Source organism: Sulfitobacter sp. 1A15106 (assembly GCF_043556995.1).
Classification (GTDB): Bacteria; Pseudomonadota; Alphaproteobacteria; order Rhodobacterales; family Rhodobacteraceae; genus Sulfitobacter; species Sulfitobacter faviae.
This window is the reverse complement of sequence record NZ_JBIFFM010000005.1, coordinates 221,538-309,648: the sequence shown is the minus strand read 5'-3', so window position 1 is coordinate 309,648 and position 88,111 is coordinate 221,538. Positions and strand designations below refer to the sequence as shown.

General features: G+C 63.3%; 95 protein-coding genes, 2 tRNA genes and 1 other RNA gene (1 of these 98 running past the window's edge). 47 read left to right on the top strand and 51 right to left on the bottom strand.

The window, feature by feature from the left end; genetic code table 11:
* Positions 1–374: 374 nt before the first annotated feature.
* Positions 375–450, bottom strand: a tRNA-Trp gene (locus ACGYKA_RS10465).
* A gap of 143 nt (positions 451–593) precedes the next feature.
* Between ACGYKA_RS10465 and ACGYKA_RS10460 the strand changes: the two genes are divergently transcribed.
* Positions 594–1,091, top strand: a complete 498-nt coding sequence (locus tag ACGYKA_RS10460; protein WP_394412362.1) for a DUF892 family protein — start codon at positions 594–596, stop codon at positions 1,089–1,091.
* Between the two features lie 205 nt (positions 1,092–1,296).
* Here the strand turns inward: ACGYKA_RS10460 and tuf are convergent, their stop codons facing one another.
* Both tuf and ACGYKA_RS10450 read right to left on the bottom strand, forming a co-directional pair.
* Complete coding sequence (tuf, locus tag ACGYKA_RS10455) at positions 1,297–2,472, bottom strand: elongation factor Tu (protein ID WP_067260569.1); 1,176 nt, start codon at positions 2,470–2,472, stop codon at positions 1,297–1,299.
* 162 nt (positions 2,473–2,634) lie between these two features.
* Positions 2,635–3,213, bottom strand: coding sequence for a hypothetical protein (locus ACGYKA_RS10450; protein WP_067260571.1), 579 nt, complete (start codon positions 3,211–3,213; stop codon positions 2,635–2,637).
* A gap of 127 nt (positions 3,214–3,340) precedes the next feature.
* On the opposite strand from ACGYKA_RS10450, the gene ACGYKA_RS10445 reads away from it, so the two are divergent.
* Positions 3,341–4,699: a cytochrome P450 gene (locus ACGYKA_RS10445; RefSeq protein ID WP_394412359.1), complete on the top strand. Its 1,359-nt coding sequence runs from the start codon at positions 3,341–3,343 to the stop codon at positions 4,697–4,699.
* A gap of 25 nt (positions 4,700–4,724) precedes the next feature.
* Here ACGYKA_RS10445 and ACGYKA_RS10440 read toward each other — a convergent pair whose 3' ends face one another.
* Positions 4,725–7,166 carry a DNA topoisomerase IV subunit A gene (locus tag ACGYKA_RS10440; RefSeq protein ID WP_394412357.1) on the bottom strand — a complete coding sequence of 814 codons (2,442 nt, stop codon included), beginning with the start codon at positions 7,164–7,166 and terminating at the stop codon, positions 4,725–4,727.
* A 213-nt stretch (positions 7,167–7,379) separates the two neighbouring features.
* Between ACGYKA_RS10440 and ACGYKA_RS10435 the strand changes: the two genes are divergently transcribed.
* The 6 genes from ACGYKA_RS10435 to ACGYKA_RS10410 all read left to right on the top strand — a co-directional run bounded on the left by ACGYKA_RS10435 (position 7,380) and on the right by ACGYKA_RS10410 (position 11,648).
* A complete protein-coding gene (locus ACGYKA_RS10435; protein WP_394412354.1) occupies positions 7,380–8,072 on the top strand; it encodes an SH3 domain-containing protein in 693 nt (230 codons plus the stop codon).
* Positions 8,073–8,129: 57 nt separating this feature from the next.
* A complete protein-coding gene (locus ACGYKA_RS10430; RefSeq protein WP_394412352.1) occupies positions 8,130–8,963 on the top strand; it encodes an SDR family oxidoreductase in 834 nt (277 codons plus the stop codon).
* A gap of 57 nt (positions 8,964–9,020) precedes the next feature.
* A complete protein-coding gene (locus ACGYKA_RS10425; RefSeq protein ID WP_067260586.1) occupies positions 9,021–9,227 on the top strand; it encodes a twin transmembrane helix small protein in 207 nt (68 codons plus the stop codon).
* Positions 9,227–9,802 carry a cob(I)yrinic acid a,c-diamide adenosyltransferase gene (locus tag ACGYKA_RS10420; protein ID WP_067260588.1) on the top strand — a complete coding sequence of 192 codons (576 nt, stop codon included), beginning with the start codon at positions 9,227–9,229 and terminating at the stop codon, positions 9,800–9,802. The genes ACGYKA_RS10425 and ACGYKA_RS10420 overlap by 1 nt, the downstream gene beginning before the upstream one ends.
* A 161-nt stretch (positions 9,803–9,963) precedes the next feature.
* Positions 9,964–10,722 (top strand): electron transfer flavoprotein subunit beta/FixA family protein, encoded by a 759-nt coding sequence (locus ACGYKA_RS10415; protein WP_067260591.1) that lies wholly within the window; start codon positions 9,964–9,966, stop codon positions 10,720–10,722.
* Positions 10,722–11,648 carry an electron transfer flavoprotein subunit alpha/FixB family protein gene (locus ACGYKA_RS10410; protein WP_394412349.1) on the top strand — a complete coding sequence of 309 codons (927 nt, stop codon included), beginning with the start codon at positions 10,722–10,724 and terminating at the stop codon, positions 11,646–11,648. The genes ACGYKA_RS10415 and ACGYKA_RS10410 overlap by 1 nt, the downstream gene beginning before the upstream one ends.
* A gap of 73 nt (positions 11,649–11,721) precedes the next feature.
* Here the strand turns inward: ACGYKA_RS10410 and ACGYKA_RS10405 are convergent, their stop codons facing one another.
* On the bottom strand, positions 11,722–12,555 hold the full coding sequence (locus tag ACGYKA_RS10405) for a DUF6473 family protein (protein ID WP_394412346.1): 834 nt from the start codon (positions 12,553–12,555) through the stop codon (positions 11,722–11,724).
* A 156-nt stretch (positions 12,556–12,711) separates the two neighbouring features.
* On the opposite strand from ACGYKA_RS10405, the gene ACGYKA_RS10400 reads away from it, so the two are divergent.
* Positions 12,712–13,587, top strand: coding sequence for a 3-hydroxybutyryl-CoA dehydrogenase (locus ACGYKA_RS10400; RefSeq protein ID WP_168612495.1), 876 nt, complete (start codon positions 12,712–12,714; stop codon positions 13,585–13,587).
* 79 nt (positions 13,588–13,666) lie between these two features.
* Here the strand turns inward: ACGYKA_RS10400 and ACGYKA_RS10395 are convergent, their stop codons facing one another.
* The 7 genes from ACGYKA_RS10395 to ACGYKA_RS10365 are packed head-to-tail and all read right to left on the bottom strand — an operon-like array spanning position 13,667 to position 19,045.
* Entirely contained in the window at positions 13,667–14,551 is an 885-nt protein-coding gene (locus ACGYKA_RS10395) for a lysophospholipid acyltransferase family protein (RefSeq protein WP_394412343.1), read from the bottom strand.
* Between the two features lie 34 nt (positions 14,552–14,585).
* A complete protein-coding gene (locus ACGYKA_RS10390; RefSeq protein ID WP_067260603.1) occupies positions 14,586–14,855 on the bottom strand; it encodes an HPr family phosphocarrier protein in 270 nt (89 codons plus the stop codon).
* Between the two features lie 16 nt (positions 14,856–14,871).
* Positions 14,872–15,264, bottom strand: a complete 393-nt coding sequence (locus ACGYKA_RS10385; protein WP_067260606.1) for a PTS sugar transporter subunit IIA — start codon at positions 15,262–15,264, stop codon at positions 14,872–14,874.
* Positions 15,261–16,166 (bottom strand): RNase adapter RapZ, encoded by a 906-nt coding sequence (gene rapZ / locus ACGYKA_RS10380; RefSeq protein WP_394412340.1) that lies wholly within the window; start codon positions 16,164–16,166, stop codon positions 15,261–15,263. Before rapZ ends, ACGYKA_RS10385 begins: the two co-directional genes overlap by 4 nt.
* A complete protein-coding gene (locus tag ACGYKA_RS10375) occupies positions 16,163–16,591 on the bottom strand; it encodes an HPr kinase/phosphorylase (RefSeq protein WP_394412337.1) in 429 nt (142 codons plus the stop codon). The genes rapZ and ACGYKA_RS10375 overlap by 4 nt, the downstream gene beginning before the upstream one ends.
* Positions 16,592–16,612: 21 nt before the next feature.
* Positions 16,613–18,301: a sensor histidine kinase gene (locus ACGYKA_RS10370; RefSeq protein WP_322328913.1), complete on the bottom strand. Its 1,689-nt coding sequence runs from the start codon at positions 18,299–18,301 to the stop codon at positions 16,613–16,615.
* Between the two features lie 42 nt (positions 18,302–18,343).
* Positions 18,344–19,045 carry a response regulator transcription factor gene (locus tag ACGYKA_RS10365; RefSeq protein WP_067260621.1) on the bottom strand — a complete coding sequence of 234 codons (702 nt, stop codon included), beginning with the start codon at positions 19,043–19,045 and terminating at the stop codon, positions 18,344–18,346.
* 379 nt (positions 19,046–19,424) lie between these two features.
* On the opposite strand from ACGYKA_RS10365, the gene ACGYKA_RS10360 reads away from it, so the two are divergent.
* Positions 19,425–21,023, top strand: a complete 1,599-nt coding sequence (locus tag ACGYKA_RS10360; RefSeq protein WP_394412334.1) for a phosphoenolpyruvate carboxykinase — start codon at positions 19,425–19,427, stop codon at positions 21,021–21,023.
* A gap of 74 nt (positions 21,024–21,097) precedes the next feature.
* Here the strand turns inward: ACGYKA_RS10360 and ACGYKA_RS10355 are convergent, their stop codons facing one another.
* The gene (locus ACGYKA_RS10355; RefSeq protein ID WP_394412331.1) at positions 21,098–22,006 is read right to left on the bottom strand and encodes a LysR family transcriptional regulator; all 909 of its coding nucleotides are present in this window, start codon (positions 22,004–22,006) and stop codon (positions 21,098–21,100) included.
* A gap of 164 nt (positions 22,007–22,170) precedes the next feature.
* Between ACGYKA_RS10355 and ACGYKA_RS10350 the strand changes: the two genes are divergently transcribed.
* A complete protein-coding gene (locus tag ACGYKA_RS10350) occupies positions 22,171–22,527 on the top strand; it encodes a helix-turn-helix domain-containing protein (RefSeq protein WP_271688330.1) in 357 nt (118 codons plus the stop codon).
* Positions 22,528–22,662: 135 nt separating this feature from the next.
* On the opposite strand, the gene smc is transcribed toward ACGYKA_RS10350, so the two are convergent.
* From smc to ACGYKA_RS10315, 7 genes are all read right to left on the bottom strand, one after another.
* A complete protein-coding gene (smc, locus tag ACGYKA_RS10345) occupies positions 22,663–26,118 on the bottom strand; it encodes a chromosome segregation protein SMC (protein WP_394412328.1) in 3,456 nt (1,151 codons plus the stop codon).
* A 228-nt stretch (positions 26,119–26,346) separates the two neighbouring features.
* Positions 26,347–26,637: a hypothetical protein gene (locus tag ACGYKA_RS10340; RefSeq protein WP_394412326.1), complete on the bottom strand. Its 291-nt coding sequence runs from the start codon at positions 26,635–26,637 to the stop codon at positions 26,347–26,349.
* A 95-nt stretch (positions 26,638–26,732) separates the two neighbouring features.
* Positions 26,733–27,293: a F0F1 ATP synthase subunit B gene (locus ACGYKA_RS10335; protein ID WP_394412378.1), complete on the bottom strand. Its 561-nt coding sequence runs from the start codon at positions 27,291–27,293 to the stop codon at positions 26,733–26,735.
* A gap of 15 nt (positions 27,294–27,308) precedes the next feature.
* Positions 27,309–27,866 (bottom strand): F0F1 ATP synthase subunit B', encoded by a 558-nt coding sequence (locus ACGYKA_RS10330; RefSeq protein ID WP_136720208.1) that lies wholly within the window; start codon positions 27,864–27,866, stop codon positions 27,309–27,311.
* A 90-nt stretch (positions 27,867–27,956) separates the two neighbouring features.
* Complete coding sequence (locus tag ACGYKA_RS10325; protein WP_007118046.1) at positions 27,957–28,181, bottom strand: F0F1 ATP synthase subunit C; 225 nt, start codon at positions 28,179–28,181, stop codon at positions 27,957–27,959.
* Between the two features lie 64 nt (positions 28,182–28,245).
* Positions 28,246–29,007 (bottom strand): F0F1 ATP synthase subunit A, encoded by a 762-nt coding sequence (locus tag ACGYKA_RS10320; RefSeq protein WP_067260637.1) that lies wholly within the window; start codon positions 29,005–29,007, stop codon positions 28,246–28,248.
* A 1-nt stretch (position 29,008) separates the two neighbouring features.
* Positions 29,009–29,359: an AtpZ/AtpI family protein gene (locus ACGYKA_RS10315; protein WP_067260640.1), complete on the bottom strand. Its 351-nt coding sequence runs from the start codon at positions 29,357–29,359 to the stop codon at positions 29,009–29,011.
* Positions 29,360–29,599: 240 nt separating this feature from the next.
* Here ACGYKA_RS10315 and ACGYKA_RS10310 point away from each other — a divergent pair, with 240 nt between their 5' ends.
* A complete protein-coding gene (locus ACGYKA_RS10310) occupies positions 29,600–29,956 on the top strand; it encodes an ArsR/SmtB family transcription factor (RefSeq protein WP_394412375.1) in 357 nt (118 codons plus the stop codon).
* A gap of 73 nt (positions 29,957–30,029) precedes the next feature.
* Here ACGYKA_RS10310 and ACGYKA_RS10305 read toward each other — a convergent pair whose 3' ends face one another.
* Genes ACGYKA_RS10305 through ACGYKA_RS10295 form a run of 3 tightly spaced genes read right to left on the bottom strand, consistent with a single transcriptional unit; the run spans position 30,030 to position 31,967 of the window.
* A complete protein-coding gene (locus tag ACGYKA_RS10305; RefSeq protein WP_271688335.1) occupies positions 30,030–30,209 on the bottom strand; it encodes a hypothetical protein in 180 nt (59 codons plus the stop codon).
* Positions 30,190–31,092 (bottom strand): DMT family transporter, encoded by a 903-nt coding sequence (locus ACGYKA_RS10300; protein WP_394412323.1) that lies wholly within the window; start codon positions 31,090–31,092, stop codon positions 30,190–30,192. The genes ACGYKA_RS10305 and ACGYKA_RS10300 overlap by 20 nt, the downstream gene beginning before the upstream one ends.
* A complete protein-coding gene (locus tag ACGYKA_RS10295; protein WP_067262236.1) occupies positions 31,080–31,967 on the bottom strand; it encodes a LysR family transcriptional regulator in 888 nt (295 codons plus the stop codon). Before ACGYKA_RS10295 ends, ACGYKA_RS10300 begins: the two co-directional genes overlap by 13 nt.
* A gap of 126 nt (positions 31,968–32,093) precedes the next feature.
* Here ACGYKA_RS10295 and ACGYKA_RS10290 point away from each other — a divergent pair, with 126 nt between their 5' ends.
* The 12 genes from ACGYKA_RS10290 (at position 32,094) to rpmE (ending at position 39,235) form a co-directional block, all read left to right on the top strand.
* Positions 32,094–32,678, top strand: a complete 585-nt coding sequence (locus ACGYKA_RS10290; RefSeq protein WP_067262237.1) for an FMN-dependent NADH-azoreductase — start codon at positions 32,094–32,096, stop codon at positions 32,676–32,678.
* 270 nt (positions 32,679–32,948) lie between these two features.
* On the top strand, positions 32,949–34,469 hold the full coding sequence (ffh, locus tag ACGYKA_RS10285; protein ID WP_394438719.1) for a signal recognition particle protein: 1,521 nt from the start codon (positions 32,949–32,951) through the stop codon (positions 34,467–34,469).
* Positions 34,466–34,774 (top strand): chorismate mutase, encoded by a 309-nt coding sequence (locus ACGYKA_RS10280; protein WP_067262239.1) that lies wholly within the window; start codon positions 34,466–34,468, stop codon positions 34,772–34,774. The genes ffh and ACGYKA_RS10280 overlap by 4 nt, the downstream gene beginning before the upstream one ends.
* A gap of 43 nt (positions 34,775–34,817) precedes the next feature.
* Positions 34,818–35,204: a 30S ribosomal protein S16 gene (gene rpsP, locus ACGYKA_RS10275; RefSeq protein ID WP_067262240.1), complete on the top strand. Its 387-nt coding sequence runs from the start codon at positions 34,818–34,820 to the stop codon at positions 35,202–35,204.
* A 16-nt stretch (positions 35,205–35,220) separates the two neighbouring features.
* Positions 35,221–35,850 (top strand): 5,6-dimethylbenzimidazole synthase, encoded by a 630-nt coding sequence (gene bluB / locus ACGYKA_RS10270; protein ID WP_394412317.1) that lies wholly within the window; start codon positions 35,221–35,223, stop codon positions 35,848–35,850.
* Positions 35,850–35,999: a hypothetical protein gene (locus ACGYKA_RS10265; protein WP_169306052.1), complete on the top strand. Its 150-nt coding sequence runs from the start codon at positions 35,850–35,852 to the stop codon at positions 35,997–35,999. Before bluB ends, ACGYKA_RS10265 begins: the two co-directional genes overlap by 1 nt.
* Entirely contained in the window at positions 35,996–36,523 is a 528-nt protein-coding gene (rimM, locus tag ACGYKA_RS10260; protein WP_271688341.1) for a ribosome maturation factor RimM, read from the top strand. The genes ACGYKA_RS10265 and rimM overlap by 4 nt, the downstream gene beginning before the upstream one ends.
* A gap of 15 nt (positions 36,524–36,538) precedes the next feature.
* Positions 36,539–37,330 (top strand): hypothetical protein, encoded by a 792-nt coding sequence (locus tag ACGYKA_RS10255; RefSeq protein ID WP_394412314.1) that lies wholly within the window; start codon positions 36,539–36,541, stop codon positions 37,328–37,330.
* Complete coding sequence (gene trmD / locus ACGYKA_RS10250; protein WP_394412311.1) at positions 37,327–38,115, top strand: tRNA (guanosine(37)-N1)-methyltransferase TrmD; 789 nt, start codon at positions 37,327–37,329, stop codon at positions 38,113–38,115. Before ACGYKA_RS10255 ends, trmD begins: the two co-directional genes overlap by 4 nt.
* A 69-nt stretch (positions 38,116–38,184) precedes the next feature.
* A complete protein-coding gene (locus tag ACGYKA_RS10245; protein ID WP_082849512.1) occupies positions 38,185–38,346 on the top strand; it encodes a DUF1328 family protein in 162 nt (53 codons plus the stop codon).
* 272 nt (positions 38,347–38,618) lie between these two features.
* Positions 38,619–39,002, top strand: a complete 384-nt coding sequence (gene rplS / locus ACGYKA_RS10240) for a 50S ribosomal protein L19 (protein WP_067262249.1) — start codon at positions 38,619–38,621, stop codon at positions 39,000–39,002.
* Positions 39,003–39,013: 11 nt separating this feature from the next.
* The gene (gene rpmE, locus ACGYKA_RS10235) at positions 39,014–39,235 is read left to right on the top strand and encodes a 50S ribosomal protein L31 (protein ID WP_067262252.1); all 222 of its coding nucleotides are present in this window, start codon (positions 39,014–39,016) and stop codon (positions 39,233–39,235) included.
* 182 nt (positions 39,236–39,417) lie between these two features.
* On the opposite strand, the gene ACGYKA_RS10230 is transcribed toward rpmE, so the two are convergent.
* The gene (locus tag ACGYKA_RS10230; RefSeq protein WP_394412308.1) at positions 39,418–40,092 is read right to left on the bottom strand and encodes a hypothetical protein; all 675 of its coding nucleotides are present in this window, start codon (positions 40,090–40,092) and stop codon (positions 39,418–39,420) included.
* A 235-nt stretch (positions 40,093–40,327) separates the two neighbouring features.
* Between ACGYKA_RS10230 and ACGYKA_RS10225 the strand changes: the two genes are divergently transcribed.
* On the top strand, positions 40,328–41,137 hold the full coding sequence (locus ACGYKA_RS10225; protein WP_271688345.1) for a division plane positioning ATPase MipZ: 810 nt from the start codon (positions 40,328–40,330) through the stop codon (positions 41,135–41,137).
* A gap of 2 nt (positions 41,138–41,139) precedes the next feature.
* On the opposite strand, the gene ACGYKA_RS10220 is transcribed toward ACGYKA_RS10225, so the two are convergent.
* Positions 41,140–42,024: a DMT family transporter gene (locus ACGYKA_RS10220; RefSeq protein ID WP_394417324.1), complete on the bottom strand. Its 885-nt coding sequence runs from the start codon at positions 42,022–42,024 to the stop codon at positions 41,140–41,142.
* Positions 42,025–42,050: 26 nt separating this feature from the next.
* On the bottom strand, positions 42,051–42,500 hold the full coding sequence (locus ACGYKA_RS10215) for a MarR family winged helix-turn-helix transcriptional regulator (protein ID WP_394412303.1): 450 nt from the start codon (positions 42,498–42,500) through the stop codon (positions 42,051–42,053).
* A 66-nt stretch (positions 42,501–42,566) separates the two neighbouring features.
* On the opposite strand from ACGYKA_RS10215, the gene hmgA reads away from it, so the two are divergent.
* The 7 genes from hmgA (at position 42,567) to ACGYKA_RS10180 (ending at position 50,174) form a co-directional block, all read left to right on the top strand.
* Positions 42,567–43,928, top strand: a complete 1,362-nt coding sequence (hmgA, locus tag ACGYKA_RS10210) for a homogentisate 1,2-dioxygenase (RefSeq protein ID WP_394412300.1) — start codon at positions 42,567–42,569, stop codon at positions 43,926–43,928.
* Between the two features lie 23 nt (positions 43,929–43,951).
* The gene (fahA, locus tag ACGYKA_RS10205; protein WP_394412297.1) at positions 43,952–45,205 is read left to right on the top strand and encodes a fumarylacetoacetase; all 1,254 of its coding nucleotides are present in this window, start codon (positions 43,952–43,954) and stop codon (positions 45,203–45,205) included.
* A 46-nt stretch (positions 45,206–45,251) separates the two neighbouring features.
* Entirely contained in the window at positions 45,252–46,202 is a 951-nt protein-coding gene (locus ACGYKA_RS10200) for an MBL fold metallo-hydrolase (RefSeq protein WP_394412294.1), read from the top strand.
* On the top strand, positions 46,202–46,456 hold the full coding sequence (locus ACGYKA_RS10195) for a hypothetical protein (RefSeq protein WP_394412291.1): 255 nt from the start codon (positions 46,202–46,204) through the stop codon (positions 46,454–46,456). Before ACGYKA_RS10200 ends, ACGYKA_RS10195 begins: the two co-directional genes overlap by 1 nt.
* A gap of 10 nt (positions 46,457–46,466) precedes the next feature.
* Entirely contained in the window at positions 46,467–48,074 is a 1,608-nt protein-coding gene (locus ACGYKA_RS10190) for an FAD-dependent oxidoreductase (protein WP_394412289.1), read from the top strand.
* Positions 48,071–48,259 carry a DUF2783 domain-containing protein gene (locus tag ACGYKA_RS10185; RefSeq protein ID WP_394412286.1) on the top strand — a complete coding sequence of 63 codons (189 nt, stop codon included), beginning with the start codon at positions 48,071–48,073 and terminating at the stop codon, positions 48,257–48,259. The genes ACGYKA_RS10190 and ACGYKA_RS10185 overlap by 4 nt, the downstream gene beginning before the upstream one ends.
* Positions 48,260–48,494: 235 nt before the next feature.
* Positions 48,495–50,174, top strand: coding sequence for an ABC transporter substrate-binding protein (locus ACGYKA_RS10180; protein ID WP_394412283.1), 1,680 nt, complete (start codon positions 48,495–48,497; stop codon positions 50,172–50,174).
* A 68-nt stretch (positions 50,175–50,242) separates the two neighbouring features.
* On the opposite strand, the gene ACGYKA_RS10175 is transcribed toward ACGYKA_RS10180, so the two are convergent.
* The 7 genes from ACGYKA_RS10175 to clpS form a co-directional block, all read right to left on the bottom strand.
* Positions 50,243–51,178 (bottom strand): acetamidase/formamidase family protein, encoded by a 936-nt coding sequence (locus ACGYKA_RS10175; RefSeq protein WP_394412279.1) that lies wholly within the window; start codon positions 51,176–51,178, stop codon positions 50,243–50,245.
* Positions 51,175–52,143, bottom strand: a complete 969-nt coding sequence (locus tag ACGYKA_RS10170; protein WP_276154334.1) for a Gfo/Idh/MocA family protein — start codon at positions 52,141–52,143, stop codon at positions 51,175–51,177. The genes ACGYKA_RS10175 and ACGYKA_RS10170 overlap by 4 nt, the downstream gene beginning before the upstream one ends.
* A 75-nt stretch (positions 52,144–52,218) precedes the next feature.
* Positions 52,219–52,650: a thioesterase family protein gene (locus tag ACGYKA_RS10165; protein WP_067268618.1), complete on the bottom strand. Its 432-nt coding sequence runs from the start codon at positions 52,648–52,650 to the stop codon at positions 52,219–52,221.
* 138 nt (positions 52,651–52,788) lie between these two features.
* Positions 52,789–52,865 (bottom strand) — tRNA-Met (locus ACGYKA_RS10160).
* Positions 52,866–52,954: 89 nt separating this feature from the next.
* Positions 52,955–53,755 (bottom strand): SDR family NAD(P)-dependent oxidoreductase, encoded by an 801-nt coding sequence (locus tag ACGYKA_RS10155; protein ID WP_067268615.1) that lies wholly within the window; start codon positions 53,753–53,755, stop codon positions 52,955–52,957.
* Between the two features lie 19 nt (positions 53,756–53,774).
* Complete coding sequence (locus ACGYKA_RS10150; RefSeq protein WP_271688356.1) at positions 53,775–54,767, bottom strand: class I SAM-dependent methyltransferase; 993 nt, start codon at positions 54,765–54,767, stop codon at positions 53,775–53,777.
* A gap of 3 nt (positions 54,768–54,770) precedes the next feature.
* Positions 54,771–55,094, bottom strand: a complete 324-nt coding sequence (clpS, locus tag ACGYKA_RS10145; RefSeq protein WP_067268646.1) for an ATP-dependent Clp protease adapter ClpS — start codon at positions 55,092–55,094, stop codon at positions 54,771–54,773.
* Positions 55,095–55,250: 156 nt separating this feature from the next.
* Between clpS and ACGYKA_RS10140 the strand changes: the two genes are divergently transcribed.
* Positions 55,251–55,958 (top strand): HAD family hydrolase, encoded by a 708-nt coding sequence (locus ACGYKA_RS10140; RefSeq protein ID WP_276155000.1) that lies wholly within the window; start codon positions 55,251–55,253, stop codon positions 55,956–55,958.
* A gap of 263 nt (positions 55,959–56,221) precedes the next feature.
* A complete protein-coding gene (locus tag ACGYKA_RS10135; RefSeq protein ID WP_271688357.1) occupies positions 56,222–57,685 on the top strand; it encodes a D-alanyl-D-alanine carboxypeptidase family protein in 1,464 nt (487 codons plus the stop codon).
* 125 nt (positions 57,686–57,810) lie between these two features.
* Here ACGYKA_RS10135 and ACGYKA_RS10130 read toward each other — a convergent pair whose 3' ends face one another.
* The 4 genes from ACGYKA_RS10130 to ACGYKA_RS10115 are packed head-to-tail and all read right to left on the bottom strand — an operon-like array spanning position 57,811 to position 63,523.
* Positions 57,811–59,391 (bottom strand): ABC transporter ATP-binding protein, encoded by a 1,581-nt coding sequence (locus tag ACGYKA_RS10130; RefSeq protein ID WP_394412275.1) that lies wholly within the window; start codon positions 59,389–59,391, stop codon positions 57,811–57,813.
* Positions 59,388–60,494, bottom strand: coding sequence for an ABC transporter permease (locus ACGYKA_RS10125; protein WP_271688359.1), 1,107 nt, complete (start codon positions 60,492–60,494; stop codon positions 59,388–59,390). The genes ACGYKA_RS10130 and ACGYKA_RS10125 overlap by 4 nt, the downstream gene beginning before the upstream one ends.
* Positions 60,494–61,585 carry a microcin C ABC transporter permease YejB gene (locus ACGYKA_RS10120; RefSeq protein WP_394412273.1) on the bottom strand — a complete coding sequence of 364 codons (1,092 nt, stop codon included), beginning with the start codon at positions 61,583–61,585 and terminating at the stop codon, positions 60,494–60,496. Before ACGYKA_RS10120 ends, ACGYKA_RS10125 begins: the two co-directional genes overlap by 1 nt.
* Positions 61,586–61,594: 9 nt before the next feature.
* Positions 61,595–63,523 carry an extracellular solute-binding protein gene (locus ACGYKA_RS10115; RefSeq protein WP_394417330.1) on the bottom strand — a complete coding sequence of 643 codons (1,929 nt, stop codon included), beginning with the start codon at positions 63,521–63,523 and terminating at the stop codon, positions 61,595–61,597.
* Between the two features lie 266 nt (positions 63,524–63,789).
* Here ACGYKA_RS10115 and ACGYKA_RS10110 point away from each other — a divergent pair, with 266 nt between their 5' ends.
* Entirely contained in the window at positions 63,790–65,043 is a 1,254-nt protein-coding gene (locus tag ACGYKA_RS10110; RefSeq protein ID WP_394412267.1) for a GAF domain-containing protein, read from the top strand.
* A gap of 41 nt (positions 65,044–65,084) precedes the next feature.
* Here the strand turns inward: ACGYKA_RS10110 and ACGYKA_RS10105 are convergent, their stop codons facing one another.
* Entirely contained in the window at positions 65,085–65,906 is an 822-nt protein-coding gene (locus tag ACGYKA_RS10105; RefSeq protein ID WP_394412264.1) for an alpha/beta fold hydrolase, read from the bottom strand.
* Between the two features lie 125 nt (positions 65,907–66,031).
* Positions 66,032–66,532, bottom strand: coding sequence for a c-type cytochrome (locus tag ACGYKA_RS10100; RefSeq protein WP_394412261.1), 501 nt, complete (start codon positions 66,530–66,532; stop codon positions 66,032–66,034).
* Positions 66,533–66,686: 154 nt separating this feature from the next.
* Here ACGYKA_RS10100 and ACGYKA_RS10095 point away from each other — a divergent pair, with 154 nt between their 5' ends.
* Entirely contained in the window at positions 66,687–67,544 is an 858-nt protein-coding gene (locus ACGYKA_RS10095; RefSeq protein ID WP_394412258.1) for a prephenate dehydratase, read from the top strand.
* 21 nt (positions 67,545–67,565) lie between these two features.
* On the opposite strand, the gene ACGYKA_RS10090 is transcribed toward ACGYKA_RS10095, so the two are convergent.
* Entirely contained in the window at positions 67,566–68,039 is a 474-nt protein-coding gene (locus tag ACGYKA_RS10090) for an SRPBCC family protein (RefSeq protein ID WP_067268594.1), read from the bottom strand.
* Positions 68,040–68,111: 72 nt separating this feature from the next.
* A complete protein-coding gene (gene nudC / locus ACGYKA_RS10085) occupies positions 68,112–69,080 on the bottom strand; it encodes an NAD(+) diphosphatase (RefSeq protein ID WP_394412255.1) in 969 nt (322 codons plus the stop codon).
* Between the two features lie 165 nt (positions 69,081–69,245).
* On the opposite strand from nudC, the gene ACGYKA_RS10080 reads away from it, so the two are divergent.
* Positions 69,246–71,090: a 5'-nucleotidase C-terminal domain-containing protein gene (locus tag ACGYKA_RS10080; protein WP_394412252.1), complete on the top strand. Its 1,845-nt coding sequence runs from the start codon at positions 69,246–69,248 to the stop codon at positions 71,088–71,090.
* A gap of 37 nt (positions 71,091–71,127) precedes the next feature.
* Positions 71,128–71,225: signal recognition particle sRNA small type (gene ffs / locus ACGYKA_RS10075), an RNA gene on the top strand.
* Positions 71,226–71,389: 164 nt separating this feature from the next.
* Here the strand turns inward: ffs and ACGYKA_RS10070 are convergent.
* The gene (locus ACGYKA_RS10070) at positions 71,390–72,223 is read right to left on the bottom strand and encodes a neutral zinc metallopeptidase (protein WP_209216555.1); all 834 of its coding nucleotides are present in this window, start codon (positions 72,221–72,223) and stop codon (positions 71,390–71,392) included.
* 63 nt (positions 72,224–72,286) lie between these two features.
* Here ACGYKA_RS10070 and ACGYKA_RS10065 point away from each other — a divergent pair, with 63 nt between their 5' ends.
* From ACGYKA_RS10065 to recR, 4 genes are all read left to right on the top strand, one after another.
* On the top strand, positions 72,287–72,649 hold the full coding sequence (locus ACGYKA_RS10065) for a YidH family protein (RefSeq protein ID WP_394412248.1): 363 nt from the start codon (positions 72,287–72,289) through the stop codon (positions 72,647–72,649).
* A gap of 77 nt (positions 72,650–72,726) precedes the next feature.
* Positions 72,727–74,493 carry a DNA polymerase III subunit gamma/tau gene (locus ACGYKA_RS10060; protein ID WP_394412245.1) on the top strand — a complete coding sequence of 589 codons (1,767 nt, stop codon included), beginning with the start codon at positions 72,727–72,729 and terminating at the stop codon, positions 74,491–74,493.
* A 51-nt stretch (positions 74,494–74,544) separates the two neighbouring features.
* Positions 74,545–74,889, top strand: coding sequence for a YbaB/EbfC family nucleoid-associated protein (locus ACGYKA_RS10055; RefSeq protein ID WP_007118099.1), 345 nt, complete (start codon positions 74,545–74,547; stop codon positions 74,887–74,889).
* A 54-nt stretch (positions 74,890–74,943) separates the two neighbouring features.
* Positions 74,944–75,537: a recombination mediator RecR gene (recR, locus tag ACGYKA_RS10050; RefSeq protein ID WP_394412242.1), complete on the top strand. Its 594-nt coding sequence runs from the start codon at positions 74,944–74,946 to the stop codon at positions 75,535–75,537.
* A gap of 79 nt (positions 75,538–75,616) precedes the next feature.
* Here recR and ACGYKA_RS10045 read toward each other — a convergent pair whose 3' ends face one another.
* The 3 genes from ACGYKA_RS10045 to ACGYKA_RS10035 form a co-directional block, all read right to left on the bottom strand.
* On the bottom strand, positions 75,617–76,795 hold the full coding sequence (locus ACGYKA_RS10045; RefSeq protein WP_394412240.1) for a type III PLP-dependent enzyme: 1,179 nt from the start codon (positions 76,793–76,795) through the stop codon (positions 75,617–75,619).
* A gap of 186 nt (positions 76,796–76,981) precedes the next feature.
* Positions 76,982–78,103, bottom strand: coding sequence for an endonuclease/exonuclease/phosphatase family protein (locus ACGYKA_RS10040; RefSeq protein ID WP_394412237.1), 1,122 nt, complete (start codon positions 78,101–78,103; stop codon positions 76,982–76,984).
* A 119-nt stretch (positions 78,104–78,222) separates the two neighbouring features.
* Positions 78,223–79,002: a DUF1013 domain-containing protein gene (locus tag ACGYKA_RS10035; protein ID WP_394412234.1), complete on the bottom strand. Its 780-nt coding sequence runs from the start codon at positions 79,000–79,002 to the stop codon at positions 78,223–78,225.
* A gap of 123 nt (positions 79,003–79,125) precedes the next feature.
* On the opposite strand from ACGYKA_RS10035, the gene ACGYKA_RS10030 reads away from it, so the two are divergent.
* Positions 79,126–79,770, top strand: coding sequence for a ribonuclease T (locus tag ACGYKA_RS10030; RefSeq protein ID WP_394411218.1), 645 nt, complete (start codon positions 79,126–79,128; stop codon positions 79,768–79,770).
* Positions 79,771–79,932: 162 nt separating this feature from the next.
* On the opposite strand, the gene ACGYKA_RS10025 is transcribed toward ACGYKA_RS10030, so the two are convergent.
* Complete coding sequence (locus ACGYKA_RS10025; protein WP_394412231.1) at positions 79,933–80,943, bottom strand: NAD(P)H-quinone oxidoreductase; 1,011 nt, start codon at positions 80,941–80,943, stop codon at positions 79,933–79,935.
* A gap of 98 nt (positions 80,944–81,041) precedes the next feature.
* Between ACGYKA_RS10025 and ACGYKA_RS10020 the strand changes: the two genes are divergently transcribed.
* Together ACGYKA_RS10020 and ACGYKA_RS10015 are read left to right on the top strand one after the other, a co-directional pair.
* Positions 81,042–82,271 (top strand): fatty acid--CoA ligase family protein, encoded by a 1,230-nt coding sequence (locus ACGYKA_RS10020; protein WP_394412228.1) that lies wholly within the window; start codon positions 81,042–81,044, stop codon positions 82,269–82,271.
* Positions 82,268–83,374 carry an acetyl-CoA C-acyltransferase gene (locus tag ACGYKA_RS10015; RefSeq protein WP_394412225.1) on the top strand — a complete coding sequence of 369 codons (1,107 nt, stop codon included), beginning with the start codon at positions 82,268–82,270 and terminating at the stop codon, positions 83,372–83,374. The genes ACGYKA_RS10020 and ACGYKA_RS10015 overlap by 4 nt, the downstream gene beginning before the upstream one ends.
* A gap of 30 nt (positions 83,375–83,404) precedes the next feature.
* Here ACGYKA_RS10015 and ACGYKA_RS10010 read toward each other — a convergent pair whose 3' ends face one another.
* The 4 genes from ACGYKA_RS10010 to ACGYKA_RS09995 form a co-directional block, all read right to left on the bottom strand.
* Positions 83,405–83,950: a biotin transporter BioY gene (locus tag ACGYKA_RS10010; RefSeq protein ID WP_209216564.1), complete on the bottom strand. Its 546-nt coding sequence runs from the start codon at positions 83,948–83,950 to the stop codon at positions 83,405–83,407.
* A 61-nt stretch (positions 83,951–84,011) separates the two neighbouring features.
* Positions 84,012–84,608, bottom strand: coding sequence for an energy-coupling factor transporter transmembrane protein EcfT (locus ACGYKA_RS10005; protein ID WP_394412223.1), 597 nt, complete (start codon positions 84,606–84,608; stop codon positions 84,012–84,014).
* Positions 84,583–85,317: an energy-coupling factor ABC transporter ATP-binding protein gene (locus ACGYKA_RS10000; protein ID WP_394412220.1), complete on the bottom strand. Its 735-nt coding sequence runs from the start codon at positions 85,315–85,317 to the stop codon at positions 84,583–84,585. Before ACGYKA_RS10000 ends, ACGYKA_RS10005 begins: the two co-directional genes overlap by 26 nt.
* Positions 85,318–85,389: 72 nt before the next feature.
* The gene (locus tag ACGYKA_RS09995) at positions 85,390–86,082 is read right to left on the bottom strand and encodes a COQ9 family protein (RefSeq protein ID WP_394412217.1); all 693 of its coding nucleotides are present in this window, start codon (positions 86,080–86,082) and stop codon (positions 85,390–85,392) included.
* Positions 86,083–86,192: 110 nt separating this feature from the next.
* On the opposite strand from ACGYKA_RS09995, the gene rpsU reads away from it, so the two are divergent.
* Complete coding sequence (gene rpsU, locus ACGYKA_RS09990) at positions 86,193–86,399, top strand: 30S ribosomal protein S21 (protein ID WP_007118112.1); 207 nt, start codon at positions 86,193–86,195, stop codon at positions 86,397–86,399.
* Positions 86,400–86,655: 256 nt separating this feature from the next.
* Here rpsU and ACGYKA_RS09985 read toward each other — a convergent pair whose 3' ends face one another.
* Positions 86,656–87,114, bottom strand: coding sequence for an Lrp/AsnC family transcriptional regulator (locus ACGYKA_RS09985; RefSeq protein WP_120351940.1), 459 nt, complete (start codon positions 87,112–87,114; stop codon positions 86,656–86,658).
* Positions 87,115–87,252: 138 nt separating this feature from the next.
* On the opposite strand from ACGYKA_RS09985, the gene ald reads away from it, so the two are divergent.
* Positions 87,253–88,111: the 5' portion of an alanine dehydrogenase gene (ald, locus tag ACGYKA_RS09980; protein ID WP_394412214.1), read on the top strand. It continues 260 nt past the right edge of the window; the window shows 859 of its 1,119 coding nt (coding positions 1–859); the start codon lies at positions 87,253–87,255; its stop codon lies beyond the right edge, outside the window.

Sequence of the window (88,111 nt, the reverse complement as noted above, 5' to 3'; positions counted from 1 at the left end):
CAAAGCCGCAAGCAGAAAGTTGAGAAAAGATGAGATTTCGGGGAACTTTTCGGCAAGGCGCTGAAATGGCGTGCTAATTCCATAGGAACCGGCCCTGCGCTTCGCCGCGATGGCAGCATGACACTGCTAGAACCCTCCATGACCGCGTGAATCATCTCCGAGTGGAGCGCCATAGAGGGGATGCTGAGTGAATCGCCGCGAGGCAGCGCGACTCTCTGAACACTTGCGCGGTGACGGGCCTAGGGTGGGTAAACTTATAAAGAATAGATTGCCGCCGACCGCCATTGCCTCAAAGGCACGGCCCTACTCCTCACGGATGCAGGACTCCGCTAAGAACGATACGCCGCGCGGCCTCTCGCTAATCTAAGGAAATGTGGCAGGGGCTGAGGGACTCGAACCCACGACCCTCGGTTTTGGAGACCGATGCTCTACCAACTGAGCTAAACCCCTATGCCGGTGGCTTGGGTAGTCGCAAACGGGCGGCGGATCAAGAGCAGATCTGACCTTTCCGCCGATATTCTCTTCTTTGGGGAACATTGAGCGCTCAGCTTACGTTTTCCCGTCGAACTAAGCCCGAAATTGGAGGACGACCGATGACTATGAACAATCTCAAAGACGTCTACACCGACCAACTGCAAGACCTCTATTCTGCCTGCAAGCAATCGCTCGAAGCGACCAACGCTCTGGGCCGTGCGGCAGAAGACAAGGAACTTAGCGAAGCGCTGATCGACGGCAGCAACGGAATCGCCAAGGGCATGGATGTGCTGAAGTCCATCTGCGCCAAACATGACCTCGACCCGGAAGGCGAGCACTGCCACGGGATGGAGGGCCTTGTGAAAGAGGCGCATAAACATGTGCTGGAGGAAGATTTTGGCGACAGCGATGCCCGGGATGCGATGATCATCACGCAGTATCAGCGTATGGTGCACTATGCTCTGGCGGGCTACGGCTGCGTTGTCGCCTTCGCCAATCGTCTGGGCGAGAATGAAGATGGTGCACAACTGCAGGAGCAGCTTGATCACACCTATGATGGTGACCGCCTCATGACAGAGATCGCGACCAAAGGTGGGGTGAACGCTGACGCCGCTTGATTGCGGCTGAATTAGAACGAGTGGAGCCGGCTCTTACGAGGGCCGGTTTTTTTGTTTCAACGGGGTCGCATACCCTGCCAAAGCAAAAGGCCGCAGCAAACGCTGCGGCCTTTCGAATATCTGAACCGTGGTCCCCGGTCAGGCCAGGGGGTGGGCTGTCATCGCTCCTGCGGAGCGACTGCCGCCCACCGGGTCCGTTCCGAAATCACTCGGTGATTTTGGAAACGACGCCCGCGCCAACAGTCCGGCCACCTTCGCGGATCGCGAAGCGCAGGCCGTTTTCCATGGCGATCGGTGCGATCAGCTCAACGCCGAAGGACACGTTGTCGCCGGGCATGACCATCTCGGTGCCTTCTGCCAGCTGAACGGTGCCGGTCACGTCAGTTGTACGGAAGTAGAACTGCGGACGGTAGTTCGCGAAAAACGGCGTGTGACGGCCACCTTCCTCTTTGGTGAGGATATAGGCTTCGGCTTCGAACTTGGTGTGCGGGGTCACGGAGCCGGGCTTGCAGAGAACCTGACCGCGCTCAACGCCGTCACGCTCAACGCCGCGCAGCAGGGCGCCGATGTTGTCGCCAGCTTCACCACGGTCCAGCAGCTTGCGGAACATTTCCACGCCGGTGCAGGTGGTTTTCTTGGTGTCGCGGATGCCGACGATTTCGATTTCGTCGCCAACGTTGATCACGCCACGCTCGACACGACCAGTCACAACGGTACCACGACCGGAGATCGAGAAGACGTCTTCGACAGGCATCAGGAAGGGCTGGTCCACGGCACGCTCAGGTGTCGGGATGTAGGCGTCAACTTCGGCCATCAGCTTCTTGATCGACTCTTCGCCGATCTCGGGCTTGTTGCCTTCCATCGCCGCCAGAGCGGAACCTGCAACGACGGGGATGTCGTCGCCGGGGTAGTCGTAGGAGGACAGCAGTTCGCGGATTTCCATCTCGACGAGCTCGAGCAGCTCTTCGTCGTCGACCTGGTCAACTTTGTTCATGAAGACGACCATGGCGGGGATGCCAACCTGACGGCCAAGCAGGATGTGCTCGCGGGTCTGGGGCATCGGGCCGTCGGCCGCGTTCACAACCAGGATCGCGCCGTCCATCTGCGCCGCACCGGTGATCATGTTTTTCACATAGTCAGCGTGGCCGGGGCAGTCGACGTGTGCGTAGTGACGGTTCTCGGTCTCATACTCGACGTGCGCGGTCGAGATGGTGATGCCGCGGGCCTTCTCTTCGGGCGCGCCGTCGATCTGGTCATACGCCTGGAAGTCACCGAAATACTTGGTGATCGCCGCGGTCAGCGTGGTTTTACCGTGGTCAACGTGGCCGATCGTGCCGATGTTGACGTGCGGTTTGGTGCGTTCAAACTTTGCCTTTGCCATGGTGGCGCCCTTTTAATTGAGGGGCCCCAACGGGGACCCGAACCCTATCTGGCGGGCGATGTATTGGGTTCGAGCGGTAAAATCAAGCGGGAGTTGCGTCTTGGCGCCACTTAAAGCCCACCGTGGGCCTGCGGCATCGGTCGGGCGCGCCCCGGCTATGGCCTATTTATCCTCGGGCTCCCCGGCGGGGGACAGGGCTGTGCCGCCGTTGAACCACCCCTCTTCGCGGTTTTGCTTGACCAGATAGGTCTCAATCGCCTTGGCGGCGTTCTGGCTGAGGTTCTTCAACTGCTCCTCGGCGGATTTGGTATAGCCCGAGCCCACCACCGGCCCCTGATCGAGGGATTCGAAAACAGTGATCTGATGCGGCTCGGGGTTCAGCTTTTTGTTCTTGGCGTCATCCCAGACCGTCAGGTTGAGGATCAGGATCGATTTAGGCGCAAAGACCAGCGGGATGCCCGGCTGGGCCAGCACGTAGCCCTCGACGCTGATGCCGAAGTGATAGAGCCGCTCGCCCTCGTAGCGATCAAAGCGTTCGGCGGTGGCGGCGCGCACGGCCTCGGCCAGTTCTTCCTTGCTCACCTCGCGACTGAGCGGCCCCTTCTGCGCCTTGGGCGCCACCACGATATTGTGGTGCAGATTGAAATCCCCCAGCGGGGTCGGCGCCTTGTCGAGGTCGGATGCCCCGTTGCAGGCGGCCAGCGTCGCGACGAAGGTCAACAGGGCAAGAACTCTCAGCATGGGCGATCCCTCAGGGGTGTTAAGGTTTCGAAAAGGGGTAGCCGATGGGCCCAAGGGGCGCAATCATTTGCCGCAGTTGCGCAGTCCCCGGGCCGGTCTATCTTGGACTGAGAGTGAGGACAGCAAGATGACCCAAGCCCGCCCCCTGCCCGTTCGCGTGCCGCTCGTTACCGAGCCTGTCGGCATGCTCGGCAGCCTGCAGATGGCGCGGCGCAACGTGCTGAGCATCATTCCCAAGATTGCCACGACGCAGCCCATGGTCTCGGGCAAGACCGGCAAGCGCTGGCATATGGTGATGGACCCCGGCGCGATCCGGCAGGTCCTCCTAGACCGGTTGGAGGACTACCCGAAGTCCGACGTCACCAAGAACCTGTTGCGCCCGGCCATCGGTGAGTCGCTCTTCATCGCCGAGGGCGCGCATTGGCGCTGGCAGCGTCGGGCGGCTGCGCCCGTTTTCTCACAACGCAACGTGCGCAACCTCGCCCCGGTCATGAGCGCCGCCGCCGCCCGCTCGGCTGAGCGCATCGCTGCCGCCGGGCCGCGCGCGGTCAACATGCTCGACGAGATGGTAACGACGACCTTCGACGTGATCGGCGACGTGACTTTCTCGGGCGACGGCACCTTCGACCGCGACAAGGTGCATGGCGCCATCGACGACTATATCGCCGAGGCCGGCAAGATCAGCCTTTTCGACATCCTCGGCCTGCCCGACTGGCTGCCGCGCCCGGGGCGGATGATGTCTGGCCAAGCGCTGAAGCAGATGAAGGCCATGGCCGATCAGGCGATCGAGGCGCGGGTGGCGCGCGGCCATGACGGCACGCCCGACCTGTTGGACCTGCTTTTGGAAGGCGAAGACCCCAAGACCAAGCGCCAGATGAACACCGGCGAGTTGCGCGACAACCTGCTGACCTTCATCGTCGCGGGCCATGAAACCACGGCGCTGACGCTGGCGTGGTCGATGTATCTGATGGGCTTTGACCCCGAGATGCAAGAACGTGCCCGCGCCGAAGTGCACGCCGTGCTTCAGGGCCGCGCCTGTACCGGCGAGGACGTGGATAAATTGCCGCTGGTGCGGATGATCATCGACGAGGCGCTGCGCCTCTATCCGGCTGCCGGGATCATCTCGCGCACGGCGCAGAAGCACGACAGGCTCTGCGACCGCGAGATCCGGCCCGGGGACACAGTGATGGTCCCGATCTACGCGCTCGGCCGCAACGAACTGCTCTGGGAGGACCCAGACGCCTTCCGGCCTGAGCGTTTCGCCGATCGCAAGGCCATCGACCGCTACGCCTATCTGCCCTTCGGAGACGGGCCGCGCATCTGCATCGGGGCGAGCTTTGCGCTGCAGGAGGCGGTGATCATCCTCTCTACCCTGCTGGGGCGGTTCAAATTCACGCCGGTGCCGGGTCGCGCCCCGGAGCCGGTGATGATCCTGACCCTGCGCCCCGAGGGCGGCGTCTGGATGACCGCCGAGCCGCTGGACTGACCGCGCCCCGAGGGGCGCGGGTGTTTCACGTGAACTTGTTGTCGCGCGGGAAGCCGCGAGGGGCCATGCGGCCCGAGCTTGCGCGCTTGCCGGTCCATTCCGCCAGATCGGCCTCGGTCCGCGTACGGCCTGCCGGGTCCTGCCAGCTAAGCCCCGCTTCGCGCGTGAAAGTGATGGCGTCCGACAGCCCGCCGTCCTTGAACTTCTGCAGCCGCACGCCCTTGCCCCGGCCCATCTCGGGCAGCTCGTCGAGGCCGAAGACCAGCACCTTGCGGTTCTCGCCCACCGTGGCGACGCTATCGCCCGAGACGGGGTGACAGACCAGCGCCGTGACCCCCTCGCCGCGCACGTTGAGCACCTGCTTGCCGCTGCGGGTCTGGGCCACAACGTCATCCTCGGGCACGACAAAACCGTCGCCCGCGGTGGAGGCCACCAAAAGCTTGCGCCCCGGCTGGTGGATGAAGAGCGAGACGATCTGCACCTCATTGGGCAGATCGACCATCAGGCGCAGGGGCTCGCCCATGCCGCGCCCGCCGGGCAGGTTGGCGGCGGAGACGGTGTAGAACCGCCCGTTTGAGCCAAAGACCAGCAGCCGATCCGTCGTCTCGGCATGGAAGATGAAGCGCGGGCCGTCGCCGTCCTTGAACTTCAACTCGCGGTTCAGGTCGATATGGCCGGTCATGGCGCGGATCCAGCCCATCTGGCTGCAGACCACGGTGATCGGCTCGCGGTCGATCATCGCCTCGATCGGCACGTCTTCGACCTCTCCGGCGGTGTCGAACTCGGTCAGACGCTGGCCGCGCTTCACGCCGTCGATCACCCAATCCTTGCCGAACTGCTTTTTCGTCGCGCGCAGCTGGTCGGCGATGGTGGACCATTGCAGGTCCTCGCTTTCCAGCAGGTCTTCGAGCCCCGCACGTTCGGTCATCAGCGCATCGCGCTCGGCCACCAGCGCGTCTTCCTCCAGACGCCGCAACGACCGCAGGCGCATGTTGAGGATCGCTTCGGCCTGCACGTCCGACAACCCGTTCTCGCGGCCTGCGTAGCTGTGCGGGATGGCGCGGGTGTCACCACTTTCAGCCAGAACGCCTGTCGCCTGCGCCTCGGCATCCGCGATGACTGCCAGTTTCGAGACATCGACCCCCGCCAGCGGCGAGACATAAGCGGCCTCGTCCATGGCGCGGCTGAGCGTATCCTGATGCGCACGGCTCCAGTCCTCGTACATCAACGCGGCCTTGGGGTCTTCGTCGTAGCGGATGATCTCGATCACCCGGTCGAGGTTCAAAAACGCCGTGATCAAGCCCTGCAACACCTCAAGCCGGTGGTCGATCTTGTCCATCCGGTGCCGCGAACGGCGCTGCAGCACCTCGCGCCGGTGGTCGAGGAAGGCGCGCAGCACTTCCTTGAGCGAGCAGACCTTGGGCGTCTGACCGTCGATCAACACGTTCATGTTGAGCGAGAATCGCACCTCCAGATCGGAGTTGCGGAACAGCATGCCCATCAGCACGTTCGGATCGACGTTCTTCGAGCGCGGCTCAATGATCATCCGGATGTCTTCGGCGGATTCGTCGCGGACATCGGCGAGAATCGGAATCTTCTTGGTCTGGATCAGCTCGGCGATCTTCTCGATCAGCTTGGACTTCTGAACCTGATAGGGAATCTCGGTGACGACAATCTGCCACGCGCCGCGACCCAGATCCTCGACCTCCCAGCGGCAGCGCAGACGGAAAGAGCCGCGGCCGGTGCGATAGGCATTGGCGATATTCTCGGGCGGCTCGACGATCACGCCGCCGGTGGGGAAATCCGGGCCGGGGACATAGTTCAGGAGCGTGTCGTCGCGGGCGTCCGGCGTCTTGATCAGATGGATACAGGCGTCGCACAACTCGGCGATGTTATGCGGCGGGATGTTCGTGGCCATGCCCACGGCGATGCCCGAAGAGCCATTGGCCAGAAGGTTCGGAAACTGCGCCGGCAGCACCACCGGCTCGGTCAATGTGCCGTCGTAGTTCTCGCGGAAATCAACGGCGTTTTCGTTCAGCCCTTCTAGCATGGCCTCGGCCACGGCGGTCATCCGCGCCTCGGTATAGCGCGAGGCCGCAGGGTTATCGCCGTCGATGTTGCCAAAGTTGCCCTGCCCGTCGACCAGCGGGTAGCGCACGTTGAAATCCTGCGCCAGGCGCGCCATCGCGTCGTAGATCGCGGCATCGCCATGCGGGTGGTAGTTACCCATCACGTCGCCCGAGATCTTGGCCGATTTGCGGAAGCCCCCGGTGGAGGACAGCCGCAACTCGCGCATGGCGTAGAGGATGCGGCGGTGCACCGGCTTCAACCCGTCGCGCGCATCGGGCAGCGCCCGGTGCATAATCGTGCTCAGCGCATAGGTCAGGTAACGATCCCCCAAGGCGCGGCGCAGCGGCTCGGACAGGTCATTCGGGTCGAGTTCTGGGGGTGTGCTTGTGTCTGACATGACGGGTCTTTTAGCCAAGCACGCCAGAGCGGGCAAGCGACAGATTACCCGCAACCGACTCGGCAAAAGGGCCGCTGGCACGGTTTCAAGTGAGAAAAAAGCAATACTTTTCGGCTATGCGAATTCTTGCCAGTCAGAAATGAACCATTCGCGAAGTTTCGCGTTGGTCTCTCAACAGCAACATGGTTTGACACGGGACGAGGAACAGCAAAAATGAAACGGTTCATCTTTTTGACATTTGGTTTCATGGGCTGGGCATTCTACGAGATGAGCGGCGGTGCCGATTTCGTGCCCGCAGGCCCGCAAATGGCCAGCGCCGAAGCGGCTGAGGCGGCCCTGATCGCCAGCGCCACCCCCTCTTCCAACCTTGTCACTGCCACTGCCGCGAACGCGGCCCGCAAGGCGGAAAGCCCGATCACCCCCTTCGCCGAACGGACCCCTGCGCGTGATGCCACAGCGACCCGCGTGGCGCTGAACCTCACGACGCTGAGCGACCTGCCGCAGGCCAATGACGGGATGGTGCAAAAGGCCGCGGCCACCCCTGCGGACCGTGCCGGGGCGAAAGTGGTGAAGGCCAAGGCCGTCAGCACCCCTGCCCCCAAAGTGGAAAAGGCCGCTTACACGACGACAAGCGCCAATGCGCCCGCTGTCATCCCGAGCTTGATCGAAGGCGCTGACAACGGCGCGACCTTTGTTAGCACGACCCAGGCCGACATTCGCGAAGTCAACGGCACCCGCGTCAATGTCCGCGGCGGTCCGGGCACCAACTTCGGCGTGGTCGGCAAGCTTGGCAAAGGCGACGCCGTCGAAGTGATCGAAGACAATGGCGCAGGCTGGGTGCGTTTCCGCAGCGTCGACGGCAGCGAATCCGGCTGGATGGCCGACTTCCTGCTCAGCAACGGCTAACTTGCCAATCTCATAGCATCGCGCGATGAAGGGCCTTTCAAACGAAGGGCCCTTTGCATGTCTGCGACCCGTTCCATCCTCATCACCGGCTGTTCCAGCGGCATCGGCTATGCCGCCGCACACGGCATGCGCGCCCGTGGCTGGCGCGTTTTCGCTGCCTGCCGCCAACAAGCGGATTGCGACCGGTTGCAAGCCGAAGGATTCGACGCGCCCCGCCTCGATTACTCCGATGAGGCCAGCATCCACGCGGCGCTTGCCCATGTGCTGGACCAAACCGGCGGCACGCTCGACGCTTTGTTCAACAACGGTGCCCACGCCACGCCAGGGTTGGTCGAAGACCTGCCCACCGATGCCCTGCGCGAGATATTTGAGGCGAATTTCTTTGGCTGGCACAGTCTGACCCGCGCGGTGATCCCGGTGATGCGCAAGCAAGGGCATGGGCGGATCGTGCAGTGTTCCTCGGTCCTTGGCATGGTCGCGATGCCGTGGCGCGGCGCGTATAATTCCACGAAATTCGCGCTAGAGGGTCTGACCGACACCCTGCGGCTTGAGATGCGCGGCACCGGGGTCGCGGTGATCCTGATCGAACCCGGCCCCGTCACCTCGAAACTGCGGACCAAGGCCATTCCGCGTTTCGAGCGTTGGATCGATTGGCAAAACAGCCCCCGCGCGGCGGAGTATGAAAGCACCATGCGCCCCCGGCTTTATGACGACAGCGGCAAGAAGGACCGCTTCGAACTCCCGCCCGAGGCGGTGGTCGAGAAGCTGGTCCACGCCGTCGAATCCCCCCGACCCCGCCCGCGCTATTTCGTCACAACCCCAACGCATATCGGCGGTGTTTTACGGCGTATCCTGCCGACGCGGGCGCTGGACTGGGTCACCAGTCGCTGATTTTGGTTGCGCGGCTGCCCGGTGCCGCTACATCTCAGGCCAACGAAAGGACAGCCCATGCCAAATGATCCGTTTTTCGTGATCGTCCTGATCTCTGTCGTGGCGGTCGCCGTTGTGCTCCTGATGGGGCTGGGCGGCTTTGCCACCGGGGGCAAATTTAACAAACGCAACGCCAACAAGCTGATGCGGTGGCGGATCATCGCGCAGTTCATCGCCGTGCTGCTGATCCTTGCATATGTCTATTTCCGAGGGGGCACGATCTGATGGTTGTACTGAACAAGATTTACACCCGCACCGGGGACAAGGGCACCACCGCCCTTGGCAATGGCGACCGTGTCGCCAAACATGACGCGCGGGTCGAGGCCTATGGCACTTCGGATGAGTTGAACTGCTTCGTGGGGGTGGCCCGGCTCGAAGCCAAGGGCGCCACGGATGAAGCGCTGGCGCGCATTCAAAACGATCTTTTCGATCTGGGCGCCGACCTCTGCCGCCCCGATATGGAAGCCGATAAGGATGCGGAATACCCGCCCCTGCGGGTCACCCAAGAACAGGTCGACCGGCTGGAGCGTGAGATCGACGTGATGAATTCCGAGTTGGAGCCGCTGCGCAGCTTCATCCTGCCCGGCGGGCGCGCGCTGGCGGCGCATCTGCATGTCTGCCGCACCGTGGCGCGCCGCGCCGAGCGGCTGGCGGTGTTGCTTGCTGAGCAAACGGCGGTGAACCCCGCCTGCGTGACCTATCTGAACCGGCTGAGCGATTGGTTCTTCGTCGCCGCACGGATGGCCAATAACGCGGGCAAGGAAGACGTGCTTTGGGTGCCGGGGGCGAACCGGGCGTAAAATAGCGCTAACAGACGAAAAACCGGGAAAACGCCGCGTTCAAAACTGCCAACCTGCCGATTTTGGCCTGTTTTGATCCGATCCGCTTCGTTACACCCGTCTGGAGAATTAGGGAGACCGGGCCACCAGCCCGCGTCGCAAACTGAGGAGAGAGACCGCTCATGAAGGTACTGGTGCCTGTCAAACGCGTGATCGACTATAACGTGAAAGTTCGTGTCAAAGCGGACGGATCGGGTGTTGATCTTGCCAATGTGAAAATGTCGATGAACCCCTTCGACGAAATCGCCGTCGAACAGGCGATTCGTCTGAAGGAAGCCGGTCAGGCTGAAGAGGTCGTCGCCGTCTCCATCGGTGTGAAGCAAGCGCAGGAAACGCTGCGCACCGCCCTCGCCATGGGTGCCGACCGCGCGATCCTCGTGGTGGCCTCGGACGATGTGCACAAGGACATCGAACCGCTGGCCGTGGCCAAGATCCTCAAAGCCGTGGTCGACGAAGAGCAGCCGAGCCTCGTGCTCTGCGGCAAGCAGGCGATCGACAACGACATGAACGCCACCGGGCAAATGCTCTCGGCGCTGATGGGCTGGTCGCAAGCGACCTTTGCTTCCGACATCGCCATCGAAGGCGACAAGGCGAAAGTGACCCGCGAAGTCGACGGCGGCTTGCAGACCATCGAGGTCACCATGCCAACCGTGGTCACCGTAGACCTGCGCCTGAACGAGCCGCGCTACGCCTCGCTGCCCAACATCATGAAGGCCAAGAAAAAGCCGTTGGATGAGAAGACCGCTGAAGACTACGGCGTCGACGTCTCCAACCGCTTGGAGGTCGTGAAGACCGAAGAGCCCGCGGAACGCGCCGCTGGCATCAAGGTCGGCTCGGTCGACGAGCTTGTGGCGAAACTCAAAGAAGCGGGGGCTGTGTAATGGCTGTTCTTCTGATTGCAGAGATTTCCGACGGCGAACTGTCGATGGACGCAACCGCCAAGGCGGTGACCGCGGCCAAGCAACTGGGCGACGTGACCATTCTGGCGGCGGGCAGCTCTGCTGCGGCGGCTGGCGAAGCGGCGGCCGAGATCGATGGCGTCTCCAAGGTGCTGGTCGCCGAGGACGAGATGCTGGGCCACCGTCTGGCCGAAGCCACCGCGGCGCTGATCGTCAGCCTGGCCGGTGACTACGACCACATCGTCGCGCCCGCCACCACGGACGCTAAGAACATCATGCCCCGCGTCGCGGCGCTGCTCGACGTCATGGTGATCTCGGACGCTTCCGGCGTTGTCGATGCCGACACCTTCGAGCGTCCGATCTACGCGGGCAACGCGGTGCAGACCGTGAAGTCCAACGACGCCAAGAAAGTCATCACCTTCCGCACATCGACCTTCGATGCGGCAGGCGAAGGCGGCTCCGCCTCGGTCGAGACCATCTCGGCTGCCGAGAACCCCGGCCTGTCCACATGGGTCGAAGACAAGGTCGCCGAATCGGACCGCCCCGAGCTGACAAGCGCGGGCGTGGTGGTTTCCGGTGGTCGTGGCGTCGGCTCCGAAGAGGACTTTGCCCTGATCGAGAAACTGGCCGACAAACTGGGCGCCGCCGTTGGCGCGTCCCGCGCGGCGGTTGATTCGGGCTACGCTCCGAACGACTGGCAAGTTGGCCAGACTGGCAAAGTTGTCGCCCCTGACCTCTATGTCGCGGTTGGCATCTCGGGTGCGATCCAGCACCTTGCCGGGATGAAAGACTCCAAGATCATCGTCGCGATCAACAAAGACGAAGAATCGCCGATCTTCCAAGTTGCCGACTACGGCCTTGTGGCAGACCTCTTCGACGCGGTGCCGGAACTGATCGAAAAGCTGTAAGGCTTCTCATATGAGACACCAAAGGCCCGCCGTTCTCGGCGGGCCTTTTTCGTGCATGCCCCTACCGGGAGCGTCAGGACATGCTTTGCAGCGCATCGGTCAAAGCGGCGGCGGCAGAGGCATGAGCCATCGGGCCCAGCATTTCCGACGCGGCCTGCGCCTCGAACTCACTGACGACCATTCCAGCCGTCGGCCCGGCAGAGGGGTCTTTTGGAGTGACGACCTCGATCTTGGCTGTGGCGTGCTGGGCCACCGCGTCCAACATTTCTCGTGTCACGAACAGCGGATCATGGCCCAACTCTCCCAGCGGCTGCGCTGCTGTTGCGACCGGCGGGCGGTCAGCCAGCCAAAGCAGCAGCGTGCGCCCCTGTATCTGCCCCAGCATCAAACGCATGCGTGCCATCCACGCCTGCTGAAGCTCCGCGCGCACCGCTTCGAACCGTTCGGGCGAGACCTGCATGAGATGGGTCAGCATGTGCCGGTTGAAGTGGAACTGCGAGAAATCGACCTCGCGGTAGATCGTCTGCAACAGCGCGGAGGCCCCGACGAAACGGTCGTTCCGACGCCGGTGCACGGAATAGAAACGGTTGGTCATGTTCTGTGCCCCCATGACCTGAACCACCGTCACATCTGCCTGCGAGGCGGCCTGTGCAACGAAAGGGTCATGGGCAAAAGCGTCGATCCCCGCGTTGGGAAAGCCGAAGTTCACACAGGTCTTGCCGATCTCGGCCTCGACCCGTGCGGGAAACGGGTCTTCAATGAATTTGCCATAGGTCTCAGTCCCGCCGAGAAAGGCGATATAGGGCGCCTCCAACCTGCGGCGTGGGCCGCGGAACATCAGCTTTGACGTGCCATAGCGGCATGGCAAATAGTCCAGAGGCGCTGGCCCCACTGCATCATAGGTCATCGAACCCACCTTTTTGTTCACCCAAAGCCAGATTGCACAGCAGGGGCTGCGATTCTGTTAACGGGCGAATTTGTCGTGATATTTCGTAAACACCTGCCCTTGCGGCACCCCCGCTACGCGCCCTATTGTGCGCCGAACTCAAGCAAAGGACAGGCCATGGACATCCAGACAATCGGTATCGTGGGAGCGGGGCAAATGGGCAACGGGATCGCCCATGTCATGGCGCTGGCAGGCTACGACGTGCTGCTGAACGATGTCAGCGCCGATGCGCTGGCCAAAGCGATGAAAACCGTGACAGGCAATATGGACCGCCAAGTCAGCCGCGAGAAGATCACCGCCGCCGACCGGGACGCCGCCATGGCGCGGATCACCACGACGCAGACGCTAAGCGATCTGGGCCAAAGCGATCTGGTGATCGAAGCCGCGACCGAGCGCGAAACGGTGAAACAGGCGATCTTTGAAGACCTGATCCCGCATCTGAAGCCGACGACGATCCTGACCTCGAACACTTCCTCGATCTCGATCACCCGCCTTGCCAGCCGCACAGACCGGCCCGAGAAATTCATGGGCTTTCACTTCATGAACCCTGTGCCGGTGATGCAGCTGGTCGAATTGATCCGCGGCATCGCCACGGACAGCGAGACTTATGACGCTTGCAAAGCTGTGGTGGACCGTTTGGGCAAGACCGCCGCCTCGGCCGAGGATTTTCCCGCCTTCATCGTGAACCGCATCCTGATGCCGATGATCAACGAGGCGGTTTATACGCTCTACGAAGGGGTCGGCAACGTCGAGTCGATCGACAGTTCGATGAAGCTGGGGGCGAACCATCCGATGGGGCCATTGGAGCTTGCGGACTTTATTGGTCTGGACACCTGCCTTGCCATTATGAACGTTCTGCATGACGGGTTGGCGGATACGAAATATCGCCCCTGCCCGCTGCTGACCAAATATGTCGAAGCCGGTTGGTTGGGCCGCAAGACGCAGCGTGGGTTCTATGACTACCGCGGCGAAAAGCCCGTTCCGACGCGCTGAGTTGCGAGGGTGTTGGGGGCCCTGCCCCCATCGCGCCCGAGGCGCGATTCCCCCGAGGGTATTTTTAAAAGGATGAAGTTTAGTTGGTCAGCGCCAGAGTATGGGCGCGCAGCCAGGCCATGAAACCGCGCGGGTCGTCGGCCCAGCGGTCGATCTCTTGGCGGGCGAGCGGGTGGCCGACGATGGGGCCTTGGGGTTTGTCGCAGGCGTGAGCGATTTCATGCAGCAAGAGCCCTTGGCGCAGCATCGGGCTGAGTCTGTTGGCGATCTGATAGGCGCGGCTGTTCTGGCCCGGGAAGCGCATCGGCACCACCTGCGCACCGGAACGGCGGATCATCTTGGCGGTGAAGACGTTCCATTCCGCTTCGACCGCCGGGCCCCACCAGCTTTCCGAAGCCGCGACGACGCCGGAGGGGAAGAGCGCCACGACGCCGCCTTCTTTGAGGTGGGCCATGGCCTTGGCGCGCATTTCCACGCCTTTGCGCTGCGCATCCGGGTCATGTGGGAAGGGCACCGGGATCATGTAGCTGCCCGCCACTTCGTCGATGGAGGTGAGCAGCGACCGGGTAAGGATACGGTAATCGGGGCGCACGCGGCCGATGAGATCGGCGAAAATCATACCGTCGACCATGCCGTGGGGGTGGTTTGCCACGACCACGACCGGCCCTTCTTTCGGGATGCGGTCCAACTGCTCTTGCGGGGTTGTGAGATCGATCCCCATCGTGTCGAGCGCCGCGCGCCAAAAGGCTTGGCCTGAGGGGGTGCCGCGTTGTTCGAACTTACGGATCAGACGCAGGATTTTGAGCTTGCCGGTGAAAAGCTCCATCGCGGAGATCACCCGCGCCTTCCATGGGTCATCGAAAGTCGAGGCATAGGACAGGCTGCGGCGGTCGTATTTGGTGAAGGTCACCGTGCCGTCGCCTGTCTGGGCCGGCTCGGCCGCGATGTTTTGCACGTCTTCCATGGGGTCGGCGGATCCTTCTTCCCGCTTGTCGGGCCTAAAACCCTTCGCCGAACTTATCCGCCACGAGGGCGGTCAAAGCTTCGGCCAAGGCCTCGGCATCGGGGCCGGAGGTTTGGACATCGATGGTGGTGCCGCGCGACGCGCCGAGCATCAAGAGCCCCATGATACTGTCGCCCGAGGCCGACATGCCATCCTTGCTGACTTCGGCGCGGGCATCAAACGCCTCGACCACTTCGACCAATTTGGCGGAGGCGCGCGCGTGCAGGCCTTTTTCGTTAACGATCTTTAAAGAAAATTCGGGCATGACGTCTTGGGGCCTTCTAACCTGCGCTGACATTCTGGCTGTCGATATACTTCTTACCAGCTTCGAGCGCGGCGCGCACGGCATCGGGCACATCCATATGCCGCGATTTGGCGAGTTTGATCAGCATGGGCAGGTTCGCGCCGTAGATGATCCGGCGGTTTTCCGGGCGGCAAGCCAAGAGGCTGAGGTTCGAGGGGGAGCCGCCGAAAAGATCGGTGACAACCACCACACCGGCGCCTTGGTCCACCGCATCGGCGGCGCCGCAGATCTCGCGTTCTTTGTCGGCGCGGTCATGGTCGGCTTCGATGGCGATGGCGCGCACGCCGAATTGGGATCCCACGACATGTTCGATGGCAGCAAGATATTCTTGCGCCAGCCCCCCATGTGCGACGATGACGATCCCGATCACGGCTTGTTTCCTTCACGATGCTGACGGTCCAGCTCTCGGTGCCTAATTGACACCTGCCAGCCCTGCTCTGCAAGGCGCAAAGCGTGATCTTCGGCCATGGCGACAGAGCGGTGTTGCCCGCCCGTGCAGCCAAAGGCGATGGAGATATGGGATTTGCCCTCTTCGCGGTAGGCGGGCAGGAGCAGGAGGCTGAGGTCGAGCACCTTGTCGGCGAAATCCGCGTAGCGTTTGTCCCCCGCCACATGGGCCGCGACGGAAGGGTCGCGCCCGTCGCTGCTGCGCAATTCGGGCACCCAATAGGGATTGTTCAGAAAGCGGCAGTCGTGCACCACATCAACGCCGCGCGGAAGGCCCCGTTTGTAGGAAAAGCTTTGTACCGAGACCGTGAGTTGGCGTTGCCCGCCGGGGGCGAACCATTGCTCGACCTCGGCGCGCAGCTCGTGAACGTTCAGCGTTGTCGTATCGATCAGCACGTCGGCACGGGCGCGGATCGGGTGGAGCAGTTCCTGCTCGCGTGCGATCCCGTCGACTGGGCGGTCAGCCGGGGCCAGCGGATGGCGGCGGCGGGTTTCGGAAAAGCGTTGCAGCAGCACATCGGGTGCGCAATCGAGATAGAGCAGTTCCGCGCGCCACCCCGGTTCAGCCGTCAGGCGGCCCATCAGCTCCAGCACGCCTTCGGTGGAAAAGTCCCGGTTGCGGGCGTCGATCCCCAAGGCAACCGATTGCGCATCGCCGGGGCGGTCGAGCAGCGCGGGCAGCAGCCGAAGCGGCAGGTTGTCGATCGCCTCAAACCCCGCATCCTCCAGCACGTTGAGCGCAGAGGACCGCCCGGCGCCCGAAGGGCCGGTGACAAGGACCAACCGCCGCGGGGCGGGGTCTGTTGATGAGGTTTGACTGATCAATTCGGTTCTTCCACACCTGACATATACAGATGAATTGCTGCCGCAAAATGAGCGCTATCGCATTTGTGAAAACAGGGCAACGTGACACCCCGTAGCATATGGCTGTGCCCTTCGGGAAGGCGCCGGTCTTCGGTACGAGCCAGATCGACGACGAGGGCCAGCGGCACAGGGCCGTGATCTTTCGCCCGCAGAATGCCCACATAGCGTGCCTCGATCAGGCCGCGGATCGGCTCGGGGACGCTGGCGATCACCTGATCCCCCTCGCGCATGATATCGGTGCGATCATCGGCCACCAGCTTGGCGCCAAGGGCGATCAGTTGCAGGGCGAGCGCCGATTTGCCCGCACCGGACGGGCCAAGGATCAGCACCCCGCGCCCATTGATCGCCACGCAGCTGGCGTGGAGGTTTTCGCGCTCGATAGTCATATCAGGCCCCGCGCCCGGGATTTAGGTGGGCAGCCCCACGACAAAACGCGCGCCCAAGGGTTCGGAGGTAATGTCGGCCTCGGTCGGGCGGATGTTCTCGGCCCAGATCACGCCGCCATGGGCTTCGACGATCTGTTTCGAGATCGCGAGGCCGAGGCCGGAGTTATTGCCGAAATGCTCTTCCGGGCGCTGCGAATAGAAGCGTTTAAAGATTTTGCCGAGCGCCTGTTCGGGGATGCCGGGGCCGGTGTCTTCGACCACGATCAACACGCGATTGGCACGTTTGCGGGCCCAGACCCGGATCGCGTCGCCGTCTTCGCAAAAGGAAATCGCGTTGGTGATCAGGTTCACAAAGACCTGCGCCAAACGGGCTTCCAGCCCATGCACGGTGATCGGCGCAGCGGGGAGATCAGTGATGAAATCGATGCCTTTGGATTTCGCGTCTTCGCCGAGGTACTGGCCCAGATTGCCCAGCATTTGCAGCAGGTCGAAGGGCTCTTCCTCTTCCTTGACCAGTTCGGAATCGAGCCGCGAGGCATTGGAAATGTCGCTCACCAAACGGTCGAGGCGGCGCACGTCATGTTCGATCACATCCAGCAGTTTCTCGCGCTGGTCGTCGCGCTTGACCATGCGCAGCGTGCCCACGGCAGACCGGAGCGAAGCGAGCGGGTTCTTGATCTCATGCGCCACATCGGCGGCGAATTGTTCGTTGCCGTCGATCCGATTGTAGAGCGCCGAGACCATGCCGCGCAGCGCGCCTGACAGGCGGCCAATCTCATCGGGCCGCGCGGTCAGATCGGGGATGCGGATGCGGCCGGGGTTCATCTTGCGCGCGTCCTTGTCGCGGCCCAGTTCGGCGGCGGCAGAGAGGTCGGCCAGCGGATTGGCGATGGTGGAGGCCAGAACGAGGCTGAGGCCGATGGAGACGAGGGTCGCGATGACGAAAATCTGCAAGACGCGCTCACGTTCGCTGCGCACAAGGCGGTCGATCTCTCCCGCCGCACTGGCCACGGCGACCACGCCGACGGGGGTCTCGCCCTGCATGATGGGGGTCACCACGCTGAAAAGCGTGCCGCCTTCGATGGCGAGCGTGCCTTCGAGCCGGGTGCCGCTGGTCACGCTGGTGCCGACCATGCCGCGCAATTGCTCTTCGAGCGGCGGGGTGGCGGTGACCTCATCGGTGCTGAAGGGCGCCGAAACCCGGTCCCAAAGCCAGTTCAGCCCGTCGTTCAGCAAGGTCCGCTCACCCGCCTCGGACGCGGCGAGGGCCTCAGCCACGGTGAGGCTGCCTGCGGTGCGGGCGACCAAAGTTTCCGCCGGATCATAGACGAAGACTTCGATGCCGCCACGCAGGTCCAGCCCGTCGAGCGTGGCAGCCACATCGACACCATCACCGGTGGTCAGGTTCACCGGCGCGCCCGCGGGCAGTTGCGCTTCGATCACATCGGCGATCAGCTCGGTCTCAGAGACTAGCGCCGCAGCGCGTTGCAGCGCCAGACTGTCGCGCGAGGAATTGAGGTAGAGGATCCCCGCCACCAGAACGCTCAGCGCGATCAGGTTGAAGGTAATGATCTTGCGCGTCAGCGGCGAGGACCGGAGCGAGAACAGCCCCCGCCGTTCGCGCTTGACCCGAATTTCATCCGGCGCGGCACTGTCGGGGGTGACCCAATCGTCCCCCAGTACAACATCACCGTCCCTGCCAGCAGCCATGTCCCGCACAAGCTTCCTTTCGACCCGCGTTAACCGACGGGTTTACTCTTCGTTATATCTATAGCCGATGCCGTAAAGCGTCTCGATCGCCGAGAATTCATCATCCGCGCTGCGCATCTTCTTGCGCAGGCGCTTGATGTGGCTGTCGATGGTGCGGTCATCTACATAGACCTGATCATCATAGGCCACATCCATCAGCTGGTCGCGCGATTTCACGAAACCGGGGCGCTGCGCGAGGGCTTGCAGCAGCAGGAATTCGGTCACGGTCAGCGACACATCCTTGCCCTTCCAGCTTACCGCGTGGCGCAGCGGGTCCATCCGCAGATCGCCGCGTTCCATCACCTTGGTCTCTTCGGTATCGCCGACCTCATTCGTCTCGACCGCGTCTTGGCGGCGCAGAAGGGCGCGGATACGCTCGACCAACAGGCGCTGGCTGAAGGGCTTTTTGACGTAATCGTCGGCCCCCATGCGCAGACCCAGCACCTCGTCGATCTCATCATCTTTGGAGGTCAAGAAAATCACCGGCATCGCGGTTTTCTGGCGCAGACGTTGGAGCAGATCCATGCCATCCATACGGGGCATCTTGATGTCCAGCACCGCCATATCGGGCAGCTTCTTGTTGAAGGCGTCCAGCGCCGCTTGGCCATCGTTATAGGTTTCCACTTCGAAACCTTCAGCTTCAAGAGTCATCGAAACGGATGTCAGGATGTTCCTGTCATCGTCTACCAATGCGATCTTTGACATTGCCTGCTTCCTTATGCTGCTCAATTCGTTCTTATTTTTGGAGTCAGTGATCTCCAATATTACAGATCGAATCAATCCTTAAGTGCGAATCGTGCCTCTGAGATGCACCAATTCCGTCATAATTTGGTTAGGAATGGCTAAATTGCCGCACTTTGACCGGCCCGGTCTGGGAGGAAGCCGGTGCCCCGCGCGCCGCATTGGGCCGGGTTCTAAGCGCTCGGAAACAAAGTTTTAGATGATGGCGCTAACTGTGACAAAGCTGCCTGTTCAACCAGAAAACGCCCGTGTTAAGAGGCTCTCAAGGCCCCCGACGCCCAGGGCAATTGCGCCCGCTCGGACACGTTCTGCGCTGCTCACGCGCTACCACAGGAGACATCATATGACATTTGGACGGGTAAACCCGCAGTTCAGCCTTGAGGATCAACAGATCAGCGGGCTTGGCGATGTCTATTACAACCTGACCGAGCCTGCGCTGGTCGAGGCGGCATTGAAACGGGGCGAAGGCAGCCTTGGCAAAGGCGGGGCCTTCCTCGTGACCACCGGCAAGTTCACGGGCCGTTCGCCCAAGGACAAACATGTGGTCAAGACCGACAGCGTGGCCGAGAGCATCTGGTGGGAAAACAACGCCGAGATGTCGCCCGAAGGGTTCGACGCACTCTACGAGGACATGCTCGCCCATATGCAGGGCAAGGACTACTTCGTCCAAGACCTCGTCGGCGGGGCGGACCCCAAACGTGCGATCAACGTGCGCATGGTGACCGAACTGGCATGGCACGGGCTTTTCATCCGCACCATGCTGCGCCGCCCCGATGCCGAAGCGTTGAAGGACTTCACCGCCGATTTCACCGTGATCAACTGCCCCAGCTTCCAAGCCGATCCGGCCAAGCATGACTGCCGCAGCGAGACCGTGATCGCGATGAACTTCGACCGTAAGATGATCCTCATCGGCGGCACCGAATACGCGGGCGAGAACAAGAAATCTGTCTTCACCCTGCTGAACTACCTGCTGCCGGAAAAAGGCATCATGCCGATGCACTGCTCGGCCAACCACGCCAACGGCAACCCGGTCGACACCGCCGTCTTCTTCGGCCTCTCGGGCACCGGCAAGACCACCCTCTCCGCCGATCCCGAGCGCACGCTGATCGGCGATGACGAGCATGGCTGGTCCGACAACGGCACCTTCAACTTCGAAGGCGGCTGCTATGCCAAGACCATCAACCTCAACCCCGAGGCCGAGCCGGAGATCTACGCAACGACTTCCAAATTCGGCACCGTGATCGAGAACATGGTCTTCGATCCCGATACTTTTGAACTCGACTTCGACGACGACTCGCTCACCGCCAACATGCGTGCCGCCTACCCGCTGCACTACATCTCGAACGCCAGCGAGAAGGCCGTCGGCGGCCACCCGAAAAACATCATCATGCTGACCTGCGATGCCTTCGGTGTGCTGCCCCCAATCGCGCGGCTGAGCCCGGCGCAGGCAATGTACCACTTTCTGTCGGGCTTCACGTCCAAGGTTGCGGGCACCGAGCGTGGCGTGACCGAGCCGGAGCCCACATTCTCCACCTGTTTCGGCGCCCCCTTCATGCCGCGCCGCCCCGAGGTTTACGGCAACCTGCTGCGCGAAAAGATCGCCCAGCACGGCGCCACCTGCTGGCTCGTGAACACCGGCTGGACCGGCGGCGCATACGGCACCGGCTCGCGGATGCCGATCAAGGCGACCCGCGCCCTGCTCAGCGCCGCGCTCGAAGGCCGTCTGGCGGATGCCGAGTTCCGTAAGGATCCGAACTTCGGCTTCGATGTCCCTGTCGAGGTGAACGGCGTCGCCGACATCCTGCTCGACCCGCGCCGGACCTGGGACGATCCAGAAGCCTATGACCGTCAGGCGGCAAAACTGGTCAAGATGTTCTCGGACAACTTCGAGCAGTACCTGCCCCATATCGACGACGACGTGAAAGCCGCGGCGATCAGCTAAGCTTTTCGCCAAGGACAAAAAGAAAGGGCCGCCCCTGTTGGGCGGCCCTTTTCGCATCTCACGCTCCGTGGCCCTTAGCCTGCGAAAGTCACCTTCGCATCCAAAGGCATCTCGCGCAGGAAACTGTCATCCACGCCGACGATATTGACCGAAGTCGACCGATCAACCGCCGCGATCAGGGCAAAGCTCTTGTCCGGATAGCGCCCGGCCATCAGCAAACGTTTATAGGCCAAAGGCACCGGCGCGCCCCCCTCCTCCCGCGGGATTTCAGTGACCACCTCGTCCAAGCGAACGCCACAGGTCGACTCAACCTCCCGAAAGGGGTAATTCAGCATATTCTCGAACTCAGGACCGCCGGGGAAGAGTTTGATGGGCCGCCCGATGCTGCTGCGCGCATTGGTCCAGCCCCACCATTGCGTGTAAAAGGATTTCTCCCCCACTTCGGTACAAATCCATCCATTGGGCGAATCGCGATACACCAACACATAGGGGCGCATGGCGCGAAAGGCTTCGCTTTCCAACTCACCCCGGCTCAAGCTCCACGCCTGCAACACGGCCTGAAGCATGGCAGAGCCACCGTCCCAGATCAGCGACAGAGGCTGCTGTTGTTGGTGAAAACACCAACCGTTCGGCTCTTCATGCGAAAGGCGCAGCATGCCATCGGCATGGCGCGTTTTGCCATCCAGCCACAGCTTGCCCCGATCGAGAATATCGCGTGCCTCGGGCAAGGCTTCCAGGCCGACCTTGGTCAGGGAATAGCGGCGATTTTCGATGGTAAACAGCGGCGCGCCCATCGCCTCTTCCAACTGCTGGATATGCCGCCGGACCGTCTGCCGTGTGCTGGCCAATTCGGCCACCGCATGGCTGAGGTTCAAAGTATGCGCCAGCGTCACGAAAGAGCGCATCATCTCGAACAAAAGGGCCGGAGCGGGGTCCTTTTGCAAGGTCTGGGGCACGGGTGCGCCCGGCTCAATATCGGACATATGCTGGTTCATAGGCAAGGGATGGTACATGAATCACCCGGTAACGCAATATAATCCATACAGCTAGGGTGAATTGGTTAACGCAAAGAGGCCAGATCTAGGCAATTGATCCTCAATACATTGCGGGTAGTGAATATATTGTACTCAACCTGAGGTATTGAACCATGTCCCACCCCGTAGACGTTCACGTCGGTCGTCGGCTCAAGCAGGCACGCACCCTGCGACGGCAATCCCAGACCGATGTGGCACGCGAACTCAAACTGTCGTTTCAACAGATTCAGAAGTATGAAATCGGCTCCAACCGGATCGCCGCCAGCCGTTTGCATGAGCTGGCCCGGATACTCAACGTCACCCCCGGCTATTTCTTCGAAGGGCTGGATGACGACAACCCCGAGGCCAGCAACGACCCCTCGCTCGACATCGTAAACGCCATCGGCTCCATCAAGGATGATGCGGTAAAGGCCCGAATTCTAACGTTTATTGAGGATGTTGCCGGCGTCACCGTCGCGCGCAAAGGCTGATCACAGTCCGTCATTCACGCGAAACTCCCTAGGGCCATACGGCTCACACCAACTGACCAACGGCTGCGAAAGCCTGCGGCAAACTGATGCGCACCCGCTTTAAGGGCCGGCACAAATCACCGGCGTCTCCCACCTTCACGCGACCAGCGTTTCCGCCTTTTTCAAATCAACAGAGACCAATTGGCTCACCCCCTGCTCCGCCATGGTGACGCCAAAGAGCCGGTCCATCCGGGCCATCGTCACAGCGTGGTGCGTGATGATCAGGAAGCGCGTGTCGGTCTGGCGGCACATTTCATCCAGCAGATCGCAGAACCTGGTCACATTTGCGTCATCAAGTGGCGCGTCAACCTCATCCAGCACACAGATCGGCGCCGGATTGGCGAGGAAGACGGCAAAGATCAGCGCCATCGCTGTCAATGTCTGCTCCCCGCCTGACAGCAGGCTGAGGGTACTCAGCTTCTTGCCCGGCGGCTGGCACATGATCTCCAACCCGGCTTCCAAAGGATCATCGCTTTCGACCATGACGAGGTTCGCCTCACCGCCGCCGAAGAGATGGGTGAACAGCATCGAGAAATTCGCGTTCACCTGATCAAAGGCGGTCAGCAGCCGCTCCCGCCCCTCGCGGTTGAGGCCCGCAATGCCGCTGCGCAGGGTCTTGATCGCCTCTTCCAGATCGGCCTTCTCAGTCAGCAGCGCTTCGTGCTCTTCGCGTATCTCTTTGGCATCATCCTCGGCGCGCAGGTTCACCGCGCCCAAGGAATCCCGCTGCCGCTTGTACCTGTTCACGTCCTCTTCAAGCGTTTCCACCGGCGGAATCTGATCCGTTTCGACATCGAGCGCATCGCGCAGCGCCTCCGGCGTGCACTGCCGTTCGTCCTGAATACGCTCTGCCGCATGGGTCACCGTTTCACGGGCGGCATCGCTGCGGGCCTCGGCCCGGGCACGGGCCTCCCGCGCATCCGATGCCTGCCGCTCCGCGTCGCGCTCGGCATCCGTCGCAGCTTTCAAGGCGGCCTCCGCGGCGGCCAGCGTTTCCGTGGCATGGGCGCGGCGGGCCTCGGCAGAGGTGATCGCGCCTGACAGGTCTTCCCGCTTCGCCGCGATCTCCGCCGGAACGGCGCTCGCCTCAGCCAATTCGGCCTCCGACGCGGTCTTGCGCTCGACCAATTCAGCGCTGCGCTTGCCCGCCGTCTCCAAGCGATTCCGCCAGCCGCTGACCTCTTTCGCGACCTCCTGCAGCCGCCGTCTGCGCGCCTCGCCCTCGCGGCGCAATTCGTCATGGGCCGAGCGGCGCGACATCATGGTGATCCGCGACGCCTCGACCGTCATGCGGACATCTTCAACCGTCGCACGGGCGGCGGAGAGGTCATCCAAGCCCGCCAGCGTGCGCTCGGCGTCCATCACCTCGGCCCGCGCGGTGATCGCAGCTTCCTCATGACGCTTCACGGCAAGGCCGAGGGATTCCAACCGGCTTTGGGCGAGGTTGCGATCCGCCTCTGCCCGGCTCAGGGCGCGGCCCGCTTCGGCGACCTGCCTGTCGGCATCGCGCCGCGCCTCGCGGGCCCGCTTGTCGGCCTCGGCCTGTTCGGCCAATTGCTGCTGGAGGGTCTCATGCGCCGCCCGCGCGGCATCGGCACGGGTGCTGGCCTGTTCCAACGTCTGTTTAAGGACTTCCAACCGGTTCAACTGCTCCAAGCGCAGCGCGGCGGCCGAGGACGCATCTTCGGCCATCGCGCGGAAACCGTCCCACCGCCAGAGGTCCCCCTCCTTCGACACCAAGCGCTGCCCCGGCCGCAACTGCGCCTGAAGCTCCGCGCCCGCGTCGGCGTCAACGAGCCCGACTTGGGCCATCCGGCGCTCTAGCACCTGCGGCACGGTGACATGCTGCGTGAGCGGGGTCACCCCGGCGGGCAGTGGCTGCGGTTCCGGGTAGCTCGGCAAATGCGCCCATCCTGAGGGGCGATCGGCCTCTACCTCAGGCGCGCGCAGGTCATCGGCCAAGGCCGCGCCGAGCGCTTTCTCAAAGCCCTGTTCCACCTGCAACCGGTCGAGAACCTGCCCGCCTTCGGCACTGTCACGCTCTACCAATTTCGCCAGCGCGCCAACCTCGGCGCGCAGGGCCTTGGCCTCGCCCTCTGCCTCAGAGCGCTCCGCGCGGGCCTCGGCCTCGCGCGATTGCGTGTCGGCACGAGTCTCTTCGGCAGCCAAAAGGGCGGCATCCGCCGCCGCCGAGGCGGTGACGGCAGCAGCTTCGGCCTTCTCAGCCGCCGCGAAATCTAGCCCGGCCTTGTCGAGGTTCGCTTGGCTTTGCGCCACCGCATCGCGGGCCTTGCGGGCCTCGGCCTCCGACTTCTCTAACGTCTTGCGGCTGTCCTGAAGCAAGCGTTCCGCCGAACTGTGGCGCGCCGCCAAACGGGCCACGTCTTCGGTCTGCTGCGAAAGATCGGCCTCGCGGGTTTGCAAGACTTCGGCTGCCTCCCGCGCAGCCTGTTCCGCCGCCTCAACCGCGCTGTCGTGCCCCTTGTCCGCCTTGGTGAGGTCTTCCGCTTCCTCTTCGAGCCGCGCGATCGTTTCTTCCGCGTCGCGATTCAGCCCGGCTTCGCGGTCGATGTCCCGGGTCAGCTGGGCAATTCGTCCGGTCAGGGTCTCGATCAGCGAGGCCGCCCGCGCCTCTTCCTCGGTCAGCGTGTCGCGCTGCGTGGTCAGACGTTGCAGGATCGCAGTCGCAATTGCCTCTTCCTCGCGCAGGGGTGGCAAGGCGGCTTCGGCCTCTTCCCGCCCTTCGGCCACGCGGCGCACCTGCGCTTCGGCCTCTGCCGTGGCGGCGACGCGAGCACGCAATTCCCCTTCGGCCTTCGCACGCGCCTCATCGGCTTCGCGCCAGCGGCGATACAGCAACAAGCCCTCGGCATGGCGTAATGCTTCGCCAATCTCACGATACCGCGCCGACTGCCGGGCTTGCCGGGCCAGCGTGGCCAATTGCGCGGCCAGTTGTTCAACCACATCGTCTACGCGGGCGAGGTTTTGCTCCGCCCCGTTGAGTTTCAACTCCGCCTCATGGCGGCGCTGATACAGCCCCGAGATGCCAGCGGCCTCTTCCAAAATGCGGCGGCGGCTTTTCGGCTTGGCGTTGATCAACTCGGCAATCTGCCCCTGCCGTACCAAAGCGGGGCTATGCGCCCCGGTTGAGGCATCGGCGAAAAGCATTTGCACATCGCGCGCGCGCACATCAATGCCGTTCACCTTATAGGCACTGCCCACGTCGCGGGTGATCCGGCGGACGATTTCAAGCGCGTCTTGTTCGTTAAACCCCGCAGGCGCCAACCGGTCGCTGTTGTCGAGGTGCAGCGCCACTTCGGCGAAGTTGCGTGCGGGCCGGGAGGAGGCTCCGGCGAAGATCACATCTTCCATACCGCCGCCGCGCATGGCCGTGGGGCGGTTTTCGCCCATCACCCACCGCAGCGCTTCGAGCAGGTTGGATTTGCCACAGCCGTTCGGCCCCACGACCCCGGTCAACCCGTCGGAAATGACAAGGTCGGTCGGGTCCACAAAGCTTTTGAAGCCGGTTAATCTGAGTTTGGAAAAGCGCAAGTTAGCCCTGCCGTGATTGATTCTCGCCTGAGCGGCGAACTTGCCGTTTGGCATGGGTCCGAGTCAATCAAAAGCCCCAAGGGAGAGGGGGCCGTCGGCGGTTATCCACAAGATATTGTCTTGATCGGCGTGTTTGCCCTACGGGGCGCCTAGTCGGAGCGGGTGGATAGCACACCTCGCCCATTCCGCGCCCCTCACCTCGTGCGATGCCGCAATACAAAGCGCGGCCTAATCACAGTCCAACACCCCAAGCGCCAGCGCTTGGTCGCCCAGAACCTCCTTCACCTCACAGCCACTAGCCTGCGCCATCGCGTGCCCGGCCCGCGCGCGGATGGGGCCAAAGCGCGGTGCGTATTGGGTGTTTACCCGCACCGCTTCTGCCCGCTCCCCTCGAACGCGCACATCGAACACCGACCCCTCCACGGTGATCCGCTGCGCCGGCAGCCCCCGGAACTCCCGACTGGGCACCGTACAGGCCGCGAGGCCAATCAATATTGCAATGATAACGAGCAACCGCATGGTTCAACCCTGCCCCGGCAGAGTTAACAAAAGCCTAACGCAAAAGAAAAAGCCCCGGCGGGGCCGGGGCTTTCAAAAATCTATAAGGCGCTGGCTTAATGCAGCTTGGCTTCGACTTGGGCGATGCCATCGTCGATCAGCTTGTTGCCCTGTGCGGCGGTCATCTGCTTGGCGATCACGTCGCGCGCGGCGGCCACGGCGATGGTCACGGCTTGGTCGCGGACTTCCTTCACAGCGGCGGCCTCGGCCGAGCTGATCTGGTCTTTCGCGGCGGCCATGCGACGCTCAAGCGACTTGGCCATATCCGCCCGCGCCTGTTCGGCGGCAAGACGGGCGTCTTCCTTGGCAGAAGACACGATCCGGTCCGCTTGGTCCTGCACCTCTTTCTGCTTGCGCTCGTAAGAGGCTAGCAGGGTTTGCGCTTCTTCACGCAGGGCGCGGGCCTCTTCCAGCTCGGTCTTGATGCCGTCGGCGCGTTTGTCGAGCATGCCGATCAAAAGCGTTGGCACCTTGAAGTAAATCAGGATCCCAAGGAACAGCAGGAAGGCCAGCAACACGATGAAATCTGTGTTACGCAGCGAAAAGAAAGGCCCCGTGGCGGCAAGCGCCGGGGAAGCGGCGAGACCGGCGAGCAGGGTCGAAAGTGTCAGGCGCATGGATTTGGTCATGGCTTATCCTTTCATCCGCGCGTCGACGGCAGCGCTGACGGTTGCGGTATCGGCCGTGCCACCCAGAGCGGCGACGAGGGCCTCGGCGGTGTCCTTGGCAACGGCTTGTACGTTGTCCATGGCGCCCGCGCGAATTTCGGCGATGGCTTTTTCCGATTCCGCCACTTGCGCGGCAATCTCGGCATCGGCCTTGGCCATTTCGGCATCCAGATCAGCCTGCATGTCCGCTTTTGCTTGGGCCACGATCTGCTGTGCCTCGGCACGGGCGTCGATCAGGGCCTTGTCATAGGCGGCTTCGGCTTCCTGCGCCTTGACCTTAAGGTCTTCGGCAGCCGCGATGTCATTGGTGATGGTCCCTTGGCGTTCAGCCAAAACCGCACCGATACGAGGCAGAGCCACGCGCGACAGGATCAGGTAGGTGGCGATCAGCGCCAGGATCAGCCAGAAAATCTGGTTGCCCCAGTGATCGAAGTTCAGCTGCGGCATGCCCGGCGTTTCGGCAGCATGGGTCGCAATGCCGGTCGCGTCGGCCAGCCCGTCGCTGGTTGTTACAGTTGCCATCGTGGCTTCTCCTTGGAAACTTTGCCGTTACAGCCGGGCAGACACGGCGATGCGCGCCTGCCCGCTCGTAAGGATTACAGTTCCGAGAGCTTAGACAGCGAACATCAGCAGCAGAGCGACGAGGAACGAGAAGATCCCCAGAGCTTCTGCGAAAGCGATGCCGATGAACAGGGTCGCTGTCTGGCTTGCGGCTGCCGAGGGGTTGCGCAGTGCGCCGGACAGGAAGTTGGCGGCAACGTTGCCGACACCCAGGGCTGCGATGCCTGTGCCGAGACCTGCGATGCCTGCGCCGATATGTGCGAGTTGACCTTCCATTGGGGTATCTCCTTACGATTGGAAGTTAAAACTTTGACGGGAAGCCCCGCCGTTGTTGGGGTTGTTAGTGTGCCGGGTGCAGCGCGTCCTTGAGGTACACGCATGTCAGGATGGTGAAGACATAGGCCTGAATGAAGGCCACCAGCACTTCGAGACCGTACATCGCGGTGATCGCGACGACCGAAACGGGCGAGATGACGGCGATGGCGGCAAAACCGGCGAAAACCTTGATCACCGCGTGGCCCGCCATGACGTTACCCGCCAGACGAATGGAGTGGCTGACCGGGCGCACGAAGTAGCTGATCAGTTCGATAATCGCCAGCACGGGGCGCAGGGCCAGCGGGGCCGAGGACACCCAGAAGAGGCTTAGGAACGCCGCGCCGTTCTTGACGAAGCCGACGACGGTCACGGTGATGAACACCGCCAGCGCCAGCACCACGGTCACCGAGAAATGCGCGGTGGGGGTGAAGGCTGTCGGGATCAGGCCGAGGAAGTTGGCCATGACGATGAACATGAACAGGGTCATGATATAGGGGAAGAACTTCAGCCCCTCTTTGCCGCAGATGTCTTCGACCATCTTGTGGATGAAGCCGTAAGCCAGCTCAGCGACCGATTGCATGCGGCCGGGAACGACCGAGCGGCGCGCGCTGCCCAGAACGAGCATCGCGAAAGTGGCGAGAACCGCCAGCGCCATCCAGAAGGTCGCGTTGGTGATGGTGTACCAAGCAACGGAAGCATCGTCGCCAAAGAGCGGCGATACGATGAACTGGTCCATCGGGTGGAATTCCAGACCGCCTGTTTCAGCGCCGTGTGTCTCTGTTGCCATCTCAGGCTCCCTCGTCCTTGCCCGAATGGGGCGTATCCTGTTCGGCCGGTTCGGCCTGTTGTTTACCCTGGATTTCCTCAGCGGTGCGGAGCATCGTCTTCACCCCCGCCGCAAGGCCCAGCATTACAAAGAGCACCATGAAGATGGGCAGCGTGCCAAAGAGCACATCCAGCCCGTATCCGATGCCGAAACCGATCCCAAGACCGGCCACAAGTTCGATCACCATCCGCCATGCCATATTGGCCTGCGAATAATGTTCATCCGCCCGGGGCTTGGGTGCGCCGCGTTCTTTCGCAGCCGCCAGTCTGGCCTCAAGCTGCTCCATCTGCTGCCGTTGGTCCGGGCTGGTCACACAAAAATCCCCTTAGGAATATCTGCTGCGGTGCTACTGTCAGGGCGGGTTAGAGTCAACAACCTTGGCCGCCGCGGGTTTTTATTCGTTTACAAGGGTTTACGGCAGGCGGAGCCCGCTGGCACTTGAAATGGGCCCGGCAAATCCCACGGAAATCGCGCCGAAGGGTTATTCAACTCAGCGGTTAAGTTAGCCGCAATGCCCGCTTTCGCCTACGCGCGCCCCGCGCTATTCAAGCGTATGACCCAAGACCTCGATCAGGTGTTTGCCGCCCTCGCCGACCCCACACGTCGCGCCATCCTCGCCATGCTGCTGGAGGATGATATGGCCGTGACCGATGTCGCCGAGCCCTTCGAGATGTCGCTTGCCGCGATCTCGAAACATTTAGGCGTGCTGACAGCGGCGGGGCTGATCAGTCAGGAAAAGCGGGGGCGGGTGAAATGGTGCAAACTGGAACCGGATGCGCTGCGCGATACGTCGGTCTGGATGCAGGGGTTCGGGCAATTCGAGCCGGTGAACCTTGATGCCTTCGAACGTTTCTTGGAGATCGAACTGCCTGAGGGCGGCGAAGGCGAGATGCGCTCAGGGTCAGAGTAGGTGAAGATTATATAGATAGAGTGATCCCCCCTTGCCACGAGGTAAATAAGACAAGGGGAGGATCAATCGACGGTCAGATGACGCCGAATGCGAAACGCAAAATAGCCAAAACCACGACGATCAACCCGATCAGGTAAATAATACTACGCATGGTGGTGTCCTTCACTGTTAATTCACGCCCCAACGCCGGGCGTCGCGCTAAGGTTCCACCGATTCCGCAACTTTCTGAATTTTTATGATTTTTCTTCGTCATCCGCGCGCAGCAGCAGCGAAAGCGCGAGGATCGTCAGCAGCACCCCGCCCCAGACCAGCGCCCCCGGCAGGGCATTGCCAAAGCCCAACTCCCACAGGATTACCCAGCTGGGCGTGAGATAGGTATAGGCCATGACCTTGGCCGAGGGCAGCCGCAGGGCCGCGAATTGCAGCAGAACCACCGTGGCCGCCGTGGCGAAGACCGCGACATAGAGGATGGTGATCCAGACCAAGGGGCGCAGCGCGCTCCAATCGGTCGCGCGGAGGTCTTTCCAGCCGTAAAGCCCCAAGAGCACCGTGCCCGCCAACAGGGTGCCAAAGGTGAACATCACCGCGCTTTCGCCACGGTTCAGCCGCCTGACCATGGGGGTATAGAGCGCGTGGCTGATGCAGCCGACGAAATAGATCGCCTCCCCCCGCCCGATGTCGAAGGCCAAAAGCGCCGCAAGGTCGCCGCGAAAGATCACCCAAAGCGCCCCGGCCCCGCCGATGGCCAGCGCCAGCGCCATGCGCGGCGTCATGACCTGCCGCATCAGCAGCCAGGCGAACCCCGCCGCCATCACCGGCACGAGGGTAAAGACCGCCGCCGCAGCCACCGGGGGCGCGGTTTTCAACCCTTCGAACATCAAGACGAAGTAGAGCGTGAAGAGCCCCGCCAGCACGAAGTAGCGCCAAGGTGCTGCAAAGCCCGCCCGGCTGATATCGCCCCGCCCCCATGCCAAGGCCCCGACCAAGGCCGTCGCCAAGGCGAAACGCACGGCGTTCAGCGCCGTCGGCGTGATCTCATTCGCCACCTGCGCCCCGAGCGAGAATGACCCGGCCACCAGAGCCGAGAAGCAAAGCATCGCCAGATGCCCCTGCGCCGCGGCGCTTATTCGGGACATGCGACCGCATCCTCGGCATGTTCCTTGAGGAACCGCAGCACCGCCTGCACCTTGCTGGTGCGGTGCAGATCGACATGGGTGACCAGCCATAGCGCACTGCCCCAATCGGGGCGGGGGGCATGAATCTCAACCAATTGCGGATCATTCCGCCCCATGGCCGCGGGCAGGCCGCCGATCCCTGCCCCGGCCCGCAGCGCCGCTTCCAGTGCCGCACCGCTGGTGCTGCGCCATGTCACGCTTTCCTCTGGCACCGTGGCCCAGAGCCACTTGTGATAGGGCGCGCGGCTGTCTCGGTTGTCGGCGGCGATGAAACGGTGCTTGTGATAATCCTCCGGCCCCTGCGGGATGCCGTACTGCGCCACATAGTCCCGGCTGGCATAGGCCCCCACCGCTAGCTGCGCATAGGGCTGCACCACATTGTCGGGCTGATCCGGCGCGGCCCCGGCACGGATGGCGACATGCGCCTCGCCATATTCCAGCCGGAACAAGCGGTCTCCGATCAGATAGCGCACCACAAGTTCGGGGTTTTGGCGCTGGAACTCGGTCAGCAAGGGCGCAAGCTGCGGGGCGAGGAAATCGAGCGAGGTGATCACCAACTCCCCCGAAACATCGCTGCCGCGCCCTTTGATCCGCCCCGCCAATTGGCTGAACTGATCGTCCGTCGCCCGCGCCACCCGCAGCAGGTCCTCCCCCGCTTCGGTGGCCGTGTAGCCGCGTGCATGGCGCTGAAACAGCTTCACGCCAAGCCGCCCCTCCAGCGCGTCGATATGGCGGATCACGGTGGCATGGTGCACGCCCAGCACCTCTGCCGCGCCGCTGACGGTGCCAAGCTGGGCGACCTGATAGGCGGTCCTGATCTCATCCCAATTGTCCACTACTCACCTCGCCTTCCCGACTTGTGCATTTACGAACATGGTCACGCTCATTCTGGCAGTTGCGTTCGCGAGCACAATGGCCAATTCCATGCCATCAGATTTACCCTTGGAACAAGGATCAACACCATGGCCACATTGCGCATTGAAACCTCGGTGAACCGCGAAAACTCCGTCACCCGCCAACTGACGGACCGGATCATCGCAACCCTGGGCGACAGCGACGTCGTCACCCGTGACATCGCCAGCGAACCCCTGCCGCTGATCGATTCGACATGGGCCAGCGCCCGGGTGAAACCCGCCGAAGAGCGCACCGAGCTGGATCAAGAAGCCCTCGCCCTCTCCGACGCGCTGGTCGCCGAAGTGCAGGCCGCCGATACGATCGTGATCAGCGCGCCCATCTACAACTTCACCATTCCCGCCTCGCTCAAAGCTTGGATTGACCTGATCGCCCGCGTTGGCGTGACCTTCCGCTACACCGAAGACGGCCCCCAAGGGCTGCTGGAGGACAAACGCGTCATCGTGGCCTTCGCCTCGGGCGGGACAGGCATCGATTCCGCCGCCGATTTCGCCAGCGGCTACCTGCGTTTCGTGCTGGGCTTTCTGGGCATCACCGATGTGACCTTCGTCGCAGCGGACCAACTGGCCGTGGACGCCGAAGGCACCATCGCCCGCGCCCATGCGCAGATCGACGCGCTGCGCGACGCGGCCTAAGCGCACCGCCCTCTCCTCCAAAACTACCGCGTCCCCACACCGGGGGCGCAGCTTTTGCGTGGCGGCCTTTCGCCAGCCACCCCACCCGGCTTGACTCGCACCCCCGCAGCGCGTAAACGCCAACCGATCTCCGGAAGCATTGCCTTCCGGTCCCGGCCTGTCGTCGGGATCGCCCCCAGTCAGCGCGTTGCGCCCACTGGGGCGTTTGTGCATTTTCGCGCGCGTCCTTAAATAGGGGCAAGTGCAACCGACCCGAAAGGCCCTGTGCCCATGTTTGAAAATCTAAGCGAACGGCTCTCTGGTGTCTTTGACCGCCTGACCAAACAAGGCGCGCTCAGCGACGAGGACGTCAAGACCGCCCTGCGCGAAGTGCGCGTCGCCCTGTTGGAAGCGGACGTTTCGCTGCCCGTGGCGCGTGAATTCGTCAAGACGGTGCAGGAAAAGGCCACGGGCCAAGCGGTGACCAAATCGGTGACGCCGGGCCAGCAGGTCGTCAAGATTGTCCATGACGCGCTGATCGATGTGCTGAAAGGCGAAGGCGAACCCGGTTCGCTCAAGATCGACAGCCCGCCCGCGCCGATCCTGATGGTCGGTTTGCAGGGCGGCGGTAAGACCACCACCACCGCGAAACTCGCCAAGCGCATGAAAGACCGCGACGGCAAGCGCGTGCTGATGGCCTCGCTCGACGTGAACCGCCCCGCGGCGATGGAGCAATTGGCGATCCTCGGCACGCAGATCGGCGTCGACACACTGCCGATCGTCAAGGGCGAAAGCCCGGTGCAGATCGCCAAACGCGCTAAAATGCAGGCGGGTTTGGGCGGTTATGACGTCTATATGCTCGACACCGCGGGCCGCCTGTCCATCGACGAAGAGTTGATGAGCCAAGTCGAAGCCGTGCGCGACGTGGCCAATCCACGTGAAACATTGCTGGTCGTCGACGGCCTGACCGGTCAGGATGCCGTGCACACGGCTGAGAACTTTGACGAGCGTATCGGCATCTCCGGCGTCGTGCTGACCCGGATGGACGGCGATGGCCGTGGCGGTGCTGCGCTCTCGATGCGGGCCGTGACCGGCAAGCCGATCAAATTCGTTGGTCTGGGCGAAAAGATGGACGCGCTGGAGACCTTCGAGCCCGAGCGTATCGCGGGCCGCATCCTCGGCATGGGCGACATCGTGGCGCTGGTCGAGAAGGCGCAGGAAACCATTGAGGCCGAACAGGCCGAGAAGATGATGAAGCGCATGGCCAAGGGTCAGTTCAACATGAACGACCTAAAGATGCAGCTTGAGCAGATGATCAAGATGGGCGGCATGCAGGGCATGATGGGCATGATGCCCGGCATGGGGAAAATGGCGAAACAGGTCGAAGACGCCGGTTTCGACGACAAGATCCTCAAGCAGCAGATCGCCCTGATCCAGTCCATGACCAAAAAAGAGCGCGCCAACCCTGCTCTGCTTCAGGCCAGCCGCAAGAAGCGGATCGCCAAGGGTGCCGGCATGGAGGTTTCTGACCTTAACAAGCTGATGAAGATGCACCGCCAGATGTCCGACATGATGAAAAAGATGGGCAAGATGGGCAAAGGCGGTATGCTCAAGCAGGCCATGAAGGGCATGATGGGCAAGGGCGGCATGCCCGGCGGCATGGACCCCTCCCAGATGGACCCCAAGGCGCTGGAAGCGGCGGCCAAGCAAATGGGCGGCAAGCTGCCCGGCGGTCTGGGTGGCATGGGCGGTGGCCTCGGCGGCGGCATGGGCCTGCCCGGCGGCCTCAGCGGTTTCGGGAAGAAGAAATGACCGAGCCCCTCACGGATACCGCCGCCCGCGCCGCCGAGCTGTTGAAAGAGCACCGCGCCTCGATCGACCGGCTCGACGCGATCCTCGTCTATACGCTGGGCGAGCGGTTCAAACACACGCAGGCCGTGGGGAAACTCAAGGCCACGCACGACCTTCCCCCCTCCGATCCGGCCCGCGAAGCGGCCCAGATCGAGCGGCTCGAAGATTTGGCGGAAGCGGCGGACCTCGACCCCGTCTTCGCCAAGAAGTTCTTGAACTTCATCATCGCCGAAGTCATTCGGCACCACAAAACCCACCAAGAATAGGACGGCCTCCCGTCCCCCCAACCAACCTAAAGGATTAAACACCATGGCAATGAAAATTCGTCTCGCCCGCGGCGGTTCCAAAAAGCGCCCCTTCTACCGCATCGTGGCCGCCGACAGCCGCATGCCGCGCGATGGCCGCTTCATCGAGAAGCTGGGCACCTACAACCCGCTGCTGCCGAAAGACAGCGAAGACCGCGTGAAAATGGACGTTGAAAAGGTTCAGGAATGGATCGCCAAAGGCGCCCAGCCGACCGAGCGCGTCGTTCGCATGCTGGAAGCCGCTGGCATCCGCGAAAAGACCGAGCGTAACAACCCCAAGAAGGGCGCACCGGGCAAGAAAGCCCAAGAGCGCGCGCAGGAGAAAGCCGACAAGGCCGCTGCCGCTGCCGAAGCTGCCAACGCGCCTGCCGAAGAAGCTTCCGCAGAATAAGCTTCGAGCGCCCGGCATGGATACATTCTCTGATGACTTCCGTGCCGGGCTGCACGACCTGATGCGATGGCGGCGCGACGTGCGCCGCTTTCGCACAGACCCGCTGGACGAGGCGCTTGTGCAAAGCTGCCTCGACAGTTTCAATCTCGCCCCCTCTGTGGGCCTGTCGGAACCCTGGCGGATCATCCGCGTTGCCTCCGACACCGCGCGCCAAGCCGCGTTTGAGAATTTCCAATCCGCCAATGCCCGCGCCCTCGCCGGATACGATGGTGAGAAGGCCGCGCTCTATGCCGGGCTCAAACTCTCAGGGATGAGCGACGCGCCCGAGCAATTGGCGATCTACTGTGATGAGAGCACCCAAAAGGGCAGCGGCCTCGGCGCGGGCACCATGCCAGAGATGCGGCGCTATTCGGTGGTGGGGGCGATCACCCACCTATGGCTCACCGCCCGCGCCCATGGCCTCGGGCTGGGCTGGGTCTCGGTGCTCGACCCGGCAAAGCTGAACCGTGACCTCGCGGTGCCAGAGGACTGGTCGCTGGTGGCCTATCTTTGTATGGGCTGGCCCGAGGAAAACAGCCTGACGCCGGAACTGGAAACCAAGGGTTGGGAGACCCGCGCCCCCCGCCTCAAGGTCGAGACCCGCTAATGAGAAAGCTACTGTTCCTTCTGTCCGTGCTCGTGCTCGGCTTTGTACTTGGCATCCGCTATGATCGGCAGTTAATGCAGGATGAATGCAAAGCCGGGGCCGGTGAATGGACCGGGACGATCTGCGTGAATTCGGAGTTGTTGCAATGAGTGACCAAGACCTGATCTGCGTCGGTGCCATCGCGGGCGCCTATGGCGTGCGCGGCGAAGTGCGGGTGAAAAGCTACTGCGCCGTGCCCGAAGACATCGAAAACTACCGCCCGCTGAGCACCGAGGATGGCAGCCGCCAGTTCACCCTCGCCTTGCTGCACCCGGTCAAAAACGGCTTTGCCGCGCGCATCGCCGAAATTACCACCAAGGAAGAGGCCGACGATCTGCGCGGTGTCTCGCTCTTTGCCGCGCGGGATCAATTGCCGGGTCTGCCGGATGACGAATTCTACCACGCCGATCTCATCGGGCTTGAGGTCTATGACACCGGCGGCGTGCTGCTGGGGCGCGTTAAAACGGTGCAGAACCACGGGGCGGACGATCTGTTGGAGCTGCAACTTGCAGGTACCTCGGCCACCACCTTCCTGCCCTTCACCAAAGCCGCCGTGCCGACGGTCGATCTCGCCTCGGGCCGGATCATCGCCGACCCGCCTTTGGGCGTGCTGCCCGAGGGCAAGGATGGCTGAGACCGGAGCCGGATGATGCCCCGCCGGATCATCCTGCATCCCGGCTTTCACAAGACCGGGACCAGTTCCGTTCAAGCCGCCCTGCGCGCCAACCGCGCCCTGCTGAAACCCCATGTCGCCCTGCGCCTGCGCTGGCAAATGAAAGACCTGCTGCATGCCGCGCGCGGCTACGCCACATGGCGCGACCCGCTCACGTTACTCAAGGCCGAATACCGCTTCGACGCCCTTCTCGATGCCCTGCCCCGGATGCCGCGCCGGACGCTGGTCCTTTCGGCTGAGGAACTGGCTGGTCACATGCCCGGACGTGGCGATCTGGCCGATTACAGCGCCGCGCCCGTGTTGCTGGAGACCTTTACCCGCAGCCTGGGCCGCCGTTTCCGCCGGGCGGAGATCATGGTCTACCTCTCGACCCGCGATCCGGCGGAGTGGATCACTTCGGCCTATTGGGAGCATGTCAAAGCCTCCTCCATGACGCTCGACCTTGCCACTTTCACTGCCCGCTACGCCCCAGCAGCAGATTTGGATGGGGTGGCCGAAACGATTGCCCGCCGCCTGCCCTGCCCGGTGCATCACGCGCGGCTGGAGGCCTGCCGCGACCTGCCGCTCGGCCCCGCGACGCCGCTCTTAGACCTTTGCGCATTGCCGCCTGAGGTCTTGGCGCAGATGACCGTGCCACCGCCCGAGAACCAGCGCTTGCCTGCGGAACTTTTGCAGGCTCTGCTTGACGCCAACCGCCAACACGCCGATGACCCCGAGGCGCGCCGCCGCGCCAAGACCGCCCTATTGCAACAGGCAGGAACCGCATGAAACCCACCCGCTCTCACGGACGTCAAAGCGCACGCCCCAGCCTCAAACCCCGCGCCCTGATGCAAGACGCGCCCGATTACGCTGATGTCTGGCAGGCCCGGATCGTCACGCTGTTTCCCAATCTCTTCCCCGGTGTGCTGGGGGCCAGCCTGACCGGAAAGGCGCTGCATGAAGGGCGTTGGCAATTGCACACCCATGACCTGCGCGACTTTGGCATCGGCAAGCACCGCAATGTCGATGACACCCCCGCAGGCGGCGGGGCGGGCATGGTCATGCGCGCCGATGTGGTCGGCCCGGCGCTGGCGCGCGCGCAAAGCCACGCCCATGGGCGCTGGCCGATCCTCTACATGTCGCCGCGCGGGCGGCGGTTCGATCAGGCCATGGCGCGCGATCTGGCAAGCTGCGCGGGCGTGACAATGCTCTGCGGGCGATTCGAGGGCGTCGACGAGCGGGTGATCGAGCATTTCGGCATCACCGAGGTTAGTCTGGGCGATTTCGTCATGACGGGGGGCGAGTTGGCCGCCCAAGCGATGATCGACGCCACCGTGCGCCTCCTGCCTGGCGTGCTGGGCAATGCCGAGAGCATCGAAGAGGAAAGCCACGCCTCGGGCCTGCTGGAACATCCGCAATATACCCGCCCCGCCGAATGGGAAGGGCGCGAGATTCCGCCCGTTCTAATGTCGGGCAACCATGGCGAGATTGCGAAATGGCGTCGGGCGCATGCCGAAGAGCTGACCCGCAAGCGCCGCCCCGACATGTGGGCCGCCTTCGAGAGCAAGGACTGAGCCGGCGCCCCGATACGGAACCCGCCCCTGCGCGGCGCGTTGATCCCCCATATCGGAGGGAGAAACCAAATGCTTGAACTTATTCTTATTCTGTTGATCGTCGCCGCCGTTGCTGCCCTCTTGGGCTTTGGCCGCGTATCGGGTGCCGCGATGACCGGGGCGAAAGTGCTGATCGGCATCGTGCTGGTGCTGTTCCTGCTCGTTGTCTTGGGCGTGATCGCGCTGGCCTGACCCGCCCGCGCGCAGAGGTCTGAAACACTGAGGATCAAGGCGGCCACAGCCCCCTTGATCCTATCGCTTTTGCCCCCTATACCCCGCGCATCCGGAATCGCTTTGGCGGCTCCGGTGCTTTGCGTTTTACGCAGAAAACTAAGTAATGACGACGATACCTCCGGCGGGGGGCCTTGATCGGAAACGATCCCGGCACTGCCCGATAGAACCCGAAGCTCTGGGTCGCGACATAATTTCGTGGAATACCGCGAACATCATAGGAGAATGGTCAGATGAACCTGATCGCAGAGATCGAGGCGGAACAAGTCGCCGAACTGGGGAAAGAGATCCCCGACTTCCGTGCCGGTGATACCGTTCGTGTGGGCTTTAAAGTCACCGAAGGCACCCGCACCCGCGTGCAGAACTACGAAGGCGTCTGCATTTCGCGCAAGAACGGCCACGGCATCGCCGGATCCTTCACCGTGCGCAAGATTTCCTTTGGCGAAGGCGTGGAGCGTGTGTTCCCGCTGCATTCGACCAACATCGACAGCATCACCGTCGTGCGCCGTGGTCGCGTGCGTCGTGCCAAGCTGTACTACCTGCGCAGCCGTCGCGGCAAATCCGCACGGATCGCCGAAAATGTCCACTACAAGCCGCTTTCCGGCGCGAACGCATAAAGGACTGGTCGATGAAAACCGATACACATCCCGAATACCACATCATCAACGTCAAAATGACCGACGGCACTGTTGTTGAAATGAAATCGACATGGGGCAAAGAAGGCGACCAGCTGTCGCTCGACATCGATCCTTCCGTGCACCCTGCCTGGACCGGCGGCACTGGCCGCATCATGGACACCGGCGGCCGCGTGTCGAAATTCAAGAACAAATACGCAGGTCTGGGCTTCTAAGCCTTACCGACAGTGCGAAACAAAGGCGCGGCCCCTCGGGGGTCGCGCCTTTTGCGTTTGGGGGATGGGGCAGTGAATGGGGCCGGGTGCGTGCGGCAAGCGCTGTGGAGGTATTTTCAAAAGGATGAAGTTAAGGGGGGTATGCGTGCCGGTGGGGGCCGGCGCGCATGGGGGAGGCCGGGTTAGAGGCGGCGTTCTTGTAGGGCGGCTTGGGCGCCGTAGCCGTGCAGGTGGGACAGCACCGCGCCATAGGCGATCAGCAGATAGGCGAGCAGTTCCGTGCCCTCTTGGACGGTGGTTTTGATTTGCGGGTCATAGGCGGCGCCCATGACGGCCTCCCACAGGGCGCCGGTGCCGAAAATCCGCGAGAAGAAGAGCAGCAGCACCACGCCGATATAGACGAAGGTGGCGGAGCGGGTTTGCAGGTGGTGCAGCATGGGCAGCAGCGTGGTGCCGCGATTGCGCCATGCGATGAAGCTGCCCACCGCCAGTGTCACGAGGGCGGGGTAGATCCAGAACCCGTGTTGGATACGGTCCAGCGCGGCGTCATATTCGCGCAGGAACATGCAGGCGAAGAGCGTGGCCGCCAGTGTTAGATACCCCCGCATACCCACGTGTTGATAAGCGCCCATCATGAAAATCCCAGCCGCGATGGCCAGCAGCGTGTTGTGCATATGTTCGGTCAGCGAGTCTTCGGTGACGCCCTCGCCCAGAACGGCCGTATCGAGGTAGACCGTCACCGGCACCAGCGCCACCAGCAGGCAAACCAGCGCGAATTCCGCGATCACCATGCCCAAAGACGGCAGCACGCCGCGGGCTGTTGTCGGTTTCGATGTGGCGGGGTGGTAATCTGGCATGGGGGAGACCTTGCTTGAGCGGTTCGTTGGGGTGCGCGGGCGCGCGGTAAGGCGCGGTGTTACACGGCGCCTTGAGCGGTGAAAATAGCGCAAATGTGCGCGATGTCCAAACGCGGCAGCGCTGCCACGGTCGGGCTGAACAAGCGGCCTCGCCACTTTCCAAAGGCGTGAACCCTACATATAGTGCGGCTCAACAATATCCTGCCTTGAAGGGCAGGCGCGAAGGGACAGCAGTATGGCGCATATTATCGTCGTCGGTAACGAAAAAGGCGGCGCGGGCAAATCAACCGTTTCCATGCATGTGGCGACGGCGCTGGCGCGGCTTGGCCATAAGGTCAGCGGGCTGGACCTCGACCTGCGGCAACGGACCTTTGGGCGCTATATCGAGAACCGCCGTGCCTTCATGCGCGAGTCCGGCCTGACGCTGGCCAGTCCGACGCTTTGCGAATTGCCGGATGTGGAGGCCAGCAGCCTGCGCCCCGGCGAGAACATGTATGACCATCGCCTGAGCGCGGCGGTGGCGGCGCTGGAGCCGGACAATGATTTCATTCTGATTGACTGCCCCGGTTCGCACACGCGCCTCAGTCAGGTGGCCCATTCGCTGGCGGACACATTGATCACGCCGCTGAACGACAGTTTCATCGACTTTGATCTTTTGGCTCATATCGATGCCAATGGCGAAAAGATCACCGGCCCCTCCGTCTATTCCGAGATGGTTTGGAACGCGCGGCAGCTCAGGGCGCAGGCCGGGCTGTCGGCCATCGATTGGATCGTGGTGCGCAACCGTTTGGGGGCGCAGCGCATGGTCAATAAGGAGAAGATGGAGCGCGCGATCAACAACCTCAGCAAGCGGATCGGCTTTCGCACCGCGCCGGGGTTCAATGAGCGGGTGATCTTTCGGGAGCTTTTCCCGCGCGGTCTGACCTTGCTGGACCTCAAGGATATCGGGGTGAAACAGCTCAATATCTCGAACATCGCCGCGCGGCAGGAGTTGCGTGAGCTGATCAAGGCGTTGGAATTGCCGGGCGTCAGCCCCGACTTTTGATCCTAGTGGCGCGGCAGCGGGGGCACGACCCGGCGGCGGCGCGACAGGGCGATGAGGTTCGACAGAAACAGCGCGCCCACGACGATCCCCCCGCCGATCAGCGCATAGAACCCTGGGTCTTCGCCCAGCACCGCCCAGACCAGCAGCGGCGCCAGCACAGATTCCAACAGGACGAGCAGGCCCACTTCGGCGCTTGAGATATAGCGCGGGCCAAGCGCGATGAGCCCGGCGCTGGCAGCCATGAACGCCGCGTAGAGCAGCATCTGCGGCAGTTCTGCGGTGGGCATGTGCAGCGGCTGGGCCACGGGCAGCAGCACCGCCCCGGCCAGCAGATAGGCAAGTGCCACCGCCGGCACCATCGACACCGCGCGCGCGTGGCGCGCCGCTGTCAGCGCTCCGGCGAAGATGGCCGAGATCGACAGGGCCAGCAGATCGCCTGGGCGCGAGGCATTCTCGGTCTCGCCCGAGCCGAAGGCGATCACGGCCAAGCCAGCGAGCACCGCGGCGATGGTAAAGAACATGCGTCGGCTGATCGGTTCGCCCAGAAAGACCCGGCTATAGATCGCGGCAAAGACCGGCAGCGAGGCGAGGATGAAGACCACATTCGCGACCGAGGTCAGGCGCACGGCCAGCACGAAGCCAACCCCGGCGCAGGCCACGCCGCCGATGTAGATCGCGCTCGCCCATCCGGCGCGGCTGAGGGCGCGGAAGGGGGCGGTGCCTTGGGCCAGCAGCAGGCCCGCGCCAATCGCCATGCCCACGAGGGTCACCTTCCAAAAGGCGAGCGTCAGCATCGGCGCGTCGATGACGCGCACGAAAAGCGCTTCGGGAACGATGCACATCACCCCAAGAAAGGTGAGCAGGAGGCCTTTGGTCTGATCGGTCATGCGCCATCGGTGGCGGTTTCCACGGGCTAAGTAAAGCCCCCCTGCCCCACATCCGACAGCTTGAGCAGCGCCCGCCGCAGCACCGCCGCCTCGGCAGGGTCGAGCGCATCCATCAGCGCGGCATTGTAGCGCTGCGCCACAGCGCGCAGATCGTCATAGGCCGCTTGGCCCTGCCGAGTCAGCGACAGATGCTCCACCCGCCGATCCTCTGGATCGCGGCTGCGGGTGACGAAGCGCCGCTCGGTCAGGCGATGCACGGCGCGGCTGATCTTGGTCTTATGCATCCGCGCGCGCTGTCCGATCTCGCTCGCCGTGAGTTGCCCATAGAGGCCGAGGTGGAACAAGACCCGCCATTCGGTGCGCAGCATGCCATAGCGGCTTTTGTAGATCTGCTGAAACTCGAGCGATGACGCCTCCGCCGCTTGGTTCAGCAGGTAGGGCAGGAAATGCTGAAGCTGAAAGTCGCCGTCCGCCATGCTGCGCCGCTTGTTAGTTACAAATCCAACTATTACGCTTGTAACAGATTCTGCAAGGGGGCACAGATGACCAGCCAGTCCAAGCCATCGACGATGACAACCGCGGCCACCACATCGGGCACGCATCCGGGCTATATGCCGGGTTTCGGCAATGATTTCGAAACCGAAGCCCTCCCCGGGGCCCTACCGCAGGGCATGAACTCCCCGCAGAAATGCAACTACGGTCTCTATGGCGAACAGCTGTCCGGCACGGCTTTCACCGCGCCCTCTCATCAGAACGAGCGTACGTGGTGCTACCGCATCCGGCCCTCGGTCAAACATTCGTCGCGCTACACGCGGATCGACCTGCCCTATTGGAAGTCCGCACCGCATCAGCCGCAGGATGTGACCAGCCTTGGCCAATACCGCTGGGATCCGGTGCCGCATTCCGACACGCCGCTGAACTGGCTGACCGGCATGCGCACGATGACCACGGCGGGGGATGTGAATACCCAAGTCGGCATGGCAAGCCATATCTATCTGGTGACCGAGAGCATGGTGGACAGCTATTTCTATTCTGCCGACAGCGAGCTTTTGATCGTCCCGCAGGAGGGCAGCTTGCGCTTTTGCACCGAGTTGGGTGTCATGGACATCGCCCCGCAGGAGATCGCCATCATCCCGCGCGGGCTGGTCTACCGTGTCGAATTGCTGGACGGTCCGGCGCGCGGCTTTGTCTGTGAGAACTACGGCCAGAAGTTCCATCTGCCAGCACGCGGCCCGATCGGCGCCAACTGCATGGCGAACCCGCGTGATTTCAAAACCCCCGTGGCGGCTTTCGAGGACCGCGAGGTGCCCTCCACCGTCACCATCAAATGGTGCGGGCAGTTCCATGAGACCAAGATCGGGCATTCGCCGCTCGACGTGGTGGCATGGCATGGCAATTACGCGCCGGTGAAATACGACCTGAACACCTATTGCCCCGTGGGCGCGGTGCTGTTCGACCACCCAGACCCGTCGATCTTTACCGTGCTGACCGCCCCCTCGGGCGTCGAGGGCACTGCCAATATCGACTTCGTGCTGTTCCGCGACCGCTGGATGGTGGCCGAGGATACCTTCCGTCCGCCATGGTATCACAAGAACATCATGTCCGAGCTGATGGGCAATATCCACGGTCAGTACGACGCGAAGCCCAAGGGCTTCGTTCCCGGGGGCATGAGCCTGCACAATATGATGCTGCCGCATGGGCCGGACCGGAACGCCTTCGAGGGCGCTTCGAATGCCGAGTTAGCACCCCATAAGCTCGACAACACGATGTCCTTCATGTTCGAGACCCGCTTTCCGCAGCATCTGACCGAATTCGCCGCCAAGGAAGCGCCGTTGCAGGACGATTACATCGACTGCTGGGAAAGCCTTGAGAAGAAATTCGACGGCACCCCGGGCAAGAAGTGACCGCTGTCCGCGAAAGGACCAATATGACCCTGATGACCTCTTGGGTGGAGAGCGCCAATTCGGCCACCACCGATTTCCCGCTGAACAACCTGCCCTACGGCGTCTTTTCGACCAATCAGCTTGAGGCGCGCTGCGGCGTGGCCATCGGCGATCAGATCCTCGACATGGCCGCGCTGGAGGAAGAGGGGCTGATCACCCTCGCCGAAGAGCCGGTGTTCGATGTGCCCTATTGGAACGATGTAATGGACCTTGGCCCCACGGCTTGGGCTTCCTTGCGCTCCCGGTTGATCGAACTGCTCAGCGCTGATGCACCGGATCAGGCAGCCGTGGCGCCCCATCTGGTGCCGATGGAGGCCGCGCAGTTGCACATGCCGATGATGGTTTCCGAATATACGGATTTCTACGCGGGCAAGCATCACGCCACGAATGTCGGCACCATGTTTCGCGGGGCCAAGAACGCGCTGCCGCCGAATTGGCTGCACATCCCCATCGGCTATAATGGCCGCGCCTCCACCGTCGTCGTCTCGGGGACCGAGATCACGCGGCCCAATGGCCAGTTGAAAGCCCCCGAGGCCGAAGCGCCGCATTTCGGCCCCTGCCAGAAGCTCGATATCGAGTTGGAGATGGGCGCGATCGTCGGCACCTCGACCGAGATGGGCCAGCCGATCCGCATCGACGCGGCGGATGAAATGATCTTTGGCTATGTCCTGCTGAACGACTGGTCGGCGCGGGACATTCAGGCATGGGAATACCAACCGCTCGGCCCGTTTCAGGCGAAGGCATTCGCCACCTCGATCTCCCCTTGGATCGTGACCCGCGACGCGTTGGAGCCCTTCCGCACCGCGACGCCCGCGCGGGAGAAAGACCTGCTGCCCTATCTGCGCGAGAGCAAACCCGGCCTTTATGACATCGACCTGTCGGTGATGCTCCAGCCCGAGGGCGGCGAGGCCGAGGAAATAGCCCGCACCAACTACCGTGAGATGTATTACTCCGCCGCGCAGCAGTTGACGCATCATGCCTCTTCGGGCTGTGCGATGAACGCGGGCGATCTGCTCGGTTCCGGCACGATCTCCGGCCCCGAGAAATCGCAGCGCGGGTCGCTGCTGGAACTGTCATGGGGCGGCAAGGAGCCGGTCACCCTCGCAGACGGCAGCACCCGCAGCTTTGTCGAAGACGGCGACACGCTAACCCTCACCGGGCATGCGCAGGGCGATGGCTTTCGCGTGGGCTTTGGCCGCTGCACCGGCAAGGTCCGCCCGGCAATCGACTTTTCCTGAACAGGCCGCGCATCCGCGCCGGCGAAGCAAGACAGAAGGACAACACATGGCCAAGCAATTCGCATCCCAAGGCGACATGACCGAAAAGGAAATCTCTTTTACCCAGGTGGGCGAGGGGCTCTACGCCTTCACCGCCGAGGGCGATCCGAACTCCGGCGTGATCATCGGCGACGACAGCGTGATGATCATCGAAGCACAGGCGACACCGCGACTGGCGAATAAGGTCATCGAATGCGTCCGCTCGGTCACCGACAAGCCGATCAGCCATTTGGTGCTGACCCATTACCACGCCGTGCGCGTGCTCGGGGCCTCCGCCTTCGGTGCGCCGCAGATCATCATGTCCGAAAAGGCCCGCGCCATGGTCGCCGAACGCGGGCAAGAGGATTGGGACAGTGAATTCGAGCGGTTTCCCCGTCTCTTCGAAGGCCATGAGAGCATCCCCGGGCTGACGTGGCCCACCACCACCTTCAACGGGCGGATGAGCGTCTACCTCGGCAAACGCCGGGTCGATATCATGCAGTTGGGCCGCGCCCATACGGCCGGTGACGCGGTGGTCTATGTGCCCGATCAGAACGTCATGTTCACCGGTGACATCGTGGAATATCACTCCGCCTGCTACTGCGGCGACGGGCATTTCCACGACTGGCCCGAGACGCTGGAACGCATCCGCGCCTTCGACCTCGACGCCATCGCGCCGGGCCGGGGCGACGCGCTGGTGGGCCGCGAGATGGTTAATGCCGCGATTGACAGCACCGCCGATTTCGTCCGCTCCACCTACCGCCCGGCGGCCCGCGTGGCCCTGCGTGGCGGCACCTTGAAAGAGGCGTGGGACGCCGTGCGCGCCGAATGCGACCCCAAGTTCGGCGACTATGCAATCTATGAGCACTGCCTGCCCTTCAACGTCGCCCGCGCCTATGACGAGGCGCTGGACATCGACACGCCACGCATCTGGACGGCGGCGCGCGACAAAGAGATGTGGGAGGCGCTGTCGGACTGATGTCCCTGCCCGCGCTTCTTCCCGCCCTGATCGTGCTGGCGCTGGCGCTCTGGTTCTATCTGGTCTTCGCGCTGGTGATGGAGCACCGCCGCCATGCGGCGCGCCGAAGCGGGCAGCCCTACGCCGGGCTGCGCGATGCGGCGCAGGTTTGGTCAAAGATGCTGCGCGCGCCTGAATACCGCGGTGCGCGCCGCCGGGTGGCGCTGGTGTCGCTGGTCTTGCTGGCTCTGCTGCTCCTGCGCGCCTTTCTCTGAGGATACCGCCATGGCCTATGCCTACACCCCCTTCCCCTACAGCCCCCCACCCGGCCTGACCGCGCCCGAGCCGCGGCACCCGGTGGTGATCGTAGGCGCTGGCCCTATCGGGCTGTCGATGGCCGTGGACTTGGCCCTGCGCGGGGTCAGATCGGTCGTGTTGGATGACAACAACGTCGTCTCCCTCGGCTCGCGCGCGATCTGCTGGGCGAAACGGACGCTGGAGATTTTCGACAGGCTCGGCATCGGCGAGCGCATGTTGGAAAAGGGCGTGACGTGGAAAATGGGCCGCCAGTTTCACGGGGAACAGGAAGTCTATAACTTCGACCTGCTGCCCGAGCCGGGGCATAAATATCCGGCTTTCGTGAACCTTCAGCAATATTACGTCGAAGAGTATCTCATCGAACGCGCGCAAGAATTCCCCGACCTGATCGACCTGCGTTTTCTCAACAAGGTGACTGATCACAAGGGCCACACCGACCATGTTGAGCTGACAGTCGAGACGCCGGATGGCCCCTACCAACTGGAAACCGACTGGTACATCGCCTGCGATGGCGCAGGCTCGGCCACGCGCAAACGGATGAACCTGCCCTTCGAGGGGCAGACCTTTGACGAACATTTCCTCATCGCCGATGTAGAGATGGAGACCTCCCCCTTCGGCGATCATGACACGCCCGAGCGGTGGTTCTGGTTCGCCCCGCCCTTTCACAACGGCCAATCCGCGCTGCTGCACAAACAGCCCGACAACATCTACCGCATCGACCTGCAACTGGGGCCAGAGACCGACCCAAAAGCCGAAGCGACCGAGGGAAAGGTCGTCCCCCGCCTGAAACAGATGCTCGGCGATGCGCCGTTCCGGCTGGATTGGATGAGCGTCTATAAGTTCCGCTGCGCACGACTGGAGAGGTTCGTGCATGACCGCGTTGTCTTTGTCGGTGACAGCGCCCATGTGGTCAGCCCGTTTGGCGCGCGGGGCGGCAATGGCGGGGTGCAGGATGTCGACAACCTTGGCTGGAAACTGGCGGCTGTGGTGCAGGGCGAAGCGCCGCCAAGCCTGATCGAGAGCTATGACTTCGAACGCGGCCATGGCGCGGATGAGAACATGCGCAACTCCGCCCGCGCGACCAATTTCATGACGCCGAAATCCCCCATCGAGACCCTGTTTCGCAACGAGGTGCTGACCCTCGCAGCAAAGCACCCTTTCGCGCGCAAACTGATCAACTCAGGCCGGTTATCGCAGCCCTGTACGCTGGCCCATAGCCCGCTGCAAACCGCAGGCGACGCGCCCCTGCGCCCCGGCAGCGCGCTGATCGACGCGCCGCTAGAGGGGCCCGCGGGGGATTGCTGGCTGTTGGGCGCGGTTCAGGGCCAGTTCACCCTCCTCGCCGTGGGCGAGATCACCGCCCCCGCCCTCCCCGGCCTTGCCCGGATCGGCATTGATCAATCCCGTGATGCTTACCCCTGTTTTCAGGGCAAGGACGGCCACGCGCAGCGGCGCTATGGCAGCGGGTTCCTCTATCTGCTGCGCCCCGATGGCCATGTCTGCGCGGTTTTCGACCAGCCCGACAGCGCTGCGATTGCCCGCGCCTTTGACCGTGCGAAAGGAGCCACTGCATGATCCTTGAAGACAACCTCGGCACCGAGGGCGACAGCGTCTATGCCGCCCTCATGGCCGCCCACGAAGGGCTGAGCGAGGCGGAAAGCCACGCCCTCAACGCCCGATTGGTTCTGATCCTGGCCAATGAACTCGGCGACCCGGCCCGGCTTGCGGCGCTTTTCAAAGCCGCGCGCGATCTGGCCTAACCCGCCAGCCTCACAGCACTTTTCCCCCACGCCCGCGCTTGCCGGGCCGCTTTCCTGCGCTAGCTTGCTGCTCAACTTCCCGCGACAGGCTTGACGCAACGCGCCTGATCGGCAGACTAAACACCCCGCGCCCACCTCAAGAGGCGACAAAAGCAGGTCAACTGCATCACCTGCCCCACCGTGAAAAGTGGGGATCCGCGATGGCCCGGCCAACGCACCAACAGAGAGGAAAATCATGGAATTTTTGACACGCACCGGAAAACCGCTGCCGCAATCCGTGCTGACATCAGCCGAGAACGCCAAGAAAGACCCCGTCAGCAGACGCGAGTTTCTGGCGATTGCGAGCGCCTTCGGGGCCACGTCCGCCACAGCCTACGGGATGCTTGGCATGGCCGCGCCTGCGCGTGCGGCGGCCCATGCCAACCTCAAGGAAGGCGGCACCGTGCGGATGCAGATGGAGGTGCGTGCCCTGAAAGACCCGCGCACCTTTGACTGGTCGCAGATCGCCAACTTCAGCCGCGGCTGGCTGGAATACCTCGCCATCTGGGAGAATGACGGCACCTTCACCCCCGGCCTGCTGGAAAGTTGGGAGATTAACGACGACGCCACCGAATACACGCTGAACGTCCGCAAGGGCGTGACATGGAACGACGGCACCGCCTTCACCGCGCAGGACGTGGCGCGCAACATCGAAGGCTGGTGCGACAAGTCGCTCGAAGGCAACTCCATGGCGGGCCGTTTCGCCACACTGGTGGATGAGGAAACCGGCAAGGCCATCGAAGGCGCGATCGAGGTGGTGGACGACCACACCGTCAAGCTCACGCTGCCCAAATCCGACATCACGCTGATCCCCGGCATGGCCGACTACCCCGCCGCGATCACGCCCGAAGGGTTCGACCCCGACACAATGCTCGAAAACCCGAAAGGCACCGGCCCCTACCTGCCCGAGTCTCTCGAAGTTGGCGTGAAAAGCGTGCTGGTGAAGAACCCCGATCACACATGGTGGGGCAGTGAGGTCTTCGGCGGGCCCTACATCGACCGTCTGGAGTATATCGACTACGGCACTGATCCTTCCGCATGGATCGCCGCAGCCGAGGCCGAAGAGGTTGACGCTTTCTACTCCATGGAAGGCGAATATATCGACGTGATGAGCACGCTTGACGGCTGGGTCGAGAATGAGATCGCCACGGCGGCGACCATCGTGATCCGCCCCAACCAATTGGCCGAAGTCGACGGTATGAAACCCTATGAGGACAAGCGCGTGCGCAACGCGCTGCAACTCGCGGTCGACAATGCCGTGCTGCTGGAACTGGGCTACGCCGGGCGCGGCCTGGTCGCCGAGAACCACCACGTCGGCCCGATGCATCCCGAATACGCCGAGATCGAGCCGCCCAAGACCGACCCCGAAGCCGCCCGCGCGCTGATGGAAGAGGCGGGCATGGCAGATTACGAGCATGAACTCTTCTCGATCGACGATGCATGGCGCAAAGACACTACCGATGCCGTGGCAGCCCAGCTGCGTGACGCGGGCATCAAGGTCAAACGCACCATCCTGCCCGGCTCGACCTTCTGGAACGACTGGGTGAAATATCCCTTCTCCTCCACCAACTGGAACGCGCGGCCTCTGGGCGTGCAGATCTGGGCGCTGGCCTATCGCTCGGGCGAGGCGTGGAACGAGTTCGGCTATGCCAGCCCTGAGTTCGACGCCCTGCTGTCAGAGGCGCTGGCAACGGCGGATGTCGAAGCGCGCCGCGAGATCATGGCGAAGGGTGAGAAGATGCTGCAAGACGATGGCGTCACGATCCAGCCCTACTGGCGTTCGCTTTACAACCACACCCGCGAGGGGCTGGTGGGTGCCGCGCATCACATCGGGTTCGAATATCACCCGGCCCGGATGGCTTGGGCGGAGGAGTGATCTGCCGCTAAGTAGACACGCGAAAGGGCCGCAGCGATGCGGCCCTTTTTCTTGGCGCGGCGGCGCGGTTAACCGCCGATCAACTCTTTCGCCATCATCATATGCACGCCCTTTTCACGGTTCACCGTCTGGGTGATCCGCAGATCGCCCGCCAGCGAACAGAGCACATAGGCATCCTCGCGGCTGATCCCCGCGCGTGCAGAGACCAATGCGATCATGTCGCGCAGGGCCATCTCCGCGCAGCGGTCGAGGTCGGGGGCCATGCCCATGGTAATCACATGGCTCGGCGTTTCGGCCTGCGGATAGCTAAGCGCGCGGTCCTTCAGCACGGTCAGACGAAAGCGGCCCTGTAGCGCCGTTTCAATCGCCGTGACGCAGACCTCTCCATCGCCCTGCGCGCCATGCCCGTCCCCGCAGGAAAACAGCGCCCCTTCGTTGAAGACCGGCAGGTAAAGCGTGCTGCCCGCCACCAGTTCCTTGTTGTCCAGATTGCCCCCATGTTTGCGCGGCTCAATGGTGGCGATCCGGCCCCATTCGGGCGGCGGCGCCACGGCCATCACGCCAAAGAACGGGGCCAAGGGCAGTTCCAGCCCCCAAGGCAGCCGGGCGACGCCCCGCTCTGCATCCAGCGGGATATTGCTGTGATAGGTCTCGGGGAAATCCTGCGGCAGCGTGCCCGCCAAGGGGCGGATGAAGTTATACCCCCAGTCCTGCCGCAGCGCGACATCAAGGATTTCGACCTTCAGCACATCGCCGGGCATCGCACCTTCGACGGCGACCGGCCCGGTCAGGATATGGCCCGGCATCGGCGGCGGGCCCGCCTTGTGGATGTCGTAGAGTTCGGGTGGGACGTGGAAGCCCTCGGGCGGCAGGCAATTGGGCGCGCCAGAGACGGTGTTGATTATCACCTCTTCGCCGCTTTGGATGGTCAGCGCAGGCGGGCGGCTGGCCTCGAAATAGCCCCAATGGCAGGTCTCGGGCGAAGATTGCAGCGTGGCGGTCATGACTGCACCCCCCGGTTGGCCAAGATGCCTTCGATCAGTTCTTGCACCCGCAGCGCTTCCTCTGGTGTCGCCAGACGGCTGGTCTTGCCCGCCATCAGCAGCGCCATATCATCGAGTTGCGCCTTAAGGCTGGTCGCCCGGGTGTCGGCGGGGACGTCGCTGGTCGGCGCGAAATCCTCCCCGGTCGAGACGGTGTCGATAGAGAATTCCGAGATGCGACGGCTGGCCTTCGCGCCTTTCACCGTCACCTCCTGCCGGTCCGGCTGCGCGCCGCCGACAGAACCGAGGATCGAAACCGGCAAGCCCTCGGCATTGACCAGCCGCGCCGCAACATGGGTCTCGCAGAGCTTGTCGTCAGGGTATTCCGCATGAGCCCATTGCAGGGTCAGTGGCCCCAACACCCGCTCGCTCAAGAACAGGAAATGCGAGATCACCTCGCGCGTCATGCCCCCCTCAGCGGCAAAGCGCAGCCAATCGGCATCCACCTGCCACGCGCGGGGCCATGCCGGATAGGTCACGATGATGTCGATGCCGCAAAGATCGCCAAGCGCGCCCTCTTCGATCGACCGCGTCAGATCGGTCAGCGCCGCCCCCGCCGCTTGGGTAAAGTTGACCGCCGCCGGAACGCCCGCGGCCTGCAACTCGGCCACCAAGGCGCGGCTCTCGGCAATGTCCACGCCAAGCGGTTTTTCGAGGAAGATCGCCTTACCCGCCGCCGCGGCCTCAAGCGCATAGGCTTTGCGCGGCACCGGGGGGCAGGCGAGATAGACGAGATCGACATCGGCCATCGCCTCGGACGCCGTGGCGGAGACAACCGCCTCCGGCGCGGCCTCTTGCGCGGCGGCACAGGCGGCGGGGTCGGGATCCCACATGGTGGTGACCGTGAAGTCAGGGTGCAGCACCATGTTCTCGGCCATGCGCCGCCCCATGATCCCTAATCCGATTACCGCAGTCCTGATCGTCATCTTCGTCTCCCTCAATGTGCTGCGCGATAAGACGCTGCAATCGGGGGAACTTCAACTGCGCGCGGCGCAATTGCCTCAGGCGAGGTCGGCGCGGACCAAAGGTTTGATCACACGAGCCAGTTCTTCGGGCGCGGATTGGCTTTTGAACACATCCGCGATGGTAAAGACGCAGGTGAAAGACCCTTCGAAACACAGCACCCCATTCTGCCGCGCCTTCATGCCGAAGGTGATGGACTTATTACCAAGCCGCGTCGGATAGGTTTCGCACATCAGCTTGTGCCGCGGGGTGACCGGGCTGCGGAAATCCATCGACAGGTTGACGAAAGGCGTGCCGATATTGCGGTCGATCTGAAGCTGAAACCAGCCATCACCGTCAAAATGCGCCTCCCACCACGCGTTGATCGCATCCAGCGCGAAATAGGGCAGCCGCGCGGTATAGGCGATCTGCGCCGGGTCACAATCGCCCCAAGTGACGTTGATCTCGTGAACGAAGTTTTCCGTGGTCATAAGGCTGCTTTCATTCTGCTCAAACCCGCGCGGGGCATGGGCTATCTTCTATCCCTTCCAGCCCCATGCGCAACCAAAGCGCGGCGCACACGCAGCAGCGCTGACGCCGGATGCTCATCTGAAACAAAGGGGGGAGGATGGTGGCGTTACCTGGATTTGAACCAGGGACCTAACGATTATGAGTCGTTCGCTCTAACCAACTGAGCTATAACGCCGTGGCGCGTCGGATAAGGCAGCTTGGCATTGGGGTCAAGGGCGAAATCTGGATGATTTCACTTTTGCCACAGAAAACTGCCGCCCGCCCTCAATGCGCGGGGGCCGACACCACATCGAGCAGGGTGCGCCCGCCGTCGATGGTCATGATTTCGCCCGTCATGAAGCCCGAACTTTCAGCGGCGAGGAATTGCACCGCCTCGCAAAGCTCGTTCGGCCCGGCGATCCGGCCAAGCGGCGTATGCGCGCGGATGTCGTCGCGCCAATCGCGGTTTTCGGCCACGGCGGCGCGGAGGGACGCGCTCATCACCGAACCGAAAGAGATCGCATTCACCCGTATCCGATGCGGCGCCAGCACCAGCGCCAGCGAGCGGGTCATCTGCTGCACCGCCGCCGAGGCGATGGCATAGCCCATCATATCCGGCTGGTGGCGCTGTGCCGCGATGGAGCTAAGGTTGATGATCGACCCCACCTGCCCCTCGGTCTGGCCCTCGGCCTGTTTGATCATCCGCCGCGCCACCTGCTGCGACAATTGCAGCGCCGTCATCAGGTTTTGCTGCAACAGCGTCTCGACCGAGCCGTCTTCCACATCCAGCGGATCGGTCGGCATCACCTGCCGCGAGGCATTCACGAGGATATCGACCTGATCATAGGCGTCGATCGTGGCCGAGACGAGGTTGGCGATGGTCAGCCGCTGACGCAGATCACCGGCAAAGACGCGGATATTGCCGTCGTCCGGCGTGTCGCCCAGCTCTTCCATCAGCTTTTTCTCGTTGGAATCGGCGCACATCACATTGGCGCCCCGGTCGGCCAGATGCCGCGCGATGGCAAGGCCGATCCCGTCCGCCGCGCCGGTGATGATGGCTGTTTTACCAGAGATCGAGAATGACATCGGGATACCCCCTTTTGGCTCAGCGGCGCCGGGTCAGCGGGCGTGTGGCGTGGAACAGTTTGAACCGCGCATCGCCTCCAAGCTCGGCCACCTGAGCAAAGCGTTTCTTCAGTTCCGCCTCATAGGGCAGATGCCGGTTGGCCACCATCCACAGATCGCCCTGCCCCGAAAGGATCCGCGCGGCCGCGGCGACAAAGGCCTGACCGATCTGCGGCTCGGCTGCGCGGCCTGTGTGGAAAGGCGGGTTCATCACCACGGTATCCATCCGGTGCGGGGGCTGCCATTCGGTGGCATCCTCCCAATGGAACACGGCGCGGTCATCGGTCACGTTATGGCGCGCGCATTCCAGCGCCATATGCCCGGCCTCGACCAAATGCACTGTCTTCACCTTGGGCCGCGTCAAAATATGCGCCGAAAGGAACCCCCAGCCCGCCCCCAGATCGGCCACTTCAGCCCCGAGGTTATCGGGCAGCACGTCCACCAAAAGCGCCGAGGCCAGATCGACCCCATCGGCAGAGAACACCCCCGGCGCGGTCCAAAAGCCACCTTCCGTCTGGGCCGGACCAGCCTCCCAATCGGTGAAAAAATCGCTCGCGCCCGCGTCGATCCAGTAAAGCTTGCCATGCGCCTTGGAGATCGGCCCCTGCACCGTCACCCGCGCCCGCATCTCGCGCAGGATGGAATCTGCGCCATCGGTCTTTTGCCCGTCAACCACCACCGGCCCGTCGCTCACAGCGCAGGCTTGGGCCACCAAAGCGCGGGCCTCATGTTTGGCGCGCGGCAGACAGACGATGGCCGCAGCATAGCGCCCCTCGATCGAATGCGCCGCCTCATAGCCCCGCGCCGTCCACGCGTCATAGGCTGGCTTGAAATCGTGAATGATCTTGCAACGCTCGGGCGGAAGACCGGCCAAATCCGCATCCACAGGGGGCTGAAAAACAGCGATCACCCCAGTTTCGGGCAGGTCTAGCCCACCGCCGTTCAGGGCCAGTTCCAGTCGCGGATCAATCACGTGTTATTCTTCTTTTTCCATGGTGCATTGCAGCGGATGCTGGTGACGCCGGGCGAAATCCATCACCTGCGCGACTTTCGTCTCCGCGATCTCGTGGCTAAAGACGCCAACCACGGCCAGCCCCTTCTTGTGAACCGTCAACATGATCTCGAACGCCTGCGCGTGGTTCAGGCCAAAGAAACGTTCCAAGACATGCACCACGAATTCCATCGGGGTGAAATCGTCGTTCAGCAACATCACCTTGTAGAGCGGCGGGCGTTTGGTCTTGGGGCGGGTCTTGGTCAGCAACTCGCTGTCGTCGTCATCCTTGGGGCCGTCGGCCATCATCCACGCGCCCGGCGCGGGCCGGCCTGCGGGCTGGATCGTCCAATCTGCTTTCACGTCGTCACGGTGCATTGCTGCTCCTGCGGCTGGGGGTAGAGCTTGTTCGTCGTGCAGCCGTCTATATAACCCCTGAACCAATTTAGGAAAGAGGCAGCACATATGGGCGGGGCACTCACCACCATCGGTTTCGATGCGGATGACACATTGTGGCATAATGAACGCTACTTTGCACTCTCTCACGACCGTTTTGCAGCCCTTCTGGCCGAACATAGTGAACGCGACCACCTGATGGCCCGGCTGCTGGAGGCCGAACGGCGGAATCTGCCGCATTACGGCTATGGGATCAAAGGCTTCACCCTGTCGATGATCGAGACCGCGATCGAGGTAACCGAGGGCAAAGTCCCCGCCGAGGTGATCAACGATCTGCTCGCCGCCGGGCGTGACATGCTGGACCATCCCATCGAACTGCTGCCCCATGTCGAAGACGTGCTGGAAAACCTACGCGGCGACTACCGGCTCATCGTGGTGACCAAAGGCGACCTGCTGGACCAAGAGCGCAAACTGGCCCAATCGGGCCTGCGCGATAGGTTCGACGCGGTCGAAATCGTCTCTCACAAGACCGAAACCGCCTATCGCCACATTTTTGAGCAGCATGGCCAAGGTGCCGAACGGGGGCTGATGGTTGGCAACTCGATGGCCTCCGACGTGCGCCCGATGATCGCGGCAGGCGGCTGGGGCGTCTATGTGCCTCACGACCTCACATGGGCAATGGAACATGCCGAAGCGCCAACCAATTCCCCCCGTTTTGCCCAGATCAGCGACCTCTCAGGCCTCCCGGAGACAGTGAAAAAGATCGTGTCGGGGTGACTCGGCCCCGCGCCTGAGTCGTTCTGACACATCGCCGAAAATGCCGCACTGCCGGCCAATTTCCGCCCAATTCTTGCCTTATTCGCGCTTATAGTGGGTTGATGTGCGCAAGCCTCTACATATTGGAGGAGAGATCCGCCCCTTTTTCCCCTGTTCACTGGATTCGACGGCTTCCGCGATGCGGCGTCCTATGCTAGCCTTGAACCAATTAATAAATGGTCAGCCAGAAATCGGCGACCTGAGGCAGTAAAAGGCAGGCAAATATGAAGGCTCGGCGCATTCAGCCGGCCCGTTACGGGCTATTTCTATTCGCAGCACTCTGGGTTCTGGTTCTCCTGCCCCTCAGCGCGATCGCTGCCCCCTACGCCGCCTATGTCATCGACGCCCGCACCGGCAAAGAAATCCACGCCGAGAATGCCGATACCCGCCTGCACCCGGCTTCGCTGACCAAGATGATGACCCTCTATATCGCCTTCCAAGCGGTGGAACGGGGGGAAATCTCTCTCGATACCCAAGTGACGATCTCGAAAAACGCGGCCTCCGAGCCGCCCAGCAAATTGGGCATGCGCCCGGGCCAAAAGATCGCCCTACGCTATCTCATCCGCGCCGCCGCCGTGAAATCCGCCAATGATGCCGCCACCGCGATCGGCGAGGCCATTGGCGGTTCTGAGGCCGCCTTCGCCCGCCGGATGAACCGCACCGCCAAACAGCTTGGCATGACGCGCACCACGTTCAAAAACATGCACGGGCTGACCGAGAGCGGCCACCTCTCCACCGCCCGCGACATGACCCGCATGGGCCGCCACCTGCTCTATGATTACCCGCAATACTACAACCTCTTCTCGCGCATCACCGCCGATGCGGGCGTGCGCAAGGTCTCCCATACGAATCGCCGGTTTCTGGGATCCTACAAAGGGGCAGACGGCATCAAGACCGGCTACACCCGCGCCGCTGGCTTCAACCTCACCGCCTCGGCCGAACGGGGCAATGAGCGCATCATCGTGACCGTCTTCGGCGGCAAATCCACCGCCTCGCGCAACGCCAAAGTGGCCGAGCTTATGGACCTCGGCTTCCGCCGCGCGCCCTCCTCCGCGCCGCTGCGCAAACCGGTCCCGCCCGTCTACGCCGATGTGGAAACCGCCCCCGGCGCCGCAGGCAAAACGATCCGCCTCGTCGGCGCCGTCACCACCTCCAAACGCCCGCAACTGCGCCCCCGCAGCGATGTCGTCGTCGTGGCCACCGCCGCCGCGCCCGAGGCAACCAGCGTGGTCTCCAACAGCGATATCACAGCAGCGCTGCGCGAAGCGGTTGAGACGCCACCAACCCCGCCCGCCGCCGCGCCCACCCCAGAGGCCAATGAGGCCGAGGTCGTCATCGCCGCCGCCAAAGCCTCCCCCCGCCCCGAACCGCGCCCCCAGGATGTGAAGCTGGCGGTACAACAGGCGGTAGAGCAAGAGATCGTGACCCGCGTCTCCACCTCCGGCGGGCGCCACTGGGGCGTGAACGTGGGCCGTTTCCCCAGCCGCTACGCCGCCGAGAAGGTCCTGCTGAAAACCGCCCTGGCCGAAATGTCGACCCTCGATGGCACGCTGCGCAAAGTGGTGCGCCGCCCACAAGGCTTTGACGCGAACTTCCTCGGCATGTCCCGCGAAAGCGCCGACCTCGCCTGCCGCCGTCTGGCCGCGCGTAACGTCAGCTGCTTCATGATCGGCCCCAGCGAAGGCTAAACCACCACCGGGCGGCCAAAGCGCCACCAAATCAACTTCATCCTTTAAAAAATACCGCGGGGGAATCGCGCCCCCGGCGCGATGAGGGCAGCGCCCCCTACCCTCTCCGCAAATGCAACGCCCGCTTACCCTGCCGCCTGCAACAGGCTCCGCGTGTATTCCGTCTGCGGATTGTCATAAAGCGCGTCGACGTCCCCATATTCCACCACGTCACCGCGTTTCATCACCATCACCTTGTGCGACATCGCCCGCACCACCTTCAGGTCGTGACTGATGAAGAGATAGGCCAGCCCGTATTTCGCCTGCAAATCTCGCAGAAGATCGACGATCTGCACCTGCACGGTCATGTCCAATGCCGAGGTCGGCTCGTCCAGAACCAGCAGTTTCGGGCGCAGCACCATGGCGCGGGCGATGGCGATGCGCTGGCGTTGTCCGCCGGAGAACTCATGCGGGTAGCGGTCCATCGTCGCGGGGTCGAGCCCGACCTCGGTCATCACCTCGGCGACCAACTCGCGCTTGTCGCGCCCCTTGTCGATCTTGTGGATCGCAAGCCCCTCACTGATGATCTGGAAACAGGTCATCCGCGGGCTGAGCGAGCCGAAGGGGTCCTGAAAGACGATCTGCATGTCGGCGCGCAGCCGGCGCAGCTTCTTGGTCGACCATTTGCGCAGGTCCTCACCGCGGAAGGTCACCTCCCCTTCCGAGCCGATGAGCCGCATGATCGCCAGCGCCGCCGTGGTCTTGCCCGAGCCGCTTTCGCCGACGATGCCCAGGGTCTCGCCCGCGCGGATCGACAGGCTGGTGTCGTTGACGGCCTTCACATGGCCCACGGTCCGGCGCAGCAGGCCTTTCTGGATCGGAAACCAGACCTTGAGATTATCGGTGCGCAGCACTTCGGGCGCATCCTCGGCCACCGGGGCGGGCGCGCCCGTGGGCTCTGCGCCGAGCAGTTTGCGCGTGTAGGGGTGCTGCGGGTTGTCGAAAATCTCCGCCGTCGGCCCTTCCTCGACCACCAGCCCCTTTTGCATGACGAAGACCCGGTCCGCGATGCGCCGCACGATGCCGAGGTCATGCGTGATGAACAAAAGCCCCATCCCCATCTCGTCCTTCAAATCCTTCAACAGGTCGAGGATCTGCGCCTGAATGGTCACGTCGAGCGCCGTCGTCGGCTCATCCGCGATCAGGATGTCGGGCTTGTTGGCCAGCGCCATGGCGATCATCACGCGCTGCCGCTGCCCGCCTGACAACTGGTGCGGATAGGCGCCCATGCGGCTTTCGGCGTCGTTGATGCCGACTTGCTGGAGCAGTTCCAGCACCCGCGCCCGCGCCGCCTGACCTTGCAGCCCCTGATGCAACGCCAGCGATTCCGCCAGTTGCTTCTCGATCGTGTGGAGCGGGTTGAGCGAGGTCATCGGCTCTTGGAAGATGAAGGAGATGTCGTTGCCGCGCACGTCGCGCAACAGCTTGTCGTCGGCGCCGATCATCTGCTGGCCGTTGTAGGTGACCGACCCGCTCACCTCAGCGCTTTCGCCCAGCAGCGACACGGTCGACAGCGCCGAGACCGACTTGCCCGAGCCGCTTTCGCCCACCAGCGCCACCGTCTCGCCGCGGTTGACGGCAAAGCTCACCCCGCGCACCGCCGGGATCAGCTGCCCGTCCTGCCGGAAGGAGACTTGCAGGTCTTTGACGTCCAACAATGCAGTCACGAGAAGGTCTTTCTGGGGTCGAATGCGTCGCGGATGCCCTCGAAGATGAAGACCAGAAGCGACAGCATGATGGCAAAGGTGAAGAAGGCCGAGAAGGCGAGCCACGGCGCCTGCAGGTTCTGCTTGGCCTGCAGCGTCAACTCGCCCAGCGACGGGGCCGAGGACGGCAGGCCGAAGCCGAGGAAGTCGAGCGTCGCCAGCGTGGAGATCGTGCCGGTGATGATGAAGGGCAGCATGGTCAGCGTCGCCACCATGGCGTTTGGCAGCATGTGGCGCAGCATGATCGTGCCGTTGCCCACGCCAAGCGCCCGGGCCGCGCGGACGTATTCAAGGTTGCGCGCACGCAGGAACTCGGCCCGCACCACGCCCACCAGCGCGGTCCACGAAAACAGCACCAAAAGCACAACCAGAAGCCAGAAACTTCGGCCCAGAATGGCGAACATGATGATGATCACGTAGAGCGACGGGGTCGAAGACCAGATCTCGATGATGCGCTGAAAAATGAGGTCGAGCCAGCCGCCGAAGAAACCCTGCACCGCGCCCGCGAGGATGCCGATGAGCGAGGCCGCCCCGGTCACGATCAGGGTGAAGACCACCGACAACCGAAAGCCGTGGATGACGCGGGCCATGACGTCGCGCTTTGTGCCGTCGGTCCCGAGCCAATTCTGACCGTTGGGCGGCAGCGGTGCGGCACCGGGGCGGTCCACGGCGGTGTCGTAGGAATAGGGAATGACGGGCCAGAGCGCCCAGCCTGTCTCGATTGCCTCCCCTTCGACCTCGCCATCCTCGGCGTCGAGGATGTAGCCCTCCGGATCGTCGAAACAGAGGTCCAGCCCGCCGGTGGCGATGAGGCATTGCACCTCAGGATCGCGGTAGGCGGCCTCGGTCTGGAAGTCGCCGCCGAAGGCGGTCTCAGGATAGAAGTTGAAGATCGGCGTGTAATATTCGCCGCGGTAGCTGACGAGGATCGGCTTGTCGTTCGCCACGAATTCGGCCAGCAGCGAAATCCCGAACAGAATCGCGAAGATCCACAGCGACCAATAGGCGCGCCGGTTCGCGGTGAAATTGCGCCAACGGCGCTGGTTCAGCGGAGACAGCGCCATCAGCCTTCCCTCTTCTCGAAGTCGATGCGCGGGTCGACGAGCACATACATCAGATCAGACAGGATGCCGACCACGAGGCCAATGAGGCCGAAGATAAAGAGCGTGCCAAAAACGATCGGATAGTCCCGCGCCACCGCGGCCTCGAAACCGAGGCGCCCCAACCCGTCGAGGCTGAAGATCGTCTCGATGATGATCGACCCGCCAAAGAAGACCGAGATGAAGACCGCCGGGAAACTGGCGATCACGATCAGCATCGCGTTGCGGAAGACATGGCCATAGAGGACCTTGCTCTCCGACAGGCCCTTGGCGCGGGCGGTGATGACATACTGCTTCTTTATCTCGTCGAGAAAGCTGTTCTTCGTGAGCAGCGTCAGCGTGGCAAAGGCCGAGATCGTGGAGGCCAGCACCGGCAGGGTGATGTGCCAGAAGTAATCGGCCACCTTGCCCAAGGGGCTGAGGCTGTCGAAATTATCCGAGGTCAGGCCGCGCAGCGGGAAGATCTGCCAGTAAGAGCCGCCGGCGAAGAGCACCAATAGCAGGATCGCGAAGAGAAACCCGGGGATCGCATAGGCCGCGATGATCGCCCCTGAGGTCCAGGTATCGAACCTACTGCCGTCGCGCACCGCCTTGCGGATGCCCAGCGGGATCGAGACCAGATGCGCGATTAGCGTCGACCAGAGCCCAAGCGTGATCGACACCGGCAGCTTTTCCTTGATCAGATCGATCACGCTGATGGCGCGGAAATAGCTTTCGCCGAAATCGAGCCGCATGTAGTTCCAAAGCATGTGAAAGAACCGCTCCACCGGGGGTTTGTCGAAGCCGAATTCCTTCTCCAACTCCTCGATCAACTCGGGCGGCAAGCCGCGCGCGCCGACATAGGTGCTGTCGGACCCGCGCGCCATGGTGTCGACGCCCGCATCGTTGTTGCCCCCGGCAAAGCCGCCGAAGACGTCACCGCCACCCTGAATACGGGCAATGGCCTGCTCAACCGGGCCACCGGGCACGAATTGCACCAGCAGGAAGTTGACCAGCATGATGCCGAACAATGTCGGGATCACCAGCAAAAGCCGTCTGAGGATATAGGCTCCCATTTGGTCGCCTTACCGCAAGGCGCCCGAGGCGCGCAACTGCTGGGCGGCCTCTTCGTCGTACCACCAGAAATCGAGGTATCCCAAAGCGTAGGGCGGGATCTTGGGGTGCTCGTACTGGTCGTAATAGGCCACCCAGTAGCTGTCGTTGTACCACGTCGGGATCATGAAGAACTCGTGCCGCAGCGCCCGGTCGAGGGCCATGAGGGCGGCGCCTTCTTCCTCGGCTGTCTCCGCATTCAAGGAGGCTTCGATGATCGTGTCGACCAGCGGGCTGGCAAGACCCGCCGGGTTGAACAGCGAGAACTCCGCAGCCTCGGACCCGTAGCGCTGCGTGAGGCCCGTGCCGGTGCCTAGGAAGGCGGCATAGGCGTCGTAAATCATGTCGTAGTCGCGGTCGCGCTCGCGGGCGGTGTATTGCGAACTATCTACCTTTTCGAGCCGCGCATCGATGCCGATGGAAGTCAGGTTGTTCACGAAATTCTCGATCACCGCCGAGATCGTCGGCGAGCCTGCGGAATTCATCAGGAAGTTCAGCCGCAAAGGCTCGCCCGCCTCGTTGACGCGCATGCCGTTCTGCACGGTCCAGCCTGCCTCTTCCAGCAGCTTGGAAGCGCGGCGCGCGTTGCGGCGGTCCAACAGGCGCGCGGAGTCGGAGCTATGCGGCACCACGGCGGGCTCGGTCAGCAACTCCTCCGCCACCAGATCGCCGAGGCTTTCCAGAAGCGCCAGCTCGGCCCCCTCGGGCGCGCCCTGCGCCATCAGCGGCGTGTCCTGCGTGAAGGAAGCGCGGTGACTAAACAGCCCGTATTGCAGCGACTCGTTGGTCCACTCGAAATTAAACATCAGCGCCACGGCCTCGCGCACACGGCGGTCCTGCAGCGTCTCGCGGCCCAAGTTGAAGATGATGCCCGAGGGCGTGGGCGGGGAGCCGTCCGGCAGTTCGGCCTTCACGATGGCACCCTCACTCACCTTGGAGAAGTCGTAGCCCGTGGCCCATTTCTTGGAATCCCCCTCGGCGCGGAAGGTGTATTCGCCAGCCTTGAAGGCCTCGAAAGCCGAGGTGTCGTCGCTGAAGATTTCCAGCCGGATGCGGTCGAAATTCATGCGGCCACGGTTGATCGGGAGGTCCTTACCCCAGTAATCCGGATTGCGCTTCAGCACGATGCGCTTGGTCAGATCGACGCTTTCGACCATGTAGGCGCCCGATCCGGGGGGCGGGTCCATCCAGCTGTCCTTGAGGGTATTACCGGTCTCCTCGAACCAATGTTTCGGCCATGCGGGCACGCCGCCCACCGTCTCGATCAGGCTGCGGCGCGAGATGCCGTCGGCGAAGTAGAACTTCACCGTGTGATCATCCAGCGCCTCGACCTTGGGAATGCGCTTGCGCACCGCGTCGGCGTAGGACTTCAATCCCTCGTCCAGCAGCAGATTGTGCGAAAACACGATGTCATGCGCCGTCACCGGCGTGCCGTCCGAGAAACGCGCCTCGGGGCGCATGTGGAAGGTGACCCAAGACTTGTCCTCGGGGTATTCGAGGCTCTCGCAGAGCAGGCAGTAACTCTCGCCATAGACATCCGAGGGCAGCGGCTCGCCCGAGGGCGCCTCCCCCAGCAGGCTCTCGAAACCGAAGATCGAAAACAGATGCGCGCGGCCCTTGCCGGAATAGGGGTTCATCGAATCCAGCGTGCCGACGAAGGGGATCGAGATCTCCCCGCCCTTGGGCGCATCCGGGTTCACATAGTCGAAATGCTCGAAATCCGCCGGATAGGTCAGATCGCCGTAAAAGGAATAACCGTGGCTTTTGATGATCTTCTGCTCCTGTGCCGCGGCGGCACCGGCCAATAGGGCCGCCACCATCAGCGTCAGCGTCGCGAGCCAGAGCGGCAGGTCATCAATGACCGAAGGACGGGTCGCGGCGCGGGTCTGGGCACGGGGCATAGGTCACTCCTTGGCGTGGCGTAGTCCGGATAGGCGTCATCTAGGCTAACGCTGTGCGACGCCAAGATACAAGTTGCGAATATGTAAGGTTCCCCCGCACGGGCGGTCCACCGCAAAGCATGCCCCGCGGATTGGCGGTTTCCCCCGCCCCCACTCGCGACAATGTGTAGCCCGCTGCCCCTGTATCTTCGCGGCCCAGCCCGTTTCTCGCCCTAAAGTTAACAGATTCTTCACTCAGGTTAACGATGCGTAAACTGGAGCTGAGCATGAGAACCTACCCGATTCCCTTTAACGAAGAAGCCCGTCTGCGCGCCGTTTTCGATGTGCCCGGCCTCACCGCCGAGAACGAAGCACTGTTCGACACCATTTGCGAGGCCACGCGCCGCCTACTTGACTGTCCGATCGCACATATCAGCGTCGTGGAGGCAGATACCCAATGGTACAAATCCGTGGTCGGCTACCCGTTGGGGCCGATGCCGAAAGATACCGGGTTTTGCAGCCATACAATCATGTCGGACGCGCCGCTGGTGGTACCAGACCTCAGCAAAGACCCCCGGTTCGCGCGTCACCCCATGGTCGCCGAGGGCGGCCCCGAGGCGCGCTATTACTGCGGTGTGCCGCTGATCCTGTCGTCGGGCCACCGCTTTGGAAGCCTGTGCGCGCTGGACCTGCAACCGCATGAGGCTCCTTCTGAGAAGCAGATCGCCCTGTTGGAAGATATGGGCCGCATGGTGGTCGCGGCCCTCGAACGCTGCCAGCCGGACGCGTCCGAGCAAGAGGCCGACAACAGCGCCGAAGCCACTTTCCTGACGCTAGTGGGCCACGAACTCCGCACCCCGCTGACGGTTCTTTTCGGCAGTCTGCGCATGTTGGAGGCCAAGGCCGAACAGGGGGTCAATCCGCTGCTGATCCGCTCGGCCCGCCGGTCTGTCGACCATCTGAGCGCCCTGATCGAGACGATCATTTCCTACAGCAATGTCAGCACCGGCGAACTGCGCCTGAACGAGCGGAAATGCAACCTGAGCGACCTTCTGCAATCGATCTCCGCCCTGCATTTCGCCACCACGGATGCGACGCCCAAGACCATCACGCTGCGCGACAGTCTCCCGCTTGAGGAGATGCATATCGACGGCGACCAGATCGAATTGGCGGTGACGGCACTTGTGCTGAACTCCGTCCTGCATGGCGGCAGTGAGATCGCCTTGGAGACGTTCAAAGACGCCGAGGGCAATATCGAGATTTCGATCGTCGACAACGGCTCATTCGATGATCACGTCGATCTGGCCGAGCTTTACAAACCCTTCGTCGTCGGCGGCATGATGGAGCACCGCAGCACCAAGGGCGGGCTCGGCCTTGGCCTGCCGCTGACCCGCAAACTAATCGAAATGCACGGTGGGGATTTCGAGGTGCATGTGGAAGCGGGCCAAAGCCGCGCCGTGATCCGCCTGCCCGCTTGGCGCTGCGACATCGGCGGGATTGCCGCCGCGAATGCCACCGCCCCGGTGATCGCCGCTCAGTAAAGTCGACACGGGGCGCGCCCGATGTCGCGCCCCGCATCCGATCACTGCCCGTCAACCATGCGGATCAGCGCGTTGATCTCATCCGCCAGCACGCCGGGGTGATCCTCCGGCGTGAAGTGTTTGCCCCCTTCGATCCGACGCAGGGGTGCATTAAGGTCTTTCGCCAACCGCTCGCCATATTCGATCTTTTGAAAGTCATCCGCAGCACCCCAGACGATCCGCGCGGGGATGTTGAGGGTGGGCAGCTTGTCCGCGATGGCTTTCGTGTCTTCCACGTCCAGCGACTGCGCCTGCCGGACAAAGGCTTCGGCCTCTCCGTGCTGCGCGTAATGCGGGGCGTGGGCGTCAAAGGCCGCTTCGGCGGCAGCATCGGTCTCATGCCCTTTCGAGAACATCATCTTCAGCAACTGGTGGAATGAGCCATCGGGCGCATGTTTCGCCACGCCGCCGGTCTTGGCCACCGCGCTGACCAGCGGAACGGGCCACGAATCATAGCTGATCGCATTGGTCAAAAGCAGCCCGCTGACCATCTCAGGGTGACGCACCGCCGCGATCTGCGCGACCCCGCCGCCGAGGTCATGCGCCGCGAGGATCGCCCGCGTGATGCCCTGATCGCGCATCCAAGCAACCAGATAGTCCGCCTGTTTGGCGACCGAGATATCGCGGCCCTCGCCCTGCGGGATCGAGGCCCCATAGCCCGGCATCTCCCAAGCAAGCACCCGACGACCCGTGATCTTGGGCGCGACATCCCGCCAAAGCGCGGGACAGGTGGGAATGCCGTGAAGCAGGATCACGGGATCCCCCGCCCCCATCTCTTCCCAACGCATTTCGATTCCATCGACCGTGGTTCTGTGGCTTTGCATGGCGCGTCTCCTTTCGGTGTGGACGTTTCATGGCCCAACACCTGCATGGATAAGACGTTCCGCCCCGCCCAAACGCAAAAGCCGCCCCCGAGGGGCGGCTTTCTCTCACGCGATGGCGCGGGGTATCAGTTGGAAACGCTTTGCAGGTAAGCGATCACGTCGGCGCGGTCTTCGACCTTACGCAGACCGGCGAAGCCCATAGTGGTGCCGGGCGCGTAGCCTTTGGGGCTTTCCAAGAAAGCGCTCAGCTCTTCCGGGGTCCAATCGCCTTCGAGTGAGGTCAGAGCGCCGGAATAGCCGAAATCGCCAACCGAGGCGATATCGCGACCGACGACACCGTCGAGGTGCGGACCAACAGCGTTGGACCCGTCGACCTTGTGGCAGGCGGCGCATTTGCGGAACACTTTCGACCCGCTGTCAGCATCGGCTTCGGCCATCACGGCTGCAAAATCGATCTCTTCGCCGCCATCGTCACCACCGGCGTCGGCCACTTCGATGACATAGGACGCTTCCCCATGTGCATCGGCGTGGTAAATCTCTTCACCCGCCCATTTGCCCAGCAGAAGTACCAACCAGGCGCCGAATACGCCGGCTGCGATTTTGGTCAGGGTCATTGTATCGAACATGCGTCAGGGTCCATCACTTGGTATTGGCACCATGGGCGGGCCATGGTTCTTGGCATCGTTGCCCGCGTATCTATTGCTTTCCCTTGGCGCAGGCAAGGTGTAGTTACCGCGACCAATTGCCCTTCTCCGCGCCTTTTGCAGCAGGATACGATCCATGACCGCCCAGACCACGCCGCGCATCGCCTTCCAAGGGGCCCTTGGCGCCTATAGTCACGAGGCCTGCCTTCAGGCCTGCCCCGACATGGAACCGGTGCCCTGCCAATCGTTCGAAGGCGTGATCCGGGCCGTAAACGAGGGCCGCGCGGAACTGGCCATGCTGCCGGTCGAAAATACGACCTATGGCCGGGTGGCCGACATTCACCGCCTGCTGCCGGAAAGCGGGCTGCATATCATCGGCGAAGCCTTCGTGCGGGTGCGCATCGCCCTGATGGCCCGCCCCGGCGTGGCATTGGAAGACATCAAACATGTCCGCGCGCATCTGGTGCTTTTGCCGCAGGCACGCAGCTTTTTGCAGCAACATTGCATCACCTCCGAACCCGCCGCCGATTCCGCCGGGGCCGCCGCCGAACTGGCCGCGACCGAGGGCAGCACCGATGGCGTGCTGGCAGGCGAGGTCGCGGCAGAGATCAACGGCCTCACCGTGCTGGCCCGCGATATCGAGGATATGGACCATAACACCACCCGCTTTCTGCTGATGGCGCCCAAGATCGACCTTTCGCGCCGTGCCGAGCGGATGCTGACCACCTTCGTCTTCGAGGTGCGCAACATTCCCGCCGCGCTTTACAAGGCGATGGGGGGCTTTGCGACCAATGGCGTCAACATGACCAAGCTGGAAAGCTATATGGTCGGCGGCTCCTTCACCGCGACGCAGTTCTACGCCGATATCGAAGGCCATCCCGAAGACCCGGCGGTGAAACGCGCGCTGGATGAACTGGGGTATTTCACAAACAAGCTGGAAATTCTCGGCGCCTACCCCGCCCATCCCGGCCGGGGCGCGCCGACCGGGATGTGAGGCGGGGCGAGGCGCGCAGGCTCAGACCTTGACGCCGCTGGCGTAGCGCTCTTCCATCCCGCGGGCATATTCCGCCACGCGGTCCTTGTATTTCTGGGTCAGGGTGGTCTTGGCCAGTTTGAGCGATTGCACCCAAAGCCGTGCCGACAGGGTCAGCGGTTTGACCTCAAGCGCCACCAAGACACGCGTGCTGTTGCGCGACAGGGGCATCAATTCAAAGGACATCTGCCCCGCCAACCCCTGCGACATGCTGTCGATCACCATCTCGTTGGGCCGGTCGAAGGTCACCATCTCAAGCGTCAACTCGCGCCGCTTGCCGCGCAGGGGGAAGACCGCCTTCCATGTCATCCCAACGCCGGGCTGATGCAGGGCATCGGCGCGCTGCACCTCGGCCCCGCGCCGCATCGCCGCCCGCTCAAAGCTTTCGAAATCGCACAACATGTCAAAGACCGCTTCGATCGGCGCTTCGACGTCTTCTTTGGTGGAGAATTTCATTCGGTCCGTTCCAATTCTTCTGCTCGCATTTGCCACCCGCGCCGCTTTGTCCGGGCCCGTCAGCGCGGTGTATCAGGTCAGTCTATCCGCAAGCCAGTTTTCCAGCAAGAAATGCGCGATGGCCCCGCGGCGAGCGGGCAGAAGCCGCGGATGGCTTCCGGCAAAGGCCTCCATCATCTCTTCGCGGGTGACCCAAAGCGCGTCTTCGATCTCAACCGGGTCGATGGTCAACTCCCGGCTCAACGCCTGCCCCGCACAGCCCAGCATGAGGGACGCCGGAAAGGGCCATGGCTGGCTGGAGAGGTAGCGCACCGCGCCGACCTGCACGCCCGCCTCCTCGAAGACCTCCCGCCGCACGGCGGCCTCTACCGTCTCTCCCGGCTCGACAAAGCCCGCCAGCAGGGAATACATCCCCTCGGGCCAACCGGGGGAGCGGCCCATGAGGACCGAGTTGCCGTGGGTGATCAGCATGATGACCACCGGATCGGTGCGCGGGAAATGGGCGCCGCCACAGTCGGGGCAGACCCGTTGCCAGCCGCCCTGCGCCAGATCGGTGGCGCTGCCGCAGCGCGCGCAATGGCGGTGGGTGTCGTGCCAGCCAAGGATCGCCTTGCCGCTGGCCGCCAGTTCGGCATCGCGCGGATCGAGCCAAGTCATCACCCGCCGCAATTCGGCAAAGGCCATGTCATCGCCCAAAAGCGGATGGCGCTGTTCGCTGGGGTCAAGGAACGCGCCCAGTTGCGATTGATCCAGATCGGGGGGTTCCCAGCCGGAGATATCGACCGCAAAGCGCGGCGCCCCATCCTCACGCCCCAGCAAGATCGCCGTGCCTTCGGCCTCTTGCAAGACGGGGTGATCCATCGCCAATCGCGCCAAAGCGGCGGGGCGTTCGGGCGCGATCAGCGGCTTGCCGCGCCAAAAGACTACCGCCCGCGCCGCCGGGTCGGCGCGCAACTGCGCCAAGGCTTCCGGATTGCCACGTATCTCCCCCGCCCGATCAAGGGCCGAGCCTCCAAAGGTTACCGTCTCCGCGTGACGCATGGCGCTCTCCCGATACAGGCCCGATACAGGCTTTTGGCGTTTCGCCCAGCCATGCCACGGCGCAGGCGATATTGGCAATCCCAAGCCCCCTTGCCAGATCGGTTGAAATCTGGTCATATCAAAACATCTTTAAGTTGTAAAATTTAACGAGTACTTACCTTTTCGGTGAACAGGCGCAGCACATATGCCTCGACCGGTGTCGTTCCCCCTGAGGGTGGCATCCCGGCCGAGGCACGTCTGCGCATACTGGCCACGACGGACCTGCATATGCAGATCGTGGGGCATGACTATGTGGGCGACCGTTCGGTGGGCCATCACGGTCTGGCCGGGATCGCCACCTTGATCCGCACCGCCCGGGCAGAGGCGGCGGAACAGGGGGCCGCCTGTATCCTGCTCGACAATGGCGATCTGTTGCAGGGCAATGCCTTGGGCGATCAACTGGCGCAGCTGCCGGTCACCCAAACGCATCCGCTCGTCGCCTGTGTGAACCATCTGCATTATGACGGTCTGGGCTTGGGCAATCACGACCTTGACCATGGGCTGCCCTATCTGCGCGCTGTGGCCGGGGCGCTGGACATGCCGCTGATCTCGACCAATCTGCATCTGACCGACCCCGGCCCGCTGCGCCGTTGGGCCGTCGTCTCGTGTCTGCTGCCTGCCGTTGCGGGGCATCCCTCTTCTCGGCTGCGGGTGGGCCTGCTTTCGGTCCTGCCGGGCCGAACCGCGATCTGGAACCGCGAGGTTTTGGAGAATGAGGCCGAGATCATCTGCCCCCTCGAAAGCCTGCGCAGCGCCGCCCTTACGCTGCGGGCGGAGGGGGCCGACCTGACCGTGTTGCTGGCCCATATGGGCATTGCCCAGAAAGAAGAGATCACCGCCGAGGAAGACATCTGCGCGCTCGCCCAGATCGAAGGCATCAATGCGGTGATCACCGGCCACACCCACCTTCGTTTTCCCGGAGAGGATCATGGCCCGCGTGACGGGGTCGACACGCAGACGGGCACGCTATCCGACCGCCCCGCTGCGATGCCGGGGTTTGGCGGGTCTGACTTGGCTGTGCTGGATCTGGCCCTTCAACGGGACGCGCGAGGGGGCTGGACGGTTTCGGGTCATGAAAGCCACCTGCGCGACAACAGCGCGCAAACGCTGGCCGACCCGATGGTGCTAAGGGCCGCGCGGGTCAGCCACATCGGTGTGCGCAGGCATCTGGAGGAGGTGGTCGGCCATACCGACACCGCGCTTCACAACTACTTTGCCCTCGCCATGCCCACCCCCATCGACGCGCTGAGCGCCCGCGCGCAGGCCGAGGTGATCCGCCAAGGGGTCGCGGGCACGGCCGATAGCGCACTTCCGATCCTCGCCGCCACGGCGGCGCATACGGCAGGCGGGCGCGGCGGGCCGGGGCATTTCCTGCATATCCCGCCCGGCGCGGTACAACGCCGCCATATCGCCGGGCTGCTTCCCTATCAAAACGCGGTCTGGGCGCTGCGCCTCACCGGTGCCGACCTGCGGCGGCGTTTGGAAAAAGCGGCAGAGGTGTTCGCTCCGCTCGGCAGCACCCCGGGCCCGCTACTCGACCCCTGCCGCCCACCGTTTCACTGCGACACGATTTTCGGCGTCACCTATGCCATTGACCCCTGCCGCCCCCGCGGCAGACGGATCACTGCGCTGTCATGGCAAGGGGCACCGGTGAGGCCGGACCAAAAGTTTCTACTCGCGACCAACCAGTTCCGCGCGGCGGGCGGCGGCGGGTTTGACCGCGCGGCGAAGGATGACATCGCCCTGCGCAGCCCGCTTCCGCTGTCCGAAGCGCTGATTGCCGCTCTCGCTACGCCACAGGAGTGCCCATGGTCCGACGCGCCGCCATGGCGCTTCGATGCGGCGGGGGCGCAGGCGGTTCTCTATACCTCGCCCGAGGCCCTGCCCTTCTTACAAGACATCGCCCATCTGTCGCCCACCCCGCGCGGCATGACCGCCTCGCGCTTCGCCCAAATCGCGATCCGCTTGTGAGGCTTGCACTTCGCTCCATGCCCTCCTATATGGGCCTTGAGAGGTTGGTGCGGGCAAGCGCCTCGCCAACCCGGTCAGATCCGGAAGGAAGCAGCCGTATCGAGCCCCGCTTGGGTCGTTATCAGCCTCTCACCACCGTTGCATTGCGCAGCAATGCAACGCCCCGGCAGTCGCTTCGCAGAAGCGATGAGAGGGGTAGCTTCTCCAAATAAAAGATGCGTTCGAGAGGCGAGACGCCCCGCCCGTGGGCACCACGGGCATCGCCCTTCCTCCCCCCGGAGGGCGCTGCCCTCACCGCCTCACAACCGATCCGCCTCAAACGTATCGCAGGCCGCAATCTGGCCACTCTCAAACCCCCGCTCAAACCAACGCGCGCGCTGCTCTGACGTGCCATGGGTAAAAGTATGCGGCTGCGGCACCTGACCGGCCTGTCGCTGCAAATGATCGTCCCCGATCATCCGCGCAGCATTCAGCGCCTCTTCAAGGTCGCCCTTCTCCATCAAACCTTCGACGTTCGACGCCCAGATGCCAGAAAAACAATCGGCCATCAGTTCAAGCCGCACGGTCAGGGCATTCGCCTCAACCTCGGAAGACTGCTGCCGCATCCGGGCGACCTGCGGCAGAACGCCGATCTCGTTCTGCACATGGTGCGCGACCTCATGGGCGATCACATAGGCCGCCGCGAAATCGCCTCCGGCACCAAGACGCTGGTCCAACGTGCGGAAAAACGCGGTGTCGAGATAGGCCATATTGTCCGCCGGGCAGTAAAACGGTCCCGTCGCGCCCGAAGCCCCGCCGCAGGCGCTTTGCGTCACATTCTCAAAGACCACAAGCTTGGGCGGCGTATAGGTTTCACCCAATTGCTCTTGGAAAATCCGGCTCCAGACCTGTTCGGTCGTGGTCAGCACGCGGGCGGCGAAATCGACCTGCGGGTCTTCGCTGTCACTGAGCGGGCGGGACTGCTGGACCTGACCGCCGCCTTGGCCGGTCAACAGCGGCGTCACGTCGATCCCGGTGAAATAGCCGATGGCCATGACTGCCAGAACGCCGACCAACCCAAGACCCCCGGCCTTGCCGGCCCGTCCGCTGCGGCGGATGACATTCTTGCTCCGCCCAATTCCACCCAACCGCATGAACCGTCCCTCGTTATGTCAAAGCCTATTGCCACATGAACGCGCAAGGCGCAGTTTGGTTCAATGAGCGATAAGAATGACCTGGCCGAAGACCGCACCGACTGGGCCGAGGATCGCACGATCCTTGCCAATGAACGCACCTTTGCGGGCTGGATGCGCACCGGCATGGCCGCCGTCGCCGTGGCCATCGGTCTGCGCGCCGTTTTCGGTGAGTTCGAGCCGACATGGGTGGCGAAAGCTGTGGCCTCGGTCTTCATTTTAGCCGCGCTTTACGTCTATTGGGCCGCGCAGGCCTCGGCGGCGAAAACCCAAAGGCGGCTGAGCGACCATCACGCCCATGCCCAGCCCAACAGCCGCATGAAAGTCTTGTCGATCCTGCTCGCCTTCGCCTCTGCCGGGGTCGGGGTGATCCTTTGGATGCTCTGAGCCTTCCGCAAGCACGGTAGACGCCACGGCGCGGAGCGCATAGTTTACGGCCTTGACCGAATCCGATCTGGGGCACCATGACAGATACATCCGCCTACCGCGTTCTGGCCCGCAAATACCGGCCCGAAACCTTTGCCGATCTCGTCGGCCAAGACGCCATGGTGCGCACGCTGAAAAACGCTTTTGCCGCCGACCGGATCGCGCAGGCTTTTGTGATGACGGGCATTCGCGGCACCGGCAAGACGACCACGGCGCGGATCATCGCCAAGGGGATGAACTGCATCGGGCCGGACGGCAACGGCGGGCCGACAACCGATCCCTGCGGCGTCTGCGAACATTGCACTGCCATCATGGAAGGCCGCCACGTCGACGTGATGGAGATGGACGCGGCCTCGAACACCGGCGTCGCCAACATCCGCGAGATTATCGATTCGGTGCATTATCGCGCCGCCTCGGCCCGGTACAAAGTCTATATCATCGACGAAGTGCACATGCTCTCGACCGGGGCGTTCAACGCGCTGCTTAAGACGCTGGAAGAGCCGCCGGAACACGTCAAATTCATCTTCGCCACCACCGAGATCCGCAAGGTGCCGGTGACGGTGCTGTCGCGCTGCCAGCGGTTCGACCTGCGCCGGATCGAGCCCGAGGTGATGATCGCGCTCCTGCGCAAGATCGCCACCGCCGAGAGTGCCGAGATCACCGATGACGCGCTGGCGCTGATCACCCGCGCCGCCGAAGGCTCGGCCCGCGACGCCACCTCGCTGCTGGACCAAGCGATCAGCCACGGCGCGGGCGAGACCGGGGCCGAACAGGTGCGCGCCATGCTGGGGCTGGCGGACCGTGGCCGAGTGCTGGACCTCTTTGACATGGTGCTGCGCGGCGATGCAGGTGCCGCGCTGACCGAACTTTCGGCGCAATATGCCGATGGGGCCGACCCGATGGCGGTGCTGCGCGATCTAGCCGAGATCACCCATTGGGTCTCGGTCGTGAAGATCACGCCCGATGCCGCCGAAGACCCCACCATCGCTCCTGAAGAACGCGCCCGCGGCCAGCAGATGGCCGAGACCCTACCGATGCGGGTGCTGACGCGGCTCTGGCAGATGCTGCTGAAGGCGTTGGACGAGGTCGCAGCCGCGCCCAACGCGATGATGGCCGCCGAAATGGCCGTGATCCGCCTCACCCATGTGGCCGATCTGCCCTCGCCCGAGGAACTGGTGCGCAAGCTGCAAAACAGCAGCCCGCCCCCGGCCCCCGGCCCCGTTGGCGGTGGCGGGGGCGGCGGTGGCAATGGCGCCGCGCAGGGCAGCACCGGCGCGCAGGCCGTGCAACAGGCGCAGCAGCGGATGGCCTCCAACCCCGGCCCGCAGGGGCAGACCACGGCACTGGCGCAAGACCTCAACGCCGCGCTGGCCCGCTTTCCGACATTCGAACATGTCGTCGAGTTGATCCGCGTGAACCGCGACGTGAAGCTGCTGGTCGAGGTGGAAACCTGCGTGCAACTTGCCGCCTACCAGCCCGGCCGCATCGAGTTTGTCCCCACCGACGACGCGCCGCGCGATCTGGCGCAGCGGCTGGGGCAGAAACTGCAGCTCTGGACCGGTAACCGCTGGGCCGTCTCACTGGTGAACGAGGGCGGGGCCGAGACCATCGCGCAGGTCCGCGACGCGCGTGAACTGGCGCTGAAGAAACAGGCCGAGGACCACCCGATGATGCAGGCGGTGCTGGCGCAGTTTCCGAAGGCCCGGATCACCGCGATCCGCACCCCCGAAGACATCGCCGCCGCCGCCACGGCAGAGGCGCTGCCCGAAGTCGAAGACGAATGGGATCCGTTCGAGGACGGTTGATCCCCCGGCCCCCGCGCCACATATAAACGACAACGCAACAAGGAGACCCAGATGCTCAAGGGATTAGGCGGCCTCGGCGATATGGCCGGGATGATGAAAAAAGCGCAGGAAATGCAGGGCAAGATGGCCGAACTGCAAGAGGAGATGCACAACATCACCGTCGAAGGTGAGTCCGGTGCGGGCCTCGTCAAAGCGACCTGTAGCGCCAAGGGTGAGTTGAAGGGGCTGGATATCGACCCGTCGATCTTCAACAAAGACGAAAAGGAAGTGGTCGAAGACCTGATCCTCGCCGCCATCAAGGATGCGCAGAGCAAAGCCTCGGAACGCGCGCAGGCCGAGATGAGCAAGCTGACCGAAGGCATGGGCCTTCCCGCGGGCATGAAACTGCCCTTCTGATCCCGGTGGGGCGGGCCGGTCCCGCCCCTCTTCCAACGCCCATAGGTGCCATTCTTGAGCTCTACCCGCGACATTGACGCCCTGATCGAGCTGATGGCGAAACTGCCCGGCCTTGGCCCGCGCTCGGCCCGGCGGGCGGTGCTGCACCTGATCCGCAAACGCGCGCTTTTGCTGACCCCCCTGTCCGACCTGATGCAGACCGTCGCCGCTACGGCGCGCGAATGTCTGAACTGCGGCAACGTCGGCACCGCTGATGTCTGTGACATCTGCACCTCCGAGAAACGCGCCAATGGCGAGCTTTGCGTGGTGGAGGATGTGGCCGACCTTTGGGCGATGGAACGCTCTGGCGTGTTCAAAGGGCGCTACCATGTGCTGGGTGGCACGCTTTCGGCGCTGGATGCCATCGGCCCGCAAGAATTGCGCATCCCGCGGCTGGTGGACCGGATCGACACCGAAGGGGTGACGGAGGTGATCCTCGCGCTCAATGCCACGATCGACGGGCAGACCACGGCGCATTACATCGCGGATCAGCTGGAGAGCCGGGTGCGGCTCACCTCCCTCGCCCAAGGCGTGCCGATTGGCGGGGAGCTGGATTACCTTGACGACGGGACGATCACCGCCGCGATGCAGGCGCGCAAGTCGCTTTAGGCACCCCCCAGAATCAAAGCGGGCCGCCCGCTCCTCCCAAAGCAGACGGCCCTTTTCCGGGGCGACGCAGATCGTGTTGTCAGAGCACGATCACATCAAGCGGCGGAAATCCATTGAACCCAACCGAACTGTAAGAGCTTGTGTAGGCTCCGCAAGCACGAATCATCACTTTATCGCCATCGCGCAGGGCCAAAGGCAGATGAATGGGGCGTTTTTCGTAGAGAATATCCGCCGAATCGCAGGACGGACCGGCCAAAACGCAGGGTCCAGTCTCTTCCCCGTCATGCGGTGTGACGATCTGATAGCGAATCGCTTCGCCCTCGGTTTCGGCCAGACCCGAGAAACGACCGATATCCAGATAGACCCAGCGGTGCAGATCATCCGCGGATTTGCGGCTGACCAGCATGACTTCGGCGGCGATATGACCGGCTTCGGCCACCAGACCACGGCCCGGCTCTGCCATCACCTGCGGGACATCGCCAAAGCGGGCTTTGACGGCGCGCATCACGGCGGCGGCATAGGCGCGGGGCGCTTCGATGTTTTCACCATAGAACGCGGGGAAACCGCCGCCGAGGTTCAGCAGTTGCAGATCATGCCCATCTGCGCGGGCGGCGTGCCACAGAGGGGCCACCTGATCCAGCACCGGGTTCCAAAACTCCGCCTTGCGGGTTTGCGAGCCGACGTGAAACGACAGGCCGAAGGGCACGAGGCCCACGGCAACCGCGTGGTTCAGCAGCGCGGGCAGCGCCGAACCGGCACAGCCGAATTTCCGGCTGAGCGGCCAGTCGGCCATGGAGTTTTCGACGATCAAGCGCAGATAGACCCGCGCGCCGGGCGCATGGGCGGCGATCTTGTCCAGCTCCGCTTCGCTATCCGCCGCGAACAGGGTCACCCCCGCCGAATGGGCGAAAGCGATGTCAGAGGCGCGTTTGATGGTGTTGCCGAAAGAGATGTTCTCGGGCTTCGCCCCTTGGCTCAGGCACAGCTCAATCTCGGCCCGCGAGGCCGCGTCGAAGCCGGAGCCTTTCTTGACCAGCAGACGAATGATCTCGGGGGCCGGGTTCGCCTTGACCGCGTAGTGGATATGCGCCGCGCCCAGACCCTTGTGCAGCGCGTCATATTGCGCGGCGACACGGTCACGGCTGATCACCAGCGTCGGCTTGTCAAAGCTGTTGGCGGCGATATAGGCCGCAGCCGGATCGGCGTGAAAGGACTGTGCGGCGCGCAGGGCGCCGGGGACTGTAGCATTCATAGTCATCTCCAAAGAGCAGGTGGGGCTGGTTCCCCGCGTGTCGTTTCAAGAGACGTTACCGTCGCTACATAAACGCGGGTCAGTCAGAGTGTGAACTGACCGGCCAGAGGCGCGTGCGTTGGCGTCTGTAGTGCGCCACATACGCCGTTTTGGGATTCGTACAAGGGGTAAAATTACCCCCATGGCAATTTGTTAGTTTTCCTCGTCTTCCCAATCGCTGCCGATTGGCTTGCGGTCTCTTTTACGTTCTTCTTTGATCATATTCTTGGCCGCCCGCTCTTCTTCGGGGTCGGTTTCTTCGGGGTCGCTCTCGGCGGCTTCGGTCTCGGCCATGGCGAGTACGAACCACATCGGGAAGTGGTCCGACCCGATCTTGTCCAAGCGGTCCATCTCTAGCAAACGAAACTGCGGATCGTGGAAAAGGTGGTCCAAAGGCCAGCGCATCCAAGGCATTGTTGCACTGAATGTGTTGTACATGCCGCGCCCCACCCGCGGGTCCAAAAGGCCCGAAAGCCGCTGAAAGCGCCGGGTCGTGGTCGACCAAGCCACATCGTTCAAGTCCCCCGAGACCACGGCGGGCAGCGGGTCCTTCTCAGCCTCGATACCGACCAAGGCGATCTCGCTGTCGCGCCCTTTGGTGTCATGTTCGATCACGGGCGGTTCGGGGTGGACGACGTAGAGGCGGAAATCCTCCCCCACCGGCAGGTGCACACGGGCGCGGATGGAGGGCACCTCTTCGGTGACCAACTCGCGCACCTCGACCTCTGACAATGGCAGTTTCGACATGAGGCAAAGCCCATAGCCATTGTCGAGCGGCACGTCGACGCGATGCTCGTAGTTCTTACCCAGACCGTCATCCAGCGCGTTGATCCACGCCTGATCCACCTCGATCGCCATGAAGATATCTGGCACCCGCGCCTCGGCCAGTGCGATCAGCTTGCCATAGTCGCGGTTGGACATTTTGACATTGGCGGCCAGCAGGCTGAAATGGCGGTCCGTCGCGCGGCGCAACTCGGGCGAGGCCGCCAAAGATTGCTTGCGCCACAGCAGGGTGAACTTGGTGATGTAAAGCGCGTGAAGCGCGGCGACCCCCAGCATCAACGCGATCCCGGCCATGGCCGAGGGTGTCGTCACCCCCTGCGACAGGGCGAACCCGATTGCCAACAACAGCGCCAAGCCGAGGAATTGTTCCCGAGGAAAGGCCAGCCCGCGGATCGCCCCGAAGGGCAATTTGCTCAGCGGCAGCAGGCTGCACAGTATCAACAGCCCCGCCAGTCCCCAGATCACCCAGTCCAATGCCGTTTCCAATTCCATCCCCCGGCGCGCCGCGCCTTTTCTACAAAGCAAAACAGGGCGCCGGAATACCCGACGCCCTGTCATTCTAACGCATCTTTACGGCGAAAGTTCCTTTCGCCACACCGCTTTGAGGGGGCTTAGCCCTTGGCTTTGTCTTCGTCCTCATCGTCTTCATCGGTGCTGTCGGGCAGCGAGAAGAAGCTGTCGGCGTCAGAGTAATCGCCCTTGGTGTGGCTCTCTTCTTCCTCGTCATCCGCGCTGTTGCCGGAAAGGGTGAAGGTTTCCAGCCCTTCGATGGCCGTGGGGATTTTCGGCTCGCTCTCCATGCCGAGGCTCTGCTCGGTCGAGACGAGTTTGCGGCGCTCATCGTCGTTCATCACCTCGCCCGCGGCGGCCTTTTTCGCGGCAGCCTTTTGCACGGCGGCGTCAAGCTCGGACTGTTTGCACAGGCCCAGCGCGACCGGGTCGATCGGTTGGATGTTGGCGATGTTCCAGTGCGTGCGCTCGCGAATCGCTTGGATTGTCGGCTTGGTGGTGCCCACCAGCTTGCTGACCTGACCGTCGGACAGTTCGGGATGGAACTTGACCAGCCACAGGATCGACGCCGGGCGGTCCTGACGTTTGCTGAGCGGGGTATAGCGCGGGCCGCGGCGTTTCTCTTCGCCTTCGGCGGCGGCGTTGAACTTGAGCTTCAGCTTGTGCAGCGGGTTGTCTTGCGCCGCGTCAATCTCTTCCTGCGTCAGCTGGTTGTTGGCAACCGGATCAAAACCCTTCACGCCCTGCGCCACGTCGCCATCGGCGATGCCCTGCACTTCAAGCTCATGCATGCCGACGAAATCGGCGATCTGCTTGAAGCTGATGGTGGTGTTGTCCACGAGCCAGACGGCGGTGGCTTTGGCCATAATCGGTTTTGCCATGTCACTCTCCTAAAAACGCAATTTTCCCGTCGCCTGAAAGGCTGTCCTGCTGGGCAGAACGGTCTCCATTGTCGGGGAAGTTGGCGGCTGTATACTGGCTCAAACGTCATAAGGGAAGACCCAATGCGGCCACTGCGCGCCTGTCTGCTGATCCTCGGGCTGATCGCCCCCACCGCCACGCTGGCCGAAGGGGAGCGTTCGGGCGAATTTGACTACTACGTCATGTCCCTGTCATGGTCGCCCAATTGGTGCGAATTGACCGGCGACGCGCGGCAATCTCCGCAATGCGACGCCGCGAAAGACCACGGTTGGACCCTACATGGCCTCTGGCCCCAGTTCACACGGGGATACCCGTCCTATTGCCAAAGCGGCCGCCGCCCGCCCAGCCGCGCCCAGACCGGGGCGATGGCCGATATCATGGGCACCGGTGGCTTGGCATGGCACCAGTGGAAGAAACACGGTTCTTGCAGCGGGTTGGACCCGGCGGATTACTTCGCCCTCTCGCGGGAGGCCTACGCCCGGATCAAGCGCCCCGAGGTCTTTCGCAAGCTCGACCGTACCGTGTCCCTCCCCGCCGCGGTGGTGGAAGAGGCCTTCCTCAAAGCGAACCCGGACCTGACCGCGCGGGGGATCACCATCACCTGCAAGCAAGGGCACATCCAAGAGGCGCGCATCTGCCTGTCTCGCGAGCTTGAGTTCATCCCCTGCGGACCGGACGTTCGGCGGGACTGCACGCTTGATAACGCGCTGTTCACCCCTCTGCGCTAGACCCATCTGGGCCGATAGTCTGGCGAAAGCGGGAGAGGCGTAATTTCCTCCCCCGCATTCAATGCCTTTCGGCTCTCTCTCCAACACGGGTGGTCAGCGTCCCGGCCACCCGTGCCTTCAGTAAACGAATTACTGGTTAACAATTCGTTACTGTCTCAAGTTTTACTGATCTTCTTCATCCTGTAGTTCACCGCCCACCTTCAGGACGATCTTGCCGATATGGCCGCTGGCTTCCATCCGGCGATGCGCGTCATTCGCTTCGGACAGGTCATAGGTGCTGTCCATCACCGGCGCGACGCGGCCCTGTTCCAACAGGGGCCAGACGTTCTGCAAAAGCTCCTCTGCAATCCGCGCCTTGGCCAGATCGCTCTGTGGGCGCAGGGTCGATCCGGTCATGGTCAGGCGGCGGGTCATCAGCGTGACGAAGTTCACCTCCTGCTTGGCCCCTTGCAGAAACGCGATTTGCACCAGCCTGCCGTCCTCGGCCAAAGCCTTGAGGTTGCGGTTGATATAGCTGCCGCCCACCATGTCGAGGATCACATCCGCGCCGCCCTCGGCCTGCACGACATCGACGAAATCCGTATCCCGGTAGTTGATCGCCACCTCGGCCCCCAGCTTCATACAGGCCGCGCATTTGCTATCAGTGCCCGCGGTCACGAAAACCCGCGCGCCCAAGATGCGCGCCAGTTGGATCGCCGTGGTGCCGATCCCGGAAGAGCCGCCGTGGATCAGCACTTTCTCTCCGGCCTTCAGCCCACCGCGCATGAAAAGGTTCGACCAGACGGTAAAGAAGGTCTCAGGCAGGCAAGCGGCCTCTTTCAGCCCCATGCCTTCGGGAATGGGCAAGCAATGCGCGGCGGGGGTGGCGACATACTCGGCATAGCCGCCGCCGGGCAGCAGGGCGCAGACCAGATCGCCCGGGGCCAGCGTTGTCACCCCCGGCCCGACTTCGACCACCTCGCCCGAGGCCTCCAACCCCGGCAGATCGCTGGCGGTGGCGGGCGGCGCGTAGCGGCCCGCGCGTTGCAGCGCATCGGGGCGGTTCACCCCGGCATAGGCGACCTTGATGATGACCTGACCGTGTTTCGGCTGGGGCCGCGGGCGGGTGGTGCTTTGCAGAACGTCCGGACCGCCGGGTTCGGTGATTTCGATTGCACGCATGGTCTCTGTCATGTCTGAAGTATCCTCGGGTCTGGTTTAGCCGCAGCCTAACGGGCGGCCCCGGGGCATGCACCCCGGAATTTGAAACCCGACGGAAGAGGGAGAGGCGGATGCGCGGGCAAGACAGGTTCAAATGGCATGAGGCCGCACGGCTTTATGCAGGGGAGCGGGAACTGCCCCGCGCGCCCGAAGACCAGCACGACAGCTACCGCGCCCTGCCCGCCACTCCGGCCTTAGATGCGCTGGCCGCCCTGACCACAGCGATCACCCAGCAGGCCCCCTTTTGCCTCAGCGACCGGCCCCTGCCCGATGACATTGCCTGCCCGCCCGCTGCCTTCCTCACCCTCACCGGCGGCGCGTCGGGGCGGCCCAAGGCGGTCCGACGCAGCCAAGCCTCTTGGATCGCCAGTTTTGAGGTCAATGCTAACCGTTTCGCCTTTACCCCCCGCGACAGCGTCGCCGTGTTGGGGCAGCTCAGCCATTCCCTATCGCTCTATGCGGTGCTGGAAGCGCTGCAACTTGGCCTCGACGCGCATGTGCTGGCGGATCACGCCCCCCGGCGGCAGGCAGAGCGGATCGCCGAGGCCGGAGCGACGATCCTCTACGCCACGCCGACCCAGCTGCGCCTGCTTGCCCGCGCTGCCGCCGCCCCGCTGCCATCGCTGCGCTTGGTCCTTTGCGGCGGTGGCGCGCTCGATCCGGCGACCCGGGCGGCGGTGGCGCGGCTCTGCCCCCAAGCCGCGGTGCATGTTTTCTACGGCGCGGCAGAGACGAGTTTTATCACGCTGGCCGATACCAATACGCCCGAAGGCGCGGTGGGCCGCCCCTACCCCGGTGTCGAGCTGCGGCTTATGAATGCGGAGGGTGAACCCGCTACTGATGTTGGCGAGATCTGGGTGCGCAGCCCCTACCTCTTCGATGGCTACGCGCTCGGCCACAGCGAAGAGACCCGCTGGCAGGAGGGCTTCGTGACCGTGGGTGAGATGGGCGCGCTGGATGCCAAGGGCAACCTCTGGATCAAGGGGCGGCGGCAGCGCATGGTGCAGATCGCCGACCAGATGGTGTTCCCCGAAACGGTGGAGGCCGTGATCAGCGCCCAAACTGGCCTGCCCTGCGCGGTTCTGCCCCGGGACGATGCGCTGCGAGGGCAGCATCTGGTCGCGGTGGTCGAAGCCCCGGCAGGAGAGCCGCCCGCCGAAGAGATCATTGCCCATTGCCGCGCGACGCTCGGGCCCCTCACCTCGCCCCGGCGCGTCTATTTCCGCTCCGACCTGCCCCTGCTGCCCTCGGGCAAGCCCGACCTGCGCGCCCTCTCGGATTGGGTGGAGGGCCAAAGGTGACCCGCGCCTATATCGTCTCGGCCTGCCGCAGCCCGGTCGCCCCGCGCGGTGGGGCGCTGGCGCATCTCTCCCTACCCGAGCTTGCCGCGCCGGTCCTTTCTGCTGCCCTTAGCCGCGCGGGGCTGGACCCTGCGCAGGTCGACGAGGTGATTTGCAGCACCGCCCTCGGCCCCGGCGGCAACCCCGCGCGCAGCATCGCTTTGGCCGCGGGGCTGCCCGAACAGGTGGCGGGCTTGAGCTTCGACCGGCAATGCGCGGGGGGATTGGACGCGCTGGCACTGGCGCGGCAGATGGTCCTCAGCGGCGCGGCGGATACTGTCGTGGCGGGCGGGGCCGAAAGCTACTCCCGCCAGCCGCTGCGCTACCGCACCTTCGCCGATGGCCGCCCGGCTGAGGCCTATACCCAAGCGCCCTTTACCCCATGGCCCGAACGCGACCCGGACATGGCAGAGGCCGCCGCGGCGCTTGGTCGGTCCCAGGGCATTTCCCGCGCAGCACAGGATGACTGGGCCGTGGAAAGCCATGCGAAGGCCCGCGCACAGCCCCCAACCGAAGCAGAACTGGTGCCGCTTGCAGGCGTCGCAACCGATGCCTTCACCCGCCGCCTCACCCCTGCGCTTTGCAGCCGGGCCAAGGTGCTTTCCGGCGACATCACCGCCGCCAATGCCGCCGTCGCCGCCGATGCCGCGGCCTTTTGCGTCGTCGTGTCAGAGCGGGTGGCAGCAGACCTCGCCCTGCCGACAGTCGAACTCATCGCAGCGGCGACGAGGGGCAGCCGCCCCGAAGAGCCGGGACTGGCCCCATTGGTGGCCATCGGAAGCGTCTTTCGTCAAAGCGGATTGCAAGCCAGCGACTTGCACCGCGCCGAGATCATGGAGGCCTATGCCGTGCAGGCCATCGCCTGCGTCGCCGGCGCGGGGATCGCGCCGCGGATCGTCAACAGGGGCGGCGGCGCTTTGGCGCGCGGGCATCCAATTGGCGCATCAGGCGCGATCAATGCGGTGCGGCTTTGGCATGAGTTGGTGGCGCGGGGATCGGGCATCGGCTTGGCGGCGATTGCCGCCGCCGGGGGGATCGGCTCTGCCGCGCTGATGCGGCTGTAGCGGCCCGCCCTTGGGGAGCGGGCCAATCGTTTAGCTGCGCGACAGCAGGCTTGCCGGGCGCGCTTTGGCCAGACCGGAGGTGATGAACCCCGCCAGCACGGCTTTGATCAGGTCACCGGGGATGAAGGCTTGGACCAGCAGGGTCGCCTCGACCAGCGTTTTGTTCAGCGTCATCATCATGCCGAAAATGCCAAAGGCATAGACCACGAGGATGCCGCCCAAGACCGCCGACACCCCAGCCGCCAGACCCACCGGCGCGCTGCGCCACTGGTCCATGATAAAGCCGGTCACGAAAGCCCCGATCGGGAAGCCGACGAGGAAACCCACGGTCGGCGAGGCAAAGACGCCCAGACCACCACGGCCCCCGGCCAGAAGCGGCAGACCCAGCGCCACCAGCGCCACGAACAAAAGCGCCGCAAGGCCACCGCGCCAAGCGCCCAGCACCGTGCCACACAGCATAACACCCAGCGACTGCGCCGTGATCGGCACGCCGAAGCCAAGTGTGAATTTCGGAATCAGGCCCAGTGCCGCGATCAGCGCGGCAAACAGGGCGATCATGGTCAGATTGCGTTCCATTGGAAGGATCCTTGGGTTGAATTTTCCATTGCCTAGGCCACCCCCCTGCCCCGGTCAAGCATTACAGACCGCCCCGCGCGCGCAGCGCCTCGGCCACATGTTCGGCATCGTCGATGGACAGAACCGTGAAGGGCATCACCACGCGCCAGCCCGCCCGCCTGCGCGACCGCGCCCGCCACGCCAGCGACAGCATCTGCCCCTTGGCCGCCAGCACAGGGGTAAAACGCACCACCAGCGCCACGGCCAACTCAAGGCTGCGCGTGCGGAGCCCGAAACGGCGCAGCGGGGCGGCGAGCCAATGCACCACCCCCATCATATCGCTGAGCTTCGTGGTCATGGTGACGAGGTTCGCAAGCCCCACAGCGGTGACCATCCGCAGCGCGATCACAAGCCCCGCCTCCGCATCGTCGGTCAATACATGCCACAACAGGATCAGCCCGACGAAAGGCCAAAGCATCCACAGACGCCCCAACCCAGCCCGCAGAAAGGGCCGCCCCGGCAGGGCATAGAGCAGCAGCATCCCGGCACAGAAGAGAATTTGCCAAACCGGCTCCTCCACCCCGAAGAGCAGCAGCGTGGCCAGGCAGAGCGCCCCCAGCTTGGCCCCGGCGGGCCAGCCATGGGCGCGGGTCTCAACCGGCGAGGTCAGAGAGATCATCGCTCGCCCCCAATTCCTTCATCCGCGTCTCAAAGGCGCGCAGCACCGGGCGGGCGCTGCCTTGCTGGACGACCTCGCCACGCTCTAGCCAGAGGACGTGATCGTATGCCGCCACCGCCGCCGGATCGTGGGTGATATGGACCAGCGTCAGGTCCAGCCCCGCCAAGACCCGTTCAAGGTGCAACCGCGTGGGGATGTCGAGCCCGGCAAAGGGTTCGTCCAACACCACCACCCGCGGCTGCATCGCCAAGACCGCCATCAGGCAAACCAACTGCCGCTGCCCTTGGGAGAGTTGGTGTATCGATGCCTGCGCCCAATGGCGCTTGTCGAATTGACCAAGAATCGCCGCCACGCCCCGCGCGGCCTCGGCCTTGGATTGGCCCATCTGCCGCAGGCCAAAGGCGATTTCCTCTTCCACGGTGGGAAAGATGATCTGGTGGTCCGGGTTCTGAAATAGGATGCCCACCGCCCCGATCGCGCGGCGGCGGTCGCGGGCCACATCGACCCCGGCAATCCGCACCTGCCCCTCATCAGCGGCCACCAGCCCCGACAGAACCCGCGCGAAAGAGGTCTTGCCCGAGCCGTTGCGGCCCACGATGCCGATCCGCGCGGCATCGGAGCTCAGGCTCACATCCCGCAGCACCGGCGTGCCCCCGGGGGTGTAGCTGATGCTGTCAATATCGATGAGCGGAAGGGTCGGATTGGTCATCGGGCGCCTGTGGTAAAACCGGGTGCCCCGCCCTACCACCTGCCGCGCGGGCGTGGAAGCCCGCAGCGCGCCTCAGCTTGACGGCGTCCAACGGCCCGGCAGATCGGGGTCACCTTGCCCGCGTGGGGCCTTGATATGGCTCAACAGCCAGTTCGGCCCGGCCATCAGACGGCTCAGCGTCGGGCTTTCGCGCACATGTGATTTCAGCTTTTCGATCTGCATCACATCGTCAATGCGCCGGTCGAGGAACGACCATGTCGCCTGATGCCCCTCACTGGCATCCCCCAGCCAATAAAGCAGCGTGGCCGAATAGACCCCCGACAGCGTGGCCCGCTTGCTGTACCAATTCACATCCCCCGAGGTATCGCCAAGCGCGGTCCAAATCTTATCGCTGGTCTCCCAGATCAGCCCGGCTCCTTCGGGGGCGTGATGCGGCAGAGCGAAGAGCGTGCTACCCCGACGGATCGCCTCACGATCCCCGGCTTCGAGCCGCAGGCGCACCGCCTTGGCGATACGGTCCCTGAAGCGAAGCGCCGACAGATCGGCCTGCGTCAAACCTTCGACCATCTTGGCATCGCCGCGCCGGTGATAGGCCACCGCCAGATCGACAGCCCCGCGCGGGCAGACCGCACGGGCCAGCGCCGGGTCCAGACCGCTGTCCTTGATCGCGGCATTGAAGGTCGCGGGCGACCAGCCGTCAAACGGCACATGCATCAATGCGGCATCAAGCAATTGGTCCTTTGGGTCGGCCTTGGGCGGTGTCATGGCGGGCTCCTATCGGGGCGTGATGGGGTGGACAAACGTGATATAGGCTGTTATAGGCCCATTTCCTGCAATTCCTTGCAACTTTATCCTAGAAAGGTGGTGACAACCACATGCAGGTTAGTGTTCGCGACAACAACGTCGATCAGGCCCTCCGGGCTCTGAAGAAAAAGCTCCAGCGCGAAGGCGTTTTCCGTGAAATGAAGCTCAAGCAACATTTCGAGAAACCGTCCGAGAAAAAAGCGCGCGAGAAAGCTGAAGCGATCCGCCGTGCCCGTAAGCTGGCACGCAAAAAAGCGCAACGCGAAGGTATGATGTAAATCATCCCCGCGACACGCGACAGATATAGAACCCCCGGTGCCCATGGCAGCGGGGGTTTTGTTTTGTGGGGGAGCGCAGCGGAGCCGGGCAGCGCTAGACCGCGGGAAGGCGCTCGAAATCCCTTCAATTGGGCAGTTTATGGTAGCTGCGCTTGAGAAATACCTCAGGACGGCACGACCTCAGCAAAAGCGCCAGCCCGTCCGAGCGGTCTGGCGCTGCCCGGCGGCCTTACGGCCTTGTTTCCGGGCTTTCCAACTACACCGGCAGCGCCGTGGTCTTGCACACCGTCCTGAGCGCGAAACTCGACTGCATCTGCGCCACCCCCGGCAGCCGCGCCAAATGCTGGCGGTGAATACGGGCGAAATCTTCGGTATTCTCGGCCACGATCTTCAACAGGTAATCCGCCGTCCCGGCCATCAGGTGACACTCCAACACGTCGGGAATGCGCGAGACCGACTTCTCGAAGGCCTCCAACACCTCTTCGGCCTGCGCCTGTAAAGTGATCTCCACAAAGACCGTCGTCGGCATATCCAACTTCCGCGGGTCCAAGAGGGCCACATAATCACGAATGTACCCTTCCTTCTCCAACCGCTGTACACGGCGATGACAGGCCGAAGGCGACAGATGCACCACCTCTGACAGTTCGGCATTGGACATCCGCCCATTGCGCTGCAAGGCCCGCAGAACACGCCGATCAATCTCATCCAAGGCCATATGCGCAATACTTTCGCGTGAGGAAGCAATCCAGCGCGATTATATTCGAAGGATGCGCCCCTTGGCGACCCCAATTTCGCAGCGATATGCACAGCGGATATGATAATCCTGCCCCACTACGGAGGAGGAGGACCCCCCATGAAAATCGGATGCCCGACAGAAATCAAACCGCAGGAATTCCGCGTCGGCCTGACGCCCAATGCCGCACAAGAAGCCATCGCCCATGGGCATGAGGTTATCGTGCAGGCGGGGGCCGGGGTCGGCGCGGGCTTCGAAGACGCGGACTACACCGCCGCAGACGCCACCATCATCGACACGGCCGAGGAAATCTTTGCCACTGCCGACATGATCGTCAAGGTGAAGGAGCCGCAGGCGGGCGAACGCAAGATGCTGCGCGAAGGGCAATTGCTCTTTACCTATCTGCACCTCGCGCCCGACCCGGATCAAACCCACGATCTGCTGGCCTCGGGCTGTACGGCGATTGCCTATGAAACCGTGACCGACCGCAATGGCGGCCTGCCCCTTCTGGCCCCAATGTCCGAGGTCGCGGGCCGTTTGGCCCCGCAGGTCGGAGCATGGACGCTGCAAAAGGCCAATGGCGGGCGCGGCGTGTTGATGGGCGGCGTGCCCGGTGTCGGCCCGGCTAAGGTTATGGTCATCGGCGGCGGCGTCGTCGGCACCCATGCGGCCCGCATCGCCGCGGGCATGGGCGCGGATGTGACCGTGCTCGACCGCTCCCTGCCCCGGATGCGCTATCTCGATGACATCTATGGTGGCACCTTCAAAACCGCCTATGCCAGCGCGGGCAACACCATCGAACTGGCGCGTGAGGCCGATATGATCATCGGCGCGGTGCTGATCCCCGGTGCGGCGGCCCCCAAGCTGATCAGCCGCGCGCAACTGTCCGAACTCAAACCCGGCGCGGCGCTGGTCGACGTGGCCATCGACCAAGGCGGCTGCTTCGAGACTTCCAAGGCGACGACGCACCAAGACCCGG

Coding starts and splice junctions, on each gene's coding strand:
- ACGYKA_RS10460 (WP_394412362.1), top strand. CDS start 594: ATGACTATGAACAATCTCAAAGACGTCTACACCGACCAACTGCAAGAC.
- tuf (WP_067260569.1), bottom strand. CDS start 2,472: ATGGCAAAGGCAAAGTTTGAACGCACCAAACCGCACGTCAACATCGGC.
- ACGYKA_RS10450 (WP_067260571.1), bottom strand. CDS start 3,213: ATGCTGAGAGTTCTTGCCCTGTTGACCTTCGTCGCGACGCTGGCCGCC.
- ACGYKA_RS10445 (WP_394412359.1), top strand. CDS start 3,341: ATGACCCAAGCCCGCCCCCTGCCCGTTCGCGTGCCGCTCGTTACCGAG.
- ACGYKA_RS10440 (WP_394412357.1), bottom strand. CDS start 7,166: ATGTCAGACACAAGCACACCCCCAGAACTCGACCCGAATGACCTGTCC.
- ACGYKA_RS10435 (WP_394412354.1), top strand. CDS start 7,380: ATGAAACGGTTCATCTTTTTGACATTTGGTTTCATGGGCTGGGCATTC.
- ACGYKA_RS10430 (WP_394412352.1), top strand. CDS start 8,130: ATGTCTGCGACCCGTTCCATCCTCATCACCGGCTGTTCCAGCGGCATC.
- ACGYKA_RS10425 (WP_067260586.1), top strand. CDS start 9,021: ATGCCAAATGATCCGTTTTTCGTGATCGTCCTGATCTCTGTCGTGGCG.
- ACGYKA_RS10420 (WP_067260588.1), top strand. CDS start 9,227: ATGGTTGTACTGAACAAGATTTACACCCGCACCGGGGACAAGGGCACC.
- ACGYKA_RS10415 (WP_067260591.1), top strand. CDS start 9,964: ATGAAGGTACTGGTGCCTGTCAAACGCGTGATCGACTATAACGTGAAA.
- ACGYKA_RS10410 (WP_394412349.1), top strand. CDS start 10,722: ATGGCTGTTCTTCTGATTGCAGAGATTTCCGACGGCGAACTGTCGATG.
- ACGYKA_RS10405 (WP_394412346.1), bottom strand. CDS start 12,555: ATGACCTATGATGCAGTGGGGCCAGCGCCTCTGGACTATTTGCCATGC.
- ACGYKA_RS10400 (WP_168612495.1), top strand. CDS start 12,712: ATGGACATCCAGACAATCGGTATCGTGGGAGCGGGGCAAATGGGCAAC.
- ACGYKA_RS10395 (WP_394412343.1), bottom strand. CDS start 14,551: ATGGAAGACGTGCAAAACATCGCGGCCGAGCCGGCCCAGACAGGCGAC.
- ACGYKA_RS10390 (WP_067260603.1), bottom strand. CDS start 14,855: ATGCCCGAATTTTCTTTAAAGATCGTTAACGAAAAAGGCCTGCACGCG.
- ACGYKA_RS10375 (WP_394412337.1), bottom strand. CDS start 16,591: ATGACTATCGAGCGCGAAAACCTCCACGCCAGCTGCGTGGCGATCAAT.
- ACGYKA_RS10370 (WP_322328913.1), bottom strand. CDS start 18,301: ATGGCTGCTGGCAGGGACGGTGATGTTGTACTGGGGGACGATTGGGTC.
- ACGYKA_RS10365 (WP_067260621.1), bottom strand. CDS start 19,045: ATGTCAAAGATCGCATTGGTAGACGATGACAGGAACATCCTGACATCC.
- ACGYKA_RS10360 (WP_394412334.1), top strand. CDS start 19,425: ATGACATTTGGACGGGTAAACCCGCAGTTCAGCCTTGAGGATCAACAG.
- ACGYKA_RS10355 (WP_394412331.1), bottom strand. CDS start 22,006: ATGTCCGATATTGAGCCGGGCGCACCCGTGCCCCAGACCTTGCAAAAG.
- ACGYKA_RS10350 (WP_271688330.1), top strand. CDS start 22,171: ATGTCCCACCCCGTAGACGTTCACGTCGGTCGTCGGCTCAAGCAGGCA.
- ACGYKA_RS10340 (WP_394412326.1), bottom strand. CDS start 26,637: ATGCGGTTGCTCGTTATCATTGCAATATTGATTGGCCTCGCGGCCTGT.
- ACGYKA_RS10335 (WP_394412378.1), bottom strand. CDS start 27,293: ATGCGCCTGACACTTTCGACCCTGCTCGCCGGTCTCGCCGCTTCCCCG.
- ACGYKA_RS10330 (WP_136720208.1), bottom strand. CDS start 27,866: ATGGCAACTGTAACAACCAGCGACGGGCTGGCCGACGCGACCGGCATT.
- ACGYKA_RS10325 (WP_007118046.1), bottom strand. CDS start 28,181: ATGGAAGGTCAACTCGCACATATCGGCGCAGGCATCGCAGGTCTCGGC.
- ACGYKA_RS10320 (WP_067260637.1), bottom strand. CDS start 29,007: ATGGCAACAGAGACACACGGCGCTGAAACAGGCGGTCTGGAATTCCAC.
- ACGYKA_RS10310 (WP_394412375.1), top strand. CDS start 29,600: ATGACCCAAGACCTCGATCAGGTGTTTGCCGCCCTCGCCGACCCCACA.
- ACGYKA_RS10305 (WP_271688335.1), bottom strand. CDS start 30,209: ATGACGAAGAAAAATCATAAAAATTCAGAAAGTTGCGGAATCGGTGGA.
- ACGYKA_RS10300 (WP_394412323.1), bottom strand. CDS start 31,092: ATGTCCCGAATAAGCGCCGCGGCGCAGGGGCATCTGGCGATGCTTTGC.
- ACGYKA_RS10290 (WP_067262237.1), top strand. CDS start 32,094: ATGGCCACATTGCGCATTGAAACCTCGGTGAACCGCGAAAACTCCGTC.
- ffh (WP_394438719.1), top strand. CDS start 32,949: ATGTTTGAAAATCTAAGCGAACGGCTCTCTGGTGTCTTTGACCGCCTG.
- ACGYKA_RS10280 (WP_067262239.1), top strand. CDS start 34,466: ATGACCGAGCCCCTCACGGATACCGCCGCCCGCGCCGCCGAGCTGTTG.
- rpsP (WP_067262240.1), top strand. CDS start 34,818: ATGGCAATGAAAATTCGTCTCGCCCGCGGCGGTTCCAAAAAGCGCCCC.
- bluB (WP_394412317.1), top strand. CDS start 35,221: ATGGATACATTCTCTGATGACTTCCGTGCCGGGCTGCACGACCTGATG.
- ACGYKA_RS10265 (WP_169306052.1), top strand. CDS start 35,850: ATGAGAAAGCTACTGTTCCTTCTGTCCGTGCTCGTGCTCGGCTTTGTA.
- rimM (WP_271688341.1), top strand. CDS start 35,996: ATGAGTGACCAAGACCTGATCTGCGTCGGTGCCATCGCGGGCGCCTAT.
- ACGYKA_RS10255 (WP_394412314.1), top strand. CDS start 36,539: ATGCCCCGCCGGATCATCCTGCATCCCGGCTTTCACAAGACCGGGACC.
- trmD (WP_394412311.1), top strand. CDS start 37,327: ATGAAACCCACCCGCTCTCACGGACGTCAAAGCGCACGCCCCAGCCTC.
- ACGYKA_RS10245 (WP_082849512.1), top strand. CDS start 38,185: ATGCTTGAACTTATTCTTATTCTGTTGATCGTCGCCGCCGTTGCTGCC.
- rplS (WP_067262249.1), top strand. CDS start 38,619: ATGAACCTGATCGCAGAGATCGAGGCGGAACAAGTCGCCGAACTGGGG.
- rpmE (WP_067262252.1), top strand. CDS start 39,014: ATGAAAACCGATACACATCCCGAATACCACATCATCAACGTCAAAATG.
- ACGYKA_RS10230 (WP_394412308.1), bottom strand. CDS start 40,092: ATGCCAGATTACCACCCCGCCACATCGAAACCGACAACAGCCCGCGGC.
- ACGYKA_RS10225 (WP_271688345.1), top strand. CDS start 40,328: ATGGCGCATATTATCGTCGTCGGTAACGAAAAAGGCGGCGCGGGCAAA.
- ACGYKA_RS10220 (WP_394417324.1), bottom strand. CDS start 42,024: ATGACCGATCAGACCAAAGGCCTCCTGCTCACCTTTCTTGGGGTGATG.
- ACGYKA_RS10215 (WP_394412303.1), bottom strand. CDS start 42,500: ATGGCGGACGGCGACTTTCAGCTTCAGCATTTCCTGCCCTACCTGCTG.
- hmgA (WP_394412300.1), top strand. CDS start 42,567: ATGACCAGCCAGTCCAAGCCATCGACGATGACAACCGCGGCCACCACA.
- fahA (WP_394412297.1), top strand. CDS start 43,952: ATGACCCTGATGACCTCTTGGGTGGAGAGCGCCAATTCGGCCACCACC.
- ACGYKA_RS10200 (WP_394412294.1), top strand. CDS start 45,252: ATGGCCAAGCAATTCGCATCCCAAGGCGACATGACCGAAAAGGAAATC.
- ACGYKA_RS10195 (WP_394412291.1), top strand. CDS start 46,202: ATGTCCCTGCCCGCGCTTCTTCCCGCCCTGATCGTGCTGGCGCTGGCG.
- ACGYKA_RS10190 (WP_394412289.1), top strand. CDS start 46,467: ATGGCCTATGCCTACACCCCCTTCCCCTACAGCCCCCCACCCGGCCTG.
- ACGYKA_RS10185 (WP_394412286.1), top strand. CDS start 48,071: ATGATCCTTGAAGACAACCTCGGCACCGAGGGCGACAGCGTCTATGCC.
- ACGYKA_RS10180 (WP_394412283.1), top strand. CDS start 48,495: ATGGAATTTTTGACACGCACCGGAAAACCGCTGCCGCAATCCGTGCTG.
- ACGYKA_RS10175 (WP_394412279.1), bottom strand. CDS start 51,178: ATGACCGCCACGCTGCAATCTTCGCCCGAGACCTGCCATTGGGGCTAT.
- ACGYKA_RS10170 (WP_276154334.1), bottom strand. CDS start 52,143: ATGACGATCAGGACTGCGGTAATCGGATTAGGGATCATGGGGCGGCGC.
- ACGYKA_RS10165 (WP_067268618.1), bottom strand. CDS start 52,650: ATGACCACGGAAAACTTCGTTCACGAGATCAACGTCACTTGGGGCGAT.
- ACGYKA_RS10155 (WP_067268615.1), bottom strand. CDS start 53,755: ATGTCATTCTCGATCTCTGGTAAAACAGCCATCATCACCGGCGCGGCG.
- clpS (WP_067268646.1), bottom strand. CDS start 55,094: ATGATGGCCGACGGCCCCAAGGATGACGACGACAGCGAGTTGCTGACC.
- ACGYKA_RS10140 (WP_276155000.1), top strand. CDS start 55,251: ATGGGCGGGGCACTCACCACCATCGGTTTCGATGCGGATGACACATTG.
- ACGYKA_RS10135 (WP_271688357.1), top strand. CDS start 56,222: ATGAAGGCTCGGCGCATTCAGCCGGCCCGTTACGGGCTATTTCTATTC.
- ACGYKA_RS10125 (WP_271688359.1), bottom strand. CDS start 60,494: ATGGCGCTGTCTCCGCTGAACCAGCGCCGTTGGCGCAATTTCACCGCG.
- ACGYKA_RS10120 (WP_394412273.1), bottom strand. CDS start 61,585: ATGGGAGCCTATATCCTCAGACGGCTTTTGCTGGTGATCCCGACATTG.
- ACGYKA_RS10115 (WP_394417330.1), bottom strand. CDS start 63,523: ATGCCCCGTGCCCAGACCCGCGCCGCGACCCGTCCTTCGGTCATTGAT.
- ACGYKA_RS10110 (WP_394412267.1), top strand. CDS start 63,790: ATGAGAACCTACCCGATTCCCTTTAACGAAGAAGCCCGTCTGCGCGCC.
- ACGYKA_RS10105 (WP_394412264.1), bottom strand. CDS start 65,906: ATGCAAAGCCACAGAACCACGGTCGATGGAATCGAAATGCGTTGGGAA.
- ACGYKA_RS10100 (WP_394412261.1), bottom strand. CDS start 66,532: ATGTTCGATACAATGACCCTGACCAAAATCGCAGCCGGCGTATTCGGC.
- ACGYKA_RS10095 (WP_394412258.1), top strand. CDS start 66,687: ATGACCGCCCAGACCACGCCGCGCATCGCCTTCCAAGGGGCCCTTGGC.
- ACGYKA_RS10090 (WP_067268594.1), bottom strand. CDS start 68,039: ATGAAATTCTCCACCAAAGAAGACGTCGAAGCGCCGATCGAAGCGGTC.
- nudC (WP_394412255.1), bottom strand. CDS start 69,080: ATGCGTCACGCGGAGACGGTAACCTTTGGAGGCTCGGCCCTTGATCGG.
- ACGYKA_RS10070 (WP_209216555.1), bottom strand. CDS start 72,223: ATGCGGTTGGGTGGAATTGGGCGGAGCAAGAATGTCATCCGCCGCAGC.
- ACGYKA_RS10065 (WP_394412248.1), top strand. CDS start 72,287: ATGAGCGATAAGAATGACCTGGCCGAAGACCGCACCGACTGGGCCGAG.
- ACGYKA_RS10060 (WP_394412245.1), top strand. CDS start 72,727: ATGACAGATACATCCGCCTACCGCGTTCTGGCCCGCAAATACCGGCCC.
- ACGYKA_RS10055 (WP_007118099.1), top strand. CDS start 74,545: ATGCTCAAGGGATTAGGCGGCCTCGGCGATATGGCCGGGATGATGAAA.
- ACGYKA_RS10045 (WP_394412240.1), bottom strand. CDS start 76,795: ATGACTATGAATGCTACAGTCCCCGGCGCCCTGCGCGCCGCACAGTCC.
- ACGYKA_RS10040 (WP_394412237.1), bottom strand. CDS start 78,103: ATGGAATTGGAAACGGCATTGGACTGGGTGATCTGGGGACTGGCGGGG.
- ACGYKA_RS10035 (WP_394412234.1), bottom strand. CDS start 79,002: ATGGCAAAACCGATTATGGCCAAAGCCACCGCCGTCTGGCTCGTGGAC.
- ACGYKA_RS10030 (WP_394411218.1), top strand. CDS start 79,126: ATGCGGCCACTGCGCGCCTGTCTGCTGATCCTCGGGCTGATCGCCCCC.
- ACGYKA_RS10025 (WP_394412231.1), bottom strand. CDS start 80,943: ATGACAGAGACCATGCGTGCAATCGAAATCACCGAACCCGGCGGTCCG.
- ACGYKA_RS10020 (WP_394412228.1), top strand. CDS start 81,042: ATGCGCGGGCAAGACAGGTTCAAATGGCATGAGGCCGCACGGCTTTAT.
- ACGYKA_RS10010 (WP_209216564.1), bottom strand. CDS start 83,950: ATGGAACGCAATCTGACCATGATCGCCCTGTTTGCCGCGCTGATCGCG.
- ACGYKA_RS10005 (WP_394412223.1), bottom strand. CDS start 84,608: ATGATCTCTCTGACCTCGCCGGTTGAGACCCGCGCCCATGGCTGGCCC.
- ACGYKA_RS10000 (WP_394412220.1), bottom strand. CDS start 85,317: ATGACCAATCCGACCCTTCCGCTCATCGATATTGACAGCATCAGCTAC.
- ACGYKA_RS09995 (WP_394412217.1), bottom strand. CDS start 86,082: ATGACACCGCCCAAGGCCGACCCAAAGGACCAATTGCTTGATGCCGCA.
- rpsU (WP_007118112.1), top strand. CDS start 86,193: ATGCAGGTTAGTGTTCGCGACAACAACGTCGATCAGGCCCTCCGGGCT.
- ACGYKA_RS09985 (WP_120351940.1), bottom strand. CDS start 87,114: ATGGCCTTGGATGAGATTGATCGGCGTGTTCTGCGGGCCTTGCAGCGC.